This is a genomic window from Nostoc sp. (genome assembly GCF_036917575.1).
Classification (GTDB): domain Bacteria; phylum Cyanobacteriota; class Cyanobacteriia; order Cyanobacteriales; family Nostocaceae; genus Nostoc.
Genome location: NZ_JBALDC010000097.1, coordinates 1 through 106,047, shown reverse-complemented (window position 1 = coordinate 106,047; position 106,047 = coordinate 1). Strand labels below are relative to the sequence as shown.

The 106,047-nt window shown below is 40.6% G+C and carries 97 protein-coding genes and 1 pseudogene; 63 read left to right on the top strand and 35 right to left on the bottom strand.

Annotation, left to right across the window (positions count from 1 at the left end; all coding sequences use genetic code 11):
- Positions 1-136: 136 nt before the first annotated feature.
- The 5 genes from V7K79_RS27980 to V7K79_RS27960 all read right to left on the bottom strand — a co-directional run bounded on the left by V7K79_RS27980 (position 137) and on the right by V7K79_RS27960 (position 4,557).
- The gene (locus V7K79_RS27980; RefSeq protein ID WP_335052514.1) at positions 137-574 is read right to left on the bottom strand and encodes a bifunctional diaminohydroxyphosphoribosylaminopyrimidine deaminase/5-amino-6-(5-phosphoribosylamino)uracil reductase RibD; all 438 of its coding nucleotides are present in this window, start codon (positions 572-574) and stop codon (positions 137-139) included.
- Positions 575-586: 12 nt separating this feature from the next.
- Positions 587-754 (bottom strand): hypothetical protein, encoded by a 168-nt coding sequence (locus tag V7K79_RS27975; protein ID WP_335052512.1) that lies wholly within the window; start codon positions 752-754, stop codon positions 587-589.
- Positions 755-803: 49 nt separating this feature from the next.
- Complete coding sequence (locus V7K79_RS27970) at positions 804-1,502, bottom strand: HAD family hydrolase (RefSeq protein WP_335052510.1); 699 nt, start codon at positions 1,500-1,502, stop codon at positions 804-806.
- A gap of 68 nt (positions 1,503-1,570) precedes the next feature.
- A complete protein-coding gene (locus V7K79_RS27965; RefSeq protein ID WP_335052508.1) occupies positions 1,571-2,425 on the bottom strand; it encodes an HAD family hydrolase in 855 nt (284 codons plus the stop codon).
- Positions 2,426-3,315: 890 nt separating this feature from the next.
- Entirely contained in the window at positions 3,316-4,557 is a 1,242-nt protein-coding gene (locus V7K79_RS27960) for a peptidase (RefSeq protein WP_335052506.1), read from the bottom strand.
- A 535-nt stretch (positions 4,558-5,092) separates the two neighbouring features.
- Between V7K79_RS27960 and V7K79_RS27955 the strand changes: the two genes are divergently transcribed.
- From V7K79_RS27955 to V7K79_RS27940, 4 genes are all read left to right on the top strand, one after another.
- Positions 5,093-7,153, top strand: coding sequence for a serine/threonine-protein kinase (locus tag V7K79_RS27955; protein WP_335052504.1), 2,061 nt, complete (start codon positions 5,093-5,095; stop codon positions 7,151-7,153).
- A 251-nt stretch (positions 7,154-7,404) separates the two neighbouring features.
- A complete protein-coding gene (locus V7K79_RS27950; RefSeq protein ID WP_335052502.1) occupies positions 7,405-8,652 on the top strand; it encodes an O-antigen ligase family protein in 1,248 nt (415 codons plus the stop codon).
- Between the two features lie 15 nt (positions 8,653-8,667).
- Positions 8,668-9,813 (top strand): glycosyltransferase family 4 protein, encoded by a 1,146-nt coding sequence (locus tag V7K79_RS27945; protein ID WP_335052500.1) that lies wholly within the window; start codon positions 8,668-8,670, stop codon positions 9,811-9,813.
- Between the two features lie 27 nt (positions 9,814-9,840).
- Positions 9,841-10,032: a hypothetical protein gene (locus V7K79_RS27940; protein WP_335052498.1), complete on the top strand. Its 192-nt coding sequence runs from the start codon at positions 9,841-9,843 to the stop codon at positions 10,030-10,032.
- A gap of 502 nt (positions 10,033-10,534) precedes the next feature.
- On the opposite strand, the gene V7K79_RS27935 is transcribed toward V7K79_RS27940, so the two are convergent.
- Together V7K79_RS27935 and V7K79_RS27930 are read right to left on the bottom strand one after the other, a co-directional pair.
- Entirely contained in the window at positions 10,535-11,848 is a 1,314-nt protein-coding gene (locus V7K79_RS27935) for a TldD/PmbA family protein (RefSeq protein ID WP_335052496.1), read from the bottom strand.
- Positions 11,849-12,192: 344 nt separating this feature from the next.
- Positions 12,193-13,053 (bottom strand): Tab2/Atab2 family RNA-binding protein, encoded by an 861-nt coding sequence (locus V7K79_RS27930; protein ID WP_335052494.1) that lies wholly within the window; start codon positions 13,051-13,053, stop codon positions 12,193-12,195.
- A gap of 323 nt (positions 13,054-13,376) precedes the next feature.
- Here V7K79_RS27930 and V7K79_RS27925 point away from each other — a divergent pair, with 323 nt between their 5' ends.
- The 9 genes from V7K79_RS27925 (at position 13,377) to V7K79_RS27885 (ending at position 20,889) form a co-directional block, all read left to right on the top strand.
- Positions 13,377-14,444, top strand: a complete 1,068-nt coding sequence (locus V7K79_RS27925) for a sulfonate ABC transporter substrate-binding protein (protein WP_335052492.1) — start codon at positions 13,377-13,379, stop codon at positions 14,442-14,444.
- A 180-nt stretch (positions 14,445-14,624) separates the two neighbouring features.
- The gene (locus V7K79_RS27920) at positions 14,625-16,334 is read left to right on the top strand and encodes a fumarate reductase/succinate dehydrogenase flavoprotein subunit (RefSeq protein ID WP_335052490.1); all 1,710 of its coding nucleotides are present in this window, start codon (positions 14,625-14,627) and stop codon (positions 16,332-16,334) included.
- A gap of 13 nt (positions 16,335-16,347) precedes the next feature.
- Positions 16,348-17,067 (top strand): pyridoxine 5'-phosphate synthase, encoded by a 720-nt coding sequence (locus V7K79_RS27915; RefSeq protein ID WP_335052488.1) that lies wholly within the window; start codon positions 16,348-16,350, stop codon positions 17,065-17,067.
- Positions 17,068-17,097: 30 nt separating this feature from the next.
- Entirely contained in the window at positions 17,098-17,793 is a 696-nt protein-coding gene (locus V7K79_RS27910; protein ID WP_335052486.1) for an HAD family hydrolase, read from the top strand.
- Positions 17,794-17,868: 75 nt separating this feature from the next.
- Entirely contained in the window at positions 17,869-18,648 is a 780-nt protein-coding gene (locus tag V7K79_RS27905; protein ID WP_335052484.1) for a class I SAM-dependent methyltransferase, read from the top strand.
- 19 nt (positions 18,649-18,667) lie between these two features.
- The gene (locus tag V7K79_RS27900) at positions 18,668-19,129 is read left to right on the top strand and encodes a GNAT family N-acetyltransferase (RefSeq protein ID WP_335052483.1); all 462 of its coding nucleotides are present in this window, start codon (positions 18,668-18,670) and stop codon (positions 19,127-19,129) included.
- 9 nt (positions 19,130-19,138) lie between these two features.
- Positions 19,139-19,651 carry a GNAT family N-acetyltransferase gene (locus tag V7K79_RS27895; RefSeq protein ID WP_335052481.1) on the top strand — a complete coding sequence of 171 codons (513 nt, stop codon included), beginning with the start codon at positions 19,139-19,141 and terminating at the stop codon, positions 19,649-19,651.
- Positions 19,652-19,670: 19 nt separating this feature from the next.
- On the top strand, positions 19,671-19,898 hold the full coding sequence (locus tag V7K79_RS27890; RefSeq protein WP_012408944.1) for a 4Fe-4S dicluster domain-containing protein: 228 nt from the start codon (positions 19,671-19,673) through the stop codon (positions 19,896-19,898).
- Between the two features lie 25 nt (positions 19,899-19,923).
- Positions 19,924-20,889: a HEAT repeat domain-containing protein gene (locus V7K79_RS27885; protein WP_335052480.1), complete on the top strand. Its 966-nt coding sequence runs from the start codon at positions 19,924-19,926 to the stop codon at positions 20,887-20,889.
- Between the two features lie 173 nt (positions 20,890-21,062).
- Here the strand turns inward: V7K79_RS27885 and V7K79_RS27880 are convergent, their stop codons facing one another.
- Positions 21,063-21,575 carry a 2'-5' RNA ligase family protein gene (locus tag V7K79_RS27880; protein WP_335052478.1) on the bottom strand — a complete coding sequence of 171 codons (513 nt, stop codon included), beginning with the start codon at positions 21,573-21,575 and terminating at the stop codon, positions 21,063-21,065.
- Between the two features lie 191 nt (positions 21,576-21,766).
- Here V7K79_RS27880 and V7K79_RS27875 point away from each other — a divergent pair, with 191 nt between their 5' ends.
- The gene (locus V7K79_RS27875; RefSeq protein WP_335052476.1) at positions 21,767-22,774 is read left to right on the top strand and encodes an Mrp/NBP35 family ATP-binding protein; all 1,008 of its coding nucleotides are present in this window, start codon (positions 21,767-21,769) and stop codon (positions 22,772-22,774) included.
- A 265-nt stretch (positions 22,775-23,039) separates the two neighbouring features.
- Here the strand turns inward: V7K79_RS27875 and V7K79_RS27870 are convergent, their stop codons facing one another.
- Both V7K79_RS27870 and V7K79_RS27865 read right to left on the bottom strand, forming a co-directional pair.
- A complete protein-coding gene (locus tag V7K79_RS27870) occupies positions 23,040-23,684 on the bottom strand; it encodes an HAD-IA family hydrolase (RefSeq protein WP_335052475.1) in 645 nt (214 codons plus the stop codon).
- A gap of 144 nt (positions 23,685-23,828) precedes the next feature.
- The gene (locus V7K79_RS27865) at positions 23,829-25,022 is read right to left on the bottom strand and encodes an NAD(P)/FAD-dependent oxidoreductase (protein WP_335052473.1); all 1,194 of its coding nucleotides are present in this window, start codon (positions 25,020-25,022) and stop codon (positions 23,829-23,831) included.
- Between the two features lie 84 nt (positions 25,023-25,106).
- Here V7K79_RS27865 and V7K79_RS27860 point away from each other — a divergent pair, with 84 nt between their 5' ends.
- Entirely contained in the window at positions 25,107-25,268 is a 162-nt protein-coding gene (locus V7K79_RS27860) for a hypothetical protein (RefSeq protein WP_335052471.1), read from the top strand.
- Positions 25,269-25,319: 51 nt separating this feature from the next.
- Here the strand turns inward: V7K79_RS27860 and V7K79_RS27855 are convergent, their stop codons facing one another.
- On the bottom strand, positions 25,320-27,581 hold the full coding sequence (locus V7K79_RS27855) for a family 10 glycosylhydrolase (protein ID WP_335052469.1): 2,262 nt from the start codon (positions 27,579-27,581) through the stop codon (positions 25,320-25,322).
- Between the two features lie 206 nt (positions 27,582-27,787).
- Here V7K79_RS27855 and V7K79_RS27850 point away from each other — a divergent pair, with 206 nt between their 5' ends.
- Complete coding sequence (locus tag V7K79_RS27850) at positions 27,788-28,255, top strand: DUF3592 domain-containing protein (protein ID WP_335052467.1); 468 nt, start codon at positions 27,788-27,790, stop codon at positions 28,253-28,255.
- Positions 28,256-28,278: 23 nt separating this feature from the next.
- On the opposite strand, the gene V7K79_RS27845 is transcribed toward V7K79_RS27850, so the two are convergent.
- Positions 28,279-28,551, bottom strand: a complete 273-nt coding sequence (locus V7K79_RS27845) for a Precorrin-3B methylase (protein WP_335052465.1) — start codon at positions 28,549-28,551, stop codon at positions 28,279-28,281.
- A 391-nt stretch (positions 28,552-28,942) separates the two neighbouring features.
- Entirely contained in the window at positions 28,943-29,125 is a 183-nt protein-coding gene (locus V7K79_RS27840; protein ID WP_099101968.1) for a hypothetical protein, read from the bottom strand.
- A gap of 569 nt (positions 29,126-29,694) precedes the next feature.
- Between V7K79_RS27840 and V7K79_RS27835 the strand changes: the two genes are divergently transcribed.
- Positions 29,695-30,675, top strand: coding sequence for an aldo/keto reductase (locus V7K79_RS27835; RefSeq protein WP_335052463.1), 981 nt, complete (start codon positions 29,695-29,697; stop codon positions 30,673-30,675).
- 139 nt (positions 30,676-30,814) lie between these two features.
- Here V7K79_RS27835 and V7K79_RS27830 read toward each other — a convergent pair whose 3' ends face one another.
- The gene (locus V7K79_RS27830; protein ID WP_335052461.1) at positions 30,815-31,012 is read right to left on the bottom strand and encodes a hypothetical protein; all 198 of its coding nucleotides are present in this window, start codon (positions 31,010-31,012) and stop codon (positions 30,815-30,817) included.
- Between the two features lie 55 nt (positions 31,013-31,067).
- On the opposite strand from V7K79_RS27830, the gene V7K79_RS27825 reads away from it, so the two are divergent.
- From V7K79_RS27825 to V7K79_RS27790, 8 genes are all read left to right on the top strand, one after another.
- Complete coding sequence (locus tag V7K79_RS27825; protein WP_335052459.1) at positions 31,068-31,544, top strand: DUF4174 domain-containing protein; 477 nt, start codon at positions 31,068-31,070, stop codon at positions 31,542-31,544.
- Between the two features lie 1,503 nt (positions 31,545-33,047).
- Positions 33,048-33,833, top strand: coding sequence for a hypothetical protein (locus tag V7K79_RS27820; protein WP_335052457.1), 786 nt, complete (start codon positions 33,048-33,050; stop codon positions 33,831-33,833).
- Between the two features lie 170 nt (positions 33,834-34,003).
- Positions 34,004-35,347: a hypothetical protein gene (locus V7K79_RS27815; protein ID WP_335052456.1), complete on the top strand. Its 1,344-nt coding sequence runs from the start codon at positions 34,004-34,006 to the stop codon at positions 35,345-35,347.
- A 385-nt stretch (positions 35,348-35,732) separates the two neighbouring features.
- Positions 35,733-36,083: a hypothetical protein gene (locus V7K79_RS27810; RefSeq protein ID WP_335052454.1), complete on the top strand. Its 351-nt coding sequence runs from the start codon at positions 35,733-35,735 to the stop codon at positions 36,081-36,083.
- A gap of 68 nt (positions 36,084-36,151) precedes the next feature.
- Positions 36,152-37,681: an efflux RND transporter periplasmic adaptor subunit gene (locus V7K79_RS27805; protein ID WP_335052452.1), complete on the top strand. Its 1,530-nt coding sequence runs from the start codon at positions 36,152-36,154 to the stop codon at positions 37,679-37,681.
- Positions 37,671-37,949: a hypothetical protein gene (locus tag V7K79_RS27800; RefSeq protein ID WP_335052450.1), complete on the top strand. Its 279-nt coding sequence runs from the start codon at positions 37,671-37,673 to the stop codon at positions 37,947-37,949. The genes V7K79_RS27805 and V7K79_RS27800 overlap by 11 nt, the downstream gene beginning before the upstream one ends.
- A gap of 174 nt (positions 37,950-38,123) precedes the next feature.
- The gene (locus V7K79_RS27795; RefSeq protein WP_442938976.1) at positions 38,124-39,338 is read left to right on the top strand and encodes an ABC transporter permease; all 1,215 of its coding nucleotides are present in this window, start codon (positions 38,124-38,126) and stop codon (positions 39,336-39,338) included.
- 28 nt (positions 39,339-39,366) lie between these two features.
- Complete coding sequence (locus V7K79_RS27790; RefSeq protein WP_335052446.1) at positions 39,367-40,062, top strand: ABC transporter ATP-binding protein; 696 nt, start codon at positions 39,367-39,369, stop codon at positions 40,060-40,062.
- 30 nt (positions 40,063-40,092) lie between these two features.
- Here V7K79_RS27790 and V7K79_RS27785 read toward each other — a convergent pair whose 3' ends face one another.
- From V7K79_RS27785 to V7K79_RS27770, 4 genes are all read right to left on the bottom strand, one after another.
- Positions 40,093-40,647 carry a 3'-5' exonuclease gene (locus V7K79_RS27785; protein ID WP_335052444.1) on the bottom strand — a complete coding sequence of 185 codons (555 nt, stop codon included), beginning with the start codon at positions 40,645-40,647 and terminating at the stop codon, positions 40,093-40,095.
- A gap of 182 nt (positions 40,648-40,829) precedes the next feature.
- Complete coding sequence (locus V7K79_RS27780; protein WP_335052518.1) at positions 40,830-41,261, bottom strand: hypothetical protein; 432 nt, start codon at positions 41,259-41,261, stop codon at positions 40,830-40,832.
- Between the two features lie 125 nt (positions 41,262-41,386).
- Positions 41,387-42,649 carry a sensor histidine kinase gene (locus V7K79_RS27775; protein WP_335052442.1) on the bottom strand — a complete coding sequence of 421 codons (1,263 nt, stop codon included), beginning with the start codon at positions 42,647-42,649 and terminating at the stop codon, positions 41,387-41,389.
- A 21-nt stretch (positions 42,650-42,670) separates the two neighbouring features.
- The gene (locus V7K79_RS27770) at positions 42,671-44,569 is read right to left on the bottom strand and encodes an ATP-binding protein (protein WP_335052440.1); all 1,899 of its coding nucleotides are present in this window, start codon (positions 44,567-44,569) and stop codon (positions 42,671-42,673) included.
- A gap of 271 nt (positions 44,570-44,840) precedes the next feature.
- Here V7K79_RS27770 and petN point away from each other — a divergent pair, with 271 nt between their 5' ends.
- The 7 genes from petN (at position 44,841) to V7K79_RS27735 (ending at position 50,768) form a co-directional block, all read left to right on the top strand.
- The gene (gene petN, locus V7K79_RS27765; RefSeq protein WP_012408302.1) at positions 44,841-44,930 is read left to right on the top strand and encodes a cytochrome b6-f complex subunit PetN; all 90 of its coding nucleotides are present in this window, start codon (positions 44,841-44,843) and stop codon (positions 44,928-44,930) included.
- A 4-nt stretch (positions 44,931-44,934) separates the two neighbouring features.
- Complete coding sequence (locus V7K79_RS27760; protein ID WP_335052520.1) at positions 44,935-45,099, top strand: hypothetical protein; 165 nt, start codon at positions 44,935-44,937, stop codon at positions 45,097-45,099.
- Between the two features lie 154 nt (positions 45,100-45,253).
- Complete coding sequence (locus V7K79_RS27755) at positions 45,254-48,394, top strand: GAF domain-containing sensor histidine kinase (RefSeq protein WP_335052438.1); 3,141 nt, start codon at positions 45,254-45,256, stop codon at positions 48,392-48,394.
- A 341-nt stretch (positions 48,395-48,735) separates the two neighbouring features.
- Entirely contained in the window at positions 48,736-49,491 is a 756-nt protein-coding gene (locus tag V7K79_RS27750; protein WP_335052436.1) for a hypothetical protein, read from the top strand.
- 287 nt (positions 49,492-49,778) lie between these two features.
- Entirely contained in the window at positions 49,779-50,039 is a 261-nt protein-coding gene (locus V7K79_RS27745; RefSeq protein WP_335052434.1) for a hypothetical protein, read from the top strand.
- A 10-nt stretch (positions 50,040-50,049) separates the two neighbouring features.
- The gene (locus tag V7K79_RS27740; RefSeq protein ID WP_334918045.1) at positions 50,050-50,328 is read left to right on the top strand and encodes a hypothetical protein; all 279 of its coding nucleotides are present in this window, start codon (positions 50,050-50,052) and stop codon (positions 50,326-50,328) included.
- Entirely contained in the window at positions 50,325-50,768 is a 444-nt protein-coding gene (locus tag V7K79_RS27735) for a type II toxin-antitoxin system VapC family toxin (protein ID WP_335052431.1), read from the top strand. The genes V7K79_RS27740 and V7K79_RS27735 overlap by 4 nt, the downstream gene beginning before the upstream one ends.
- A gap of 99 nt (positions 50,769-50,867) precedes the next feature.
- Here V7K79_RS27735 and V7K79_RS27730 read toward each other — a convergent pair whose 3' ends face one another.
- The 4 genes from V7K79_RS27730 to V7K79_RS27715 form a co-directional block, all read right to left on the bottom strand.
- Positions 50,868-51,158: a hypothetical protein gene (locus V7K79_RS27730; protein WP_335052429.1), complete on the bottom strand. Its 291-nt coding sequence runs from the start codon at positions 51,156-51,158 to the stop codon at positions 50,868-50,870.
- Positions 51,159-51,412: 254 nt separating this feature from the next.
- Entirely contained in the window at positions 51,413-52,819 is a 1,407-nt protein-coding gene (locus V7K79_RS27725; protein ID WP_335052427.1) for an NAD(P)(+) transhydrogenase (Re/Si-specific) subunit beta, read from the bottom strand.
- Positions 52,816-53,109 (bottom strand): NAD(P) transhydrogenase subunit alpha, encoded by a 294-nt coding sequence (locus V7K79_RS27720; RefSeq protein WP_335052425.1) that lies wholly within the window; start codon positions 53,107-53,109, stop codon positions 52,816-52,818. The genes V7K79_RS27725 and V7K79_RS27720 overlap by 4 nt, the downstream gene beginning before the upstream one ends.
- A 150-nt stretch (positions 53,110-53,259) precedes the next feature.
- Positions 53,260-54,432, bottom strand: coding sequence for a Re/Si-specific NAD(P)(+) transhydrogenase subunit alpha (locus tag V7K79_RS27715; protein ID WP_335052423.1), 1,173 nt, complete (start codon positions 54,430-54,432; stop codon positions 53,260-53,262).
- 808 nt (positions 54,433-55,240) lie between these two features.
- Here V7K79_RS27715 and V7K79_RS27710 point away from each other — a divergent pair.
- The 10 genes from V7K79_RS27710 (at position 55,241) to V7K79_RS27665 (ending at position 63,685) form a co-directional block, all read left to right on the top strand.
- Positions 55,241-55,753, top strand: coding sequence for a DUF2808 domain-containing protein (locus tag V7K79_RS27710; RefSeq protein ID WP_289798079.1), 513 nt, complete (start codon positions 55,241-55,243; stop codon positions 55,751-55,753).
- Positions 55,754-55,904: 151 nt separating this feature from the next.
- A complete protein-coding gene (gene rpmH, locus V7K79_RS27705; RefSeq protein WP_099102484.1) occupies positions 55,905-56,039 on the top strand; it encodes a 50S ribosomal protein L34 in 135 nt (44 codons plus the stop codon).
- Between the two features lie 26 nt (positions 56,040-56,065).
- Positions 56,066-56,488, top strand: coding sequence for a ribonuclease P protein component (gene rnpA / locus V7K79_RS27700; RefSeq protein WP_335052421.1), 423 nt, complete (start codon positions 56,066-56,068; stop codon positions 56,486-56,488).
- Positions 56,475-56,867: a PH domain-containing protein gene (locus tag V7K79_RS27695; protein ID WP_322670947.1), complete on the top strand. Its 393-nt coding sequence runs from the start codon at positions 56,475-56,477 to the stop codon at positions 56,865-56,867. The genes rnpA and V7K79_RS27695 overlap by 14 nt, the downstream gene beginning before the upstream one ends.
- A 175-nt stretch (positions 56,868-57,042) precedes the next feature.
- Positions 57,043-58,194 (top strand): membrane protein insertase YidC, encoded by a 1,152-nt coding sequence (gene yidC, locus V7K79_RS27690; RefSeq protein ID WP_335052418.1) that lies wholly within the window; start codon positions 57,043-57,045, stop codon positions 58,192-58,194.
- A complete protein-coding gene (locus tag V7K79_RS27685) occupies positions 58,191-58,727 on the top strand; it encodes a Jag family protein (RefSeq protein ID WP_335052416.1) in 537 nt (178 codons plus the stop codon). The genes yidC and V7K79_RS27685 overlap by 4 nt, the downstream gene beginning before the upstream one ends.
- A 139-nt stretch (positions 58,728-58,866) precedes the next feature.
- Positions 58,867-59,385 (top strand): YceD family protein, encoded by a 519-nt coding sequence (locus V7K79_RS27680; protein WP_335052414.1) that lies wholly within the window; start codon positions 58,867-58,869, stop codon positions 59,383-59,385.
- A gap of 358 nt (positions 59,386-59,743) precedes the next feature.
- The gene (locus tag V7K79_RS27675; RefSeq protein WP_335052412.1) at positions 59,744-61,255 is read left to right on the top strand and encodes an AAA family ATPase; all 1,512 of its coding nucleotides are present in this window, start codon (positions 59,744-59,746) and stop codon (positions 61,253-61,255) included.
- A gap of 285 nt (positions 61,256-61,540) precedes the next feature.
- The gene (locus V7K79_RS27670; protein WP_335052410.1) at positions 61,541-62,050 is read left to right on the top strand and encodes an SH3 domain-containing protein; all 510 of its coding nucleotides are present in this window, start codon (positions 61,541-61,543) and stop codon (positions 62,048-62,050) included.
- A gap of 216 nt (positions 62,051-62,266) precedes the next feature.
- Positions 62,267-63,685 carry a peptidoglycan-binding protein gene (locus V7K79_RS27665; protein WP_335052408.1) on the top strand — a complete coding sequence of 473 codons (1,419 nt, stop codon included), beginning with the start codon at positions 62,267-62,269 and terminating at the stop codon, positions 63,683-63,685.
- On the opposite strand, the gene V7K79_RS27660 is transcribed toward V7K79_RS27665, so the two are convergent.
- A complete protein-coding gene (locus V7K79_RS27660) occupies positions 63,682-66,708 on the bottom strand; it encodes an SMC family ATPase (protein ID WP_335052406.1) in 3,027 nt (1,008 codons plus the stop codon). The two genes, V7K79_RS27665 and V7K79_RS27660, sit on opposite strands and share 4 nt — an antisense overlap.
- A gap of 1,051 nt (positions 66,709-67,759) precedes the next feature.
- Here V7K79_RS27660 and V7K79_RS27655 point away from each other — a divergent pair.
- The 3 genes and pseudogenes from V7K79_RS27655 to V7K79_RS27645 all read left to right on the top strand — a co-directional run bounded on the left by V7K79_RS27655 (position 67,760) and on the right by V7K79_RS27645 (position 72,386).
- On the top strand, positions 67,760-68,473 hold the full coding sequence (locus V7K79_RS27655) for a conjugal transfer protein TrbI (protein ID WP_335052404.1): 714 nt from the start codon (positions 67,760-67,762) through the stop codon (positions 68,471-68,473).
- A 1,634-nt stretch (positions 68,474-70,107) separates the two neighbouring features.
- Positions 70,108-70,749 (top strand): annotated as a pseudogene (locus V7K79_RS27650) (S-layer homology domain-containing protein); the annotation flags it as partial.
- 395 nt (positions 70,750-71,144) lie between these two features.
- Positions 71,145-72,386: an S-layer homology domain-containing protein gene (locus V7K79_RS27645; protein WP_335052402.1), complete on the top strand. Its 1,242-nt coding sequence runs from the start codon at positions 71,145-71,147 to the stop codon at positions 72,384-72,386.
- A 174-nt stretch (positions 72,387-72,560) separates the two neighbouring features.
- On the opposite strand, the gene V7K79_RS27640 is transcribed toward V7K79_RS27645, so the two are convergent.
- Positions 72,561-73,418 (bottom strand): AraC family transcriptional regulator, encoded by an 858-nt coding sequence (locus V7K79_RS27640; protein WP_335052400.1) that lies wholly within the window; start codon positions 73,416-73,418, stop codon positions 72,561-72,563.
- A gap of 364 nt (positions 73,419-73,782) precedes the next feature.
- Here V7K79_RS27640 and V7K79_RS27635 point away from each other — a divergent pair, with 364 nt between their 5' ends.
- The 3 genes from V7K79_RS27635 to V7K79_RS27625 all read left to right on the top strand — a co-directional run bounded on the left by V7K79_RS27635 (position 73,783) and on the right by V7K79_RS27625 (position 76,603).
- Entirely contained in the window at positions 73,783-74,748 is a 966-nt protein-coding gene (locus V7K79_RS27635) for a quinone oxidoreductase family protein (RefSeq protein WP_335052398.1), read from the top strand.
- Positions 74,749-74,838: 90 nt separating this feature from the next.
- A complete protein-coding gene (locus tag V7K79_RS27630; protein WP_335052396.1) occupies positions 74,839-75,594 on the top strand; it encodes an SDR family oxidoreductase in 756 nt (251 codons plus the stop codon).
- A gap of 121 nt (positions 75,595-75,715) precedes the next feature.
- Positions 75,716-76,603, top strand: coding sequence for an aldo/keto reductase family oxidoreductase (locus tag V7K79_RS27625; RefSeq protein WP_335052394.1), 888 nt, complete (start codon positions 75,716-75,718; stop codon positions 76,601-76,603).
- A gap of 168 nt (positions 76,604-76,771) precedes the next feature.
- Here the strand turns inward: V7K79_RS27625 and V7K79_RS27620 are convergent, their stop codons facing one another.
- Complete coding sequence (locus tag V7K79_RS27620) at positions 76,772-78,127, bottom strand: sensor histidine kinase (protein ID WP_335052392.1); 1,356 nt, start codon at positions 78,125-78,127, stop codon at positions 76,772-76,774.
- 287 nt (positions 78,128-78,414) lie between these two features.
- Between V7K79_RS27620 and V7K79_RS27615 the strand changes: the two genes are divergently transcribed.
- Positions 78,415-78,732 carry a DUF3155 domain-containing protein gene (locus tag V7K79_RS27615; RefSeq protein ID WP_041566316.1) on the top strand — a complete coding sequence of 106 codons (318 nt, stop codon included), beginning with the start codon at positions 78,415-78,417 and terminating at the stop codon, positions 78,730-78,732.
- Positions 78,733-79,182: 450 nt separating this feature from the next.
- Here the strand turns inward: V7K79_RS27615 and V7K79_RS27610 are convergent, their stop codons facing one another.
- Both V7K79_RS27610 and V7K79_RS27605 read right to left on the bottom strand, forming a co-directional pair.
- Positions 79,183-79,713: a cofactor assembly of complex C subunit B gene (locus V7K79_RS27610; RefSeq protein ID WP_335052390.1), complete on the bottom strand. Its 531-nt coding sequence runs from the start codon at positions 79,711-79,713 to the stop codon at positions 79,183-79,185.
- A 52-nt stretch (positions 79,714-79,765) separates the two neighbouring features.
- Positions 79,766-80,113 carry a PadR family transcriptional regulator gene (locus V7K79_RS27605; RefSeq protein ID WP_335052388.1) on the bottom strand — a complete coding sequence of 116 codons (348 nt, stop codon included), beginning with the start codon at positions 80,111-80,113 and terminating at the stop codon, positions 79,766-79,768.
- Positions 80,114-80,739: 626 nt separating this feature from the next.
- Between V7K79_RS27605 and V7K79_RS27600 the strand changes: the two genes are divergently transcribed.
- The 5 genes from V7K79_RS27600 (at position 80,740) to rpsN (ending at position 85,476) form a co-directional block, all read left to right on the top strand.
- Complete coding sequence (locus tag V7K79_RS27600; RefSeq protein WP_335052516.1) at positions 80,740-81,318, top strand: DUF3611 family protein; 579 nt, start codon at positions 80,740-80,742, stop codon at positions 81,316-81,318.
- 583 nt (positions 81,319-81,901) lie between these two features.
- Positions 81,902-83,182, top strand: coding sequence for a serine--tRNA ligase (gene serS, locus V7K79_RS27595; RefSeq protein ID WP_335052386.1), 1,281 nt, complete (start codon positions 81,902-81,904; stop codon positions 83,180-83,182).
- A gap of 149 nt (positions 83,183-83,331) precedes the next feature.
- Positions 83,332-84,432, top strand: a complete 1,101-nt coding sequence (rseP, locus tag V7K79_RS27590; RefSeq protein WP_335052385.1) for an RIP metalloprotease RseP — start codon at positions 83,332-83,334, stop codon at positions 84,430-84,432.
- Positions 84,408-85,097 carry an endonuclease III gene (nth, locus tag V7K79_RS27585; protein ID WP_335052383.1) on the top strand — a complete coding sequence of 230 codons (690 nt, stop codon included), beginning with the start codon at positions 84,408-84,410 and terminating at the stop codon, positions 85,095-85,097. The genes rseP and nth overlap by 25 nt, the downstream gene beginning before the upstream one ends.
- 76 nt (positions 85,098-85,173) lie before the next feature.
- Positions 85,174-85,476: a 30S ribosomal protein S14 gene (rpsN, locus tag V7K79_RS27580; protein WP_322727590.1), complete on the top strand. Its 303-nt coding sequence runs from the start codon at positions 85,174-85,176 to the stop codon at positions 85,474-85,476.
- Positions 85,477-85,532: 56 nt separating this feature from the next.
- On the opposite strand, the gene V7K79_RS27575 is transcribed toward rpsN, so the two are convergent.
- On the bottom strand, positions 85,533-85,862 hold the full coding sequence (locus V7K79_RS27575; RefSeq protein WP_012410384.1) for a hypothetical protein: 330 nt from the start codon (positions 85,860-85,862) through the stop codon (positions 85,533-85,535).
- Between the two features lie 107 nt (positions 85,863-85,969).
- On the opposite strand from V7K79_RS27575, the gene aat reads away from it, so the two are divergent.
- Positions 85,970-86,545 carry a leucyl/phenylalanyl-tRNA--protein transferase gene (gene aat, locus V7K79_RS27570; protein ID WP_335052380.1) on the top strand — a complete coding sequence of 192 codons (576 nt, stop codon included), beginning with the start codon at positions 85,970-85,972 and terminating at the stop codon, positions 86,543-86,545.
- 358 nt (positions 86,546-86,903) lie between these two features.
- Here aat and V7K79_RS27565 read toward each other — a convergent pair whose 3' ends face one another.
- Genes V7K79_RS27565 through V7K79_RS27555 form a run of 3 tightly spaced genes read right to left on the bottom strand, consistent with a single transcriptional unit; the run spans position 86,904 to position 91,917 of the window.
- The gene (locus V7K79_RS27565) at positions 86,904-88,271 is read right to left on the bottom strand and encodes a diguanylate cyclase domain-containing protein (protein ID WP_335052378.1); all 1,368 of its coding nucleotides are present in this window, start codon (positions 88,269-88,271) and stop codon (positions 86,904-86,906) included.
- Positions 88,261-90,927 carry a hybrid sensor histidine kinase/response regulator gene (locus tag V7K79_RS27560; protein WP_335052376.1) on the bottom strand — a complete coding sequence of 889 codons (2,667 nt, stop codon included), beginning with the start codon at positions 90,925-90,927 and terminating at the stop codon, positions 88,261-88,263. Before V7K79_RS27560 ends, V7K79_RS27565 begins: the two co-directional genes overlap by 11 nt.
- Before the next feature lie 9 nt (positions 90,928-90,936).
- Entirely contained in the window at positions 90,937-91,917 is a 981-nt protein-coding gene (locus tag V7K79_RS27555; RefSeq protein WP_335052374.1) for an ABC transporter substrate-binding protein, read from the bottom strand.
- A 675-nt stretch (positions 91,918-92,592) separates the two neighbouring features.
- Here V7K79_RS27555 and V7K79_RS27550 point away from each other — a divergent pair.
- The gene (locus tag V7K79_RS27550) at positions 92,593-93,015 is read left to right on the top strand and encodes a hypothetical protein (protein ID WP_335052372.1); all 423 of its coding nucleotides are present in this window, start codon (positions 92,593-92,595) and stop codon (positions 93,013-93,015) included.
- Between the two features lie 289 nt (positions 93,016-93,304).
- Here V7K79_RS27550 and V7K79_RS27545 read toward each other — a convergent pair whose 3' ends face one another.
- Positions 93,305-94,534 (bottom strand): TetR family transcriptional regulator, encoded by a 1,230-nt coding sequence (locus tag V7K79_RS27545; RefSeq protein ID WP_335052370.1) that lies wholly within the window; start codon positions 94,532-94,534, stop codon positions 93,305-93,307.
- A 279-nt stretch (positions 94,535-94,813) separates the two neighbouring features.
- Between V7K79_RS27545 and V7K79_RS27540 the strand changes: the two genes are divergently transcribed.
- Positions 94,814-95,671, top strand: coding sequence for an acyl-CoA desaturase (locus tag V7K79_RS27540; RefSeq protein ID WP_335052368.1), 858 nt, complete (start codon positions 94,814-94,816; stop codon positions 95,669-95,671).
- A 502-nt stretch (positions 95,672-96,173) separates the two neighbouring features.
- Positions 96,174-98,831, top strand: a complete 2,658-nt coding sequence (locus tag V7K79_RS27535; protein ID WP_335052366.1) for a TonB-dependent siderophore receptor — start codon at positions 96,174-96,176, stop codon at positions 98,829-98,831.
- On the opposite strand, the gene V7K79_RS27530 is transcribed toward V7K79_RS27535, so the two are convergent.
- The gene (locus V7K79_RS27530; protein WP_335052364.1) at positions 98,797-98,934 is read right to left on the bottom strand and encodes a hypothetical protein; all 138 of its coding nucleotides are present in this window, start codon (positions 98,932-98,934) and stop codon (positions 98,797-98,799) included. The genes V7K79_RS27535 and V7K79_RS27530 overlap by 35 nt on opposite strands.
- A gap of 14 nt (positions 98,935-98,948) precedes the next feature.
- Between V7K79_RS27530 and V7K79_RS27525 the strand changes: the two genes are divergently transcribed.
- The 5 genes from V7K79_RS27525 to dusB all read left to right on the top strand — a co-directional run bounded on the left by V7K79_RS27525 (position 98,949) and on the right by dusB (position 102,723).
- Positions 98,949-99,779, top strand: a complete 831-nt coding sequence (locus V7K79_RS27525; RefSeq protein ID WP_335052362.1) for a class I SAM-dependent methyltransferase — start codon at positions 98,949-98,951, stop codon at positions 99,777-99,779.
- A gap of 78 nt (positions 99,780-99,857) precedes the next feature.
- The gene (locus V7K79_RS27520; protein WP_335052360.1) at positions 99,858-99,998 is read left to right on the top strand and encodes a hypothetical protein; all 141 of its coding nucleotides are present in this window, start codon (positions 99,858-99,860) and stop codon (positions 99,996-99,998) included.
- 98 nt (positions 99,999-100,096) lie between these two features.
- On the top strand, positions 100,097-100,804 hold the full coding sequence (locus V7K79_RS27515) for an O-methyltransferase (protein ID WP_335052358.1): 708 nt from the start codon (positions 100,097-100,099) through the stop codon (positions 100,802-100,804).
- Positions 100,805-100,862: 58 nt separating this feature from the next.
- On the top strand, positions 100,863-101,354 hold the full coding sequence (locus tag V7K79_RS27510) for a PepSY domain-containing protein (protein ID WP_335052356.1): 492 nt from the start codon (positions 100,863-100,865) through the stop codon (positions 101,352-101,354).
- A 313-nt stretch (positions 101,355-101,667) separates the two neighbouring features.
- Positions 101,668-102,723, top strand: a complete 1,056-nt coding sequence (dusB, locus tag V7K79_RS27505) for a tRNA dihydrouridine synthase DusB (RefSeq protein ID WP_335052354.1) — start codon at positions 101,668-101,670, stop codon at positions 102,721-102,723.
- Positions 102,724-102,962: 239 nt separating this feature from the next.
- Here the strand turns inward: dusB and mtnA are convergent, their stop codons facing one another.
- Complete coding sequence (gene mtnA / locus V7K79_RS27500; protein WP_335052351.1) at positions 102,963-104,024, bottom strand: S-methyl-5-thioribose-1-phosphate isomerase; 1,062 nt, start codon at positions 104,022-104,024, stop codon at positions 102,963-102,965.
- Between the two features lie 421 nt (positions 104,025-104,445).
- The coding region (locus V7K79_RS27495) for a calcium-binding protein (RefSeq protein ID WP_335052349.1) at positions 104,446-106,047 on the bottom strand (1,602 nt) is incomplete at its 5' end.

The following is a 106,047-nucleotide window of genomic DNA, read 5'->3' as shown; positions in this document are numbered from 1 at the left end:
AAATGCCCGAATGTTCCCATGTTTATTGTCTAGTTGTTTGGCGCTCGGTACGGCGCAGCCGCACCGTCGCTTGTGACAGTTGCGTAAGTCCTGATTATTTAGGGCGATCGCACCCGGTACACCGGAGTTATCCAAATCATCTATCAGTTAAAGAAACGTATTGTTGAAGAAAAGCATTTACTTCATCGGCATATAACCCGACATGAACTGTTTTTCCTGCTTTTTTGAGAATATCTAATCCTTTACCGTTATTGCGAGGATCTGGATCAACTATCGAGACATATATTTGCTGAATACGTGGATCTTTAGCGATCGCCAAAGCACAAGAGGGTGTGCGTCCCTGAAAAGAACAAGGTTCAAGAGTAATGTACATTTGCAAACAGTGCAAATCTTGACCTTGAATGTGGGTTAGTGCATCAGCCTCAGCATGATGTTTTCCAGGGGAACGCGTATATCCTGCTGCTACTATCTTGCCAGAATGGACGATTACACAACCTACTGGTGGGTTAGGTAAGCATTCTGGTAAAGCTTTTCTGCTTTGAGCTAAAGCAGCTAGCATAAATTTATCGTCCATATTCTTGGATATTTAAACCTTATAAAAAGCTGGCGGATAAATAATTTTTCCTCGATATTTTACCTGATAACCTTGTAGTAGTTTAACCATAAACACATCTTCGGTAACTAAAAACAGATAAGATAGCTGCGCTCTTGATGTTTGTTGATTATTAAAGACACAAAAAATTGTACTAATCATAATTATCTTATTAATTTTGCACAATCTTCTTGCAATAAAATACTGTAGTTCAGTTCCTACCTGTAATATTTTCCTTAGCTAACGAGGGGAGATTAATGATATTTAATAGCATATCTACAACTTCACTAAAAGAAGCTACTCTATTGACATTTTCTGATTCTACATAACCGAATCCATAGGTAACGTGAATAAAATCAACTTCTGCTTTTATTGCTGCTAATCTATCACTTTCTGTATCTCCAATATATATTGCATTTTTCAAGCTATTGCGCTGACAGATTGCGATGATATTTTCAGCTTTAGGCTTTTGAGTTCTGCCAAAACATTCTGAGTCTATAAATATATCCCCAAAAGTCTTGCTTGTATTATTACTGTTTAAATGCATCGAAAGAAATGCCTGTAAGTACCAATACTCACAATTGCTAACTATAAACAAGGGAAACTGAGCAGATAAAGTATCTAAATATTCCGAAACTCCCTTATATAAAGTTCCACCTCTAGTTTTTATCTCTTGCTTTTCACAGTCTTCTATTAAAAGAGAAATTTTATAAATACTTTCCTCTGCTAATTCGGGAAAAATATTTTTTACACAGTCTATAAAAGGCAGACCACTTACCCTAGAAATATCATCCTCAGTAATAAGAGTTCTCTGAATATTAGCAATATTAATTGCTTGATTCCACGCAGATGCACATATACTTGATATATTCCAAAGAGTTCCATCGAGATCAAATATTATCCCAGTCATTTAATAACTCCCGAACGAAACCAAGCAATTTTAATTACTAGAGTGCTAGCAGATATTAAAATGCAACTTCAGAGCGCGTCTGTTTGACCAATCCAATCCTGATGAATGTATTTAACGACGCTATCTTCCGTGTTTGAGCCAATTACTAATGTTGCGTAACGCTTAAGTTCAGCATCTGCGTTAGCAACTGCAATGGCACGAGCGGCAATTTTGAACATTTTGATATCATTAATTTGATCTCCAAAGACCACAATCTCACTTTCCTCTAACCCATAATTTTCTACCAAAGTCCGAATAGCTTGGTCTTTCGTAGCTTTGTAGTCATGAATTGTTAACCAGTACCAACCTGGAGAGTATTGGTTCTCAATCAAGTGTGTCTCTACACTAGTTCCGTGTATTTCAATAATCGCACCTTGAAGTTCGAGCAGTTGCTGTGCGTGACCAATCACTGTTAGACAAACAACTCGATCGCCAAAAGAATGCGTCAAATCTTCAATTGCTCGCCATCTGCGGTCTTTGCTTGTTAGGCGATCGTTAAGATGCCAACGCATACCATCGTTGATTACATCCTTATAGTAAGCGCAATCTTCCATGCCATTAAAACTAGATACAAACGGAACACAGCCGAACTCCAGGATAAGTTTGTAGATACTTTCAACCACATCAGGACAAATAGAATTAATAATTTCGTGTTTGCCAGAATCTAAATCAGAAATAAAAGCACCATTAAATTCGATAACCGGGAGACGAAAATTCAAACCCTTCAGTATCACTTGCATAGAAACGACGCTGCGCGCACTGGCTACAGTAAACTGTAGTCCTTGATGCAAGAGTTTGTGAAGTACTTTCTTGCTGAATGAAGAAAGAATTGCATTATCTCCAAGCAATGTACCGTCTAAATCACAAATGTAGACAGTGTTCATAAATTAATCGGGGACACTGATTGAGAGAAGAATTATACCTTAATATACTGTAAATCGCTAGACTTGCTGTTATATACAAGAATAAGTTTTATTTTGATAACCTTGATGGGTGCAGCTTATAAATCCGCAGTTGATTTTGTCCAAAAAACCGTCAATTGACATTTACTCAAAAGATTTACCTGCACTACCTCCTGCCATTTTTTAGTTCTGTCAAACTCACGTTAAATAAGAAGGTAACAATCTCTCCACCAATTGGTGGTAGACGTTGGTGGCAGGTTTAAATCTCCCACTATACGTCTGATAACTGTTTACTGTTCACTAATTTAATAGACTAGAGGATTTTTACATAAGTACTTTATTGTAAAAGGTACAGAAAAGTATGATTTCTCGCCGTTATTTCTTACAATTTGCAGGTTCAACCAACAATGCTGTCAGGGAGTAGCAAAAGGAGTAGTAATTGCCGCAGCGCAACGCGATGAAGAAGCCGCAGAACTAAATAATCAAGGTGAACAACCATTACAACTAAATAGATCGCAGACAAAATCACCACTTGATTTTATCAGTGATTTCCTTGATGACGTGAGAAGCGATGGCTTTACCAACGCCAAGGGCGAACGCGGTGGTAGTACTCAAACAGCAGAAGTTTACACCACTGATGTTGCTACTTTGTCGATCTCCTTTGAGGTAGATGTTTAATTGCAAAATCTGGTGAGACTATTACAGTAATACCAATTCCAAATCCAAAATTCATACATTAAGAAAGCCAAGCAGAACAAAGGTATGTCCGTATGTATCTGTTGTATTCTTTTTTCAAATTGGTATAAGTAAAGAAAACATTCCAAGCTATGTCCACTTGTATAATAGTCTCGACACCAGAATCGGTAATTACTTCAGAAAATAGTCAATCTATATTTACCACGTTCCTGTGGATTTTTGGAAGTAACAACTATATAGTATGTATCATCTTCAGGCAACCTAGCTCGGTCGATTAAAGCACTGTAAACACCACTTTTATCTTTGTCTTTATCAATAGCGATCGTCTCTCCTTTAGAATTTAGCAAAGCTACGTAAGGAGAAAACTCTTCATCAACGCTATCTACACGAATACTTATAAGCTGATTTTTTTTACCTTGAAAATTAGAAACATTATAAGCGCCTCCATTTTGTTTCAGGGTTGAGCTTTTGGCAGTCAGTTGACCTGATTCATCTAAAGTATAGCTAGCTCTGTCATTTCTGAGAGCCAAGCTATAGCGACCTGTATCTGCAGGATCTTGACTAGTAACTGCAATCTTGTAAGTGCCATTCTTAGGTAGTCGCGCAAAAATGAATGCATCATCGCCACCACTGTTTTTATCTAAAGCGCCTTTTTTAACGATAATATTGTTATCAGGATCGTGCAGAAACAACAAGGGTTTTAAACTCAGGTTATTGGATCTGCGTGTATCATTACTACCAATCAGTCTAATTTGCACTAATTGATTTTCTCTACCCTGAAACTCATAGAAATGAAAATATCTACCTTCAGATTGAAAGTCATTCTTACTCAAAATACCTAATGCGACATCTACAAAGTTAATTTCTTTGTAAGTTGGTGTTGCAGACGAAGAAAGCGCTGAATTATCGAGAGTTTGGTTCCTAGTAGCGACATTAGAACTTGGCTTGCGAACTCTCCCTGAGCCACCATTAGAACGATTGGCATTTGAGTTAGCAATTCTAGCTCTAGACGACGATCTAGATGCAGAGCCACCGCCATTGGAACGATTAGAATTTGAGTTATAAGTCCTACTTCTAGATCGTCTAGACGTAGAGCTATCATCTGAAACGCTAGAAGTTCGTTGAGAATTTTCCCTGTGAGACGATACACGAGGAGTCTGCTGTATTGGTGACTCAATAGGCGTTTTCCGTCTTGGAGATATTGATGCCTCAGAAGCAGGAATTTGCTCAATTCCTTTTTTTACTGCTTCTGGTTGTCTCTCATCTGGTGATTTAGCAATTATAAATTCTTGAGAAATTTGAGATTTTACCAAAGCACTTATAGGCAGCACATTACTTGTAATTAACAAACTACTACTCACACAAAAAACTAGAAGATGGCTTAATTTGTAATGATAGTTTTTGTTTTCTAATAGCATAATCACGCTCCTAATTTTGTCTATTCCTGAAATACAAAATTAATACCAATTGCTGTTTTAACCGCAGCAGTCATTTAAACGGAAAGGGAAATTTGGCGTATATACCTTAGTGGCTCGCTAAAGGCATCGCCTGTAATCAGATGAATTTGTGTATACTACATATGCAAATGGTTACCACAATTAAATCAGAAAAATTATATTTTCAATTCAGACTAATAGAGGAAATCTCAATTTCGTAGGTATATACTGAGCTACAAACTTAAATTGCTGCTTTTCGGATATTTTGCCCACGTATTTTTGTAAACCTGACTAAATTGCTTACAATGATGTAATACACAAGCAGACCTGACGCCCATCAATTTGTCAAAAGGCATCGCTCAAACACAATTTTTTGCAAATTATCTAAATTATTCAATACCTGATAAGGTAAGGAAATTGGTGATTTATATAGTGTCTCAGTGATATTTACTAACAACAGAGATTATACTGTATGACTTAAGATGAATATATACCCCAATTGAAATGGATTCCCAGTATGCTCTGTTGTGTGAATCCCGATTGCCAAAAACCCTTAAATCCTGATAAAAACAACTATTGTCACAGTTGTAGAGCGGAATTGATACCCCTGCTAGGAGGTCGCTATCGTCCCACTCAGGTTTTATCAGACGAAGGTGGATTTGGTAGAACTTATCTGGCAAAAGATGTACACAAACTGAATGAATGCTGTGTTGTTAAGCAATTCGCGCCAAAACTTCAGGGAACTGGGCCACTAACAAAGGCCGTTGAATTATTTAAACAAGAAGCGAGCCGACTTCAAGAACTAGCAGAACATCCGCAAATTCCAACTTTATTAGCTTATTTTGAGCAAAATAGCTATCTCTTTTTGGTGCAGCAGTTTATCAATGGGCAAAACTTACTCAAAGAATCGGAAACGCGGGCAAACTATAACGAAACAGAAATTCGCCAACTTTTGTTAGATTTACTGCCGATACTGAAGTTTATCCATGTGCGGGGAGTAATTCATCGGGATATTAAGCCACAGAATATTATTCGCCGTCAAAGTGACGGACGATTAATCCTAATTGATTTTGGAGCTTCTAAGCTGTTGACAGCAGCAGTGCAGACTAGAATGGGCACTGTTATTGGCTCACACGGATATACTGCACTTGAACAGATGCAAGATGGAAAAGCTTACCCTGCCAGTGATTTATTCAGTTTGGGGGCTACTTGTTTTCATCTTCTGACTGGAGTTCGCCCATCTCAACTGTGGATATACCAGGGTTATGGTTGGGTTGCATCTTGGCGGCAACATTTAACCAGTCCAGCTAGGGAAGGGATTTCTATATCTATAGAGTTGGGTGAAGTTTTGGATAAGCTGTTGCAACTAGACATCCAAAAGCGTTATCAATCAGCTGATGAAGTCATCACTGACTTGACACCTCAACTACCACCATTGTCATCAGTGCCCCCAACTATACTTACACCAACATTTGCAGCTACCCCAGCAAACAAGGGGCCGGTTTCACCAAAATCAAATAACAATCTGAAAAGTCAACTGCTGTTAGGTTCTAGCATTTTGGTCTTGGGATTAGGGGGAGTTTGGTATTTTCAGTCTCGTCCCCATACAGTCAGCGAGCTTCCTGAACCTATTTCTCAGCCTATTCAGCCCCAAAAAAACGTCTCAGAAAATTCTTATCTACCCAAACCCTTCAAGGGACATTCTAGTGACGTGAATTCTGTAGCTTTCAGTCCTGATGGTAGAATCCTTGGCAGTGCCAGTGATGATAAGACAATCAAGCTATGGAATCTGACAGATGGACAAGAAATCCGCACTTTAGAAGGACATTCTAATTGGATTTGGACTATAGCTTTTAGTCCTGATAGCAAAATCCTCGCTAGTGGCAGTGCAGATAAGACAATCAAACTGTGGAATCTGGAGACAGGAAAGTTAATCCGCACCTTACAGGGAAATAGCGACGGAGTTACTTCCGTCGCTTTCAGTCCTGATGGCAAAACCCTTGCCAGTGGCAGTGCTAGTAAGGATATGAAAATCAAATTGTGGAATTGGGAGACAGGAAAGTTAACCCGCACCTTAGAGGGACATACTAATGGCGTTGCATCTGTCGTTTTTAGTCCTGATGGTAAAACCCTTGCCAGTGGTAGCTGGGATAAAACAATTAAATTGTGGAATCTGGGCACAGGAACGTTAATCCGCACCTTAAAGGGAAATGCAGAGTCGATTCTTTCAGTGGCTTTTGCTCCCGATGGCGTCATCCTTGCCAGTGGCAGTAAAGACAAGACAGTTAAATTGTGGAATCTAAAAACAGGAAAGTTAATCCACACTTTGAAAGGACATAATGATAAGGTTAATTCTGTTGCCTTTGTACCGAGCGTAAGTTCAAATGGTATTACCCTTGTAAGTGGCAGTAGTGACAAGACAATCAAACTTTGGAACCCAGTCACAGGAAAGGAAATCCGCACTTTGGAAACAGGTTCTGGATATATTTATGCTGTTGCCATTAGCCCAGATGGACAAACCATTGCTGGTGGTGGAAGTGGGGAGAACATTCTCAAAATTTGGCAGATGATTAATTAAAAATATCTGATAGTGTACATTCGTTGAGATAGATTGCAACTTTTTCGGGTTCTATCTCAGAATATTTAGCTGTGCAAAAATCTGAGATTAATCCTAGCTTCAAAAGATGATATTGGCGAAGACTGGATTATAATAATATTTTTTACGTGCTCAGGATTATAGCTTGAAAAAAATAAAAATCTATCTATAAACCTACTTTTGTAGGTTTATGCATTTTTCTCCTGTAAAAAAATATCTCTAAATAAAAGGTTATGATTAATAATATATTTTTCCTTCTTATCCTATTTTCTTCACTTCTAGGGCGAGTTAAATTTCCAGGAATAAATATTGGTATTCATTATTTATTACTTCCTGTATTTAGCTTGGGAATCATTAGTTTCTCTTTAAAAGACATACCAGAAGTTGTTAAAAAGCAGAAAATAATTTTGATATCTATAAGTCTAATGTATTTATGGATGTGGCTGTCCTCATTAATGAGCGGGTTTCAAAATATTGCTATTACTTATAGTCTCAAATACTCAACTTATTACATACTATTTTTTGCTTTTTTAATATTAACTTTTAAAAAGATAGGAACACCATCTTTAACATTTTATTATCGTTGCATATTGCACTTACTACAGATAATTGCAGGTTTTGGTTTTTTAGAGGTTTTCTTTCCCAATAACTGGATTTTTAAATTATTAAAGTTTCCTAGCTTTTATCCTGAGATTGGTTCAATTATGCAAAACCCTAATCAATTTGGGGTTATAGTCGCCATTGGATTATGTTTAAGTCTGATTTTAGAAAAACAGCATAAAATCTCTAAAATTGAATTAAATATAAGTGAATTAATTTTTATAATTTCCTTAGCTTTGTCTGCCAGCGGAAATGGTTGGGTCATTTTTATAATTGGTATGTTTCTTTTACTAAGATATAAAATTATTAGTTTTAAAAAAATGATTTATCTCATAAGCTTGTTGTTTGTATGCATTCTAACTGTACCAGTTTCTACATGGAGACTTGGTTTGGCAGATAGTAAAATATTCCCATTAATTAATATATTTTTAGAAAACTCAAATTCAGTAAATCCAAACGAAAAAAAGCCTCATACTCTTGTATTAACAGGTTTATCAAGGTTTCAAATCTGGCAGGCAGCTATTAATGAAACTATTAAAAAACCACTTACTGGTATAGGTATAGGGGTTTTTCCAGATCAGATAGGAGTGAAAGTTTGGGGGAAAAAAGGTTATCATGCACACAATATATTTTTAAATGTGTCAGCAGAACAAGGAATTCCTGGATTATTACTATTTACTAATTTTTTAAAAAAAATAGTATTTAAAGTTAAAAATGCTAATCCATTAATTACTGTTCCGATTATTCTGTTTTTATTGTCTCAACTTATAGATTTTTTTACTGAAGACTATACTTTTACAACTATTGAGTTTTATTTTATAGCAGCAGCTATCAATTATCAAAAAGATATTGTCGTGCAATTAAAACCTGAAGTTATTTAAAATGCCAAAAAACGTATGACTGCTAAACCTCATTTTTACTTAATCTTTCCGAATATATTCGATTTCAAAGGAGGTATTCAAGTTTACTCAACTTTTTTGCTAAAAGCTTTACAAGATATATATCCTGAAGCTGATTATGATGTATTTCTAAAATATGATAGGTATAGTTTAAACCAGCCAGAGAAATTGCAATTTTTAAGTTCAACAAGATTTCATTATTTTGGAGATTTACCAAAATTATTACAATCAATTTTTTTTATCACGAAAATAATTATTTTAGCTATTTTTCAAAATCCCATTATAATAATTTCCACTCATGTTAACTATGCAATTGTTTGTTATATTCTAAAATGTTTCACTGGAATTCCTTACTGGGTGGTTGCTCATGGTTTAGAAGTTTGGGAGATCGAAAAAAAGGCAACAAAATTCGCTTTAGAAAAAGCAGATAAAATTATTAGTGTTAGTAATTACACTCGTCAGCGCTTGCTTAAAGATATAAATATTGATTCCGATAAAATAGTTATTTTACCTAATACATTTGATGCTAGTAAGTTTAGAATAAGTTATAAACCTACCTACTTACTTAAGCGATATAATTTAACAGCTGAACAGCCTGTAATTTTAACAGTAACGCGGCTGGGAAGCATGGCAAAATACAAGGGTTATGACCAAATCCTGTATGCTTTAGTTAAAGTGCGATCGCATCTCTCTAATGTTCACTTCATTCTTGTGGGGAAAGGAGATGATATACCTCGAATTAAAGCTTTAATTACCAACTTAAATTTACAAGATTGTGTGACAATTACAGGATTTGTTCCAGATAAAGAATTGTGCGATCATTACAATCTCTGCGATGTTTTTGCTTTACCTAGTAAAAAAGAAGGATTTGGGATTGTTTTTCTAGAAGCTTTAGCTTGTGGAAAACCTATATTGGCGGGTAATCAAGATGGTTCTATAGATCCCTTGGCTGACGGTAAATTGGGATGTTTGGTCGATCCTGATAACATTGAAGAAATTGCCGATAATCTAGTTCAAATCCTGCAAGGCGATTGCTCTAATCGAGTAATTTACCAACCAAAATACTTACAACAAAAAACTATTGAAGCTTTTGATTTTAGCCAGTTTCGTGCAAGTTTAGCAAAGTTAGTTAGTGACAAGTAGTTACAATTTAAGAAAATTTGTTAAAAAATGGAAGATTCAATATTTGTTATATTTCTTGCTTTTGGGTTTCTTTGGGTTTTGATGGGAGTTGTAGGTTGGGTTGCGTTTCTAAAATCTGAAGGTGAGGAAATTAAGTTTGGTAAGTGGGGACTTTTGGTTGCTATTCCAATCTTAATACCAATAATTTTTACTCTGATTATTGGCGTATTTTATCATTAAAAAATCACTAAAATCTATGTTTTTTACTTTGGAATCGCACCTCTAACCAAAATCACTGTACTTTCTGCACCAGAGGCGATGTACTCTTGCGGATTTTTAACAAATCTGATTGCGTTACAATTCCCCTGGTGCTCCCGAATCAAATGCAATTAGTGTAAGGGATGATCTGGGCCGCAAAGGCGATCGCTAAACCTCTTATAGGCTGCCACCAGGTGCGAAAACGCTGATTTATACCAATTTTTGATTTTATATTTGGGATTTTTTATTACAAATCTTTACTAAAACCTGCTCAGTGGAATCTTTAGAAGATGTTTTAAAAGTCATTGGCAAAATACAGCAGAATTCAGAATGTGCTGCGCTAATAGAAGTAAAACAGGCTTTATATCTGGCTTTGAAACGAATATTTGTGTACTTCCCTTAAAATTTGCCGTATAATTAATTACCACACAATTTCTGTCTCCAACTACGAATTACGAATTACGAATTATGAATTACGAATTATTTAATTGCTTCTTCCCGTGGTAGATAGCCCTTCTACTATCAAAGACGGAGTATAACAAGAGCCATTCCAATCAACATCGTTGCCTAGTGTAACCAATTGCTTTAAGGCTGTGTAAACATTACCTGCAACCATCGTATCCTTAACACGCCCAATTACTTGACCATTTTGGACGCGGTAGCCTAAATCGACGTTAATTGAAAAATCACCAGTAATACTGCCTCCACCACCTAACATTTGATCCACAATCAAGCCATCATCTAGTTGTTTAATTAAATCTGGTAGCGATGCCGAACCTGGCTGGATGAGAAAATTAAATAAACCAGGGGTAGGATAGCTACCTAAACCAGGGCGAAAACCATTTCCAGTGGTGTCAGTACCCAGTTGGGAGCCGATAGTGCGATCGCTATAAAAATGCTGTAAAGTCCCGTTTTGGATAAATATTAGAGATTGAGTTGGAGTGCCTTCATCATCAAAAGGGCAACTGTAGGGGCCAGCTTCTGGATCTTGGTAAATGGTGAGACTGGGTGCAACTACTTCCTTACCCAAACGTTCTGCCCAAGGTGAAGCTGCTTCTAAAACTCGCTTGCCATTCAAAGCAGCTTGCACAGTACCCCAAAGCATATCAGCGGCTTTAGAAGTGAACAAAATCGGGACGCGACCAGTAGGAGGTGAGATATTTTCTCTGGCCCAAATTAACCGTTGTAAAATTTGATGAGCTAATCTCTGTGGGTCGAGTTCCCCCCGGTTGGTTTGACCATCAGCAACACTTAAAAAATCATCACCACGCACCCATTCTGCTGATACATAGCAGCTGAGGGTAGTATCAGTATAGTGACAATCTAAACCTTTGGTATTGACTAGTCTGGTGGTTTCAATATCACATTCCCAATCACCATTGCATACAACATCGGGATAGGCATCACGGATGAGTGCGATCGCTTCTTTGCCCCAGTCCACCAAAACCTCTATCGGTAAACTTTCTCCTAAATCAGGGTAGTCAGGCTGAAAGTTACAGCCTAATTCGACAGTTTCCGGTTGATTTAGTTGACTCAAAGCCAGAGCTTTTTCCACCATTACTTCGGCTAAGACAGAACCGTAAGCCACCGTCAGTCCCGGACACCCGTTTCGCCAAAGCCGTAGTGCCGTACCTTCAGATTGGTTAGTTTCCAGCTGTTTGAGCCGATTTGCCTCAAAAAACACGGGACGAGAAAGCGATCGCGACTGATACACTTCAGCAGCTTCTGCTCCAGATTTTATAGCTAGTTCCAGCAACTGTTCGGCTAGTGTATCTTGTGACAAATTTTCAGAACCCATGACCCTTAGTAAATTGTGGATTTTGAACCGTATATCAACGCTGTCTGTTGAAAGTGCGATGTTTACGACGGGCTACGCCTACGCACTTTCCAGTAATGAACGCAGATAACTATCCAAAAATCATCAGTGTTTCCTTACAGTTACGATTTGGAACCGCAGATCAACACTGATGGACGCAGTTAATTATCCCAAATCATTGTCATGTCTCAACGGATCTTGTCATTTGTCATTAGTCATTTGGCATGGTTATTCTCCTTATCTCCCCAATCTCCAATCTCCAATCTCCAATCCCCAGTCCCCAGTCCCCAGTCCCCAGTCCCCAGTCCCCAGTCCCTAGCCCATTTTCAAAGATTGACCTCTTGCAACAGCCAAAAACCAGCAAATGATTGTGCTTTGGGATCGGACTGTATGCCGATAAAATGTACTCCATTAGCTTTTTGCTTGGCTGCTTCAAAACCTTTAGCTTCTGTTAAAATTTGAGGTTTTTTGATATTTGCTACAATCCAGCTTTCAGTCACACCAGTTTCTAAAAGCAATCTCGCCTCTTCGCTGGCGTCAAATCTTAAGAAAGCCAACTCCAAACCAGACATCCAACCAGCCAAGGGCAACGCTCTTGATGAGAAAATCAAAATACCAGGAATACGGGTTTCGGGTGAAACTTTCGCCAACTCTAAAGGGAAAGCTTCACCAAAACCAATTTCCCACTCTGGCATATCAGCAAAATCCGCAGCATCTAAGGTAACAAATACCCACTGCTGTCCTTCTAAAGCATCTGGTAAGCGTTGCGGCAAAGGTTTCTCCAAGCGGACTGAAGGATTTGTTCCCCCTTGATACCCTACCTCTTGAGGATACACTTCTTGCATCCGCTGTTCTAACCATTGGTTGAGAACTAAAGTGCGGCGGCTAGGCAGGGCGGGAATGCCTATATCTTGGCAGGCTTTAGTAATCATATTGTTCATTTGGCGGCGGAAAAAGCGGATTTTAATTGGTGCTTTTCCAGCTTGGTTAATAGCTTCCTGCAATGCTGTCCGCAACCAGCCCGAATTTACCTGGGTACTGGGACAATATTGAGCAAAACGAAACAAAGAATCTGCTTTTGCGCCTATATCCAAGGGGCTTTCGCAGACTAAGACTTCCCAAACTTTTTTTTGATTAGCGTCCAAAATCGGACGAGAGTAAAAATCAATTTCCCAAATACTGCCCATGTTTTCCGGTAAAAATCTGGCTGTGATGTTTTGCTGATATCTCGATCATACGAGTGTTGGGGCAGCATGGGGAATAAGGAAGCTTTCAAGGGTCGGTAAGCGATCGTTGAGTATGATAGTAATAATTGGCATTTGTACAAGTTGCAATGATTCGGTTAATGCTGAGAAGACTCGCTTATTTTTGGGTCAGATTCAGTATTTTGTCCGTAGATATACTTATTTTAATCTTGCATTTATAGATTGTCTATGTGAATATTTTATAAATAAAGTACGGTAAATAGCTAAAATTAGCGTAGTATACAATTTAATTGTAGACTAAATGTATGTTGACTAAGTATTTACCGAATCGACTGATGAAGATTGCCAGCAGCTTTCTTCAAAATTATAAAATATCTAGAATTGGTATATTTACCTCATTCTTTGCCTGCGGGTTAAGTTTGACTCTTGTGATATCTGCGTGTTCCAACAACACAAGTAATTCTGCCCCAACGCAGACAGCAAATCAAAGTGCGACAAATCAAAATGTTGTGGTTCGGATTGGCTATCAAAAAGCAGCAACTATTCTCAACACCATGAGAGTGCAAAAAGATTTGGAGAAAGCTTTTACTGCTAGTGGCGCTTCGGTGACATGGGCTGAATTTCCTTCTGGGCCGCCAATGTTAGAAGCAATGAACGCAAGGAGTATTGATTTTGGCTACACTGGTGAATCTCCCCCAATCTTTGCCCAGGCTGCGGGTAATCCCTTGGTTTATGTTGCTTACGATCCTTGGGGTCCCAAAGCAGAAGCAATTCTTGTGCCGAAAAGTTCATCTATTCAAACTCTTGCAGACCTTAAGGGTAAACGAATTGGTGTTGCTAAAGGTTCAAATACTAACTACTTATTGGTAAAAGCCTTAGAAAAGGGAAAAGTAGATTATAAGGATATTAAACCTGCTTTTCTCCAGCCTCCTGATGCCCGTGCGGCTTTTGAGGGTAATAATGTTGATGCTTGGGCAATTTGGGACCCTTACTTATCGGCGGCGCAAGCTGCTACAGGCGCACGCACTCTAACTGATGCAACTGGGTTAGCACCCAATCGCGGTTACTATTTGGCTGCTAAATCTTTTGTTGATAAGTATCCTGATGCTTTGAAAACAGTGCTTGATGAAGTAAAAAAAAGAAACAACTGGGCAAAAAATAATCCCACAGAAGTTGCTAAATTTCTCTCACCACAATTGGGTATTGATGTTGGGGTGCTGGAAGTTGCCGAAAAACGACGAGACTATGGCGTACTACCGCTAACAGAGGAAGTGATTCGCAAACAGCAAGAGATTGCCGATACCTTTTACAAAATCAAGCTGATACCGAAATCTATCAATATTAGTGAAATCGTTTGGAAAGGCAATCAATAGAAGGTAGAAGAATATGAATGAAGATTTTGAAGAACATACCCTACGTTCTGGTCGAAAAATGCCATCTATTCGGATGAGAAAAAAATTGTAATTAGAGGATCTGAAAATTCAATTTGTAATTTACAAAGTTCTATCTTTCTCATCCTCCTTATCTTCTCTATTCCCTACTCCCAAAAGCTTATGAATATCAACACCCAATGGATGAAAACAGATGTGCTTGTGATTGGTGGCGGTACAGCCGGGACAATGGCTGGAATTAAAGCCAAACAAGCAAATCCTGATGCAGAGGTACTGATTTTAGAAAAGGCTAACATCCGACGGAGTGGTGCGATCGCAATGGGTATGGACGGAGTGAATACCGCAATCATTCCCGGTCATTCCACACCAGAACAATATGTACGCGAAGTCACCCTGGCTAACGATGGCATTCTCAACCAAAAAGCCGTTTATCAAACAGGTAAATTAGGTTACGAGGTTATCCAAGAATTAGAAAGCTGGGGTGTAAAATTTCAAAAAGATGCCCAAGGCAACTATGACTTAAAACAAGTGCATCGTGTAGGTAAATATGTTTTACCCATGCCAGAAGGCAAAGACCTGAAAACCATTCTCACCCGCCAAGTTAAACGCCACAAAGTCAAAGTTACAAATCGCGTCATGGCAACACGCGTATTAGTCAAAGAAGGACGTGCTATTGGTGCAGTGGGATTTGATGTGAGAAACGGCGATTATATAGTCATTCAAGCCAAAGCCGTCATCCTCTGTACAGGTGCTTGTGGCAGACTAGGATTACCAGCTTCTGGCTATCTCTACGGCACTTATGAAAATCCTACCAATGCCGGGGATGGCTATTCAATGGCTTATCATGCAGGTGCAGAACTTAGCAATATTGAATGCTTTCAAATTAATCCTTTAATCAAAGATTATAACGGCCCAGCTTGTGCTTATGTTGCTGGGCCTTTTGGCGCTCATACAGCTAACGCAGAAGGAAATCGCTTCATTAGTTGTGACTATTGGAGTGGTCAAATGATGTTGGAAATCTGGAAAGAATTAAATTCTGGTAAAGGGCCAGTCCAACTCAAAATGACTCACCTTGATGAAGATACAATTGCTGAAATTGAATCCATACTTTGGGCGAATGAACGACCAAGTAGAGAACGCTTTCATCAAGGCAGAAAAGAGGATTACCGCACTCACGGCGTAGAGATGCATATTTCCGAAATTGGCTTATGTAGCGGTCATAGTGCCTCTGGTGTATGGGTAAATGAAAATGCTCAAACAACAGTCTCCGGTTTGTATGCAGCCGGAGATATGGCCAGCGTTCCCCATAATTATATGATTGGAGCATTTGTTTTCGGTCGCATAGCTGGAACTCATGCCATTGAATATATTCAAGATTTGGATTTCCTAGAACCAGATACAGATTTTTTAGAAACTGAGAAAGCTAGAATTTATGCACCTTTAACTCGCCACAATGGTGTACCTCACACCCAGGTCGAATATAAATTAAGACGCTTAGTTAATGATTATTTGCAACCACCAAAATCAGGCAACAAGATAGAGATTGGTTTAAAACATTTTCTTCAATACCAACAAACATTAGATGTAATGGGTGCGCGTGACCCCCATGAATTAATGCGTTGCATAGAAGTACATTTTATTCGCGACTGTGCAGAAATGGCAGCCAGAGCCTCATTATATCGTCAAGAAACTCGTTGGGGACTTTATCATTACCGCTTAGATTATCCAGAAAAAAATGATGATGAATGGTTCTGTCATATCAACTTAAAGAAAGATGAATCAGGACAAATGATCTTGTTTAAGCGTCCTGTAGATCCTTATATTGTAGAAGTAGATACAGTTAAAGAGTTATACGATGTAACTGTGAGGTAATATATTCAATCTGATGACAAATCTCAGTGTTAATCTGAATAAAGTTGCTTTACTTAGAAATTCTCGCAGTTTTGGTATACCAAACGTCATCAAAGCAGCTTCTACTTGCATTCAAGCAGGCGCACATGGAATTACAGTTCACCCACGTCCAGATGAACGACATATTAAGCCTGAAGATATTTATGAATTGGCAAAAATGCTAACTTTTGAGTTCAATATAGAAGGTAATCCATCACTTCAATTTTTAGAGATCATCCGAGAAGTAAAGCCAACACAGTGTACTTTGGTTCCTGATGCACCTGAAGCTTTTACCTCAGACCACGGATGGGATTTAGCTACAAATGGCTTTTGGCTCAAACCAATTATCCAAGAGTTAAAAGAAATTGGAATCCGAGTCAGCCTATTTATTGATCCCGACTTAACTGAAATTGAACGTGCTAAAGAAATTGGCGCAGACCGCATTGAATTGTATACAGAACCTTACGCCACAGCTTTTCGTAACAATGATGTGGAGTTAGTTTTACACCAGTATAAACAAGCAGCAAAAAAGGCTCAGGAAATTGGTTTAGGAGTCAATGCAGGGCATGATTTAAATTTGCAAAATTTAGAAAAATTTTGTTCAATTCCTAACATAATAGAAGTTTCAATTGGTCATGCCTTAATATCAGATGCTTTAGAAATGGGAATGTTTAATGCGGTGAAAAAGTATTTAAGTATTCTTACTCATAATTAATTAGATGTATTACAATGTAGTAAAACAAAGATGTATTACGAAGCAATAATTTTTGATCTCGATAATACCCTATTGAATTTTGAACTATGTGAACGTCAAGCTATTTTAGGAACGTTAGAAACTTGTGCAATATCCTTAGATTTACATGGCATAACTGAAACTAATTTTCTGCAAGTATATGAAACTTATAGCTCCCAGTATTGGAGACAGAGAAATGTCTTTACTCCTAATGAGTTAATTAAGATGTCTTATGAAAGTACACTGGCTGAGTTAAATATAAAAACAGAGAAAATTAGCCACCTGGGGCAAATCTTTTGGCAGATTTTTAATCATTCAAGCTTCATGGAACCTAATGTATATGAAGTATTAACTGTTCTCGCGCGCAGTTATCGTTTAGCTGTGATTAGCAACGGTTTGGTATCAGCGCAGCTACCGAGAATGCAAGCTGCGGGAATCGATCATTTTTTTGAAGAAGTTGTAGTTTCTGAAGCAATTGGTTTTGCGAAACCATCTCCTGAAATATTTAATCATGCATTATCTAAATTAGATTTAACTCCAGCACAAGTCCTTTATGTAGGAGATTCTCTCAATCATGACTATGCAGGAGCAACACAAGTCAATATGGATTTTTGCTATTACAACAGAAAAAATCAAAATTTATCACAAGAAGTGCAGCCAAAATTTATTATAAATAAACTTTTAAAATTGCTAGAGTTGGTTAAATAATAAATTTTTTTTCTTCATTTAAAATTAAAGCTTAAATAGTTTATTTAAATTATTTTGAGGGATTATATAAGAAATATGTCTATTTACAATTCAATTGGTCAACAATATTCCGAAACTCGCATTCCTGATATACGCATCGTCAATCAATTAATTAATTTACTCAATTTACCAAAAGATAGTGTTATTGCTGATATTGGGGCTGGTACAGGTGGTTATAGTCTAGCCTTAGCTAACCAAGGATTTATTGTTAATGCTATTGAACCTTCTGTAGTGATGCAAAAACAAGCAGTATATTCACAAGTTAAGTGGTTTACTGGTCATGCAGAAAATTTACCTCTCACAGATAAGTCTGTTGATGGTGTTGTGAGTATCTTAACAATTCATCACTTTTCCAATCTCGAAAAAGCATTTCAAGAAATCCATCGAGTTATTAAAGATGGAACAATAGTTTTGCTAACTTTTGATATTAGATTAGCTCAGAAAATATGGCTTTATGATTATTTTCCATTTTTATGGGAGGATGCCTTACGATTATTACCACTTAACGAACTAACTAACTTGATGCACAGTAATACTAAAAGACGTGTTGAAGCTATACCTTTTTTGTTACCACATGACTTGTCTGATTTATTTGCAGCAGCAGCTTGGAGACGACCAGAGTTATATCTTCAACCAGAGGTACGTGCGAGTATATCGTCTTTTGCATTAGCAAATCAAGATTTGGTAGAGCAAGGATTACAGTTACTTGCAGCAGATTTAAGTAGTGGAGAATGGACGAAAAAATATGGTGATATTTACAATTTGACAGAGATTGATATAGGCTATCGTTTTATACGTGCGACGTTGGATAACTAAATAATTGTAATTTGAAATTATGACAAATCAAGTCGCTATTAGTGAGCAATTTAAAATTAAACAAGCTGAGATTAAAGATGTAGAGAGAATTACTAGTCTTTGTGAACAACTTGAATATTCTGTGACTAATCAACAAATCGAGCAGCGCTTTACTAAAATTAAAAATAACGATGCTCATATTGTGTATGTTGCCACTTTAGAAGATGAATATGTAATAGCTTGGGCGCACGCTCATATTTGTGACTCAATAGTTATTCCAACTCCAGCGATTATTTTGGGATTAGTTGTAGATAAAGATTATCGTCATAGTGGAATTGGACGTTGTTTGATGCAGCAAATTGAACAGTGGGCTTCTCTGGCTGGATGTGATAGTGTTCTGTTACGTTCTAATATTAAACGCAAAGAGGCACACTTATTTTATGAAAAAATTGGCTATACCAATATTAAACAGTCGTTGACTTTTTATAAGCAATTGATTTAGTAAAATAATATGCAGCTAATTGATATATTTACAACTCAGAGGATGTTCGCAGAATACCTGCAATCTAAACATTTAAATGAACTTTATCGGATGCATCAAAATAAACAAGTTATGGCAACTTTAGGTGGTGTTCGTTCTGATGAAGAAACACGACTTTTGATTTTAAATAACTTGAATCATTGGCAGCTTTACGGGTTTGGACTATGGGTATTTCGAGACAAAGTTAATAATCAGTTTGTGGGTCGTGCTGGACTTCGGAATACTCATGTAGAAGGTAAGGATGAGGTAGAATTAGCTTATGCTCTCATAGCTAAATTCTGGGGTAAAGGTTTAGCCACAGAAATGTGTGAAGAAATATTAAAAATTGGTTTTGAACTACTGAAGTTACCGGAGATAGTTTGCTTTACTCTAACGACTAACAAAGCGTCACAAAGAGTTATGGAAAAGTTGGGGTTTAAATACGAGCGTGACATTATCCATGCAAGTTTACCTCATTTCTTATACCGCTTAACAGTTGAATAAAAAATAATGGAGCAGTTTTATGGCTTTAATTAATCAAAGAATAGATGTTCCTGTGATTGTTGATGAATCGAAATGTTTAGAAAAATGCACAGCCTGTATTGAAGTTTGTCCCTTGGATGTGTTGGCAAAAAATCCAGAGACAGGCAAAGCCTACATGAAATATGATGAGTGTTGGTTTTGTCTACCTTGTGAAAAAGAATGTCCAACAAATGCTATTACCGTGCAAATTCCCTTTTTACTACGTTAAAGATTATCTTTCTGTGTTTTTAATAATGAATGAAAATAATAACATCCAGTATTGGCTAGAAATGTTGCGATCGCCTGACGTAAATGACCGCTTAGTAGCCGTCAAAACATTACAACATCTTGGCGAAGAAGAAACAGTAGACGCATTAATCATCGCTTTACAAGATGAATCTATTGCTGTTCAAAAAATAGCTATATCTGCCCTTTGGGAGATTGCTAATTCATCAGCTATTCCTACCTTAATTGAATGTCTCAGTTCCGTAGATGCAGATATTCGCACTGAAGCTGCATCAGCTTTAAACGAGTTAGTTACCCAGGACGATTTACTACTGTTACTAGATAAACTTCAGAGTGATAATGTAAATACACAACTAAATACTTTAATGCTGTTGCGAAAAATCCATGATATTCAATCTTTACCTTATATCTTACCATTTTTAAAATCAAGTAATCCTGAGTTAAGGGAAGCAGCAATTACTACGTTGCGATATATCAATCAAATAGAGAAATGTCCTCAAGCGTTGGATTTAATCTTTGATAAATCAGCAGTTGTGCGTCGTGCAGCTGCGTTAAGTCTAGGACATTTACAAGATGTAGAAGTAATTACTAAGCTTAATCAAGCACTCATAAATGATAGTGACTGGCAAGTGCGTCGTAATGCAGCCAAATCTCTAGCTACTCATGAAAATTCTCAAGCAATTTCAGCATTAGAAATAGCTTTAGATGATGAACATTGGCAAGTGCGGAAATCAGCAGCACAAGCTTTACAAAAAATCCCAGATATTCAAGTTATGCCGAGATTAATTCAAGCATTAACAGATGAATATCCAGATGTCCGCAAAGAAGCTGCGATCGCACTTGGTAACTTAGCTAATCCTGATGCTATTATTCCTCTACAACAAGCCTTAGATGACCCTGATAAAGAAGTATCTATCCAAGCACAACGGGCAATGCAAAAGATTCAACCAGATAAAATAGTTTTAAGGGAGTAGTAAATAATTAAGAAAAGCACAATGGTAAATCTATTTCCTAGAATAAATCTGCAAGTTTACAATTGTTTGATTGTCGCTAGCAAAGAAGCTTGGGTGAGAGGAATTTTGGAGAAAACTTAAATGAGAGCGATTGTTCTTGGTAACTTAGTAATTCCAACACGATTAAAGCATTGCTAATTTCGCAATGCAAATTCTTTACTCCAAATTATTGACCTCTGCTCATCATTAATATTTATCAGGTGGAGCTTATCTACAACACAATGATAATTTAAATCTAAATGCTGTGCTTCTTCTAACATTTGCAAAAATTTATCTGTATCTTTTGTAAATCCTCCTAGCGTTAAATGCGGAACAAATAGTAAATTATCTCTACAATGTTCAGCTAAGATCCCTGTATATAATTCATGATGTAATTTGATAATATCTAATTTTCCTTCTTCAACCATTAAAAAAAGATGATCATCCCATGATTTTTGCAATCCTTTGAGATGAATAAAAAATGTTTTCCGCTTACTCAATATTCTCTCAATATGAAGAATGAATTTTTTTTCACTGATAAATTCAATAATGGGAAATACAAATGTAATATGTGGTTCAATTAAATAAAATTGTGGGTCATATTTCTGCCTTATGTGATTGATATACTCTGTATTAATGTTGGGGTAATGTACAAGTGCGTAAGACATATTGATAAATTATTAAAGGTTACAGATACAGCATATTTAACTAAATTGAATTTTAGATTACAATCAAAATAAAATTACATATTGATAGTTATGATATACGCATCAGTCGAACACGCATTTTTATTTGACAGTAATATTTTTGTGGAGTTATCAATATCTAGGCATTATTCCCCTTTTAGCCTCCAGAAAATATGACTACAGCCTATCAGCAAGAAGTTATCCAACTGCTCAAACAAATTATCGAACCTACCTTAAAAAATGACATCGTTAGTTTGGGGATGGTGCGAAATCTACGTATAGTTGATGACTATGTTTACTTACGTTTATATATAGGTTTTCATCAGCAACACTTAAAGCCAGAAATTGAATCTAAATTATCATCTTTATCTTGGTGCAAAAAAGCTTATATTCAAATCTGCACAATTCCCGGTGTGAAAATAACTGTGGGTATTTCTAGCGGTAAAGGTGGTGTAGGTAAATCAACGACAGCCGTAAATATAGCCACAGCTTTAAGCTTACAAGGTGCAAAAGTGGGGCTATTAGATGCTGATATTTATGGCCCTAATTTGCCGCAAATGTTGGGTTTAGGACAAACTGATGTTGAAGTTATTCATACTCCTACAGGTGATAAGTTTTTACCTTTAGAAGTGCAAGGAATAAAATTAATGTCAGTGGGTTTACTTGCAGAAGCTAATCGTCCTCTAGCATGGCGGGGGCCTGTACTGCACAAAATTATTACCCAATTTCTGCAAGATGTAGAATGGGGCGAATTGGATTATTTATTAATAGATTTACCTCCTGGTACAGGTGATGCTCAAATAACAATTATCCAAGAAAGTCCAGTTTGTGGAGTTATTTTAGTAACTACTCCTCAGCAAGTTGCGATCGCCGATGTTCGTCGTAACATATATATGTTTCGCCAAGTCGGTGTTCCCGTTCTGGGTATCGTAGAAAATATGAGTTATTTAATCTGTAGTGATTGTGGTTCACGCACTTCAATTTTTGGCAGTGGTGGCGGCGAACAACTCGCAGCAGAATTACAAGCACCTCTATTGGGACAAATTCCTATTGATTCCCATATTTGTAGTGGCGGAGATACTGGAAATCCGATTGCAACCAGCGATCGCACTTCCTTAGCAAGTGAAGTTTTTGTAAAAATTGCCACTGCACTTCATGCAACTTTTACTAACGATGTGTAATTATTTCATCGAGTATATTATTATAGCCGTAGTTACACTCTTTAGGACATAAGGATGGGGTGAAAGAAGAGAGTTAGCAATAGTTTTACCTCCAGCAAGAACTGCCCTCTGCCTCCTGCCTCCTGCCTCCTGCTATATCTTGAGATGAGGAAAGAAAGTTAAAGAACGCAGGCGATCGCGTTGTGTCAGTTGCGTAAGTCCTGCTTCTGATTTATGTGGGCTGAAACCATGATTTTCCAAAGGTTTGTGAAAGTTTGTGAACTATTTACTGGCGATTAATCCAAACACCTCTGAGTCCAGCTGCTTTAGCTGCATGATAGTCTTCTACAATGCTATCGCCGATATGCCATGCCGCTTCTGGGGAACATTTATGTTTATCTAAGGCAATGGCAAAAATTTGCGGATCGGGTTTAGCTGCACGTACCTGGGTAGAAATGGTGACGGAGGTAAAAAACTCTCTCAATCCCAAGCTTTGCAATACTGAGTAAATCCGAGAATCAAAATTGGACAGCACTCCCAAAGTAACTCCCAACCGCCGCCAGTTGATTAAAGCTGGTAAGACATCGGGATAGACAAACCACGGTTCGCCAGTGCCAAAGTGGATGTAAAGTTCGCTAAAAAAAGCCGAAAAGTCAGAAAATTCCTTGAGAACACCTGCCTTTTCAAAAGTGTTCAGAGCAATTATCCGCCACCAATCAAACTCGCGCTGGGGAATATCTTGCAGTTCTGCATCTAGAAATATCGGCGGCGGCGCTGCTTTAAAACTTTGGATGAAGGCTGTATTTAATGTTTCGGCTGAAACTGTAACGCCAAATTCCTGGGCTATCTGACTATAAACTTCGCCCACACCACCTTTGACATCAAAGAGTGTACCCACAGCATCTAAAAAAATAACTTTCGGTTGTTCCATCAAAGTTTGATTGAATTGGGGATTGGAGACTGGGGAAGGTGGGGCCCCCTCTGGGGATAAGGGGTAATAGGGATTGGGGACTAGGAAGACAAGGAGAATAACCTGTCCAATGAAGGACAAATGACTAATGACCAACCTTGAAATTTATCGAGAAAGCGTTTCTATTATTGGACGGGCTAGCCAATTAAAACCAACTTTAAGCTGATGCTCTAAAGTTGGCAACCTATATAAATAAGCAGCACGACGGGCGACGTATGCCAAGGGGCCATCTAGTTTAATTCCCAAACCAGTGAGAGTAGCGTTGTCTACTCCTAGTGCCATCATTTCTCCTAACTGTTGGTAGTGGAAGGGAAGGAGGGGACGATTAGTCAGAGTTGCCCAGATATTCCAAGCAGTATAATCAGCTTGTTGAAAAGCTGCTTGTGCAGTAGCGGGGACTTGTTGTCCTTGGGCATCATGACAGTCTGCTAAATCTCCCAAGGCATAGATTTCTGGACGATCAAGGACTTGCAGATTGGATGTAGTGGTAATTTGACCACGCTGATTTTGCTTGAGAGGAAGAGATTTCACTACGGGTGCAACCCTAGTTCCTACAGTCCAAATTACCAATTCCACGGGAATTGTATCTAACTGGTTTTTGTACTCTAGGGAAATGCTATTTTGCTCTATTGATTCTACTTTGGTTTCTAAGTCAAGAAATACACCACGGGCTTCTAGAGCTTTCTTTGCTGCTTCCCGATTAAACTCTGGGGAAGTTCGCAAAATTTGGTCGGCAATTTCAACAATCCGAAAGCGTCCTCTTTCGCCTAGTCTGTCAGCTAATTTACAAGCTAACTCTACACCACTGTAGCCAGCCCCAACGATCGCTACCCGAATTTTATCAGCATCCGATTCTTCTAAAAATCGCAGGCGTTCTTCTAAACGATAGGCATCAGAGATTGTGCGGAATGTGTAGGCGTACTCTGTTGCACCAGGGACTAAATCTAGGGGTGTCTCACCTCCTAGCGCCAGCACTAATCGGTCGTAAGGAATTTCCGGGCCTTCTTGTATATTTACCCGTTGTTGGTCGATGTCAATTCCAGACACAACACCTTGATAAAAACGCACTCCTGTCCCTTGCAAAACTTCTTCAAAGGGTGGAGCAATTTCCCAGGTTTGCAATTCGCCAGTGAGTAATTCATAAAGTAAAGGAGAGAACAGGAAGCGATCGCTTTGATCTACCAGAACAATTTCCGGTTTTTGCGTAGATTCCCAAGGTAATTGGCTTAACCGCAGGGCTGTGTAGAGACCACCAAAGCCTCCGCCAAGGATACAAATTCTAGAAGTTTGTTCAGTCATCTATTCTATGCTATACAACAATCAATATTAATTAGGCAACTAACTTCAGGGTAACTGAAAGTTTCAAGATTAACTTTCTTAATCATGAAATTTGATGCTAATTTAGCCAGCTTTCTGTTGGCTTTTGTGTGTGCAATATCCGGCTGGATCGCATGGTGGCAGAACAAATTAAAGTTTGAAAAACAACAGGCTACTGAAATTGCAGTAGCTGCTGCTGAAAAAGCACTGGACGAGAAGCGTGATTAAAATCACCTTGTCATGTTTAACTGTCCACTGGACGCAAAATTTAATTTCTTCTCATCGCCGACTGCGAAAACCTTGTTTACCATTAACTTGGTCAAAGAGTACATCGTATTTATCAAACAAGGCGATGCCAGGATTTACAAATATAGGCAGTTCTGCTTGTGGCGAGATACTCAAATTCCAGCGATTAAATCCGTCACGAGTTCCTGGTGTCAAACTGTAATCAAAAATGCCATTAATTCCTACTTTTACAGCATTTGCTGACCCTAATACTCCTGGTTTGAGTTTACCTGCTGTAGAAGCTGACTTGAATTCAGTCAAACCATTAATAGTTCCAGTATCAGCGATCGCTCTACTATTACACGAATTTTTCGCAGAACTTCCAGCAAGAGTTAAACAAACTTTACTCAGTTGAGAGTCCCATCTTTTACCCGGTACACCATTAATTTCAGGTTGTTCACTCCAAGAAGCCATTTTGAAACCTGCTTGATTCTCAGCAGTTAAACCGAGAATTAGGCTGCCATTGTTACTACCACCATTACCAACGACGATAAATCCGTTACTCAGATTGCCTGATAATTTTCGCAACGGGTTATAGGGAAGTGATTTTTCAAAATAGTTAACACCGATAATTCCAGAAAATGGTATACCACTATTTGCCGAACATTTAGGTTTTTGGGGAGTACACTGGCGACTAGTAACAACTTGTACGGGAACAGGTTCGGCGGTGGGAATCAAACCAAAGCGGACATTAGTGTAAACTAATTCTCCTTCTAGGATAGTACCATCACTTAATACCTCCTTGATATTTTGACCTGTTCTTCGGATCGGAGAATTACCTAAAAACTCTTTGGGAACTCTTAGCCCTGCTGACCCTGTATCTAATAAAATACGTTTTGGTTGACCATTTGCGATCGCAACTTCCAAAAAATACCCACGAACACGTTGCCCAACGGAAGGTTTGGGATATAAAGGTAAAGATACGGTGTTAAAAGTTGGCTTGCGGGGTGTATTTTGCGAGATATCGCGCAACGCTGAATTTGGGAAAAGAGCCGCAAATGCCGACTGGCGTTGTGCTGCTGGTTCAGGGGCAATATCCCAAAGGCTTTCGTAGTAGAAAAAGCCGATACCTAAACCGCGTTGTTGGACTGCTTCTACCTGAGATTTGATTTGTGGGATGGCAACTGGGCGATTTCGTAACCCCGCCATAATACCGATACCAGTTGGGATGATTTGTTGGGTTTCTAAAATTTCTGGGCGGGTAATTTGAGCGATAAAACTTTCCACATCATTTCGGTACACCTGCATCACCAACTCATCGACAATACCTAACCGTACCCAGTTTAGCCAATCTTGCAGTTGCATTTTATAGGCGAAATTATAGTAATTAGGAGCAACTGAAAAAATAGCATTCGGTTTTCTAGCTTTCACAGTTTGGTAAAGGTCTACCATGAAGGCACTAATTTTATCTGCCCGCCATTTTATCCATGCTTGGGCTAGGGGATTCGGTGGAGGAGGATTGCCAGTTTCTTGAGTATATAGACTTATCGTGTACTTATCGTAACCAAATTCTACAGGTAAACTTGTATGGTCGTCAAATTGAATGCCATCAGCATCATATTGAGTCATAACTTCCATGACGAGTTCGCGGATAAAGTTTTGCACTTCCGGGTGAAAGGGATTTAACCACGCCACTTCACCCGCAGCACTAATTGAAGTTTGAGTGCCATCCCCTTTTTGGGTTAGCCAATCTGGATGCTGTGATGCGAGTTCCGAAGTTAGAGGAACCATAAAACCAAATTCAAACCAGGGTATTGCTAGTAACCCTTGTCTGCGAGCTTGAGTGATAATGTCTGCAATTACATCTTGTCCATCTATTCCTTTGAAGAAAAAGGGAATACCCATTTTCTGCATGATGGCGCTGGGATATTGTGTATAACCATCATTCCAGACTACGGGATAAACAGTATTAAAATTTAACTGCCGCAGTTGGCTCATGGCTGTTTGCACCTGTGAACGATTTCTAAAAACGCTAAAATCGTTACCACTTAGCCACACTCCCCGAATTTCCTGACGAGGTTGAGGAGGTAGTTGGGCAACGGCAGGGGCAAAGCTGTTGAGTAACAATACCAGAAAAAATGATATTAGACATAATAATGGCAACAGACGCTTTTTCAAAAGCCACGGCGATGTCTCTTGACTCGCTACGTGTAGCTTGCTTAAACCTAGTAGTACTTGTCTGTGTACAGGCTTAAATAGTAAGTTAGTTAGAGTTGCATTAATTTTTCTACTTTTTTCCCAAAATTGAACTGTCATTACTTCTGCTTACTAAATGAGGTTAATTGGTTATATTTAATACCATATAAACGTTAAATTGCTACACCAGGAAAACTGATGCAGTAATTTCGCTGCAAGATATTTGACGCAGTTATAAGGTTAGTAGTGCCAAATAAAAATGTTTCAAATGTAAGCTATAGTCGATATGCTGTGATGAAATTTATTGTTGTGCCATCGTCAAACCCATGAATTTCAAACCTCACCAAAACACTTTTGACGAGAAACTAAGCGCAAGTATAGGGCTAGTAATTGGATTACTATTCATTGGGGGCGGTTTTTGGGTACGTAACATTATCGCGCACGAAAGTGCAACGCTAAACGAAACACGCGGCACAGTGGTAGATAGCATCAGTCGTCGCGATCGCAGCAGTACAAACAATAATGATAATGAGCAAAAAGAAACCTATGCGCCAGTTATCGAGTTTCTAGCCAACGGTGAACGTACTCGTTTTACAGGCAGTTATGAGTCCTACCGCTCCAGCAACGGTGAGATGGTAGTGGTACGTTACAATCCTAAACAACCGATAAGCACTGCACGAGTGGTGAATCCGTTGGAAGGCTTAGTACCTTGGGGAATGTTTGGTATGGGTGGGTTAGCTGTGGTTTTTAGCGTGGGCGCACTTTTGCCTGTACGTTGGTCTTCAGGCGGGTAACTATATAATTGGTCAGTTAGAGATTAGATATATTTTGATTTTCGTGCTGACTTTGGCGGCGTTCGGTGTGCGCCAAAATATTTCTCACTGCGGTAACGCAACCACACCCGCAACACTTGCGGAATTTGGTCTTTTTCTTCCTTAGTCAGGGTATTGTAAAGGGATAAAGCGCGATCGCGTTCGCCCCGACAAGCAGCATTGTTGTGAGCATCCCAATAGCTGCGGGCTACTCTAATCCGCCGACAGACTTCTTTAATCAGTGCATCTCCCGTAAGTGGAATGTCTTGCTTGGTCATACTCAAATGCTATAAATTTCTAATGCCATCCTAGCGAGTCAGATTTATTTTGACATTGTAACAAATGACATAGGTTTCAATTCCCTTTACAGCGATAAAACAATCAAAAATTACTCAAATTTGATATATGTGCATCAAAATTAATGCACACATATCAAATTTTATTCTGACTCATAAAAAATAACAAGTTAAATAACTACAATATAAGACTCAATGAGTAATTAGGTAAGCAGTTAGAGAAAGAATCAGCCAATGATACATTTTAAGTAGAGTACCCTACCAAAAACGATGTAAGCCGAAACGAGGCTAATAGTCATCAACTAACTTGCAATTCATCTCATCACCTGCTTATCGGGTAGGCGATGAGATGAATTGCTCTATCAGCTAAGTTCTAAATAGATGAGTTTGAACGTTCTATTTGCTGACGAATGGTATCAATAGAAGCATTAATACCAGCTAATTTAGACTCTAAATCATCTCGCATCCAAATCAAGAATTTTAATTTCCGCTCTAAGCTAGCTTTGTGCGAAATGGGTTCGCTTCCATAACATGGATTACCCCAAAAAGGAAACATAGTTTACCTCTGTATTTAGCTTTTGTAAGAGTACAATAGATTGCACCACTATATTCTGACGAATAACAATCAGACTAGTGTATGTAATAACCGACTATTTTTGTGCGTGTTAACGAACTTTTGCTAAAAGTTTTCTCTTGAATTGGTGGAGGTATTTGACTAAACCGCAATCAGCTCTTTCCACTTTTCCTCTAAAAAAAAGTTAGCGGGTTCTGGCAATTTGGCATTACAACTCTGTATTTTGCAGTTTAAATAAGATATCAACAGAACAGAACAACCACAAATCGCCAGTTGTTGACCCAATGCTGTAAAAGAACTCAGCAACCAATTTACAGCGTTTGGTCATCGCCTCACTACAACTGGCTAGTAATTTACTAGAAAACCCATATTAAAAGTGCGTGAGCTAGAAAGCTGTCTTAAAACGATTGATAAAATGAATGTCAAGTATCCACAAATGAACTTACTTATATTAGTAAATACTTCTAATAATAGATGACTTAGTGGAAGGGAAAGGATAATCCTGAAAGAGGTAATATTCTAAGACCAATTACTGAGTAGTAAATTATCTTATGAGAACCAGAAAGCTAGGCAAACAAGGGTTAGAAGTTTCAACTATCGGACTTGGTTGCATGGGAATGTCTGAGTTCTATAGCGGTCGTGATGAAACTGAGGCGATCGCAACAATTCATCGGGCGTTAGAACTTGGAGTGAATTTTCTCGATACTGCTGATATGTATGGGCCGTTTACCAACGAGCAACTAGTAGGCAAAGCAATCAAAGATCGCCGAGATCGAGTAGTTTTAGCAACTAAATTTGGCAATGTCCGTACTGAAGATGGTGGTTTTAAAGGAGTTGATGGCAGACCAGAATATGTCCATCAAGCTTGCGATGCCTCGCTAAAACGTTTGGGAGTGGAAGTGATTGACCTTTATTATCAACATCGAGTAGATCCAACTGTCCCCATTGAAGATACTGTCGGGGCAATGGCAGAGTTAGTCAAGCTGGGAAAAGTGCGTTATTTGGGGCTTTCGGAAGCTGCTCCGGCGACGATTCGACGGGCTGTAGCAGTTCACCCGATTACTGCACTGCAAACAGAATACTCTCTTTGGAGTCGAGAGCCAGAGGATGAAATTTTACCTACCGTGCGGGAATTAGGAATCGGGTTTGTTCCTTATAGCCCATTAGGAAGAGGATTTTTATCAGGTGCGATCGCTAGCACTGACGATCTTGCACCTGATGACTATCGAAGAAATTCTCCTCGCTTTCAAGGTGAGAATTTTTCTAAAAACTTGCAATTAGTAGAGCAAGTCAAAGCGATCGCCAGCGAAAAAGGAGTAACTTCTAGTCAGCTTGCTTTAGCATGGCTATTTGCTCAAGGAGAAGATATTGTCCCAATACCTGGTACAAAACGCCGTACTTACTTGGAAGAGAATATCGCAGCTACCGAAATTACCCTGACTGAACAAGATTTGAATCGACTTGAAACAGTTGCACCAAAAAATGTGGCAGCTGGCGAACGCTATCCTGATATGAGTACTGTTAACCGTTGATCTATCAAGTGCTGGAGTATTTTTGAAAATTCCGCTTTCGATGCACAAGCAGACATTACCGCAGCTTAACAAAGTAATTCTGAGAGAAATGTCAAAAGTAGCGATCGCTATTTTATCGGCCACATATCTGGATACTCATTCAATCATCTGGAAACTGCCAGCACGAGATATGTTCAATATCTTTACTGCCGCATTTACAACAGACTGCATCAATCACAGAGTCCACCCATTCATACCTACAACTACGACAATGACAGAAAATGTTATTGCGGTTAGCCATTTCAATACCTTGATGCCACTGTTGTAGTTGAGAAGAGTCTGAAAAAGCTTCTGACATTCGATCAAACCTCGTTTGTGTCATAGTCTATATTATGAGCTTAACAATCACTAAAATGAATAAATCAGTATTAATCGCCCTGACTCTCACTACGTCTATAGCCTTATTGCCCGTCAGCATTGCTACTGTCCAAGGTTCAACCCATACTATCAAAATGTCTTCATTTAACCTCAGTTCCCAAAAATGGCAAAAGCGGGTGCTGCTAATCTTTGCACCGTCCGTTGAGAACCATAACTATCAGCAACAGATGCAGGTATTTAACCAGCACCAAAATGGTTTTAAAGACCGAGATTTAGTTCTTGTTCAAGTTTTGGCAACAGATAAAAGTTATGCCAACGGACAGTTAATAGATGAGTCTTCTGTTGCAAATTTGCAAAATCGTTTTGGGGTTGAGCGAGAAAATTTTCGTGTTATTTTGATCGGCAAAGATGGTGGTGTTAAGCGCCAAGAAACGACACCAGTACAAGCGACAGCAATTTTTAAGCAAATTGATGCTATGCCCATGCGTCAGCAAGAAATGCAAGAACGATAAATTGCTAAAGCAGTTAGTTTTATTGTTTAACATTAATGCAAGTACAGGTAATTGCCCTTTACTACAAATACTACGCTAATCCCTAAGCGGAAACCTTTTACAGCATTAGAGTTCTAGAAGTTGAGTAAACTTAAGTGCGAACCTACAAAAGTATCTGCTTTCAAACTTAAGCTTAATTCTTCAAGTAGATGAAAACACTCATCAAAAACGCATATACTGCTATTATCAAGCAATGAATTTATTAGCTCCTAGTTTTAGACTTACTAGGAGCTTTTTTTCTTATTTATGAATGTGTAAGTTCTGTTTATCAATAATTATTTACATAATTTGCTGTTTCCTATGCTGATAGCCTTAACATTATTCAAATTGATAATGTTGAGGCTATGATTTTATTTTGGATGCCCTATTTATCGCAAACATTTTTTAAATTGGTATTAGAGAAGTCGTAAATGTCTGCCTTACAGGCTTATAATGTTTGTGGCAACAACAGCGTGCTAAATCACAATTATACTTGTAATCTAACTTAACTTTGTTTGATGCATAGGTGTAGCCCATCATAGATATCGCCGTGTGCAACTTAATTTTGTTAAACCTTGATTCCATTGTAGGATAGGCATTTTGCCATACCAAAAAGGACGGACGAGATGTTCATCCCACAAGAATAAAAAAAGTCGCACATCGTGTAGGATAATTAAAAACTTGGGTTAGCGATCGCAATCTCTTATTTACAAGTGTTTTATTTCTATTAAAGTTAGATTTAAGACATAAATTATTAATTTATACACTACTCTTACTTAAGAACTTAATACTAGTAGTGTATAAATAGATTAAGCTTGCCTCTGAGCTATTTGCTATGAAATTTAATCAAGAGGTAGTCACGATTCCCAATGTACAACTTTGACAACTGTCCACAATAGTGTTGCACGTCTCAAGCTCATGGTAATATTATCTTACTGTCAGGGAGATATTATTTTATACATTAATTTTAACCATGCTGAAACAGCTAGTTGGGTGTGCTACCTCTAAAAAACAAAAAATTATTCAACCTACCCAGGAAATCACCAAAAGCCTTAATATACAAACCACAGAGCTTTTGAAACTCTGCTTATATAAGGTACTAAAGAGCTAACTAAGGCTCTTTTTTCGGAATCATCATAGCCAGCAAAAAAGGCATAAAACCCTCTTAGAATGGCAAAAAATTAGACAAGAGTAAATAGAAAAGTTTTGACACAATGTCAATAGTTTTTTGTATATGTAAAAATATCAAAAAGCCCAATTTGTATTGTCAATAATACATTAACATTGTGTGTTTTATTTAGATATTGATTCTCTTTGGGCTTAGTTACCTATATAAAAGTCCTATTTGATTAGTGAAAACTTAAGCTACGCTCGGTCAAATTAGGCAAACACTTAAATCTAATAAATAATTTAGGACTGCTAGATCAATCTCGATCTAGTAAAAATTCGATTATTCACAAAGTCAGTAAGAGTAACAGGAAAAACATGAATATTATAGTTCGTTTGTTTGGAGCGATCGTTCTCCAGGTATCTGCATTGGCTGCAATGTCTAGCATGGCAATGTCTGATGAGAAGCCTTTTCGGGTCGATACTCAGCAGACTCCTGCTGTTTATCCACAAAAAACAACACAAACGTCTGATGAGAAGCCTTTTTGGGTCGATACCCAGCAGACTCCTGCTGTTTATCCACAAAAAACAATACAAACGTCTGATGACAAGCCTTTTCGCGTCAATACCCAACAGACTCCTGCTGTTTATCCACAAAAAACAACACAGAGGATTTGCTCTTTAGATCCTATTGAAGATTTATTACCTCCACCACAAACTAAAGCAAGTAATTCTTTGCTTTCTTATCTTGCTGAACAGGGTTTTACACAAAATAAAGAGGGTTCCTGGGTCTGTTATGCCAACGATCCTAAAAAAGAGGGACGTTATTTTACTTTATTTAAAGTCAAACAACTTAATGGCAGGCTCATAGCAAGTTCTTTTCTAGATGAAGGCAGTCTGATTCAAGGGCAGGAAAATCGGAGCTTGGACTTCTTTATGATGCTAATTGAGCGTCATACGAATACTACTAAAGAGAACCGTCAAGGTATACGTAGATATCTACAAGCCTTCGTTTCCTTAGTCAAGGAAGGGAAGATCAAACCTACACGTCGTGGGTATCTTTTTGACCAACCAAACCGGGCGATAGTCTTATATCACACACTCTCATCAGGAAATCTTAAAGGTACAGGAATCACGATCAACATTTATTTAGCTAAGAGTTGAACTGGGGATTGGATATTGGGGATTGGGCATTAGGGATTAGGGACTGGGGACTGGGGACTGGGGAATAAGAAATAGGAAAGAAATATTTAGGAATACTTTCTCATTACCCAATACCCAATCCCCAATATCCAATCCCCAATTAAATTGCTGTCGTTTAGTGGAGGTGCATCTTGCCTAAATCAATTGTTCAAAAAATTTCGATACCGAAGGTAGTTCGCTTTGCAGCGATCGCATTTTCATCTGTTGCAGTAGTCCTCACTACGTGTCAGTCTGCTTTTGCACAGCTAAATATTGGACGCTATGGTATCCAACAAGGACTGGAGTCTGAGTATCTCCAGTACCAAATTAATAACCAAAGTTTGAGCCAGATGCGAGTCATTCCTGGATGTGATGTGGGATTTGGTCTGACTTGTAATAAAACTGGATCGGTAATCCAACAATTAGTGGAGTTAAACAATGGAACTAGTTATCAAAACCTTCTGATCCGAGCAGCCGGTGGAGAGAAAAACTTCCAGAATTTCGCTAGCTTCTACGGCAATAATCCCAATCTCTCTGCGGTGCCTTACGCCTCATTTTGGAGAAATGCATCTCCCGCAATCATGGATGGATCTCAATACGTTCTTGGACAACCTTTTGGTCGCAATCCAGTAGAAGGACTCGGACTTGTAACCAAGCAGTTCTACTGGGCACCATATTCAGGAGTCAATGACTCTGTTAGCCTCCGTAATGGATTACTAGACCTGAAATTGTCATACGGACGACTGCTGTTTGAAGAAGCCTCAAAAATTTCCAACATTCAAGAGCAGATTCAGTCTCTAGGTCTGTCGCCAGAGATGACAAATTTTTATTTAAATAAAATCTCTACAGGCTTGGATGCGTTGAGTTCTGGAAATCAAAACCAACTCCAACAAAAGATTTTTGAAGTACTATCTTTTCCATACTCCGAAGAAGGTGGAGAACTCGGACGGCCTAATAATGCGATTCCAGAGGAATTTAATCAGCTCTTAGGAGAAGATATCTCAGGAGATACTTTGCTGAGTGATAATCCACTAGCCTTGGATGGAGAAACACTAGCTTTTGATGCTTTCCCTAGCTCTGCGGGAGATGTTTTGGTACCAGAGAGTTCTGGTTCCTTTCCACTTTGGCCATTAATCGGCGTTGGGGGTCTTGGTTTAATTCTGCTTCTACTACTGGGTAGTGATAGTTCTTCAGCTCAACCACCTGTTTCCTCCGTTCAACCACCTGTTTCTTCATCTCCTCAACCACCTGCACCTGTTTCTCCAGGAAATGCACCTTTGTCTCTCAACAACAAAGGCGAATGCGATTTAACTCCCAGTGGTAATGGTTCCGATCACACACAGATTATTGAGGTTCCGTGTAATGTTACTCCTCAAACCCCCACGCAAGTGAAGAAGGTAATGGAGCCATCAACGATCAAAGCGCTTGTATTGCTAATTGTTGTACTATGGATAGTCCGTAATAAACACCGAACTTTAAAAATCTTTGGTTCGTAATAATGTTAAGTAGGTTGGCGTGAATATTTATCATTAAGACAAGGCAGGAGGCAGAAGGTAAGAGGGTTTTAGCCTATTTTTATTTAGATAGTTTGATTTTTTCATGTGGTTCTACTTATCATAAGGGGATTTAGCGAAAAGTTATAACGCTAATTTCCAGCAATGTCTATGACAGGCTACGTCTACGAATATCAGGCTTAGAAAAAATAATTAACCACTTAGGGTAGCACAGCTAGCTGTGCTACCCTACCCGTGTAATATCATTCAAATGAGAATCGCTATTATTACAATTTTGTAATTCAGACAAAGGGAAAGCTGTCATATTGGGCTGGTGTAATTAAAACTATCAACTGTTTCCAATCTCAGCAAAACAAGATTGATTGTTATGATTACTCGTCAATTTCTAGCTTTGGCAGCTATTTCCCTCACGCTTACAGCCTGTGGTCAAGCAGGCAGTAGCCCGAATCTGACCGCCCAAAACTCTCCTCAAGCGCGTGACCAACTACCGCAAGAAAGGCGATCGCACCGTCAGATAGATTTTACAGCTGCGGCTCAAAAACTTGGTGTTACCGAAGCCAACTTAAAAGAAGCTTTGGGAGTACCCACTAATCCAACCAATCCACCAGATGGAGAGCGTCGCCGTCCCGATTTGAAAGCAGCAGCTACAAAACTTGGTGTTACCGAAGAGAAATTGCGAGAAGCATTGGGAATTCCAGCACGTCCTCCGAGCAACTAATCAATTGCTTGCAGGAGGCGATCGCAACGACTCAATTGTTGTTTACAACCAAGGTGCATTTATAGCCTATGACACTTAATTCTTCCCAACAAATTACACTCAAACCCTTTAAAAAAGGCTTGATAAAAGACAAACTGACAAAATGGCTGATGGGGTTATTGATACTCAGTTCACTCACAGGCGGTGGATACCTCGTTTACCGTCAGACGGTGATTTCCTCAACTCAAGAAGCCAGAAGCAAAATGCAGACAATCCCGGTTGAGCGAGAAACCTTACCAATTACCATCTCAGCTAACGGTACTGTTGAAGCTAAACAATCGACTAACGTTAGTCCCAAAAGTTCTGGACAGCTAAAGAAATTGCTAGTAGATGAAGGTGACTCTGTAAAAGCGGGGCAAATCCTGGCATATATGGATGACTCAAATCTGCAAGGGCAACTAATTCAAGCACAGGGATCTCTGGCTTCTGCTCAAGCGAATTTGCAAAAGGCGATCGCTGGTAATCGTCCTCAAGATATTGCTGCTTCACAGGCGCAATTAAAACAAGCCCAAGCGACTTTAGAAAAAGCACAAGCAGGTAATCGCTCTCAAGATATTGCTCAGGCTGATGCACGTTTAAAAAGCGCTCAAGCAAGTTTAACAAAAGCCGAAGATGATTTGAGCCGAAATCAGCAACTATACAATGCTGGTGCTATTTCTCTTCAGACTTTAAACCAAAAACGTGCCGACAAGGATAGTGCTAAAGCTTCCGTAAATGAAACCCAGCAAGCGCTGGCATTGCAAAAAGCTGGGTCACGCAAAGAAGATATCGAGCAACTAAAGGCTGTGGTTGAGGAAAAACAGCAAGCTTTAGCACTACTAAAAGCAGGAAACCGCCAGGAAGATATTGATGCTGCACGCGCTCAAGTGCTTCAGGAACAGGGTAGCCTAAAAACGATTCAAACACAAATCCAAGACACAGAAATTCGTGCCCCATTTACTGGTATTGTGACTTCCAAGTATTCCGATCCAGGTGATTTCGTTACACCTACTACATCTGGGAGTTCGGTTTCGGGATCGACCTCTTCTTCGATTCTGTCGCTAGCATCAACTTATCAGGTTGTGGCAAATATTGCCGAAACCGATATTAGCAAAATAAAGGTAGGGCAGTCGGTAAGCATTACAGCCGATGCCTATCCTGACAAAACCTTTAAGGGAAAAGTTGCCCAGATTGCAGCTCAGGCAACTGTGGCAACCAATGTTACCAGCGTTAAAGTCAAAGTGGATTTCACTGACCCTGAAACTCTCTTGCTTCCAAGCATGAATGTTGATGCAAAATTCGATGCAGGCGAATTAAACAATGTGCTTGTTGTACCAACAGTAGCGATCGCTCGTCAGAGTAATGGCACTGGAGTACAGGTGCTTACGGAAAATGGCAGCACTCGATTTGTGCCAATTAAAACTGGAGCTACGGTAAATAACAAAACCGTTGTACAATCCGGTTTACAAGGCAATGAAAATATTTTGGTAAGTGCGCCATCGAGTTCTAACAAAAATAGTAATACTAACAGAGGTATTTCTCCTGGCGGTATGGGTGGCCCTCCTCCTGGTGGCCCTTAGTATAGTTTTGCCTAGTTTAATGCAAGCCGACGCATTAACAAAACAAGCCAACGAATTAACAATGCAAGCCGACGCATTAACAAAACAAGCCAACGCATTAACAATGCAAGCCGACGCATTAACAAAACAAGCCAACGCATTAACAATGCAAGCCGACGCATTAACAAAACAAGCCGACGCATTAACAATGCAAGCCGACGCATTAACAATGCAAGCCGACGCATTAACAATGCAAACCAACGCATTAACAATGCAAGCCGATAAATAGCATTGCAGAGTATGACCAAATTTAATTAGCTACGAATTAATAAAATGCTGTACTTAGATTTAGTGTCACAAGCAAAGTTTAGCAATGATCAAATCACGCAATCGCAAACCATTAATTAAACAGGCATCTACTTTAATCCGCAGTTCTTCTGTATCAGCCGTTGAAATTTTGACAATGGCGTTCGAGACATTGTGGAGTAATAAACTCCGCACTGCGCTAACAATGCTGGGTATTATCATTGGCATTATGGCAGTGATTGCTGTCACCGCCATTGGTCAAGGCACTCAAAAAGCAACTGAGCAACAACTACAATCACTTGGAACCGATATTTTGCAAGTGCAGGCGGGTGCATCTAGAAGTGGCGCGGTGCAACAGGGCGTTGGGAGTGCTACGACATTGACTTTAGAAGATGCTGAGGCGATCGCGCAACAGGTTTTAGGGGTTGAGCGGGTATCGGCTATTTTGCAACAGTCTGCCCAAGTCGTCTATGGCGAAAACAACGACTCAATGACGATTATTGGAACTGATGTCAATTATCCAGATGTACGCAACACCCATCCTCAAACAGGCAGGTTTTTTACTGAGGAAGAAGTCAAAGCCGCAAAACCTCTGGCGGTTTTAGGCCCCACCGCACGCGATGAACTACTGGGATCAGGAAGTATTGCAGAAGGCGCACAAATCCGCATCTCTGGACAAACCTATGATGTGATTGGCGTTATGGAGACGAAGGGAGCGCAAGGTCCACAAAACCCGGATGAACAAATTTATATCCCGCTTACCAATATGTCTGCTCGGCTAGTAGGAAATAATGCCGTTAAGGGAATTGCCATTCGAGGAATTTATATCAAAGTCAAAAGCCAGGAACAGCTAGACGCTGCTCAATATCAAACTACGAATCTCTTGCGGGTAAGACATGGTATTTATCCAGAGAAAGGAGATAAAGATGATTTTCGGACTGTAAATTCGGCTGATATCATTAACACGCTGACCAGTACATCTAAGCTTTTTACCGTAATGATAGTGGCGGTTGCGGTAATTTCTTTAATTGTTGGCGGTATTGGTATTGCCAATATAATGCTTGTGTCAGTGGTCGAACGAACGCGGGAAATCGGGATTCGCAAAGCGATTGGAGCGACTAGCACTGCGATTTTGAGCCAGTTTTTAGCCGAAGCAGTTGTAATTGCGGTAATTGGAGGGGTAGTTGGTATTGGACTGGGAATTGCGATCGCTTTTGCCGCCTCAAATTTGTTTAAATTTCCCTTGGTGATTTCGCTCTGGTCAATACTGTTCGGCTTTGGTTTAACGTTTGTAATTGGGTTATTGGCTGGCGTAATTCCGGCTCGCAATGCTGCCAGTCTTGACCCAATTACGGCGCTCAGAAGTGATTAAAACATTTTTGAAGTAGAGAATTACTAATATGGCAACGATGATTTGGATGGAAGAAATTCAGAAAACGTATCGTCTTGGAGAAGTCGAGGTTCCCATACTAAAGGGTATTGACTTGTCGATTGAGGAAGGCGAATACGTTTCAATCATGGGGATGTCTGGTTCGGGCAAGTCTACGCTGATGAACATCATTGGTTGCCTCGATCGCCCCACTTCTGGACATTATGTTTTAGAAGGTAGAAATTTGACGACGCTAACCGATGATGAATTGGCATATATCCGCAATCGCCGCATCGGTTTTGTATTTCAGCAGTTTAATTTGCTGGCTCGTTCTACGGCTTTAGAAAACGTGATGCTGCCAATGGTCTATGCAGGTGTTCCCAAATCGGAACGCAGAAAACGCGCACAGTCAGCTTTAACTCGTGTTGGCTTGGCAGAGCGAATGTTAAACCGTCCTAACCAGATGTCTGGTGGACAGCAACAGCGAGTAGCGATTGCCCGTGCCCTGGTTAATCGCCCTGCACTTGTTCTAGCAGACGAACCCACTGGAGCGTTAGACAGTGAAACCTCCCAGGAAGTAATGGATTTGTTGACTGAGTTAAACACTCAAGGCATCACGATTGTCATTGTTACCCATGAACCGGATGTAGCCGAGCAAACTAATCGGATCATTCATGTTAAAGATGGTTTAGCTGAAGGGGTAACAAAAAAGTTATTAACTAAGTAGGTCGGCAGAATAAAACCAAACTATTTTCGCTTAGTTTTTTTTCATCTGTCTGTAAATAGCTGCAATGTTGCGGGCATCATCAATGCCACGATGATGTGTACCTTTTAATTCTATCCCCAACTCATTGAGAGCCTGCGCCATTCCAAATCTTTTAGATACGCCAAGATATTCTGAAAATTTCTCTTTGATATTTATATGTTCTGAAGTAAAAGGATAAGGAAAATTATGAAACGCACAATCTTGAATAAATTGCTTTTTATCGTAACTACCCCAAGAACAAAAAATATAGTTGGGAAATAAATTAATCCATTCTTTAAAGCGAGAAATTGCTTCTAAAAAATTGGGTGCTTCGTCAACATCTAGCTGCCGAATACTAGTCAATTCGGTGCAAAAACCTGTCAGTTGCGGATGTCTCACTGGTTGGATGAATTGCTGAAACTCTGAATCAATTTCCCACGTTGTTCGATTGAGCATCACTGCACCGATTTCAATTATTTCCATTTCGTGACGGGGAATAGTTTTACTGTTACAGCACGTGGCTTCCAAATCGACTATCAGATAATAGTGGGAGCTTTTATTATTCATATTAGATTGATAATTAATACTAGTAATACTTTATACTTTACGTTGAAAATTATATTTTTTTGTAGTTAAACTGTATACATTGTACTACAAAAACTTCATGTTTACAGTAGCTTTGTTTTTTTCATTTATTTGAACCACAACCTTCTGTATAGGCTTACAGGTAGCTGTAAGACCACAGGAATTTAGATTGATGAAAAAGGTTTAACCAAACCCAATTGAATAGCGATATCAAGAGCGATCGCAGCCAGTGCAAACCATAACAAACTTTCTGCCGCCAACACCAAAAAAGGCCAAATTGTGCTGTGATTCCACCCAAATTCTATCTGAGTTAATCCGCGCACCAAGCCAAAGGCTAACACGCCACCAGCTTTGAGTTGGGGATTTTTATCGGAGCGGATGATATAGCGGTAGGTGACACCAAATAGGAAACCAATAAAAGTAGCAACTGCACCACTTACCCACAAGCGCCAGTTAAGATCGCTTTGCAGACATATAAGTGTCTGAAAATACGTTGCTAGTACTAGAGTATTTAACAGACTGGCGATCGCAAAAGCGAAACACACAGATAATCCCCCAATTATTCCAGCCTTCAGGGATTCTAGGCGTTCTGCCATTAATTGAGGATCTAAAGTTGGGTTCACTCTATATATAAATTCGGTATTGGGTATTGGAAAAACTTTTTCCTAGTCTCCAATATGATAAATGCTAGAGCAGTTTTGTAATCAATTAAATATTGTTTTTATGTGGGAATTTTGATGATAAACTCGGTTCCAATGCCAGGTTGAGAATTCACATCTAAAATGCCTTTGTGTTTCTCTACAACTATTTGATATGCAATCGACAAGCCAAGTCCAGTACCTTTATCAACGGTTTTTGTAGTAAACAACGGCTCAAACAAGCGTTTTTTAAGCCGTTCAGGAATACCAATTCCATTATCAGCAATCCGAATTATAATCAATTGTTCAGAATCTATTTCTGTGGTAATTTTAATCTGAGGACTTAGATTGTTGATTTTGCCTTGCATTATAGCTTCATCAAGGGCATCAACTGCATTTGCCAGAATGTTCATAAATACTTGATTCATTTCCCCTAGATAGCAGCGAACCAGTGGTAATTCTCCATAACTTTTAATAACTTCAATGCGAGAGCGATCGCCATTAGCATTGAGGCGGTGTTGCAAAATCATTAATGTGCTATCTAGTCCTTGATGTAAATCAGCAGATATTTTGGCATCCCTGTCTGAGCGACAGAAGTTGCGGAGTGAATTAGAAAGGTTTCTAATTCGTTCACTTCCTAGCTGGAGTGAATTTAAGATTTTTACTATATCTTCGAGAACAAAGTTCAGATCCAAGTCCTCAATGGCATTGGTAATTTTGGCTGTTGGGTTGGGATACTCTTGTTCATATAGTAGGAACAACTTGGTTACTCCTGCAATATGTTCTTGCAAGGGTGGAATATTGCTGGAAATAAAGTTGATCGGGTTATTAATTTCATGACCAATACCAGCGATTAGCTCTCCGAGTGTTGATAGTTTCTCTTGCTGCACTAGTTGGACTTGGGCTTTTTGCAAAGCCTTGGTGCGATCGCTAACTTGTTGTTCCAAAGATTCAGTCAATTGTTTGAGTTGTAAATGTACGCGCACTCTGGCAATAACTTCTTCTTGGGCAAACGGTTTAGGGATATAGTCTACTGCGCCAAGGGAAAATCCCTTCGTTTTGCTCTCTGTATCTGCTAAGGCTGTGGTGAAAATAATCGGAATATTTTGGGTAGCAGGATTAGCTTTGAGTCGGCGACAAGTTTCAAATCCGTCAATACCGGGCATTTGTACATCCAGTAAAATCAACTCTGGATGATTGCGTTCGATTTGAGCGATCGCACTTTCTCCATCGACTGCAACCCGGAAACGAAAACCCTCACTATTAAGTGCTTCACACACGACAGATAAATTTGTCGGATTATCATCCACAATCAAAATAAATCCGTCATTTTGAATTTTGTTCATGATGAATTAAAAATTAAAATTTTACTCCAATTGATCTATGTATTCTTGAATCAAACTTTCCAAGCGTTTGAGTTGGAAATTACTAGCAAGCTGGACGATTTGCTGGACAAAAATGCTTAACTGCCGATCGGATGTAGAAAGTTCCTCAGCCAGTTCCAATATTTTTTGAATATCGCCGTCTTCTGTCAGTTCGAGTAACTCTTGTAAAACCTCTTTAGCAGGATAAATCATCTCCTCATTTTGTCGATCAAAACTACCTGTAGAGGTTTTTTTGATTGCGTCTACCTTAACATCAAAAATCCATTCTAGATGCAAAAATTGTCGTAGCATTTCCAGCAGCGTCTCAGCTTCTACAGGCTTTGGTAGAAATGCATCTGCACCGACATCAATACTCTTGTGCTGGTCGATTGCAAACACGCTAGCTGAAGAAGCGATGATCGCAATTTCTTTAAATGGCCCAGGCTGACGCAAACGCTCGATCAACTCAAATCCAGTCAAAATAGGCATCACGAGGTCAGTGATAACCATATCTGGTTTGTGGGCTAGAGTCTGTTCCCATGCTTCCTGACCCTGGCTAGCTTCTACCACAGTAAATCCAACAGGCTCTAGTAAATTTACAATTACCGATCGATTTTCCCATTTGTCATCTGCAATCAAAATGGTGCGCCTTTGTCCTTGATAACCAATAATCGTTCCTTGCTCAACCACTCTAGAAACCTTTGCCCAGTCTTTAGATTCTGGTAATTCTGCCTCGAACCAGAAAGTACTTCCTTTGCTTAAAGTACTTTGCACCTGAATTTGACCACCCATTAATAAAACAATTTTTTGGCTGATTGCTAATCCCAAGCCTGTACCTTCAGATTGTCGTTTTTGATTTCCTACTTGCTCAAAGGGCTGGAAGATTTTATCGGCTTGTTCAGGGCTTATACCCGTGCCGGTATCTACCACCTCAAAGCGAATTTTGTAGTTAGTTTGTCCATTGGTATTTAATTGTTGAGCAACGACCTTAACTTTGAAGGTGACACTGCCTTGATGAGTGAATTTAATGGCATTACTAAGCAAGTTAATGAGTACTTGCCGCAAGCGTTTTTCATCAGCATGAATACCCGTTGGCAAATCAGGATCGAGTTCAATGTAAAATGCGATCACCTTTTGTTCTGCTCGGATGCGGCAAATTTCAGCTACGCTATCTATAAAGGCAGGCAAGTAGAAATCAACAGCATACAAATCTAGTTTTCGGGCTTCTATTTTGGAGAGATCCAGCACATCATTAATTAGGGTTAAAAGATGAGAACCACATTGATAAATGATGCTGACTCCTTTACGTCCTTTTTCACTCAGAGATTCTGTACGTTGGAGAATTTGTGTATAGCCCAAGATGCCGTTAAGAGGTGTACGTAGTTCATGACTCATATTGGCAAGAAATTCACTCTTGGCTTGGTTGGAGTTTTGAGCAGCTTCCTCTGCAAAACGTAGGTCTTTCTCGATACGCTTACGCTCGACAATTTCAGTTGAAAGAACGCGATTGATGGCTTCTAACTGGGCTGGGCTGGGTAGCGTTAGAGCTTGAGGCATGAGAAAAAATAACGCAAATGCCGTATATATCGAAATAATGGCAGTTAGAGCTTTTAAACCACCTGCAATCCAATAGTTTGGATGCCAAAGCGTCCAAATATCCATCAAGTGTCCAGTACCGCAGGCAATGATAAAAGCACCAAATAACAAAAAGACTCCATTGAAAGGAACGTCTTTACGCTTGGAAATAAAGTAAATCAGTAAAAAGGGAATAGAATAATAGGCAAGAGCGATCGTGGCATCAGAAATAATGTGGAGCGAAACTAATCCAGTTTGCCACAGATAACAATGTCCGTGGGGAACGAAACCGTTGGAGTGGAAAGGATAGTTGAAAAATGTCGGCATAATATTAGGGGTTGCTGGATTGCAACTATATACGCATAGCCCTAGTATTCCCAAAGTATTAAGTTAGAAAGCGCGATCGCTACTTTTTTATCATTGCTTAGACTACTAGCGGATCAAGAAAATTTGTTCGGTGTCTTTTTTGCGTCACCGTACAGCCCGTTGTAGACATCGCAGGCAAAACTTACAATGTCATGATAAAAAAATCTCAGCTTGCCCAATCCCTGTATGATAAATATTAGAAACCTTTTGTAATTATTTTAAAACTGGGACTATGGAGATTTTGACACTAGGTTGGGTATCGTTGTTAGTTGTGTTCACTTGGTCAATTGCAATGGTAGTGTGGGGACGTAACGGACTGTAGAGGCATGGTGGAAAGTCCATTCTTGAGTATTTTGGCTTTATTTGCTGTAGTGCTGCTCGTAGTAGTCACCGGTGGTATTGGTTATTTGACCCTGGCAGATTGGCGCGATCGCCGTCGCCGAGATGAAGACAAACGCACCACCCGCAGCGCCACTCCCAAGCGGCGATAATTTTATTTTGATTGAAAAATATTTTTGTAGGGACGCGATACTATCGTGTCCCTATACTATTTTGTATGACATTCCCAAGAAATAACTGTTACCTTTGCGATCGCAACGGGAATTATGAAATAGAAGACTTTCAATATTTAAAGTCCCACTGGGAATGGAAAACTCCTCTACTACTCAACCCATACAACCAAATTCCGAACGGCAAGAATCTTATTCAGACGTGACACTCTCTTTGCGTCAGAATGAACAACAAAAAGCCTTATCTGGAGTTATTGCCCGCATTCGGGAGTCTCTAGACATAGAAACTATCTTTAAAATTACAGTTACTGAAGTCCGCCAACTTCTGAAAACCGATCGGGTTAGCGTGTTTCGTTTTTATCCTGATTTGGCCTGGGAAGGAGAATTTATCTACGAAGATGTGGCAACAGAATGGGATTCAGCATTAACAGCTAAACTGCGCGACCACTGCTTTAGTGAAGAGTTCGCCCAATTGTATCAGCAAGGTCGGATTAGAGCAATAGCTGATATTTATCAAGTTAATGCTAGTGATTGCTACATCCAGATTCTAGAAAAATTCCAAGTACGTGCCAATATAACTGCCCCCTTGATCAAAGGTAAAGATTTATGGGGATTGTTGTGTATTCATCAGTGTGGTAATCCTCGACAATGGGAAGCATCAGAAATTGAGTTTGTGCAATTAATCGCCGAACATCTAGCAGTTGCTTTACAGCAATCAGATTTCCTTGAACAAGTCAAACTACAATCAGCAGAACTAGCACAAGCAAAAGCCAGAGAAAAAGCAGCCCTATGGCAGAAAACTGTAGCCATTACCATTGAGAAAATTCGTCAGTCCCTCGATTTGGAAAGCATTTTCCACACAACCACCGCAGAACTTAGGCAGCTGCTAAATGCCGATCGCGTAGCTATTTATCGCTTCAATCTTGATTGGAGTGGTGAATTTGTGTTTGAATCAGTGGCAGAGGGTTGGGTTTATCTCATAGAGAGACAGTCGCAACGGCCGGAATTGAAAGAGAACGTCAGCGAATGTAGCGCTAGAGATTTAGCTAAACCCCCAGTCGCTGATACCTATTTACAAGATACAGAAGGTGGTAACTTCAGTCAGAGTGAAGTGTACCGAATTTGTAATGATATTTACAATTCAGGTTTTAGTGACTGCTACATTAAAATTTTAGAGATATATCAAGCAAGAGCTTATGCGATCGTTGCCATTTACCACGGTCAGAAGCTCTGGGGCATGCTAGCAGCGTACCAAAATGCTGGATCTCGTGATTGGCAAAAAGATGAAGTTTACTTGCTTACTCAAGTGGGCACCCAACTAGGTGTGGCTTTGCAGCAAGCAGAATTTATCCAACAAATGCAAATCCAAGCAGCAGACATCAGTAAAGCTGCTGAAAGGCAAAGGGCGTTGGCGCACACCGTAGAAAAAATTCGTCACTCACTTGATATTGAAGCTATCTTTAAAACCACTACTCAAGAAGTTCGTCGGCTATTAGAAGTAGAACGAGTCGCAATTTATCGCTTCTATCCTGATTGGAGTGGGGAATTTGTGGCTGATTCCATCGTTGATGGCTGGACACCAATGATTAAGCCGCAGCCAGTGACAGAACGCGCTCTTGTGCAAGGGAAACAAGCAAGTAAGTATGCACGTAATGAAGTTTTTGTACCAATTTCTCAAGGCGAAAAACTCTGGGGATTGTTAGTAGCTTATCAAAACTCCCAGCCTCGTTATTGGCAAGATGAAGAAATCAACTTGCTAGCACAAGTTGGCGTTCAATTGGGAGTAGCATTACAGCAAGCTGAATCCTTGACACAGATGCAGGTGCAAGCTCAAAAACTGGCTCAAGCCGCCGAACGAGAACGGAAAGCAGCCGAAAGGGAGAAGGCCCTGGCTGCAACCGTAGAGAAAATCCGCCACTCTCTTGATATTGACACCATTTTTGCTACTAGTACAGAAGAAGTCCGACGGTTATTAGAAGTTGACCGAGTGACAATCTATCAATTCCGAGCTGATTGGAGTGGCGAATTTGTTGCTGAGTCTTTAGCTCAAGGTTGGAGACCAGTAAAGAAAATTGTATCTGCGATGTCTACGACAGGCGTAGCTGCCTCAGATGATTACTTGCAAAAAAACCAAGTAGGAGACTTTGCTAATGGTAAAACTCTGGTCATTAAGGATATTTACAGCACAGATGATTCTATTCCTTATGTTGCCTTAATTGAACGAATGGAGGCTAGGGCATATATGATTGTGCCGATTTTTCAGGGTGAGAAACTTTGGGGATTACTAGCAGCTTATCAAAATATTAAACCCCGTGATTGGCAAGAAGATGAGGTAGATTTGCTGATGCAAATCGGTACTCAGTTAGGGGTAGGACTTCAACAAGCGGAATTACTCGAACAAACTCAATGTCAAAAAGAAGAGTTGACCCAGACTCTTAAAGAATTACAGGATACTCAGAGCCAGTTAATTCAAAGTGAGAAAATGGCAGGACTAGGACAGTTAGTTGCTGGTGTAGCACATGAAATTAATAACCCGATTAGTTTCATTTATGGCAACATCACTTATGTTACTGAACATACCGAAAATTTATTTAAATTACTGCACCTTTATCAGAAACAGTATCCTGTAGTAACAGGAGAAATTCAAAAGCAAACAACAGCAGTGGATTTAGATTTTATTAGTGATGACTTGCCCAAAATTTTGACTTCAATGAAGATGGGGGCAGAGCGGATCTCTCAATTAGTCTTGTCGTTACGAAATTTTTCTCGACTTGACGAAACAGGAATGAAGCCCGTTGACCTTCATGAAGGTATTGATAGTACTTTGCTAATTTTACAACATCGACTGCAACCACAAACTAATTCTTTTGCTATTGAGGTAGTTAAGCAATATGGTGAATTGCCTCCAGTAGTCTGCTATGCAGCCCAGATGAATCAGGTTTTTATGAATATTCTCAACAATGCGATCGATGCATTGGAAAACTCAGTAACTAGTGGAAAAATAATTGAGAATCCTAAAATTTGCATACGTACAGAAATCATAGAAGAGAATACTGTTTTGATTTGGATTGCTGACAATGGTTGTGGGATTCTAGAGACTGTGCGATCGCGTATTTTTGAACCTTTCTTTACCACCAAACAACCTGGTCAAGGCACTGGTTTAGGTCTATCTATTAGTTATCAAATTATTGTAGAAAAACACGGCGGCCAACTCAAGTATGTTTCTGAATTTGGTAACGGCTCTGAGTTTTGTATCCAAATTCCGAGCAAACTATGAGTTAGCTAGAAAAATTCCAAGCCCAACACAGCACTATCAGACGACGATAATTTTTTTATATTTCGCTCAAAGGTAGAAATATTTATTAGCACTTTTACACCTATGCTACAATCAGCCCTTAGCTTCGAGAACAGTTACTCTGTTGGATAGCTTACAGAAAAAGTGAATACTACTTGTTGTTGGGCTTTCACTAAAAGGTCTGAAAAGTTTGATTTTTATTAATATATATAATTATAGATTTATATAGTCCGTAAGTCTTACCTAAGAATGAGGGCAATTCCGTAGAGTCTTTATAAAGTGATACCTGTACACTTATTTAGTTTTGTTACGGAAATTACACCATGAGTTCTCAACAAAAATCCAATAGTAAACAAGGGGAAACTTCTGCCAAGAAAGAAAGCACAGCAGCTAAAAAAGCTGATAAAGCTGATAACTTGGATTTAGATTCGCTTCTTTCTGCACTAGAAGGAGACTTGACTGCTCTTGATAGCGAAACTGCTACTGGCTTAATCGATGAGTGGTATACTTATTTACACAAAGTAAAAGAGCCAGAAATCAAAGAAATTGCCGATAACCTCAAGCAACTCAAGCAACTGGTCAAAAGTGGTAAGGCCACAGGTCATGAAATTGGTGAAGTGTTAACTGAAATTGGTGAGCAAACAGGCAATGTTGCTTCTGATACTGATAAGGAACTAAAAACTCCGTTACAGAAGTTGGGTAAGCAACTTCGCAATATAGGTGTTTCACTAGGTAAGGCAGAAGACCGCGAACAGATTGAAGACATAGAATCAGTAATAGAAACCCTTGAAGGAGACTTGACTAAAATTGAACCTGAGGCGGCGCAAGGTGCGATTGATACGTGGTACAGCTTATTGCATAAGTCTGAAAACGAGAATCTCCAAGAAGTTGCTAATGGACTTAAAGAACTTAAGCAACTCTTGAAGCGCAAAACCGCCAAAGGTGCTGACTTTGCCGAGGTGCTAACGAAACTGGGCGAACAAACTCAACAAGCTGCAACTGAAGCCCCAAGGGGATTTAAGGGGCCAATTCAAAGATTAGGTAAGCTTTTAAGTAAAGCTAGTAAGTCATTGGATTAATTTTCAAGTCTGCTTAATTACTAATAAAAAAAGCACCTTATTTTACTTTGGCTAAGGCTAATGTAGAGTGGGGTGTTTTGTATAACATCACTACGTTTTCGCGTCTTACAACTGGTTTATCTCAGTTACCATATTTATTAACGAAGTACAAACAGACTAAGACACAAAGGAAGAAGAGGCGATCACGTTTCAATAAAAAGCAAGCGATCGCACAATGGAGATTTTGCAGGCGATCGCTGATCATAATTTCACTACCATTAGTAATATAAGTTGCTCTATGAATTAATATGGTAACTAAAGAAATTCTCCAAGCACTCGCAAACCTGAGCATAAGCGATCGCCTAAAGATAGCTGAATCAGCCCTACAATTGGTTCTTAAAGAAAAACACTCACTTACCAAAGATGAGCAAAAATGCCAATTAACACTAGCCGCAATGACAGCTATTGCAGATTATGCATTTGGTAGTGAATTAAATATATTCTCAGACTTAGAGGGAGAAGACTTTTGCGATTATCCAGATGAAGACTTCTACAACTCAGGGAATTAGGAGACGACAAATGACCATACAGCTACAATTGAAACCAGAAATAGAGGCTCGTCTCATTGCTGAAGCTGCTGCACAAGGTTTATCGGTAGAAGCTTATCTTGCATCTCTGATTGAAAACAGTTTAACCAGCCATGAAGAAAGTTTTTTTTATCAAGTATCAACTCAAGAAGAATGGGAAGCTATATTAACAGATTTAATAAATAGTCCTGCTTTTTCTTTAGCACCAGCACTTTCAGATGAAGCAATTAGTCGAGAGAGTATTTACACCAGAGAAGATGAAATGTTATGAGCTATTTGGTGGATACTAATATTTTGCTGCGTTTGGTGCAGAAGAATAGCCCAATGCACTTTGATACTCAAAGAGCTATATTGATGCTCAAGAGACAAGGGGAATTATTATATATAATTCCACAGAATCTCATTGAGTTTTGGGCTGTTGCGACAAGACCAATTAATAGTAATGGTTTAGGTTTATCCACGGCTCAAGCAGTAGAAGAAACTGATAAACTCAAAAAAATATTTATACTACACCTTGATACACCTGCTATTTTTGGTGAGTGGGAATCTCTAATTGTTAAATACCAAGTCATGGGAAAACAGGTGCATGATGCACGTTTAGTTGCAGCGATGATAACACACCAGATTACACATCTACTTACATTTAATATTGATGACTTTAAACGTTTTTCTGCGATTGTAGTTGTTGATCCGCGCAGTGTTACACCGTAGTCTTAATTATATTGCAGAGCGATCGCACTGTAGAGATTTTTGAGGCGATCGCTCTTTTTAACGAACCGCAGAGGCGTAGAGAACACTGAGGAAGTAATATCAGCCGAAAGTGCTTTTGCCTGTAATAGCTTTTGCAGCTAAGTACGCACGATGTGTAGAAGAATTATCTTGCTGTAGTAAAATATCGTTTTGGTTTTGTCTTATTTTCTTTTCTTCTACTAAAAATTGACGCAACCATTTTTCTCTTTTACTTGCTTCCTCTTTAGTTATTTGTTCTGTCTCTTGCTTCAGTTGTTGTGATGAATTCATAGGGAGAGGGCCAAATAATGAACATGGTTCTTGATTGAGCTTTTCGCCAAAAAGGGAATGAGGAAGATGGTTGTAAGTCATGTAATCATCCTTATTTAATAAAGATACTTATTATATAATATAGAACTCCTATTTTATTTTTAAAAGCATACTTAGACGAAAATATTTGTTAAGTAAAGCTTTTATTTAAAAAACTTTTCATTAATCAAACCGAAGTCCTATGGAATATTCACTTAGATAATATTTTTATAATTAAAAAATTTGCCTTGGGAATATCACACCCCAAGGCAAGCTAACTCTCTAAATTCTTCCTTCGCGCCTCTCTCTGCGGTTCGTTAAAGTTGCTTCACTTCCGAAACCAACTTCGCCACCATATCTTTCGCACTACCGAAAAGCATCGTAGTTTTATCCTTGTAGAACAACTCATTATCTACACCGGCAAAACCCGTACTCATCCCGCGCTTAATTACAATTGTCTGCTTCGCCCGATCTACTTCCAAAATCGGCATACCATAAATTGGGCTATTTGTATCACTCCGCGCCGCCGGATTTACCACATCATTTGCCCCAATTACCAAAGCCACATCCGCTTGTTCAAACTGGGGATTAATATCATCCATGTCGTACAACTGGGTATAAGCCACATTTGCCTCTGCTAGCAACACATTCATGTGTCCCGGCATTCTCCCAGCAACAGGGTGAATGGCATACTTGACATCAACGCCCATTTTTTCTAACTGATCTGACAATTCCCGGACACTATGTTGCGCTTGGGCAACTGCCATACCATAACCAGGTACAATTACCACAGAACGGGCATAACCCAACATCATCGCCCCTTCTTCGGGATCGATACTGCGGACAGTTTGATCAGTTGCACCACCACCAGCAGCAGCACCACCAGAAGTAGATCCTGTACCAAAAGCACTGAACAACACACTGAAGAGAGAGCGGTTCATTGCCTTACACATAATTTCGGTGAGGATTAAGCCAGATGCTCCTACCAAAGCCCCAGCGATGATTAACATATTGTTCATCACCACGAAACCAGCAGCCGCCGCCGCCACACCTGACAACGAGTTCAACAGTGAAATTACCACCGGCATATCGCCGCCACCAATGGGGATGACGAACATCACACCCAGCACTAAGGAAACAGCTACCACTCCTAAGAATATAGGTAAGCTATCTGGTGTGATGATTAGATAGGCACTGCCTACCAAATAAGCACCCAGAAGCAACAGGTTAAATGGTTGCTGGAAAGGAAATGTAATCGGAGAACCGCTAATTAAACCTTGCAATTTAGCAAAGGCTAAAAAACTACCTGTGAAGGTAACGCCACCGATTAACACGTCCAATAGCATGGAAATGTTCACATCTAAGGGTACGGGTGCGCCAGAATCCAATAATCGCCAGAATTCGGCAACAGCGACTAATGCTGAAGCCGCACCACCTAAACCGTTGAGTAAGCCCACCATTTGGGGCATTTCCGTCATTTGGACTTTATAGGCAACGATCGCCCCAATTCCCGATCCAATCGCCAAGCCCAACAATATCATCTCGTAGTTCAACACGTGCCGATCTAGCATTGTCGCTACAATTGCCAGCAGCATTCCCACAGATGCAACCACATTACCGTTTCGCGCTGTAGCTGGTGAACCCAGCTTTTTCAAACCAAAAATGAATAAGGATGCAGCGACTAGATATGTCAGCTGAATGCCAGTTGGTAAAAAGTCGCTCACGCCTTAATCTCCTTTTTCTTGAACATTTGCAGCATTCTATCTGTGACTAGAAAGCCACCTACAACGTTGACTGTAGCTAGTATTACAGCAATTAAACCGAGAATCACTGACACACTTGTGTCTCTAGCACCTGAGGCCACTATTGCCCCAAGTACCGAAATGCCAGAAATTGCATTTGAGCCTGACATTAGGGGTGTGTGGAGAGTCGGTGGTATTTTGTTGATAACTTCAAAGCCAATAAAAGATGCCAAAACAAATACAAACAAAGCAGCAAGTAATGCCTCTGTCATGAAATCAAAACTCCTTTTAGGAATGGGTATTGGGTACTGGGGATTGGGTACTGGGGATTGGGTATTGGTGTATTGGGTACTGAGAAAGTATTGCTAAGTATCTATTTCTTAGTCCCTAGTCCCTAATCTTCAGTCCCTAATCTTCAGTCCCTAATTAACCGCCGGTTGTTGAGTATTCGATGCTTGTAGTGCATCCCGCACTCGTTGATTGCGAATTTCACCAGCGTGGGTAACGCAAGCTGCATCAACGATGTCGTCGCTAAAGTCTACCTGTAAAGCTTTGTCTTTAATTAGCAATTGCATCAACGATGTTACGTTCTTGGCATACAATTGGCTGGCGTGAATTGGCATCGATGAGGGGAGATTGATGGGGCCGATAATTGTTACACCATTCCACACAATATCTTTACCGGGTTCTGTGCAGGCGCAGTTACCACCCTGATCAGCAGCCAAATCCACAATCACTGAACCTGGTTTCATTTGTGCCACCATTTCTTCTGTAACCAGCCGTGGTGCTTGTCTCCCAGGAACTTGGGCGGTGGTAATTACCACATCAGAATTTTTGACGTGTTCGGCGACAACTTCTTGGGTACGTTGTTTGCTAGCCTCAGAAATTTCCTTGGCGTAACCGCCAGCAGCAACGGTTTCTTCGTCTAATTTGACTTCAACGAATTTTGCCCCTAAGCTTTGCACTTCTTCTTTGACGGCGGGACGAATATCAAAGGCTTCTACTACTGCTCCCAAACGTCTAGCGGTGGCGATCGCTTGCAATCCGGCGACACCAGCGCCCATAATAAATACTTTCGCTGGGGCGATCGTGCCTGCGGCTGTGGTTAACATCGGAAAGTATTTCGGTAACGCTGCGGCGGCAATTAATACTGCTTTGTAACCGGCTAATGAAGCTTGCGAAGACAAAGCATCCATACTTTGCGCCCTGGTGGTACGGGGGATCATCTCCATACTCAAAGCTGTGACTTTCCGATTTGCTAGTTGTTGCGCCACAACAGGATTTCCCAAGGGATTGAGGAAACTGACTAAAACAGCCCCTTCCTTTAACAAATCAATTTCTGAGCGTCCATCTTCTCGTTCTTGCGGTGGACTTACTTTCAGCAGAATATCTGTTTCACCCCATAATTTGGCAGTATCGCTGATGATTGTGGCTCCTGCGGCTTCATAGTCAGAATCGCCAAAAAATGATCGCTCTCCTGCACCCGCTTCTACCCACACTTCTAAACCTTGTTTTACCAATCGGGCAACGGTGTCAGGAATTAATGCCACACGACGTTCACAAACTTCAATTTCTTTAGCAACTGCTATTCTCATGAAATCTCCTGAAGATAAATACCTAATCTCTGCTACGTAAGCGATTGTCCAGACGAGGGGTGTTCCGCGCTCATAGTAATTAGGCAGGAACATCAGCCATGAATTTTACTTGTAGATTGAACCTTGAATCTTTCTTCTCCCACTCTTAGCTCTCCAGACAAAGCCTGATTTTTTTGTAAAGTTCTGAGCGGAGGGAACCTCCGATCGGACTTTCTGCTTTGCCGCTCGCAGATGTCATATTTTCAGATAGTTGCAAACAGGGTTACGTATTGCACATCCTAAATTGATTCCCAAATTTTGCATCTTTATCTTTAGCTTGTTTTCGGGATTGAGAAATATTGGTATTCCTTTCTTATAGAGTAATATTGACCGAATTTTTAAAGCTTTATAATTTCCCAATCAAATTTTAATAATTACGATTGCGATTCCAACTTATTTTAATCAATTTAGCCCATGTTAACTGGCGATCGCTGATGACATGGATCAAATTTTATAACAAAATTCTCAAATTTAGATACACTTATACATATTTAGAAACACAATCCAACCCCAACTGTGTTTATATTTAGTGTAAATTTGACCAACTTGGTAATCAAATCAGGGCTACATAAGGGTAATGAAGTCACTTAGATATATGTTTACTTTGTTACTAAGTGATTATGCTGTTGCCTAAACTTCAGGTAGGACGACACTTTTTTTGGAAATTAAACGTCCATTGTTAGGAAGCCAGTAGTAAAGTTTAGTAAAGAATACTAACACACAGTTATTTTAGATAACAGATTTATATTTTGGTAGAGGAAGCCTAATTATGCGACGTTTACTTTCTGCTTTAGCCGTGACTAGCTTTTTGGTTACTGGATTACCAGCCTTAACTTTGGCGCAAAGCTTACCTGGATTTACGCTCTTTAGCGGCGTCAAACAAGAAAATCAGCTACCCTTCCGGTTAGATTTTGGTGGACAAGCTAATGGTTGGGACCGATACATATTAAAGATTCCAGCCAAAAGAATGAAATTGGCAGTTGGTCAATTTGCCATTACCTACCCTGATTATTACAAAGGAACTTTTGACCAGAAAAAAATTGAAGTCCGAGTCAAAGGCAAAGCAGTTCCGCTTTCTGAGGTGAAGTGGGACAAAGAAGGTAAACTGATTAATATTTTTCCTCAAGAGCCAGTGCCAGCAGGTAGTGCAGTTGAAGTAGTGTTATCTAACGTGAAAAACCCATCGTTCGGCGGAGTTTACTATTTTAACTGCCAGGTGCTCTCCCCTGGGGATGTACCACTACTGCGTTACATGGGAACATGGATTTTGAGCATTAGTTAAGAGTGGGGATACGGGGACAAGGGGACAGGGGACAAAGAAAATAACCTTGCCCAATGCTCTGTTTGCCCAATTGCCAATTTGCAATTCCCTAATAAAGTGATACGATTAGAGATTGTGAGTTTTTATAAAAATCACCTAAGGGGAGAACAATATGAAAAGAACACTGGGCGGCACTAGTCGTAAGAGAAAAAGAACTTCTGGTTTTCGCGCTAGGATGCGGACACCAGACGGCAGAAACGTGATTAGCGCCAGAAGAAAAAAAGGACGTCACCGTCTGAGCGTTTAGAGCATATCAAGCGATAAAGAGCATCTGTGGCTTTGCCCAAAGCAAATCGGCTAAAATCCCGAAAGGATTTCCAGGCAGTTTTCCGAGAAGGAATTCGGCGTCATGGCTCTTATTTAACATTGAGAGCCTTAAAGCCGTTATGTTCAACAAAACTTCTTTTAAACACTGCCACCCAGACTACACAAGCAATTGACTCAGCACATCTTGCCAGCACGCGGATTGGCATTTCGATTAGCACAAAAGTCAGTAAAAGGGCAGTGGTTCGTAACCGAATCAAACGGCAAATTACTGCTGCTTTATACAATTTGCTGCCAAAATTATCACCAGGATGGCGGCTAGTATTTATTGTTAAACCCACAGCAGCAGAATCTAAGTGCGTAAGCCCACAATTTCTGCAAGAATTAGAGCAGTTGTTGGCACAAGCTGAGGTGTTCGATGGGAATTCGTGAAGATGTTTATTATGAAGGTGGCCCCCATGTTGGGGATTTAATTGTCAACCTGCTGATTGGGTTAACCATTGTCGGGCTACCATTAGCAGTCGGGGCAATTGTCAGGGCATTGTGGCTGCGTTTCCGCATCACCGATCGCCGAATTACTGTTACCGGAGGTTGGCAGGGGCGCGATCGCACTGACGTAATTTATTCCGAAATTGTCAAAATCGTCAAAGTTCCTCGTGGCATTGGCTTTTGGGGAGATATGGCCATTACTCTAAAAAACGGCAGTCGTCTCGAATTGCGCGCAATTCCCAAGTTTCGGGAAGTCTATGACTACATTAACGAAAGAATTGCTGCAAAAAATCCTGAATTTAGCGGCACTGCCAATAAGTGATGGAAGTAGGAGCAGAGGAAGCAGGGGAAGAAAAACTATTTATTGCCCAATGCCCTGTTTGGCCAATGCCCCATTTATAATGTGCGGCTATCCGTAGCGAGAGATAGTCGCCGACAGATCGTGATTTAGATAAACTTAGATTCAGTTTACAGTACCTCAGGTTGAATTCAGAATAATGGATTTTGGTATCGGCTTTCTCTCGAACAACGTGATGCTGCCAATCATAGATTTTTTCTATGGTATTGTGCCTAGCTACGGATTAGCGATCGTTGCTTTGACCTTGATAGTCCGCTTTGCGCTCTATCCCCTGAGTGCTGGCTCAATTCGCAACATGCGGAAAATGCGAATTGTACAACCTCTGATGCAAAAGCGGATGGCAGAAATTAAAGAGCGCTATAAGGATGAACCGCAAAAGCAGCAGGAGGAAATGGTTAATGTCCAGAAGGAATTTGGCAACCCTTTGGCAGGCTGTTTTCCATTACTAGTGCAAATGCCAGTTTTGTTAGCGCTGTTTGCCACTTTGCGGGGTTCGCCTTTTGCAAGTGCGAACTATAGCGTTAACCTGCAAATTCTTCCCGCAGAACAAATCGAACAAATTCAACCGCAAGCCTTTGCCACTGCTCCTCAAAATATTTACGTTGCAGATGGAGAACACGTTAAAGTAGCTGCGATTATTCCTAGCGGAAACAAACTGGCGGTAGGAGAACAAACCAAGATACAGTATCAGACTGTTGCAGGTAAACCATTTCAGGTGCTTTTAGCTGAACATCCAGAAAATAAGCTGATTCCTGATTGGAAAATTACTAAAGGTGAAGATAGGATAAAAATTGATCCCCAAGGCAATGTAGAAGCCTTGCAACCGGGAGATGTCACCATTCAAGGTACAATTCCTGGATTGGCAGCAGAAAAAGGCTTTTTATTCATTGATGCTTTGGGCAGGGTTGGCGCACAAGATGCAGATGGCACAATCCACTGGGATATTGTCGCCATGATCGTCTTCTTTGGAATCAGCCTTTATGTTAGCCAAATGCTTTCCGGGCAAAATTCCAGCGGCGGCAATCCACAGCAGGATACAGTTAACAAAATCACCCCCGTCATCTTTTCTGGGATGTTTTTGTTCTTCCCTTTACCTGCTGGGGTACTGATGTATATGGTGATTGGTAATATTTTCCAGACTGCACAAACTTATCTTCTCTCCCGCGAACCTCTACCGGAGGAACTGCAAAAAATTGTAGAAACCCAGGAGAAAGAAGCAGTAGTCACAGAACAAAAAGCATTACCGTTTGAACCAAAAAGTCCTAAGAAAAAGGCGACAGGGGGATCATGAGTGACATTCCGATGCAGCGAGGTCAGCAGTGGTTAAAAACTCTGCTGGAACTCACTGGAATACCTGCTGAGATTCAGGGTGATTTAAAAACTGCTCAATCTCAAGATGGTGATTCCCCAGAACCAGATAACTACTGGTTGACTATTGACCAAACCAATTTGACATCAGAACAAATCCAGCTATTAATTGGTGCTGATGGTTCTGTGTTAGATGCGATTCAGTATCTAGTAAATTCGGTTCTAAACCTTAGCCAATCCCCGGAAGAACAAGCCTCTTACACCACTGAGTTAAATGGCTACCGGGTCAAAAGAGAAGCCGAAATTCGCGCATTAGCAGAAGCAGCAGCCGATGAAGTGCGCTTTTCTGGTAGAGAAGTGGAAATCAAATCTCTTAGTTCTGCTGAACGGCGTCAAGTTCATACCTTCTTGAAGGAATTTGGAGATTTAGAAACCTTCAGTCGCGGTAAAGAGCCACATCGTCATCTGGTTGTCTGTCCAGCTTCGTTGGAAGGAGTTAGGAGTTTGGAGTTATGAGTTTAGAGTTAATTGAAAACTCATAACTATAATATAATTTCAAAACTTCTCTTGTTATTAAGAGATAAAATAAACATTCAATATCAGTGTAATTACTGGTAATTACGATAAATTTTAGTGAGGATGTCTCACAAATCCTATGGACGCAATTTATATTCCGCAGCTAACCAGAGCATCGGAGCGAACAGAGGAAGTTCAAGTTGAAGAATTTCTGCCTGGTCTAGAAACGTTAACACCAGTTCGCGGTCATGTGCGTGTGCAACATCATGGCAATTACCTGCAAGTGTCAGGTCAGGCAGAAACAATTATTACTTGTACCTGCAACCGTTGCTTGCAGCAATACAATCGCCGTTTAGGGGTTGATACAAAGGAAATCATCTGGTTAGACGAAACTGCAAATCAGCTAAATGACTTGCCTTTAGAAAGGGAAGTGGTTATGGAAGATTTGCTAGAAAGCTTACCGCCTGATGGTTATTTTCATCCCAGCGAATGGCTATATGAGCAAATGTGTTTGGCAATACCCCAGCGCCAATTATGCGATCGCAATTGTCCAGGTATTCCTGTAAGTAGTACAGTTGATAGTTCTGATATTCCTGAAACTCCAGTCGATCACCGTTGGGCTTCTCTGGAAGCACTGAAAAAACAACTTCCGGGATAGGTATTTCATGCGCCGTTTGCTGTATTACGGCGCAATTAATTATTGTAAAAAATATATCTCTAGAGTATTTAACGTCCCTAATGGCGTAGTAAAGCTAAAATGGTGTAAAAGAAAAATTAAATTATCTTTCAAAATTGAGATTTTCTCATAATTTTTAATACATCATGTAAAGCTAGACTATTGAGAAAAAACTAAGCTTGATTTACGCTATGAAGTCGCTGAACTTTAGTTTTTAGCAAGCGAGGGCGCTAAGTAAGATTTTGGCTAACTGAAGATTCTTTAGTGTTATTCGTTTTTAGTTGTTAGAGGTGATACAAACCTGAACAATGAGAGAAGAACAAATAACCACAGCTATATTATGAACTTCCGTGAAGAGTTTAAGCTGCTGCTACGCGCCCGCTACCCTTTGATTTATATTCCCACATACGAAGAGGAGCGGGTAGAAGCAGCTATCCGGGAAGAAGCAACCAAGCAGGGTAATCGCCCAGTATATACTTGGGATTTTGTCGATGGCTACCAAGGAAACCCCAATGATGTTGGCTTTGGGCGACGTAACCCGTTGCAAGCTTTAGAATTTATCGAAAAATTACCAGCTTCCGCACCTGCGGTATTGATTTTACGAGATTATCATCGCTTTTTGGATGATGTAGCGATCGCCCGTAAACTCCGCAACCTGTCCCGACTCCTCAAGTCGCAACCAAAAAATATTGTCCTACTGTCACCGCGCATCGCCATCCCTGACGACTTAACCGAAGTGTTGACAGTCGTCGAGTTTCCCTTACCCGCCGCCCCAGAAATTAAAACTGAGGTAGATCGCTTACTACAAAGTACTGCTAACTCCCTTTCTGGAAAAGTTTTAGATGATTTGGTGCGCTCTTGTCAAGGACTTTCGATGGAACGGATTCGCCGGGTTCTGGCAAAAGCGATCGCTACCCACGGAGAATTGCGACCAGAAGACGTGGATCTGGTTTTGGAAGAAAAGCGCCAAACTATCCGCCAAACCCAAATCTTGGACTTCTACCCTGCCACTGAGCAAATTTCTGATATTGGCGGACTAGATAACTTGAAAGACTGGCTGATTCGCCGGGGAGGTTCGTTTACTGATAGAGCGCGACAGTACGGATTACCACACCCTCGTGGTTTAATGTTGGTGGGTATTCAGGGGACTGGTAAATCATTAACGGCAAAAGCGATCGCTCACCACTGGCATTTACCTTTGCTACGTTTGGATGTCGGCAGGTTATTTGGTGGTTTGGTGGGTGAATCAGAATCTCGAACTCGTCAAATGATCCAAGTAGCTGAAGCCCTTGCTCCTTGTATTTTGTGGATTGATGAAATAGATAAAGCCTTTGCCGGACTTGGTAGCAAAGGTGATGCTGGAACAGCCAGCCGTGTATTTGGTACTTTTATTACCTGGCTAGCCGAAAAAAGCTCACCCGTGTTTGTCGTTGCCACCGCCAATGATATTCAAGCCTTACCGCCAGAAATGCTCCGTAAAGGGCGATTTGATGAAATTTTCTTCGTGGGTTTGCCTACCCAAGAAGAGAGAAAAGCAATTTATGATGTTCATTTATCCCGACTGCGCCCCCATAACTTGAAAAGTTATGACATCGAAAGGTTAGCTTATGAAACGCCCGATTTTTCTGGGGCCGAGATTGAACAAACTTTAATTGAAGCGATGCATATTGGATTTAGCCAAAACCGCGACTTTGCTACCGACGATATTCTAGAAGCAGCTAGTCAGATCATACCTTTAGCACGAACTGCCGTAGAGCAAATTCAGCAACTTCAAGAATGGGCTGCTGCTGGGAGAGCGCGTTTAGCATCCAAACACAGTCCTTTGAGCGAACGCCTCCGGCGCACTACGTGAATCCTGAAAAAATGTAGAGATGTAGTAGTGCTATGTCTCTACAAGGAATCTTGATAACGCATATTTAATTTCAGTAGATGTCTATTCAGCATAGGTACAATAATGAGTTAGTCAAAAGTCAATAGTTAATGATGAATTATTATGGACTATTGATTCTTATACTGATGGGTTACTTGCTTCTCTACTTGTAATCCGTTACAGCCAGTTCAACACCACTCTTTTCAATGGGAGGGGAAATACGCAGATGACTGGCTCACCTTCACTCTTGATAATCAGGTTTTAATTATGTTGTCTGGCTTAACAAAGTTTATACTGGGGTTTTTCTTAGCGATCGCTGTGTTAGTAGGTGGCGGTGCTGCACTTGCACTCTATTTTATGAATCGCACCGGCGTACCCCCCGCCAAACCAGTTTTTTCCAACGATAGTCCCTCGGTGAAAGCTCAAGCTCCAAAAGCAACTGAGCCTGGAAAAGGTAAATCTGCCCTTACACCTAAGACTCAGGCTCAATCATCTCCAAGCTCAACCTCTACTCCCACAGCATCACCAAAGGCGACACCATCACCAAAACCATTGCCAGCAGGAGCTTACCGAGGACGTGTTAGTTGGGCTGAAGGCTTGAGTTTGCGATCGCAACCAAATCAAGAATCTGAAAAGATTGGTGGAGTTGGTTTTAATCAAAAAATTATTATTTTGTCAGAAAGCGACGATAAAGCTTGGCAAAAGATCCGTTTGGAAGGTAGCGAACAAGAAGGTTGGGTGAAAGCAGGTAATACTGAAAAAGTTAATGAACAATAAGCATGGGGTATGGAGAAGAGACTTGGGGACAAGGAGAATTGGAGACAAGGGGAAGGGAAAGACTTGTAACAAGTATCTAACTTTTGTCACCTTGTCCCCCTTGTCCCCTTTTCCCACCTGCTCTCTGGATACTTACTTATAAAGCATCATACGAAAAGTAATTATTACACAGGTAAGTGGTATAATTTTTTCTAGCCATAAACTTGAAAAAAGCAAGTGAAAACAGGGGTAGCTAGCCATTTAATCAAGCTTGCCTCAGTCTACGAGGCATCCGAGAGCATCAAGGTTGTTCCTATCGTAGTTAATTTCAAATTTGTAAATTGGAAAAAGTTATCGACTGGTGCTGCAATACGTTTTTTGTCTGTGGCTCTGATTACGGGGCTTGTAAGTATTGCTGGGCAAGCTTTAGCACTTCAAAAACTAGGAAGTAATGGGTCTGAAGTTAGCAGTACCCAGAGATGTTTAAAAAAGTTAGGCTATTTTAACGGCCCGGTTACAGGTAAGTTTGCTGCCTTGACTAAAAATGCTACGATCAAGTTCCAGCAAGCCAATAGAATATCGGCTGATGGAGTTGTGGGTATTAGTACTCAACGAGCCTTGCAACAAGCCTGTCAAGGTAGCAGTTCCAATAGAAATATTAGTGGCGCATCACGCTCGGCAGTTGGTCAATATCCTACTCTTTCTCAAGGCAAAACTGGTGCAGCCGTCACAAGATTACAACAGCGTCTACGGCAGTTAGGCTACTTTAATGGTAAACCCACTGGGAATTTTGGACGAATTACTAAAGATGCAGTAATTGCATTTCAGCGAAATTATCGCATAACTGCTACCGGAATTGTGAATCAACAAACTTGGAACGCACTAATGGGTTCCTCTCCAACTTCAAGTAGATCGAGTCTTTCCACTCAACAAGTCAGAGAACTCCAAGTACGTTTGCGGCAGCTAGGTTATTTAAATACTGATGCCACTGGGAATGTTGGCTCAAAGACTAGAGAAGCTGTAATTGCATTCCAGCAAAATAATGGACTACCTGTTGATGGCATTGCTAATGCCCAAGTTTTGGACTCAGCGCGTAGAGTATCCACACGTGGTATTCAACAACCAGGTAGAAGTTATTTAACTGTAGGCGATCGCGGAGAAAATGTCAGATTAGTTCAAGAGCGCTTGGCGCAGTTGGGTTTCTCTAATACTAATCCTGATGGACTTTTCAACGATTACACTAGACAATCTGTGATTGCATTTCAGCAATCTTCTCGAATTAATTCCACTGGAAATGTAGATTGGCAAACTTGGGAAGCATTGGGGTTGAATGGTTCAACTGGGGGCAATTACACTCAAAATAATAATTATGTATTAGGCGACACTAATTCCTATGCATTACCTCCCGCCAATGATGTAGTACCTGTTACTAATGGCAATACATTAGTTGCTAATAATCCTTACAGAGTAATAATTCCCATTTCCAGTAATGATACTCTAAGTAAAGTACAACAATATATACCCAACGCTATCGCAGAGCAATCGAATTTAGGGGATTATGTGAATGCTGGAGCATTTAGCGATCGCGCCCAAGCAGAAACGCTGACGAAAAAGCTCCGCTCGTTAGGTCTTGATGCACGGGTAAAATACAATTAAATAGACAAGCTCAACTGCGAACCTTCTTGAGTTTTATTCACTTCAATCCTGGCTTGGAAAGCTTCTTTGAGGTGAGGCATGTGGGTAACAGTAAGAATACAGGCGAAATCAGAAGCGATCGCATTAATCGCGGCAATCAAGCGATCGCATCCTTCAGCATCCTGTGTACCAAAACCTTCATCTACAATCAACAATTGCAATGCCGCCCCCGCCCGTTGCGCTAAGAGTTTCGCCAAAGCTAAACGGATGGCAAAGTTAATTCTAAAAGCTTCACCACCTGAGTAAGTTTCATAAGCTCGTGTTCCTCTAGAATCAGCGATTAAAATATCTAAGGTGTCTATCAGCTTGGCGTTTTTCTTAGTTGATTTAGCACTACGCCCAGCTTTTTGAGTAATAAATTGTACATGAAACTGATTGCCACTCAACCGCGAAAGTAGTTGATTTGTTTCGGCTTCCAGTTGCGGCAACACATTCTCAATCATCAATGTTTGAATACCATTTTTACCAAAAGCTTGCGCTAATTCCTGATAAACACGATATTCATGCTTGCAAGATTGTAATTGCTGCTGCTGTTCTTCATACTGAATTTGCAGCGTTTCCAGTTGATGCGCCAGCTGTTCTAAACGCCCCAATCTGGCTATCTGCTCATCAAGTTGCCGTCTGCGGATTGCTAACTGCTGCTCTAAAGTTTGAATTTGGGCAGATGGGTTAGCTGTCGCTTGTAGTTGCTGAATAATACTTTCGATTTGGCTGCCGAGTTTTTGGCGCTCCGTTACTCTGGCGCTTCTAGACTCCTCTAACTCTTGCAATCTCGTCTGGAGTTGGGGATACTGTTGCTGGGCTGATAGCAGTTGTTGATAGCGCAAATGCCAAGATTGAGCTTTTTTTGCAGCCATGCGGAGATTGTTGTGCTGCTCAGAACTGTAGCCAATTTCGGCAATATGACGTTCAAGGGCCGCGATTTGTTTAGCACATTCAGAATCAATCTGCTCCTGCTGGATTTTGGCTTGTAATTGAGCAATTTGGGACTGGAGTTCTGGTTTTCGGGCTAATAATTGCGCTTGTCGCTTAGTCGCATCTTTAATTTGCCCTTGTTTAATTTCTGCCCATCGCCACCGTTCAACTTCACTCCGAGCGAGGGCGTGGTCTTGTTCATTATAATTAACTTGTTGCAGATATTGCTCTAGCTGTCGGAGTTCGGCTTGTTTATCAGCAGCGTAATCACCAGCTTGGAGCGATCGCTCTAAATGCTGCTTTTCAGCAGCAATTTGTTGTAACTGTTGTTGCACATCAGTTGTCGCTTCTAACTGTGCTGCTAACTGTCCCCGTTGTTCGCGTAAACCATCATAGCCCGCCAACTGTTGGGATATATCGCGATATTCCTGCCTGAGTGTCTGAATTTCTTTGTCAGACACAGCCAATTGTTCCCGCACTACCCAAAACTGCCCTTGAGTATCCTCTAATTCACTTTGGGTTTTTTCCACTACCCGACTCCAATGATGTTCGTCTAAAGGACGCTCACATAACGGACAAAGTGCTTCAGGATTTTGCAGCATTTGCAATTTTTGCTCTAATTCTCCCAGCAGTTTTTCATAGTCTCGTTGATGAGCTTGCAAACGTTCAATAAAGTGCCGCCTTTCTTGCCCTTTTTCTTGGACTCGTTGCAGATAAACTCGCTTTTTCTCCAGTTCCTCAATCTGAATTGCTACATCCATCACCGCTTGTTGCAGTTGTGGTTGGCGGCGGTGCTGGCGTTGCAATTGGTTCTCACTGCTTTGGAGTTGTTCGAGTCGCGCTACTAAACCAGCATGAGTGCGATCGAGTTGGCTTTGTAAAGTTGCTCGTTGTTGCAACAAGGGAGTTACTTGCATTTGCAATTCATCTAAGCGAGTAACATGGTGGCGGGCTGCGGCTAGTTGTGCCAAAGCGGCTTCGACTTCACCTGATTTAGTTAAAGTTTGTTGAATATCTCGCTCTTGTTGCTGCAAAGCTTCTAGCTGCGCTTGGGCTTGTTGCAGTTGTCGTTCGATTTCGTGAATTTGTTTAGTAAGCTGTTGTTGCTTTTGTTGGCGAGTCTGCCCAGCACGGGTATGTTCTTCAAATTTGACAGCAAAAGCTTCTTCTTGAGATTGTAGACTTTGATATTGGGCGTATCCAGTTTTAATTTCAGCTTCTTGGTATAATATTTTTTCTAAATCTGCTAGCTGAGAGCCAATTGCTGATTGTTCTTGTTGGAGGCGATCGCAATCTTGGGTAAGATTTTGGTATTGCTGCTTTATAAAATTGAGTTGTTGTTCCCAATTTTGGCGCTGGTGCTGGATAACTTGCAAATTTTGTAATTTAATATTATCAAAAGCTTGTACCTGTTGCAGTTGGTTGAGTTCGGCTTCTAATTCTACTCTTTGCGCTTGGGTGATCTGGCGTTGTTGCAGCTGAATTTTTATCGACTCCAAAGAACGCTCTAACTCTACTGCCTGGGCTTTGAACTGACGAGAAGATTCCTTTGCCCGTTCTTCCAAATCATCGTACTGATTGAGTTTCAATAACTCCGCTAAAATTTCTTTACGTTCCGTGGGGCGCTTGAGCATGAATTCATCTGCGCGACCCTGACGTAAGTAGGCAGAATTAATAAATGTATCATAATCAAGCTTGATGTGTTCTAAAATCAAATCCTGGGTTGCTCTTACCCCTTTGCAAGTGAGTGAGCGAAATCCAGATGGTATTTCTATTTGAAATTCCAGGACGCTAGTACCTCCCCGAATTCGGGTACGAATCACCCGATATTTTTGCTGGTTACTTTGGAAAGTAAAATCAACCCGAACTTCTTTTGCACCAGAATAGATGACATCATCTTCCACAGTGGCACGGCTTTCACCCCAAATCGCCCAAGTGATTGCTTCTAAAAGAGAAGATTTACCCGCACCATTGGAACCACAAATACAAGCCGTATGCAAACCGCCAAAATCTAAAGTTGCATCACGGTAACTAAGGAAATTTTTGATGATAAGTTGTACTGGGATCATTCAGGCTATAGCGCCACATCTACTTTTAATAAATAACAGTACAGATGCACTGTTTGTTAGTTTAGCTATCTAGATATCAGGTTTCTAGTCTTGAAGACATCAATTTTACAAAAATTTACAATTATCTGAGTGAATTTTTCTTGTTGCATGAAAAAGTTTTACTATCTTCAAAGAAAAATGAAACTCTTCTGGAGGCTTTTCGTTATTTTTTCTATTGACTGAGAAGAAAACATTCTTATTTGATTTGTGAGAATTGAAAGTTACAGATCCCTGACTTCGTAAAAGTTGTCAAGGATCTTGTCTCTTAAAAATTATTTTCGATTGTGATAGTCGCCAAGAGAGAATTTGTCATTGGCTAATTGCGTTGGCGTAGCCCGTCGTAGAGATCGCTTGACCTTGACCGAGGTATCAACAATCCAATGTATGTACCGACAGCAAATTTGGTTAAATCTAGAAATGGAGGGCGACTCTTTTCATCAATAACCGCAATAGTGAGAGAACCAATCACCCAGGGCTAACGCATCTTATTTACTAATAAAAACTAAAAAAGAAGCGATTGTTATGTCAGCTGTGAAGTGCGACAGCAAATAGAAGATACTTTGCTATTACCGATCGCAGAGATTAAACAGCGTTAGCAGCAATCTTAAATATACACATAGCAGATACTAAATAATTCGTTAAGAAAGCGAAAATATTTCTCCAGTTTTAGCAAATCAATCTAGAATAAAAGTAAGAGTTAGCAGTCAGCCTATTCGCCTCTATTCAATGGCTGAAGATATGTGGAGATAAATAATAAAACAGCATTCTGGAACAAAATAATACTCATTCTGCGTCTTAATGAGTGTCTCGCTTCTCATTTTAGTAACGCACATTAGCACGATACAAATTCTGAACAGCGATGTCTACGACGGTCTGCACCTAGGCGATCGCAAAAACTTCTCATCATAATAAGTACTTGTATACGCCTATAGACAGGTTTAAAAACAGTCAGAAACAAACTCAGTGAATGCTCGTCATTAAATACATCACATACACAAAGGATAACCCTCTTATGACTCGCCTACATCAATGGAAATCTGGAACTGCTGCACTTATGACAATAGCGGTTACTACAAGCGTCATTAGCCCCCTATTGAGCTTGGCTCCTGCTAATGCACAATATAGAATTAACCAAGACAGAAATGAACAATACGGAAACGCTACCATTCCTTCTGGAGTTGCTCTTCCTGTCACCTACGAAAAAGAGACAATTACTATTGCTCCTGGGGAAAGTAAATCTCTAACCTTGAGAATTGCCAATGACATTATCGATAGAAATAGAAATGTCTTAATTCCTGCTGGTACTAAAATAAATGGACGGTTAGAACCTGTTGACTTAAATGGTTATTCCAGAGATAGAAATGATAACCAAGGAAAAGGTGTAAGGTTTGTCGCTCAAGAATTAGAATTTTCTAATGGTCAGCGTCAGTCAATTAACGCAACTTCTCGGACATACACCACAACTCAAAGAGTTAAACAGGGGCCTAACACCAGTCAGGTTTTAACTGACGCAGCTATTGGTGGGGGTGCTGGGCTTTTAGGTTCACTAATTACTGGCAACAACAGAATTGACGATTTAAAACCTGTTCTCGGTGCGGCTGCGGGTGCAGGTGCGAGTGTGCTGTTGCGGAAAAAAGAAGGAAACGCCTTTGTCCTCAGACCTGAACAGGATTTAAGGCTCACACTGAATTCTAACTTGAATTTAGTACCACAATCCCGCTACTAGATTTAACTTCATTCAAGCTGTGAATTTAATCATCCCTGATATGCGATCGCCACTTTAACTAGAGTGTGCGATCGCCTTTATTTTTAACCCTAAAATTTTCTATTGAACAGCAACTATTCCACTTCTATATCGTCTTAATCAGTATCAATATTTATTAGAATACTTATTTAAAAGTTAGCTTTCTTGTATTCTGTATCTAAAAGAGTATTCAAAATTATAGAATATCCTGATACTTTTTTTAAGTAGTAGCGATCGAGGTGCCTATTCTTATGGTAATTCAAGGTTTCGGTTTAAGTACATATCTGGCAATTCCGGTAGTATTAAGTCTTTTGGTTCCGGGAGACAGTATAAAAGTATCTTTATTAGAAAACGTCCGTCACGTATCTACTAATAAGGAAGTGAGCCTATCCAACCAAGACAATTTAATCACCATCAATTCAACACCGAAAACATACTATGTTAGTGGTAGTGGAAACGACAAAAATAGCGGACTCTCTACTTCATCCGCCTTTAAGACAATTCAAAAGGCAGCAGACCTTACCAACCCTGGCGATACAGTATTGATAATGAACGGAGTATACACAAATACAGGCAAAGCTGGGAGTGTAGTAAATATTAAACGTTCTGGAACTGCAAATGCATGGATCAGGTATAAAGCATATCCTGGGCATTTCCCAAAAATTCAGCACAATACATGGAATGGGATCTCGATTTCAAATAAAGCTTCATATATCGAGATCAACGGGCTAGAGGTTGTAGGAAACAATGCCAATATAACCCTTGATTATGCAATGAGTCAGAAGACTAACAAACAAAACCCACTGACAAATGGAAACTGTATCAACGTTGATGGTAGAACGAATGGTCATGTTCATCACATCCGTATTTTGAATAACAAAGTGCATGACTGTGGAGGAGCAGGTATTTCAGCGATTCAAGCGGACTATGTGACAATAGATAATAATGTGGTATTTAATAATGCCTGGTATGGTGTTTTTGGTTCTAGTGGTATTTCAATGTTGAATAATTGGAATTCTGACAACAACCAGGGATACAAAATGTTTGTTACCAACAACAAGACTTACAACAATCGTATGTACATTCCTTGGATTGCAGTCGGAAGGATTACAGATGGTAATGGCATTATTATTGATAGTACAAGAAATCAAGATAACTCAAAGTTGGATGCATATAAAGGACGTACTTTAGTTCAAAACAATCTTACATTTAAGAATGGAGGATCGGGTATTCATGCATTTTTAAGCGAACATGTTGATATTGTAAATAACACAGCTGTTTTGAATAATCAGAGTCCAGAACTCAATGGTGGGCAAATATTTGCTTATGCATCATCTGATGTCAAAATTCTCAGGAACATTCTCTATGCTTTTCCTGAAAAGAATATTAATAATAACACTAAAAACAACAACGTTGTTTATGACTATAATATCTATCTCAATAGTTCTAAGATAAATGTAAAGGGATCTCACGATATTGTTGCAGACTCAGAGTTTTTAAGTAAGCATCCCACTATTGAAAAAATATCTGACGATTGGAAATCACAGCCAGAGAAACAAAATCCGCCAACGCGGACTGTTATACAGGCTAACTCAGCAGGTTTTGTTTGCGATCCGGTGAATTATCCTTTGCAAGACCAACTCATCAAAGTGGGATGCTCCCCGCTATCTTCAGCTCAAACTGCTTTTTCTGATGTTTCATCTAACTATTGGGCGGCACAATTTATTCAACAATTGTCTCAGCAAGGTGTAATTGCCGGATTTCCTGATGGTAGCTTCCGCCCAGAAGAACCGGTGACACGCGCCCAATTTGCCGCGATGATCGACAAAGCTTTCCCAAAAGCCCAGCAACGGCAGGCAATTAATTTTACTGATGTACCTAGCAACTATTGGGCATCCAGTGCGATTGGGCAAGCTTATACCATTGGTTTCTTATCTGGTTATCCTGGAAATCGCTTTGAGCCTAATCAGGCTATTCCCCGCGAACAGGTTTTGGTTGCCCTTGCTAACGGTCTGAAATATAGTCCCAGTGGCAATACTGAAAGCACTCTGCAATACTTCAACGATGCCTCTAACATCGCTAGCTATGCCCGTAGCCCAATCGCCGCCGCAACCCAAAAGCAAATTGTGGTGAACTATCCGAATGTGAAGTTACTGAATCCAACTGCAACTGCTACACGGGCACAAGTAGCAGCTTTTATCTACCAAGCATTGGTTAGTTCTAATCAAGCCTCAGCAATTAACTCACCCTATGTCGTGTTAAAACTTAGCAATTAACTCGCCATATACAATAATTGTCGAGTCTACTACTTCAACACCTGTATTAGTCACAATTAGAATCTGTTGACTTAGATAGTTATTTTATAGGCGATCGCTACTTTAAATAGAGTGTGCGATCGCCTTTACTTTTAACCATAAAACTTTTTCTTTAACAGCAACTATTTTATTTCTGTATCATCTTACTAAGTACTTGTATTTGGTAAAACTTGCTAAGAGTTAATACGGATGATTATATTAGCATGAATATTTTTAATTATGACTGTATGACTAAAGTAATGGTTTTGACAAAAACTATAAAAATTAGGAACCTTGTACTTTAGTAAATGTCTAACTAATTAACAGTAAAAAACTAATATAACTGGAGTAAAAAAATAATGTTTAACTTAAATCGTTGGCAATCTAAAACAGCTGCACTCATGGCTTTGAGCGTCACAGTTGGTACTATAGCGCCTTTCATTACAGCTTCACCATCTTTAGCTCAAACGACTTTTTCTGATGTTTCATCTAACTATTGGGCAGCACAATTTATTCAACAATTATCTCAGCGAGGTGTAATTGCCGGATTTCCTGATGGTAGTTTCCGCCCAGAAGAACCGGTGACACGCGCTCAATTTGCCGCAATGGTCAATAAAGCTTTCCAAAAAGCACAACAACGGCAGCCAATCAATTTTGCTGATGTGCCTAGCAACTATTGGGCATCCAGTGCAATTGGGCAAGCTTATACTATTGGTTTCTTATCTGGTTATCCCGGTAATCGCTTTGAACCTAACCAGGCTATTCCTCGCCAACAGGTTTTAGTTTCTCTCGCTAACGGTTTGGAATATAGTCCTAGTGGCAATACTGAAGGCACTCTGCAATACTTCAACGATGCCTCTAACATCGCTAGCTATGCCCGTAGCCCCATCGCCGCAGCAACCCAAAAGCAAATTGTGGTGAACTATCCGAATGTGAACTTCCTAAATCCAACTGCAACCGCCACTCGCGCCCAGGTAGCAGCTTTTATCTACCAAGCATTAGTTAGTTCTAATCAAGCCTCAGCAATTAACTCGCCTTATGTCGTGGCTGTCGGATCTACTACCCCAACACCTACATCCGTAACAATTGCTCAAGGGACTACTATTCCTGTGAAGTATGACAAGGCGGAAAAAATTCTAGTTACAAAGGATGAAACATCGCCCTTGACATTAACAGTATCCCAAAACGTGGTGACGCAAGACGGATCTGTAGTGATTCCTGCTGGTAGTCAAGTTGTTGGTCAACTAAAACCTGCTACAGGTGGTTCTCAATTCGTTGCCGAGAAACTAGTTTTGACCAGTGGTCAAGAGTATCAGCTGAATGCTACTTCTGATGTGATTACTAAAACTGAAACCGTCAAGAAGGGTACTAGTGTTGGTTCAATTATCAAAAATACTGTATTAGGCGCAGGTGCGGCAACTGCGGTATCTGCTGTCACTGGCGATCGCGCCATTGCCACAGAAGAAGTCTTGGGTGGTGCTGGTATCGGTGCGTTGGTTGGTCTGTTCTTTGGTAAGAAGAGTGTTGACTTAATTGCTATTGACCCAAATACCGATTTACAAATGACCATCAATCAGAACTTGTTGGTTTCATTAAGATAGTCATTAGTACATCTAAAGTCGAATTGTAAGAATAGCGTAAATGCTGTATTTCGTATATAGCATCTACGCTATTTTTCTCATCAAACTCAAAATTTTTAGAAAATTGCTTAAACTAAATTTAAGTTAAAGAAATTTTTTTGCCGTTTTTTATTCCATCCTTGAAAGAAGTCTAAGTCAAGCCGTTCGCAACCGTTCGATGTCTCGCATCGGTGGCGCACCGAACAGGCGTGAATATTCCCGGCTGAACTGTGAGGGACTTTCGTACCCAACTTGGTAGGCAGCAGAGTTTGCATCACAATCTTCCGTCAGCATCAGGCGACGGGCTTCTAACAGTCTTAACTGCTTTTGATATTGAAGTGGACTCATTGAGGTCACTTGCTTGAAGTGCTGATGAAACGACGAAGTAGACATTCTCACCTGCTTTGCTAAGTCCTCGACTCGCATCGGCTGAGTAAACTTAGACTTGATCCGTTTGATCGCTTCAGCAATTCGCTGCATACTGCTGCCAGAGGTAGCAATTTGGCGCACGGCTTCACTTTGTTCCCCTATCAGTAGACGGTAGTGGAGTTCCCGAACGATCATCGGTGCCAGCATGGGGATATCTTGGGGTGTATCTAAAAGCTTAATCAGGCGAAGGGCACAGTCCAGCAACGTGGGATCAGCGTTACTTACAAACAAGCCTCGGACAGAGTTATCTTTCTTCGCTGAACTGAAATTCATTTGAGCAACCATCTCACAGAGTTGCATTGGATCTAGGGTCAGCTTTAATCCTAAATACGGCTGATCGGTTGTCGCCTCAACAATACACCCACCGATGGGGAGATCAACTGAGACAACAAGACATTGCCCTGCCTCATATGGATACGTTTCCTCCCCCAACACTATGTCTTTCTTGCCTTGAACCAGAATAGCGAGACGCGGTTCATAATCCTGGTAGATGATGGCAGAGGACGCATCCGAGCGCGAAAAGCTTAAGGGTGCGATCGCAGTTGGATAAATCAGGTTGCGGCTAGATTCGGTATGCCGCGCCACTAATGCCGCCAACGCTTGGCACTGATCTGCAACGACATCAGAATTAAGGATTTCGACTGTCATGGTAAAACCTCAACTCATTCAACGCCCTACACGATTATAGAAGGTCTTTAAGTTATCCACGCTGGAGAATTAGGCAAAGATCAAAGAGCTTTAGGCATTGGAAACGCTGAATCGAATTCGTAGGATGAAAGCATCTCAAGCGAAACGTTAAAGAGTCCAGAGAACAATGCTGCATTGCTTTCCTTAAACGATTAAAAACTTTTTGAAGGAAATGGCAATTCATCCAAACAAACTTTGTCAGCAGTTTTACGCCTTTGAACTTCTTAATAACAACTCAAGCAATTAGCAGGAGAACCTATTTATGCAAAATACTCCCCAACAAATGAAAGCAATGGCTGTGGACGAGTTCGGTCATTCTGACAAGCTGACTTTGCACACCTTACCCGTGCCTATAGTAGATGCAGGCGAAGTTTTGATTAACATCGAGATCGCCGGAGTTGGCATCTGGGATGAGATGGAGCGTGAAGGTGAACTGGTGTATAACGAAGTCCACTTTCCGCGTGTGCTGGGCGGCGAATGTGCAGGTACGATTGTTGCCATTGGCGACGGCGTTGAGCGTTTTGCTGTTGGCGATCGCGTTTACGCCCAGAGCTTCATGAACGACAAGGGCGGTAGCTATGCCCAATACGTCGTCGTTTCTGAAAAGACAGTCGCGCCGATGCCCGACGGTTTGGATAGTTTGATGGTGGGCGGGTTGTGCATTGCTGGTGTAACGGCGTTAAGCAATTTGCAAGCGTCGGGGACAGGCAACGAAACCAAATTGATGCTGTGGGGTGCAAGTGGTGGCGTAGGTCACGTTGCGCTACAACTGGCTAAACGCATGGGCGCGAACGTTTTCGCGATCGCATCGGGTGCAGACGGCGTAGCGTTGGCCAAGCAATTGGGTGCTGATGAAGTGGTAGACGGACACAGCGACGACATTGCCCAACGTGCCCGCGCCTTTGCGCCCGATGGCTTCGATGTTGCGCTGGTGCTAGTGGGCGGCGACAAGGTTCAATCTACGCTGAGTTTGGTGCGTCAGGGCGGAATCATCTCCTATCCTAATGGCGTGATGCCCGAACCCAAAGCGCCCGACGGGGTGGAACTCAAGAAAGCAAATGGGTTCGCTAACCCAACGTTATTAGACGAACTTAACCGATTGATCGACATGGGTGAGTTTCAAGTTCACATCGCGCAGACGTTTGTACTGGAAGAGGCGGCACAAGCACAGGATGCGATGAAACAGCATTATCTAGGTAAAATCGTGTTGCGCGTGAGCGACGAATAAGCGCTGATTGAATTTCTAGCTTTTGCAATAACTTTACTCTCAATAAACCCTGACATTCTTCATTTCGACATCTTTACAGGAAAAATATTTATGAATCTCACGGACAACACCATCCTGATTACTGGAGGCACAAGCGGCATCGGTCGTGCGCTTGCCGAGGCGTTCTATCAACGCGGTAATCAAGTCATTATCGCAGGTCGCCGTCAACATCTCCTCGACGAAATCACTGCCGCTCACTCCGGTATGCACGGGATTCAACTTGACGTTCAAGACCCGGCGGACATCGAAGCCTTTGCGTCCCGCATTCGAGAACAGTTCCCTAAACTCAATGTTCTGATCAATAATGCCGGAATCGGTAAAACGGAAGACCTCACCTCGGATCCGATTGATTTCTCCGTGATGCAGTCTATGATTCAGATTAATATTGTCGGCGTACTTCACCTCACGGCGGCACTCCTCCCGACTCTCAAACAGCAACCGCATTCGACGATCGTCACCACCACCTCTGGCTTGGCTTTCGTTCCCATCAGTCCATATCCGACCTATTGTGCGACCAAGGCTTTTCTGCACTCCTGGTTGCAGTCGCTCCGCGTTCAGCTTCAAGAAACCTCTGTGGAGGTTCTTGAACTTGCTCCACCCTATGTACAGACGGAGCTTGGCGGGGCTAGTCAGGCGACCGATCCTGCCGCAATGCCACTCGCTGACTTTATTGCTGAAGTGATGCAGATTCTCAGCACTCCCAACCCACCCCACGGCGAAATCCTTGTTAATCGTGTCAAAGAACTACGATTTGCTGAGAGGAACGGTGACTATGAGCAAATATTCGCAAGCCGCAACGAAAAATGACAAGCGATAGGAATCTATCGGTAGAAGAGGGCTGCGATCGCACGCAGCGACATCAATGAGAAATGGACTCTCAAAATTGTTTTCGTTAAATCACTAAAAAATTCTTGGAGAAAGTAGCAATATGTCTGAGCAAACGAACCTTGGCGGCACTTTTACGCTGCCGAACACTTCAATCACAGTGAAGCGCACAGGCTATGGGGCCATGCAACTCGCGGGTCCGAATGTATGGGGTGCGCCGCGAGATGTGGATGCAGCCGTTGCCGTTTTGCGCGAAGCGATCGCACTTGGCATTAATCATATCGATACCAGCGACTTCTACGGACCTCACATCACGAATCAGATTATCCGACAAGCACTGCATCCCTACCCGGAAGATTTAGCGATCGTCACCAAGGTCGGGGCGCGTCGTCCTGAAGATGGATCGTGGGTTCCCGCAATGTCGCAGCAGGATCTGACCGAAGCGATTCACGACAACCTGCGTAATCTCGGACTTGATGCGATCAATATCGTTAATCTCCGCTTCATGGGTGACGGTCACGAACCATCGGAGGGTTCTCTTATAGAGCCGCTGACCACCCTAGTCGAACTCAAAAAACAGGGATTGATCCGTCACCTGGGTCTGAGCAACGTCACTCCTAAGCAATTGGCAAAAGCGCAAACTATCACAGAAATTGTCTGCGTCCAGAATCAGTACAACCTAGCGCACCGGGAAGATGACGCTTTCATTGACGACCTCGCGAAGCAGGGAATTGCTTATGTGCCGTTCTTCCCCCTGGGCGGGTTCAATCCGTTGCAATCGTCAGCGTTCGATGCTGTCGCAGCATCACTTGCAGCCACACCGATGCAGGTCGCCTTGGCATGGCTGCTTCAGAGATCGCCGAACATCCTGTTAATTCCCGGAACGTCATCCATTAGTCATCTGCACGAAAACATCAAAGCGGCAAATCTGCAACTTTCACCGCAAACGATCAAAGACCTCGACGCGATCGCTGCAACTGCGGTTCAGTGAAAACATTATTTTCCAAAACTAATTCACTTCAGCGAAGAACTAATGAAGTCAATTAAGTTGCGGCTTGACTTAGCAATTTTTACGTTGAAGCTTGAAAAAATCGAAGACTATATGATTTCGACCAGTGTTAAAGGTTAAAGGAAAACGAGATAATCCGTTCTCAATAGATTAATTCTCAACTTCCGGTAGCCAAATAATAAAAGTAGTTCCTGGTCTATTAGGTGAAGTTAGGTTAAAGTTGATTGCAGGGCTGAAAATCTCGATTTCGCCCTGCATTTGCTCTATTAATTGTTTAGCGATCGCTAACCCTAAACCTGTACCGGGGATTTCTGTTTGCGCTTGTACACCCCGGTAATGCCGTTCTCCAAGATGTTCTAAATCCTGCGGTGGAATGCCAGGCCCGTTATCACTAATGACTATTCCCTGAAAATGAGCTTTTTCTTGCCCCGCCTGAATCAAAATTTTGCCACCAGTGGGAGTATATTTCAAAGCATTATCAATAATGTTAGTTAACACCTCTCGTAATGCTTTGACATTGGCACGCACTAGAGATGAATTATCTTGAATTTCAGTTATTAGTTTTAGCTTTCGCTCTTGGGCGATCGCTTTGGCTGATATTAATAATGGTTCTAATATATCTGCTAACGAGCAGTCAACTGCTTTATCTCCCGTTCCCGGCAATAATAGCGGCGGTTTAGCGGATTTTTGGATAGTTGCTTCTACAAAAACTCCATCTTCCGGCAGATGTAGTGGTGCTAAATCTGCCTCTGTCAAATCAATTACTTGTTCAAATTGTTGCAGTAATTCTTTAAGGCGATCGCTTTCCCGGACAATACTATTTGCCACATCTCGGTTAACATCTGCTGGTCGTAGTCGCTTCAATAACAGTTTGCCAAAAGTCCGCAATGCTGTTAATGGGTTACGAAACTGATGCAACAGGTTATCTAGCAAATCCCGTTGTTTTTCTTGGAGAATTTGTTGTTCATGCAACTGTTGCTCAAACCATGCTCGGCGCTGATCTAAAATACAAGCGATCGCTAATGTTTGGGCTATCCGTTGAATCTGACTTTGCTCGTGTTCATTCCATACCCGGTCTTTCCTACCTGTCACTAGTAACCCCATCATCACCCCTTCATAAATTAGAGGTAAAACAATTTGGTTGCCATTAAGTAGATATTCCTCTTTAAGATCGGGTTGAGACGCATCTGGTATCTCAGACTCCCGTGACGAAGTTGGAGATTCTGAACCTGCTGTCAATAATCTTCCTTGATGATTGGGTAATATAAGCGCATTTCCAACTTGAAGTTGCTTGTATGCCGTCGCTTCAATAGTTACCTCACCTTGGGGTAATAATGCTGTTTCCGGGTAAATCACCACAGGAATCAGTTTGGCATCGCCAGAGGGAGTATCTACCAATTCTTGTGTTAGATACACAATACTTAAAGTTGCTCCTAGCCCTTGGGTTAGTAGCGCTATTTGCTCTCGACACAGAGCAAGAAAATCGGAACTGGCAGACATTAACATTTTTTAGCTTTTGCTCAAGATTATAGATTTTGAGGCATGATGTAAGAGAGGATACTTAATTTTTACCTCGCTCATTTCATAAAGCTTAACTAAAATCTTCTTAAAGATGGTTTGTACTAAGAGATTATATTCTTAGGTAATTTGCTTTTCTCTATGTTTCAAATATATTAACTTTCTTATATTAAAAGGTTAAAAACTATTGATATTCTGAACTAGAACTTATATAATGACGACGGATTTTGTAGCTATCACTACAATCGTATAGCTTGAAAGAGGAGGACAATAGATTGGCAAGGAGACGCAAAAGGAAGAGTCGTCGTCGTCAGGAAGGACGGCGTATTTTGGAACACGTGCCTCAATATAGTATCGAAAGTGGCGAAGAAAAACCTGTGACAGCAGCGAGAAGATTCATTCAAGCTGAAGGGATTTTGCCACCAGCGTTGCTACTTGTAAAGCGAAATGAACACACTACAGATCGTTATTTCTGGGCAGAAAAGGGACTGTTTGGTGCTCAATACGTAGAGGAAAACCATTTCTTGTTTCCTAGTTTGAGGGTGTTAGAACCTTCACCAGGTCAAGAACCTCTTGCTTTAGCTAGTCGGTGAACCATAGAAGGTCATCTTGGGCATTGAATGTGGCTCCTGACTACTATATAACTGGCAAAGTTGCTAGGTTTATGCAAAATTTAATTTTTTTTTAGTTTGTAGCTGATTTGCCAGTAAATCTAGTCCAGGTAGTTGGAAAGTGAATTTGTTTCAAACCACGCTAGATTGCATGGGTTGATACTACTTTAATCGTGCAGAAGGGAGTGGGTATGGAGCTAAGTATCTCTAAAACGAAGAGTGAAGTTGCGCTCTTTGCCGTAGATGGTTAAGTAAGCTCTGTCAATGAATTTAAGTTAATGAATTTAAATTTTTTCCCCACAACTTTGGTCGTGGGGAAAACTGACAAAGCAGAAATCTTGATTTTCTCCTTCCTACTTTCCATTGCCTAAAGAGTAGATCAGGTCAGAAGTCTGCATATCATAGTTAAAAGATGGTCGCAAAAATCAACAATTATTTCCCAGGCTTGAGCTGTAGAGTCCTCTGCAACTCGCTGAGTTCATCTCGATGGGCAACTATAGTTACCTTACTTGAGGAGGTTTGTTCGCTTTGAGTTGTTTCTACTTTGAGCGACACCTTCTCAAGTCTTCCAGATTTTTTCCAATAAAATAGACCACTTAAAGGCGACAGCAGTACCATCGCCAGAACAAGGGTACTGAGGTTAGGAAAAAGCAGGGATGCCACCAGAGATAGACAAACAATCCCAATAGCTGCCAGTAAAGTTAGAAATATAGCTAAGAACCAGCTAGGACGAACATTACCTTCAAAAGTTACCTGATTTTGTTCTCGGTCTACCCGTACCACTCGGTAAGACCGCGATCGAAGATACTCTTTTAATTGAGACATTAAAACAGCTTCGTCTTGCTCAGATACTAGTTGGGCCATTTCTGTACGGTCTTTAGTCGAGGCACGAATAAAGAAAAACAGCCCAACCGATAACAACAAGGTTAGCAGGAACGTAGATGGCAGAATAGCAGTATCCATAACTAATTGTTAGTGTTTGACTGGAGGAGACTTATTCATTATCAATTATTCGTTACTTTTTCCTTTCGTTTACGTAGTCTTGCCAAAGAAAAGCTAAATCTTGAGATTGAACTTGCCATTCGGGAGAAACTTGGTACATCCGCCTGGGGCGTCCCCGTCCTTCGAGTTTCTTCCAATATCCAGTGATTGCATTTTGGTCTTCCAGAAATTTGATTGCACTGTAAAGTACGGTATCTGAAAGCCGATAGACGGGACACTCAGTTTCTAATTGCTCGATCAACTCGGTTCCGTAGGATTCACCTTGTAATAAAACAGACAGTATGTAACAAACTGCTAGTTCCTGACAAAGGTAAGTTGGCGGAGGATTCTCAAAGAATTGATATATATCCTCAAGTTTCATGGTTAGTGAATGGCTAAAAAAATGCCTTAGTAAAGTCTACAATCCTTGTAGTCAGTATACAGTGCTACTACTACGTGAGTAATACATATAAAGCTACTTAGATTAGATTTATAAAGTGTAAACATGAAATAATTACCCACGCCTGTGAAGTTGTGGGGCGAGTTTGCGAGTTTTAGGAGTACAAAATAATGTACCCCACTCAAGCTCGATACGGTGGGGTGAGGAGCGAACAGACACTGAGCAAGTCACTATCTTGGTGTTAACTGATGCCAAGCTAGTTAGAACTGCTTAAGCAATAAAATGCCATCGAAGAAATTTTACAGGTAAAATGCTATTTTGTCTGTAAAACTTAATAAACACTTTGTTTTACAGTGATTCTCCCAATGCAAATTATAAAATTCTAAGTTAGAGGATATATCTGGGATCAAGCTCTACGTTGGTATACTCACTTAAGCAGTAACCAGTCCTGATTTCCTCGATCGCAGAATTTCTTGTCTTATTTGGCAAGTGTGATAGTAAATTTATCAAAGAAGGCGCTAAAAACCAGGGGAAAGAACTTTACTGTGTCCCCTTGTCCCCTCGTCCTCGCGTCCCTTAATCTAGCACCCAGCACATTGGCGATCGCTATGTCACAAACTCCCGATGCCCCATCATCTTCCTCAACTCTCAGGGCAATTGCCCAAACTTTTCGCCTTATCGGTTGGATTAGCTTCTGGATTCAGCTAGTACTAGGCGTTGTTTCTAGCATAATTGTGTTGCTGTTCGCCATCTTTAATCAAAGAACTGGCAGTTCTACTAATAATCCTGGGACTGGTTTTGGCGTATTTTTAGCAATTTGTGGACTAGTTATTTTGGGTGGGGGCATTTTTTTAGCTTACCGTTATACGAGGATTGGCAAGCAATTGGAATCCTCCAATCCCAGCAACCGCCCTCGGAAAAGCGAGACTGTACAAGTATTACGCTTAGGGGTCTGGGTGAATTTAGGAGGAACGCTGGTGACTCTTTTGGGGGCGCAGGCGATCGTTGGAACACTGGTAGCACGCTCCATATCTCCGCAAGCGATAACTACCCAATTTTTTGACCCGACGCGAATTATTAGCGGTCTAGATATGCTTGTGGTACAGGCAAACACCAACACTGTCTCAGCTCACTTTGCAGGGCTTGTAGCATCACTTTGGTTACTCAATCGCATTAACCGACCTTAGAAAGTGGAATCAAAGATAAGGTAATAGTCAAAAATCAGCAATTCTTTTGACTTCTTTTTTCCTCTTTTTTAGAGGTTATATAACAATAATTCAAATATGTTGATTTTACTTTTCCGAAATTATTAAATTACAGTGTGAAGATTAATACCAGTTATTTATATTAGCACCCATCTAAAGAGTGATATTAGAACCGTTATCAGGGTGAATTAATCTTTAATTAGAGGTCTCACACTATGAAAAAACTAGAAATATAGAAGTTTGGTATACAAGTAATTTTTAGCACATTGATGATTTTATTATGTAATTCCTTAATCTTTATGGAACCTGATAATAGTCAAAATCAAGCAGTGTATTGGAGTGGTTTATCAGGCGTACTTGTCTACTGGCTACCCTCACCTGCAAACACTCAGGAGTCCAAAAAATTGGCAGATTAATCTCAAATTCTAGATTTGAAATTTTTCTAGCCCTAGCTAGATTGGCAAGACAAAATTTTTATAATTGCTTTTCTGCTGACAGCAAGCCAAAATCAGTATATGCTGATGTGTTGGCAGGTAGATAATAGGCTAAAAACTGAGAAAAATCTGTGCTGGATATCAAGCAAATACGGGAAAATCCCCAATTAGTTCAAGAACGATTGAATAGTCGTAGTGGTAAATACGATATCGAACCGATATTACTGTTAGATCGGCAACAACGGGAACTTGAGGGAACACGTAGTCAACTCCAAGCTCGTAGCAACGAAATTGGTAAAACTGTTGGGCAGAAGATAAAATCTGGGATCAATCCTCAAGACCCAGAAATTCAAGCTTTACGGGATGAAGGTAACTCTGTTAAAGCTACGTTGAGTCAACTGGAACCCCAAGAAAAAGACCTGAAAGCTGAAATTGCTCAACTTGTGTTGGCACTTCCCAACTTGCCAAGCAACTCTACACCTCTTGGTAAGAATGAGGAAGATAACGTAGAAGTGCGGCGTTGGGGTGATGAGTACATTCCCCAAAATCCGCATATTCTCCCTCACTGGGAAATAGGCGAAAAGCTGGGTATTCTCAATGTTGAACGAGCTGTAAAAGTTGCTCAAAGTCGCTTTGTGACATTGATAGGTGCTGGCGCGGCATTGGAGAGGGCATTAATTCAATTTATGCTGACTTTCCATACTCAAGCTGGGTATGTGGAAATTAGTCCGCCACTGTTAGTAAATACCGAGTCTTTGACGGCGACCGGTCAGTTACCCAAGTTTGCAGAAGAAAGCTTTAAATGCGCTGATGATGACTTGTGGCTGATTCCGACGGCGGAAGTTCCAGTTACAAATCTCTACCGGGGTGAAATTCTCGCTGCTGAAGATTTGCCTATTTACCATTGTGCTTTTACTCCCTGTTTTCGCCGCGAAGCTGGTAGTTATGGGCGCGATATGCGGGGATTAATTCGCCTGCATCAATTTAACAAAGTGGAAATGGTAAAGTTTGTCGAACCCAGTACGTCTTTTGATGAATTGGAGAAATTGGTGGGGAATGCAGAAGCAATTTTACAGGCGTTGCAATTGCCTTACAGAGTTGTAAATTTAAGTACTGGAGATTTAGGTTTTGCCTCTACCAAAACTTATGATTTAGAAGTTTGGTTGCCCTCTTCTGGCAAATACCGTGAAATTTCTAGCTGTTCTAATACTATAGATTTCCAAGCACGACGGGCTGATATTCGTTTCAAAGAGGCGGGGAAAAAAGGTACTCAGTTCGTACACACTCTAAATGGTTCAGGTTTGGCGGTGGGAAGGACGATGGCAGCAATTTTGGAGAATTATCAACAATCTGATGGGACGGTGAAAATACCCGAAGTGTTGCAACCTTACTTCGGACGTGAAGTTTTGTAATTTGTCCTTAGTTTTTACCAATGCCCCATGACGCCAGTTGCTTCAAGTCGGGCATTGCCCGCCCAACGCACTGGCTCCCCAATGCCCAATACCCAATGCCCAATTAGAATGGAGATAACTATAGCTTAATATCTTCACTAATTTACTCTATGTCAGTTTTAGCAGCGATCGCAGTCTTGGCTGTTTTGATTTTGGTACACGAGTTGGGACATTTTGTTGCAGCACGTTCTCAAGGCATTCTCGTTAACCGTTTTTCTTTGGGTTTTGGCCCGGTTCTTTTGAAGTACCAAGGTTCACAAACCGAATATGCTGTCCGCGCCTTTCCTTTGGGCGGCTTTGTGGGCTTTCCTGATGATGACCCAGATAGCGATGTTCCACCCAATGACCCAAATCTGCTGCGTAACCGTCCAGTTTTAGACCGGGCGATTGTTATCAGTGCTGGAGTAATTGCTAATTTAATTTTTGCCTACTTAGTGTTGGCTCTGCAATTGGGTATTGTCGGCATTCCAGAGAGGATAAACTTTCAACCTGGTGTCATCGTCAAGCCGGTCAATGAACAATCTATTTCCTACCAAGCAGGTATTAGGGAAGGAGACATCATTCTGACTGTTAATGGTCAGGAACTCCCTGCTTCTGAAAAAGCAACAGCTTATCTCACAAAAGAAATTCAAACTCATGCCAATCAGCAAATCGAACTAAAAATTAAACATGAAAACCAACCAAAGTCTATAAAGTTAACTCCAAAGCTGGGAGATAAAGGTCAAGGTGTAATTGGCATTGAACTTGGCCCCAATGGTACAGCAGTTTATCGCCGTCCTAATAGTCCTTTTGAAATTTTCGGCATTGCTGCTAACAGGTTTCAACAATTATTTGTTGGCACACTCAGCGGTTTTGGGCAGTTAATTACCAATTTTCAACAAACTGCTGGACAAGTTTCTGGGCCAGTTAATATTGTCAAAATCGGTGCAAAATTAGCTGAAGACAATAGTGCAAATCTGTTGTCTTTTGCGGCAATTATCAGTATTAACTTGGCTATTATCAATATTTTGCCTTTACCAGCATTGGATGGTGGACAACTCGCTTTTCTGCTGATTGAAGGTTTACGCGGTAAGCCAGTACCCGCCCGGATTCAAGAAGGTGTAATGCAAACCGGTTTGGTGTTACTCTTAGGGTTAGGAATTTTTCTGATTGTCAAAGAAACTACCCAATTAACTAGCCAATTGGAATGGGTACAAAAATTGTTCCAGTAAGCATTACCCGCAAATCGTTATCTAAAAAGCAACGGGCGATAGAAATTTTAGCTCGGCTGAAGCGTCTTTATCCAGATGCTACTTGCTCTTTGAACTACTCAACGCCAGTACAACTGTTGGTGGCAACGATTCTCTCTGCTCAATGTACTGATGAACGGGTGAATAAAGTAACACCAGCTTTATTTGCTCGGTTTCCTGATGCAGAGAGTTTAGCGATCGCTGACTTGGTAGAATTAGAAAACTTGGTGCGTTCAACAGGGTTTTATCGCAATAAAGCCAAAAACATTCAAGCCGCTTGTCGGATGATTGTCACTGAGTTTAACTCTGTTGTCCCCAACCAAATGGAACAGTTGTTAAAACTTCCAGGTGTAGCGCGCAAGACTGCAAATGTAGTCTTGGGTCATGCTTATGGTATTAATGTTGGCGTGACAGTAGATACTCACGTCAGCCGTCTGTGCGAACGTTTGGGTTTAACTCAAGCAAAAGACCCCGTTCGGATTGAGCAAGATTTAATGGGTTTATTGCCTCAGCCTGATTGGGAAAATTGGTCAATTCGGCTGATTTATCATGGTCGTGCTATTTGTAAAGCCCGCTCTCCCCTCTGTGTTGCTTGTGAGCTTGCCGATTTATGTCCGGCTGCGAATCAGCCAGTGGTTGTAGGATAAGCGACACAAGTAACCCCAGAATTGATGGAGAGACTGTAGAATGGAAAACGGTGTCTTTAAATAAGTTAGAGAATATATGGCAAAAAAGAGCTTGATTGAGCGCGAGAAAAAGCGCACCAAGTTGATCGAAAAGTATGCTGACAAGCGGGAAACTCTTTTAGAAGAGTTCAGAAGTGCAGCATCTCCTTTGGACAAGTTAGAAATCCACCGGAAGATTCAACAGCTACCCCGCAATAGTGCGCCCACCCGCCACCGCAACCGTTGCTGGTTGACTGGTCGTTCTAGAGGTGTTTACCGCGATTTTGGGTTGTCTCGGAACGTACTGCGAGAATGGGCGCATGAAGGTCTTTTACCTGGAGTTGTTAAGTCTAGTTGGTAGTCAATGAGTCATTAGTCATTAGTTATTGGTAAAGAACAAAGGACTAATGACAAAAATTATTGACCACAACACTTATCAATTCCTAGACTTTCTAAGAGTAGATCGCTGACGGCGTTGGCGATCGCAAACTCTCCGTAGAAGCTATTGGAAAAATCATAAGACTGCATCTCTGTGACAATGGCAATTACCAGAGAACCAAGGTCATTTTCTCCTTCCATCCGTTGACGCACAAAAATCTGTGCGGCTCGTTGAGCAATATTTTGGTTGACTGCTTCGGGGATAAATTCTGTATCTAGCCACCGTTGTAAGCGTTCTCGTAACCATTCACCTTCGAGCAGAGGGTTTTCAGGCGGTGGTAGGGTGATGGGTGGAATTGGTTGAGTCATTTTTTTTATTTTAAACGCAGAGGGACGCGGAGGGAAACGCAGAGGAACGCGGAGGATGATTAGTAGCATCAAATTGCGTTTCTAAGAGTGTTTTTTTTTATTTATTTATGCAATATGATATCGCCGCTATTGTTGAGGGCTATGCACAAGGCTATTTTCTCATGGCTGATGAGCGCGATCGCCTGAGTTGGTACGGAAGTCGCGATCGGACTTTGATTCCTTTGGATGAGAGGTTTCGCTACCCCAAGTCTTTGCAGCGCGTTCTGAATCAAGAGCGGTTTACTGTGGCGATTAATCGAGACTTTCAGGCTGTGGTGGCTGGCTGTGCTGACAGAGAGACAACTTGGATTTCATCGGAATTGCAAAAGATTTACTGGCTGCTTTACCAGAACGGTTATGCTTATAGTTTTGAAACTTGGCGAGGTGACGAACTTGCTGGGGGAATTTTAGGGATTGTGATTGGTGGTGCTTTTATTGGCGAATCGATGTTTTACCGCATTCCCGAAGGTTCAAAGGTGGCGATGGTAAAGTTGGTAGAAAGATTGCGTCAGAGAAAATTTGTGTTTTTTGATGCCCAAATGATGAATCCCCATTTGGAAAGATTTGGTGCTTATCGGGTTGAGGATGAAGAATATCAATCTTTACTTCAGCAAGCGTTGCAACGTACTTATAACTTAATATAATTTTGCAAGAAAAGTCGGATGTAATTGTCACTAATGTAATAGTGCCGGGAATGAAGGTATTGCCTTGAAGAATTCAGGAGTCATAATTATAGCAAACGCCAAGGCAGTTAGGACATTGTTGATTGCTCAAAACCTTAAAACAACTGGATTTTTTTTCAGCACTCTGCACTTTGCTATAATTAGTGGGAGATTCAGACCGTTACTAATTGAAGACCACTAAATCTTCTCTTTCAGAGACGCTGCACTAACGATTTAGTGGGAATGCAAAAACGCCGCTTGTTCATTTACCAGTCGGACTCCAATTCAATTGGAGAATTCTGACTCCTGACTCCTGAATTCTTTCTTAATCAAAAATCTTTCAATAATTACAATAGCGATCGCGCCCATTTTGTTTGGCATGGTACAGTGCTTTATCTGCTGAGGCAATGAGTGTATCTGGGGTGATGTCCCAAGTGGGTATGCGACAGGTAACTCCTAAACTAACGGTAATGATATCCTTGACATCAGACTGTATATGGGGAATAGCCAGAGCATGAATTGCTTGCTGAATACTTTGCGCTACTTTGATCGCTCCCGCTAAGTCAGTATTGGGCAAAAGTACCAAAAATTCTTCTCCACCGTAACGCGCCACTAAATCAGCAGGACGATGAATTGTCTGTTGCACTGTTTGAGCTATCCTCATTAGACAATCATCGCCTGCAAGATGACCATAATAATCGTTGTAAAGTTTGAATTTATCAACGTCAAACATAATCAGTGACAGGAATTGTTGTTCTCGTGCAAGGCGTCTCCATTCTGCTTGCAGTCGTGTATCAAAGCAACGACGGTTAGCTACTTGAGTTAAGCTATCTAAATTTGCCAGTTGTTCTAGTTTCTGATTTGCATCTTGGAGAGCCAATTCAATTTGTTTACGTACAGTGATGTCGCGTATGGTAATAGCAAAACCATCATTTAGCTTGACTGCGACAAAGTGATACCAGCAAGAATTACCTAATGGATGGTAAAAATCCCGTTTTAAAGCCTCCCCCGTTTCGACAAGATTAACAAAGTGATTAAAAAGTTCTGGTTCTAGATGAGCTAAGAATTTTTTGAATACTAATTTGCCAATCATCTCTTCAGATTTGCATCCAAAGGCTCTAGCAATGACAGGATTGATAACTAAGCAACGGAAATCCTCAATGTCCCCAGTTGCAGAGTTACGGACAGCTTGCATAGCGGCTATACCATCTAGCGAACTATTCAAAATACTAGCTAGTATTGCCCTGGACTGATACAGTATCTCTTCTGTTTTCCTACACTTAATATTTTCTTGTTCTAGAAGGTGTTGCTGGCGTTGAATGGTTAATTGATTTTCTAGACGCGCTACAACTTCTTCAATCTGAAAGGGTTTGGTGATGTAGTCTATGCCTCCTGAATCAAAGGCTATCACTTTATCAAAAACATCATCTAAAGCACTAATAAAAATAACAGGAATAGTGCGTAGAACTTCATCTGCTTTTAAGGTTCTACAAACTTGATAGCCATCCATTTCTGACATTTTGATATCTAAAAGAATGATATCTGGTCGCTTCGCCTTTACTGTTTTTAGTGCCATCCGCCCACTTGTGACGCTGCGAACAGTATAGCCAAGTTTAACTAGAGAATCACTTAATAAATGTAAATTTTTGGGATTGTCGTCTACTAGGAGAATATTACCTTTATTTTCCTTATCAGAATCAAGATTCATTGTTGCTTATGAGGGGTTCAGCTAAATCAACCAATTCTTCAAATTCAAATTTATGAGCAAGTTTTGTTAAAGATTTAATTAAAAAGTTTTCTGTTTTGGGAATATCTCTAATTAATTCTATGACACAATTAGTATTTGCTTCTAAAGCAGCTTGATAAAATTGATTAATCCACTCTTGAGACATACAAATTAGATTATTAGATGTTAAAAAATGTTTTTCTATATATTCCAAATTTGAATAATTATTTTCAGCAAATATATATTTGACACCAAGATGTTTGGCTAGAGTATCAAAAATTGTATGTTCTGTAAAAGGTTTGCGAAGAAAGTCATCACACCCAGCTGAAAGAACGATCGCTTTTTCTTCTTCTAAAACACTTGCTGTCAGAGCAATTATAGCTGTAGCATTCCCCTTTGTAGTAGACTTTATATATTTTGTAGCTTCGTAACCATCCATAACAGGCATTCGCATATCCATCCAAATCAGCTGGGGTTCCCATTCATTCCAAATAGCGATCGCTTCTTTGCCGTTACTAGCTTCTTGCATTTCAAACCCTAACGGTTGTAAAAGTTTAATTAATAATTGGCGATTAATAGCTTTATCATCTACTATTAACAGTTTATATATAGGTTGTCCTGGTACAAGTTCTAATACTTTTGGATGTACTTCTAAAATATTGCTATTAGTTTCTTGACCTAATTTTGCTTGAATATAAAATTTAAAATTTGTCCCTACTCCTAATTTACTTTCAACAGAAATATCTCCTCCCATTAACTGAATAAACTTGCGACTGATTGTTAAACCTAAACCCGTTCCTTCTTGAGATTCTTTTCCAGCTTGTGCTTGAGAAAAAGCATTAAAGAGTTTGGGTAATTCTGAGGCTGCAATTCCCACTCCTGTATCACTGACTTTAAAATCAAGAGTTAAAATATCTGTGATTTCTTCAGTAGTATTATTTACTATTAAACTAATTGTTCCTTTTTGAGTAAACTTAATGGCATTGCTAATCAAATTAATTAATACTTGCCGGAGTTTTAACTCATCTGTGCAAATATAACATGGAACATTTTCACTACGTTGAAATATTAAATTTAAGCCTCGATTACTTGCGTGTAAATACAGCATATCTTCTAAATCATCCAACAAGCAATACAGGTCAAAGTCTTTGGGGTTAAGAGTAGTTTTACCCGCTTCTATTTTTGATAAATCAAGAATATTATTAATCAGCGTTAGTAAATAATCACCACTATGATAAATGATCCCGGCATTTTCATAATGATCGGCAGGCAAGTTTTTAGCACGTAACATTAATTGAGAAAAACCTAGAACAGCATTGAGGGGCGATCGCAATTCATGACTCATATTGGCAATAAACAAACTTTTAGCTTGATTTGCTACTTCGGCTTTTTCTTTAGCAATGGCTAACTCTGCTGTTCTCTCCTGTACCCGTTGTTCCAAAGTTTCCAAAGATGTTTGCAACTGAAGTGCCATGTTGTTAAAGGATTTTGCCAGTTGACCTATTTCATCTTTTGAGTTGTTTTTTGCACGGATATTTAAGTTACCTGCGGTAAACTGGAAAACTATATTGGTAAGGTAAATTATTGGCTTTGTTAACAGTTGCCCAATGGCAAAAGCGATAATTGTTACTACTCCTGCAATAAATACAAATAGAAAAATTGCATCACGAATTTGCTTTTTTACAGGTGCTAAGGCAATAGAAAGGGGTCGTGCAAATAATACAGACCAAGGTTGATATTGCAAACGAGCGATCGTAATCAGATTAACTTGATTACCTGTTGCTTTCAAAGATGCAATTAAATAGGATTGTTTATTATCCAATGCTTGTTTAATTTTTAACTCATTAGTTGCCAATCCTTTGACAGAAAAATTAAGTAAACGCCCTTCCCGTTGCAGTTGATTTACAATATCGTTAGGCAGAGGCACAATTGATTTAAAAAGTAGCTCTGGTGCAATACTATGTGCTAGATAAATATTATTTTCATCTAAAAGAATAGCAAAAGATTTTGCCCCAGCCCCTTTAGTTTGTGGAGTTACTAACTGCTGAACAACAGTAGCATTGTATGAAACACGCAATATACCCAATATATCTCCCTTGGCATTGCGAACTGGACTGCTAAAAAAGAGGGTAAGAAGGTCAGGAATTGTCGGCGACTGCTTTATGCTAGAAACAAAGGATAAACCAGTTTGTAGCGGTTTTTTAAAATAATCTTGAACTGATTCATCCTTGCCAATATTCAATGTACGTGTATCCAATACATTTTTACCGTTTAAGTCGAGCAAAGCATAAGAGAGAATATTGAGCATATCTTTGCGACTGAGACGGATTAATGTTTTTGTCGCCAATTGCATTTCGGGGCTGTCATCTCGCTGTTTTGGGTTTAAACGGAGATAGTGTGCTAAACCTGGTAAAATTGCCTCTACGCGTACAGCATTTAAATTTCCATCAATAAAAGCATCTATTCTGTTAGCAGTTTCGTTAGCCGCCGCAGATAGGGCTTGTCGGGCGTTGTCAGTTAGTGCTTTTTCGGTTGTCTGTTTGTTGACAAATGCCAATAACAGCAATGGAATCAAAGCGACAACGAGAAACGAAGCGATTAACTTTGTACGAATGCCACCCAAAAAGGAGTGCTGCATAGCTTAAAACTACGGTGGAGAGTTTATAAAGGAAGAATTAAACAAACTGTTTAACTTAGGAATGCGATTTATATTTCCAGAGCGAATAAAAAAGTTTGTATATATCTCGGCAGTTTTGTAAATGGAGTTAGGGTTACTAGATTGAAAATATTTTTGATTTTCACTTAAATCGGTTAGGTTTATTCCCTCTAGGGAAAGAGTATTAAGTGGAATTTTTAACGCTTTGCTGATAATAGCGTTTCCTTCCTTAACATTTGCTTTCCAATATGTTGAGGCTTGTAGCCATCCTCGCACAAATCCACGAATGTCTTCGGGGCGATCGCGAATTGTCTCACCCCTAAAGATAATCAAATCTAAAATCAAGCCAGGGGTTTGTTTACTAGTAAATAAGATATTTCCTCGTAATTTCATTGCTTCAGATAGATAGGGTTGCCAAGTCTGTCCGGCTTGAATTGTATTATTTTTCAGGCGTTGAGGAATTTCTGAAGCCTCTAATTGAACTAAGTTCACATCATCACTAGTTAAGTTAGCAGTTTTTAGCATTTCAGTCACGAAAACTTCGCTAAAACCGCCTAGATTTGTACCCAGCTTTTTGCCTTTCAAGTCAGCAACAGTTTTAATTTGTGATTGGGCGACTACCACATCTGCTCCTGTTGATTCGTCTATAACGATCGCGCTTTGTATATCTGGATTTGTGGCACTCAAGATTATAAAATTTCCCAAGGACGATGTAATACCGTCATACTTACCCGCATTAAAGTTTGCTTGTTCTATTTGGGTGTATCGTTTATGAATTAGTTCCACTTCTACCCCTTGGGCTTTGAAGAATCCTTTTTCTTGAGCAATGATGCCTGGAAGCTCTCCAACAAAAGATGCAAATGTGACTTTCAATCGAGGGCGTTTTACTTCAATTGGTACTGAAGTATTACAAGCAAGTAGTAAACAGGCAGTAATCAGGAAAATACTAATGTATCTGAGTAGTTTAAGCATAAAATATTTTATATTTTTTAATTATTGGTAATAAAAGATTCACTTAAATAAACTAATTATTTCAATTTAAATTGCCATGTAAATATTGTTTGAGATTGTATTAAAAAAGTTTTGGTTGTTGGAATTGCTTCAAGATTTAGAAATTCTGACCGTAAGAGCGGCTTGAGAATTTTATTTGCAGGTATTGTTTTGCAACTGCCCTAACAAGGAATTATGGTTCAAATCAATGAAAAAGGCTGTAATTGCAAACAGAGCATGATATTTTTCAGCGCGATCGCCTTCGCCGTAAGTTGGGTTGAGCTAAGGAAACCCATCATCTAATACTCCGACACGATGTTGAAGTACCTAAACACGATGTTGAAGTACCTAAACACGATGTTGAAGTACCTAAACACGATGTTGAAGTACCTAAACACGATGTTGAAGTACCTCAATACGATGTTGAAGTACCTAAACACGATGTTGAAGTACCTAAACACGATGTTGAAATATCTGTTGCTTATTTTATGTTACTTTTTTGACATATTTAATAAATACATCAGTACAATCCACTAAAAATAATTAGGTCTATCTTAATTTGCTTTAATTTTTCCGAATTATCTCTCAGAGAAGTTTATTGTTGCATTGGCTAGAGTACATGAAGTAATCCCATAACTTCTTTCAGGAGCGCATTTTATGGCACGATTAAAACGCAGTTCACCGACTCTAGAAAAGGCTCTTCGTCGAATTGCAGGAATGCGATCAATTAGTCCGACGCTAGAATTTGGCAACGGATTAAATTTGACAGACTACGACAGGCGCATCCAAAACTTGCAAACCCAGCTATCAACATACAACACTTTACTCTCTAGCATAGATGAAATGGCAGGTCGTCTCTCTCTAATTGAACAAGAATTGGGCGGCTACTCTGAAAAGATGTTAATGAGTGTGGCAACCCATTATGGCAAAAACAGTTTGCAATATATCCAGGCGGGAGGCAAACCACGCAAGAAATTATCACGCCGTTCAAGCAACACCCAATCCCCATCTGAGAGTATAGCTACAACCTTGAATAGTGCAAACAACAATGGTAAAGAAACCTCTGTTGTTTTACCTTAATTGTTTAACTGCATCATGCTGACGATCGCTCAAGAAACAAGGCAGGAGGCAGATCGCTTTTAGCGTCTCCCCTTCTCCCAAAGGGAGAGGCTAGCGCCAAGGGAGAAGGCAGGAGGCAGAAGGGAAGAGGGTTTAAGTCTATTTAATTTTTCTTAATATAGTTTGGTTTCTTCACATCGTTCTACTTAAATACGACTATTAGATTTCTTCTCCCTCTGCCTTCCCTGCTCTTCTTCCTCTCCAAAGCGATTGATTATTTTTATTTGAAAGTCTCTTATCTCCCCACCCCCTATCCTGGCTTATGATCCAAACGGGTGGCTTGCTCTAGGGCGGCTTTTTCTTTGGCTCGGCGGACATAAAGTTGTAATTGGGTGCGATCGCAAGCTGTGAAAATACTCAGGTTTTCTAAGGTAATCCCTCGCATTAACATTTCTACCCGCCAAGTTTGTTGTGCTTGGGCAATTGCTGGCGTTTGTCCTTGGGGAGTTAATAGTGCTTCACTCCATGCTTGCCAACGTACCTGAAGCTCTGATTCTGACATGGGTGTGTTTGTTTCATTCAGAAACATCGCTGTTTGAGCATCTTTACGACTTTTCAGCCATTTGATTAAGGGATTATTAGTAAAAGAGCCGTAGCGTTTGCCCAAAATCCACTGATTCACAGGGACTTGACGCACAAATCCGGGGATTGTAATTTGTAGGAAGTGCCCTTGACTATCGTAGATTTGGTGCGATCGCTGCAAGCTAGTGATTTCTGTAGCGGATAACCCAGCCCCAAATAATACGTAAGCCAAGGCATAATCTCGTACTCCAAATTTCCTGGCTTGTTGCAGAATTTCGTGAACTAAACTAGCTGGTAAATCAGTTATTTCTGTGGTGGTGAATCCTCCTTGTAAAGAATTAATTGCTGATTCTGCTGAAGGTGACATGGCTCCATGCAAAAACAACTCCACCAAATTTTCGAGAAAATCATTCCGATCCTCCCAAAGTTCGTGAAATTCGCTGGTGAACTCAATTACTGCATATCCCAAAATCATCCCATTCAGCAAACTTGCTAATTTTTCTGCGGGTAAATAGGTATTTAAGTGTCCTTGCTGGATTACAGTAGCTAAATACTGAGCTACATAACGGTTTGCCTCAGTTACTCCCCTGCCTAGTGCGCGGCGATTTTCTGCCGGGAATTGGTCGGCTTCACCTACCACAGATCGGACAAACTCTGGTACTCGTTCTAATGCATGTAAGCTATCACTTGCATAATCTTTAAGAGCTTGGTAAACATTGCCAGGAGGTGTTGCCCGCCGCACCAGCGATTCACCTAAATCTTTGAAGGCTGCGGACTCTTCCAGTACAGCTAAAAGTAATCCATGCTTATTGCCAAAATTCCGAAATAGAGTCACTTCGTTGACTTCGGCTTTTTCAGCAATTTGGCGGGTTGTGGTAGCGCTAACTCCCTGAGCAGAAAATAACTCAAGTGCAGCTTGAATCAGGCGTTGACGAGTGGAAATGAGTTGAGATGACATAGAAAAATGCAAGTGGCACTTGCAGGGGTATCAGAGTTCTGCTAGCATAACAAATGTAAGTGATACTTGCTTTACTCTACCTGATGAGTGACGCTCCTTTGGCGCTAACGCCAGTCACTAATGGAATAAACCCCCATTGGTCTTGGCGTCTCTTCTTCTCCCAAAAAAGAAGACCGCGCTGGTTTACTGTAACTAACTGGTGAGAGGGTGGATAAATCCTTAGTCGGATTATGCCCAATAAAAAGTCAATCACTTGATCATCCATCAACAGGAATTTTTATGACCGCAAATTTTGGGGCGATCGCCCCTGAGAGAGGCAACTCACCTCAACTCAGTTGGACAAATGTAGTATTTTTTGCTACATTTCATGCTTTAGCACTTCTGGCTCCTTGGTTTTTCTCCTGGCCAGCATTAGGTTTGCTAGTGTTTCTCCACTGGTTATTCGGGAGTATTGGTATTTGCTTGGGATATCACCGACTACTGAGCCATCGGAGTTTCCAGGTTCCTAAGTGGTTAGAGTATGCGATCGCCCTCATTGGAGCGCTGGCTTTGCAAGGGGGACCAATTTTTTGGGTAGGTGGACACCGCCAGCATCACGCCCACACAGAAGATATCAATTTAGACCCCTATTCTGCCCAAAGAGGATTTTGGTGGAGCCATATATTATGGATTTTCTACCCGCGCCCAGAATTTTTTGACTATGAAACCTATAAAAAATATGCCCCTGACTTAGCAAGACAACCCTTTTATTGTTGGTTGGATCGCTACTTCTTATTGTTGCAAATACCCTTCGGGCTACTGCTATATGCTTTAGGAGGATGGTCTTTTGTGATTTACGGAGTATTTCTCAGGTGTGTCTTGCTTTGGCACTCAACCTGGTTTGTGAACTCAGCATCACACCTATGGGGTTATCGCACCTTTGATGCCAATGATGGTGCTCGTAATCTTTGGTGGGTATCCCTCGTCACATACGGAGAAGGATGGCACAACAACCATCATACTTATCCACACATGGCGAAATCTGGGTTGTCTTGGTGGGAGATTGATATTACTTGGTGGAGTATCCTAGTTTTGCAGACTTTGGGTTTAGCCAAAAAAGTTGTCTCGCGTCCTCCTCAAAGTGCAACTCACAGCTAAATTGCAACTGAAACATTATGAATTTACCATGCCGACTGCTGATTTGCCGTCGGCTTACTAATTTTTATCAAAATTAGCTTTTATAGATTTAGTGAATTGAAAATAAATCTTATTAATAGTTTTACACTTTTAGGACTTACACAGAAATTGCCAAAAGCTTAATTTATCGAACCGTCTTCTGTGCGAAAGGCTCCGCCAACGCAAAGAATCGTAGAGTATGTGTCAGTCCTAACTTTTAAGATATATTTCAATTAACTTAAACAAAAAGGTAACTGAAATCACAGGCGTGAAAGTAAAATCCTGCTCTCTGTCATCTCTATTTGTAAATAAATTCTGACAATTGTTTGCAATTATTTAGTCATCTCCTGTAATGTTTATTCTAAGGTAGTTGACTAAGAATCTCAAGAAGCAAAAGCTATTTGTTGCTTTGTTGAGAGGAATAGCAAGTAGAAAGTAGGTGTAGGGGTGGCAAATGGTATTGAAGCAAATATTAAAGATTCTTTTGGTCACAAGCTCTATTTGGTTTTGCGTTGCCAGAAGTGCAACTGCTCAACAAGTATCTTCTCAACAGATACAAAATGAATCTGCGTTCGCGAAAGTACTACTCAATTCCAGGACGATTAGAGAAATTCCACGACTAGAGAAAGTAAAACTTCCGAACACCAGTGCTGAAGTGCTAGTGCAGTCGCCAACACCAAAAACAGCACCTTCCCAAAAACTAGTACAAGTGACAGGAGTCAAAGCAAATCCTACTTCTAAAGGTGTGGAAATTATTTTACAAACATCCAAGGGTCAACAATTGCAACTACTGAATCGCAGTGCTAACAATAGTTTTATTACTGACATTCCCAATGCTCAACTGCGCCTTTCATCAGGCGAAGCATTCACATTCCGTTCGGATAAGCCAATTACTGGTCTTAGTGAGATAACGGTAGTAAATCTGGATGCCAATACTATCCGGGTAACGGTAACGGGTGAGGCGGGTTTACCTACTGTTGAGTTGTTTGATAGTGATGAAGGTCTAATTTTCGGGTTGACAGCAGTTACATCTTCGGCACATACGCCACAGCAACCGCCAATACAACAACAGCCGAGAACTCAAACTAAGCCAGAGCAACCACCTAACTTACAAACTGATGAACCGATTGAATTGGTGGTGACGGGGGAGCAAGACGAGTATCGTGTACCAAATGCCTCCACTGCCACTGGAACTAATACCCCTATCCGGGATATTCCATTCTCAATTCAGGTAGTTCCTCAAGAGATAATTCGAGATCAGCAAGTCACACGCATAGAAGAAGCGCTCCGCAATGTCAGTGGTGTCACTTATCAAGGAAGTGCAAGCAACAGGGCAGGTGCGGATTTCAGCATTCGAGGATTTACTGATGCCCCGATTTTGCGCGATGGATTTAGACGGTATGGCGTTGTTCAAGCGCCTTTAGAAGTAGCGAATTTAGAGCGGATTGAAGTACTCAAGGGTCCGGCATCCATCTTGTATGGTGCGATTGAACCCGGAGGATTGATTAACGCGGTGTCCAAGCAGCCCTTGTCCCAGCCATTTTACGAAACAGAATTACAAGTGGGAAGCCGGGGTTTTGTCCGACCCCGCTTTGACTTTTCTGGTCCCTTAAGCACTGATGGTAAAGTACTCTACCGCCTGAATGGGTTGTACCAGAGATTGGACAGCTTTAGCAACTTTGACCAAGAAGACCGGCGAATCTTCATTGCGCCTACACTTACCTGGAAAATAGACGATCGCACCGATTTAGGAATTTCGCTGGAATATCTCGACAATAATCGTCCTGCTGATTTTGGTATCCCAGCTAGTGGCAACAGAATTGCTGATGTTCCACGCGATCGCATTGCTACCGAACCCAGTGACGCAGTGACAAATGAATATATAAATGTTGGCTATAACTTGGAACATCGCTTCAGTCAAAATTGGAAATTTCGCAATGCTTTTCGCTATTCCTCCTATGACTACAATTTCAATGTTGTTGCCCTTCCCCTTTCTTTTGACGAGGCAACAGATACGGTAAATCGCTTCTTGGCCTCCCAAGAAGGACAGGACGATAACTATACCCTGCAAGCTAACGTCGTGGGTGAGTTTGCTACGGGTTCTATCAATCACACTCTTTTATTTGGTGCAGACTACATTCATAGTGCTACAAACACTTTCACAGTACTTGATTTTACTCCCCAAGCATTGAATCTTTTTAATCCAGTTTACGGGGTGGCAAAACCCAGAGAGGATACATTACCACCCTTTGGCGGCACTGATACAACATCCAATCGCTGGGGATTCTATCTGCAAGATCAGATTTCGCTGTTCGAGAATTTAAAGTTGTTAGCAGGCATCCGCTATGACACCATAGAATCAAAAACAGTCAATCTGCCAGGGCAGGTGACACAACCGGGTGAGACGACTGAAAATGATCATGCTTTCACCCCGCGTGTGGGGATTCTTTACCAACCGAGTAAAGCTATATCCTTGTACGCTAGTTACTCAGAATCCTTCACTCCCAATACGACAAATACAGAAACGGGTCAACCTCTGGAACCAGAACGGGGTAAGGGGTATGAGTTTGGTGTTAAAACAGAGTTGCTAGACGATAAAGTGTTTGCCACGTTGGCATATTTTGACATTACCAAACAAAATGTGGCAGTTACCGACCCCAACTTCCCGCTTGCATCTATCGCATCTGGAGAACAGCGCAGTCGTGGGGTTGAATTCGATGTCGCCGGAGAAATATTGCCGGGATGGAAGATCATTGCTAACTACGCTTACATTGATGCTGAAGTCGCTACTGATACCAATCCCGAATTGGTTAGCAATAGGTTATATGGTGTTCCCGAACATAGTGCCAGTTTATGGACAACTTATGAAATTCGGCGCGGTAATTTGCAGGGTTTAGGGGTGGGAGTTGGATTTAATTATGTTGGTGAAAGACAGGGGGATTTAGCTAATAGCTATCAGGCAGATAGTTATTTCATTACCAATGCAGCAGTTTTTTATCGGCGTAATAATTGGCGATTTGGTCTCAACTTCAAAAATCTTACTGATGTCAATTACATCGAAAGTGTATCGAATCTGCGAAGCGGAGGCAATAATTTTGGCGAACCATTCACGGTGATTGGCTCGGTTTCGGTGCAGTTTTAATTTCACAGAACCCTTCGATGCCTTGGAGAGAAAAGCAGCCAGATTTCTTCCTACCAATCACATCGGGAGGATAGTTAGAAGAAGTTTCAACATCGTTCACCATTCGCTAAAACTGCTATGACTGAATTTTCGACAAAACTCACAGGTGTTCCGCGTACTATGCTGATGACTACCCGCGCGCGGGTGGATGAACATCAACGCGAGGTCGGTGCGTTGTTTCGCGATCCGAAAGTGTTTGAATGGTGGCAAGCGATCGCTTGGGACAGCGATCTCGATTGCTTTTATCAACCGCTTTCTCAACTCAGTTGGGTAGTACGGGCAAATGCGTTTGATCAAGTTGCTCGGCGACACATTGCCAGTTATGCTGATGCCGTTGTGGTCGAACTCGGTGCTGGATTATCCACTCGTTATTACCGAGTTGGGCGAGGTTGCAAATGTTGGATCGATCTAGATTTACCTGAAGTCACAAATCTGCGTCGTCAGTTCGATAGTGAAACACAACAGCATCGTTTCATCAGCCGTTCTGCCTTAAATTTTGGCTGGATGGATGAGTTACCAGATTGCCCATCCGAGCATCTATTAATTATTGCCGAAGGATTGCTCATGTACTTTAGCGTTGAGCAAGTGCAGCAATTAATTAATCAATTGCGTCAGAGGTTTCCCAATGCCACGTTCATGTTTGATGTCGTGGGAGGTGCGAGTAAAGGAAAAGCCGCTAAATGGTTAGAAAAACTAGGTGCGCCAATGCAATGGTTTGTCAAAAATGAAGGTGATATCGATGGAATGGGATTAGCGATCGCCCAGGTGGTTTCATTAGTGCAGGAAAATTATCGTTATCCCCATCGACTTAATGCCCTGCGATGGATTCCCTGGATTGCCAAACTGCCCTATTTTCGCAATGCCGGTTTGATTATTGAAACCAAAGTTTTACCCCTGTCATCAGGCTGATGTGTATGTAAATCCTTCACCATCATTGATGCTGCTCAAACATTCTATTAGTTATTAATCATTAACCAGATAATTACAATGAAACCATTTTTATTCAGTGCTTTGCTAATTACCAGTAGTGCGATCGCCGTTGCTTGTCAATCAATGATAGCGCAGAATGCAACTACTTTGGCAGGGCAACCACAACAATACAAGTTTGAGACGCTAGCGGTGATTTAATTGCGATCGTTGAGAACGTAGACAAGCTACAAACAGGCAAAGTATCCAAAGAGTACAGAATGTTTACTTTGAAATAATCTGAGAAATTATTGATAACCATGAGCAAGCTATCCAAACCAAGTGCACTCAACGACGAAAAAGTTAAAACTGTTTTAAATCGACTGCACGCAGAAGCTAATAAGCAATTTCCTAAATTAATTCTCCACTACTTGCCAAAGCTTCCAGGCTTATTTTTGGGTAAGGGCATTAAATGGGATCAGACAAAAACTGAATTTTACAAAGATAAATATATTCCCATTGAAGCAGACCAAGGAGAATTCTTATATTTAATAGCTCGTGCAATTAATGCCAAAACTATTGTTGAGTTTGGTACTTCATTTGGAATTTCCACCATATATCTAGCGACTGCCGTGAGGGATAATGGTGGCGGCATTGTTATTGGCACTGAAATTGTGCATGAGAAAGTTGTGCAAGCCAGAAAAAATATTGCCGAAGCCAGATTAGAAACCTATGTAGATATTCAAGAAGGTGATGCTTTAAAAACACTAAAAACCTTTAATCAAACAGTTGATTTGGTGTTGATTGATGGCTGGACTCATTTAGCCTTGGATGTGTTAAAAATTCTAGATCCGTTAATTCGACCTGGCGGGGTCGTTATTTCCGATAATGTTAATACCTTCAAGGAGTCGCTTAAAGATTATGTTGATTTTTTGCAAAACCCTGTTAATGGTTATCAGTCATCAACATTAAATTTGAAGGGAGGAACGGAATTTTCAGTTAAAGTCAGGAGGCATGATGAAAATTAAACAGTTTCTATCAAGATGGTCAAGAACAATTCATCGATGGGTTGGACTTTACTTTGCTATGGTTATTGCAATTTACCTAATTGAAATAATTGCCCTTCCATCTGTCTTTAGCTCTGGCTTACCGACAGTTGATGGAAAACCACCCACTCAAACTGTTGCAAAAAATACTAAGTCTTTACTTTCTCTAGAACAAGCTTCGCAAGCATTCATCTCTCTGCACCCAGAGGGAATTAATAGGCTAGAAGACATTGATGAAATTGCCTATCTACCAACTCTAGGCGTTTATCGATTTGAAAATCAAAAACGTTTGTTTGAGTGGTATATCGATGCTCATAACGGCAAATTAGTAAAGTATGGCTTTAACTCCACCGATTTTTTAGAGTATCGAGGATTGCTGGGATGGTTTGCTCCCTGGATTCACGATCTGATTGAAATGTCCTTTTTGTTTTTTATGTCAACATTAGCAGTCAGTGGTGTTTATCTGTTCATTTATCCGTTTCTAGGAAGGAAAAATTCAGAGATTAATTCAAGTTTAAAGGAAACCCTTTAAGTCGGGCAAATCTTAGTTTGATTAGATACTTGTCTGTGTAAGAGGATGTCTGAGAAGTTAAAAATGTCGTGCTAGGATCTATAACATGGGCTGCTTGTAGGTATTGAGTTGTCGTTGTGGAAGACAACAACTTTATCTTAATTATTGGTATTGGGTTTGACAGCCAAACAAATCTTACAGGCGTTGGATTTGGAAGTTGAACAGGCTCGATAAGCTGCAAAAATAGCCTCTAAGTCAAGATACATCAACGAAAATAAATAGTATCTCTAAATATCTTAGCTATCTTCGGTTCCCACAATTTTTAATTTTTTCTATGATTTCTCTGTCTCCCACTCTTCAAGCTAGGCTCTCCCAACCCTTAAAGATTGGCTCATTTGAGGTAAAAAGTCGGGTTCTCCAGTCGCCTCTATCTGGAGTCACAGATATGGTGTTTCGCCGTCTTGTACGTCGCTATGCCCCAGATTCAATGATGTATACCGAAATGGTGAATGCTACGGGGTTGCATTATGTCAAGCAGTTACCCAAAATCATGGAGGTAGATCCAAATGAACGCCCGATTAGCGTTCAACTATTTGATTGTCGTCCAGATTTTCTGGCAGAAGCAGCAATCAAGGCAGTTGCCGAAGGTGCTGATACTGTTGATATTAATATGGGTTGTCCGGTAAATAAAATCACTAAAAATGGTGGTGGTTCTTCCTTGTTGCGGCAACCAGAAGTAGCAGAAGCAATTGTGCGCGAAGTGGTAAAAGCTGTTGATGTCCCTGTGACAGTAAAAACCCGTATTGGCTGGAATGACAACGAAATTACTATTCTCGACTTTGCCAAGCGGATGGAAGATGCAGGGGCAAAAATGATCACAGTACATGGACGCACCCGCGCTCAAGGATACAATGGCAATGCCCGTTGGGAATGGATTACCCGTGTAAAAGAAGTGCTTTCTATCCCAGTGATTGGGAATGGAGATATTTTTTCTGTTGAAGCAGCAGTGAAATGTTTAGAGCAAACTGGCGCTGATGGTGTAATGTGTTCCCGTGGAACTTTGGGTTATCCGTTTTTAGTGGGAGAAATTGATCACTTTCTGAAAACTGGGGAGATATTACCGCCACCTACACCGATTGGGCGTTTGGAATGTGCAAGAGATCATTTACAAGCCTTATGGGAATATAAAGGCGATCGCGGTGTGCGTCAAGCCCGTAAGCACATGACTTGGTATGCTAAAGGTTTCGTTGGTGCTGCTGAACTCCGAGGACAGTTAAGTGTAGTTGAAAGGGTAGATCAAGGTTTGGCAATGATTGACCAAGCAATAGAAAAACTAGCTAATGGTTATGAATTAGAGGAAGAAGCACAAGGTAGTTTAGTAATGCAATGAAGAAGAGGGGGAAGGGGGAAGGGGGAAAGGGGAAAGGGGAAAAGGAACCCCATACTTCAAAGCAGGGGTTTCAAGTATGGACGCTGATTTTTATTGTACTGCGTGTCTCAAAAATCTTCTTTTTTGCTCTCCATCTTTAAAAAGAGGGGCTTTATACCCGTAGGGAAAAGTTTTTAATTCTTTCCCTTTACCCCTTACCCTTTCCCCTTTTCCCCTTAGCGGTAAAGTCCCTTAATGATTTACACTACTTGCTTTAGTTGTGATTTTACTAATTTATGAGGTGCGATCGCTCCATTCTCTGTAATGATGGCTGTAATCAACTCAGCCGGAGTCACATCAAAAGCTGGGTTGTAAAAATCTACACCCGCAGGTGTGAGAATGGTATCACCAACTTGATAAATTTCTGTTGATTCGCGTTTTTCAATGGGAATTTTGCTGCCGTCAGGTAATTCAAAATCAACGGTGGAAAGGGGTGCAGCCACAAAAAACGGGATATTATGTGCTTTAGCGGCGATCGCAACACTATATGTACCAATTTTATTGGCAGTATCACCATTAGCAGCAATGCGATCGGCACCCACAACTACAGCATGAATTAAACCCTGTTTCATACAATGGGCTGCCATATTATCAGTAATTAATGTCACTGGAATACCTTCTTGCACACATTCCCAAGCAGTGAGTTTTGCACCTTGTAAGCGAGGACGGGTTTCGTCAGCAAAAAGCCGTTCTAAACGTCCTTCTCTCCATGCAGAACGCACAACACCCAAGGCTGTACCATAACCAGCAGTAGCTAATGCCCCAGCGTTGCAGTGAGTAAGCAGCGTCAGCTTTTCTGGGGTAGACGGTAAAACTGCTAAACCATTGTCGCCGATTGCCTGACAAGTTTGTAAATCTTCAGCATTAATTGCTTGGGCTGTTTGCAAAAGGATTTGCTTGATGTCTTCTACCGTTCCCAGAGTTTCGTAGGCAGTTTTGATCATCCGGCTAATTGCCCAAAATAAATTTACTGCCGTTGGACGAGTAGAACGCAACAATTGGGCTACTTTCTCTAAGTGTTGCAAAAATTCGTGGCGATCGCTTGTTTCTATTTCCCTCGCACCAAGATACATTCCATAAGCCGCAGCCACACCAATTGCCGGCGCACCTCGGACAATCATGGTTTTAATCGCCCGCGCCATATCTTCACTGCGGTGAATTTCTACAAATGTATATTCGTTGGGTAAGCGCGTTTGGTCTATTAGTGACACTGCGTTGTTGTGCCAAATAACGGGATAAACTTGGTTTGCGGAGGGTGTCATAGAAAAAGGTAGTTAGTAGAGCAATATTTTTTACTTTAATGCACCCTGATGACTTCATTTAACAAAACCTAATGCTAAATTTGAAGTTGCGATCGCCCAAATACAATCTTTTTTTACTTAGTTAGTAAGCTGTTTTGCATTTAATTAGTATGATTGTGACTTTTCACCTCATCTATAAAAACCAACGTAAAACCTAACTCTTAGAGGATGTCTGAAAACTTTTTAGTGTTGTATTCGAGACTTGTAGATCCCCCTAAATCCCCCTTAAAAAGGGGGACTTTTAGAAGTTTTCCCCCCTTTTCAAAGGGGGCTAGGGGGGATCGGACGAAATATTTAATACTTCTCAGACATCCTCTTAGCCCCTTTCCGCTTTGGAGAGGGGTTGGGGGAAAGGTTATTCCAAGATTACTGAATTGGTGTTCTAAGCAATTAGACTGAAATTGCTACTATTAAGAGTTATACCAGAATTTCCTAAACGGGCAAACTCAAATACTGTTCCAGTGCCCAGAAGATTTCCATCCAGATTATAGAATAGGCTGCCACTACTTTGACTGAAGACAATATGTGCATTACTAGCATTGACAGATTGATTGTTAGTAACAACTGCAAAGTCAGTTAAAGTTTGTCCTACAGTATTAGTAACAGTATTGAAGGTGGTTTTACTCAGCACAATTTGGTCTTGTCCCGCTTCAAACTGAGTGATGTTATCAACACCTAAGCTTGTGCTAAAAACCGCGTTACTTTGGAACAGATATTTATCCTTCCCAGTTCCACCAGTGAGAATATCATTGCCCAGTCCTCCCAAGAGTTGATCATCACCATTTCCTCCCTGGAGAGTGTCATTTCCGTTACCGCCAATCAGAGTGTTATTCAGTGTATTACCAATGAGAAAGTCATTACCTGTGCCACCTGTTGCGTTTTCGATCACGTTATTGGCAGAGAGAATGAGTTTGAGATTGTTATTAACTGTTTGTGATGTGGTTACACCTAGATTTACGTTGACGGCAACTGTAGTACCGCTAAAGTTAAGAGTATCAGTACCACCTGCTGTGGTTTCTATAATTGTGTCGGTTCCTAAAGCTGTATTAGCTACAAAAGAATAGGTATCATTTCCTGCTAACCCTTGGAGTCGGTCATTTCCGTTACCGCCAATTAGAGTATTATTCAGTGTATTACCAATAAGGCTGTCGTTGCCTGTGCCACCCGTTGCATTTTCGATTACGTTGTTGGCAGAGAGAATAACTTTGAGATTGCTATTAATCGTTTGCGAGGTAGTTACACCTAGATTTACGTTGACGGCAACTGTAGTACCGCTAAAGTTAATAGTGTCAGTACCACCTGTTGTGGTTTCTATAATTGTGTCGGTTCCTAAAGCTGTATTAGCTACAAAAGAATAGGTATCATTCCCTGTACCACCGTACAAGGTATCATCACCCAAACCACCAGATAACTTGTCATCTCCCTGTTCACCAAATAAACGATCATTACCGCTATTACCTACCAGGCTATCGTTACCTAAACCACCAAACAAATCATCATTGTAAGCACTTCCGCTGATGGTGTCATTCACAACTGCACTGTTGAAAATGAAATCACTAGCTTGCAATTGACTTTTGCTAATGCCATCGATTTTGAGTCGATAATAATAATCGCCGTTATAGAGGCTATTGCGGGTGCTAATTATCGCATTAGTATCTACATCCTCACTTGTCAGAAGTGAGATAGTGTTGAAGTCACTAATACCAATAGTTCTAAGATCAATTTTGTCTGCTCCCTTCTGAAAATCTGTTACGATGTCTTGGTCTTTACTACCACCATAACCATCAAAGTTCTCTAAAACAAATTGATCGTTACCTGCACCGCCATACAAGCTATCACTTCCAGCACCACCTAATAACTTGTCATCTCCTTGTTCCCCAAACAAACGGTCATTACCGCTATTACCTACCAGGCTATCGTTACCTAAACCACCAAACAAATCATCATTGTAAGCACTTCCGCTGATGGTGTCATTCACAACTGC

Excerpts from the sequence above, each read along its gene's own strand:
- V7K79_RS27980 (WP_335052514.1), bottom strand. The coding sequence starts at position 574 with ATGGACGATAAATTTATGCTAGCTGCTTTAGCTCAAAGCAGAAAAGCT.
- V7K79_RS27975 (WP_335052512.1), bottom strand. The coding sequence starts at position 754 with ATGATTAGTACAATTTTTTGTGTCTTTAATAATCAACAAACATCAAGA.
- V7K79_RS27970 (WP_335052510.1), bottom strand. The coding sequence starts at position 1,502 with ATGACTGGGATAATATTTGATCTCGATGGAACTCTTTGGAATATATCA.
- V7K79_RS27965 (WP_335052508.1), bottom strand. The coding sequence starts at position 2,425 with ATGAACACTGTCTACATTTGTGATTTAGACGGTACATTGCTTGGAGAT.
- V7K79_RS27960 (WP_335052506.1), bottom strand. The coding sequence starts at position 4,557 with ATGCTATTAGAAAACAAAAACTATCATTACAAATTAAGCCATCTTCTA.
- V7K79_RS27955 (WP_335052504.1), top strand. The coding sequence starts at position 5,093 with ATGCTCTGTTGTGTGAATCCCGATTGCCAAAAACCCTTAAATCCTGAT.
- V7K79_RS27950 (WP_335052502.1), top strand. The coding sequence starts at position 7,405 with ATGATTAATAATATATTTTTCCTTCTTATCCTATTTTCTTCACTTCTA.
- V7K79_RS27945 (WP_335052500.1), top strand. The coding sequence starts at position 8,668 with ATGACTGCTAAACCTCATTTTTACTTAATCTTTCCGAATATATTCGAT.
- V7K79_RS27940 (WP_335052498.1), top strand. The coding sequence starts at position 9,841 with ATGGAAGATTCAATATTTGTTATATTTCTTGCTTTTGGGTTTCTTTGG.
- V7K79_RS27935 (WP_335052496.1), bottom strand. The coding sequence starts at position 11,848 with ATGGGTTCTGAAAATTTGTCACAAGATACACTAGCCGAACAGTTGCTG.
- V7K79_RS27930 (WP_335052494.1), bottom strand. The coding sequence starts at position 13,053 with ATGGGCAGTATTTGGGAAATTGATTTTTACTCTCGTCCGATTTTGGAC.
- V7K79_RS27925 (WP_335052492.1), top strand. The coding sequence starts at position 13,377 with ATGTTGACTAAGTATTTACCGAATCGACTGATGAAGATTGCCAGCAGC.
- V7K79_RS27920 (WP_335052490.1), top strand. The coding sequence starts at position 14,625 with ATGAATATCAACACCCAATGGATGAAAACAGATGTGCTTGTGATTGGT.
- V7K79_RS27915 (WP_335052488.1), top strand. The coding sequence starts at position 16,348 with ATGACAAATCTCAGTGTTAATCTGAATAAAGTTGCTTTACTTAGAAAT.
- V7K79_RS27910 (WP_335052486.1), top strand. The coding sequence starts at position 17,098 with ATGTATTACGAAGCAATAATTTTTGATCTCGATAATACCCTATTGAAT.
- V7K79_RS27905 (WP_335052484.1), top strand. The coding sequence starts at position 17,869 with ATGTCTATTTACAATTCAATTGGTCAACAATATTCCGAAACTCGCATT.
- V7K79_RS27900 (WP_335052483.1), top strand. The coding sequence starts at position 18,668 with ATGACAAATCAAGTCGCTATTAGTGAGCAATTTAAAATTAAACAAGCT.
- V7K79_RS27895 (WP_335052481.1), top strand. The coding sequence starts at position 19,139 with ATGCAGCTAATTGATATATTTACAACTCAGAGGATGTTCGCAGAATAC.
- V7K79_RS27890 (WP_012408944.1), top strand. The coding sequence starts at position 19,671 with ATGGCTTTAATTAATCAAAGAATAGATGTTCCTGTGATTGTTGATGAA.
- V7K79_RS27885 (WP_335052480.1), top strand. The coding sequence starts at position 19,924 with ATGAATGAAAATAATAACATCCAGTATTGGCTAGAAATGTTGCGATCG.
- V7K79_RS27880 (WP_335052478.1), bottom strand. The coding sequence starts at position 21,575 with ATGTCTTACGCACTTGTACATTACCCCAACATTAATACAGAGTATATC.
- V7K79_RS27875 (WP_335052476.1), top strand. The coding sequence starts at position 21,767 with ATGACTACAGCCTATCAGCAAGAAGTTATCCAACTGCTCAAACAAATT.
- V7K79_RS27870 (WP_335052475.1), bottom strand. The coding sequence starts at position 23,684 with ATGGAACAACCGAAAGTTATTTTTTTAGATGCTGTGGGTACACTCTTT.
- V7K79_RS27865 (WP_335052473.1), bottom strand. The coding sequence starts at position 25,022 with ATGACTGAACAAACTTCTAGAATTTGTATCCTTGGCGGAGGCTTTGGT.
- V7K79_RS27860 (WP_335052471.1), top strand. The coding sequence starts at position 25,107 with ATGAAATTTGATGCTAATTTAGCCAGCTTTCTGTTGGCTTTTGTGTGT.
- V7K79_RS27855 (WP_335052469.1), bottom strand. The coding sequence starts at position 27,581 with ATGACAGTTCAATTTTGGGAAAAAAGTAGAAAAATTAATGCAACTCTA.
- V7K79_RS27850 (WP_335052467.1), top strand. The coding sequence starts at position 27,788 with ATGAATTTCAAACCTCACCAAAACACTTTTGACGAGAAACTAAGCGCA.
- V7K79_RS27845 (WP_335052465.1), bottom strand. The coding sequence starts at position 28,551 with ATGACCAAGCAAGACATTCCACTTACGGGAGATGCACTGATTAAAGAA.
- V7K79_RS27840 (WP_099101968.1), bottom strand. The coding sequence starts at position 29,125 with ATGTTTCCTTTTTGGGGTAATCCATGTTATGGAAGCGAACCCATTTCG.
- V7K79_RS27835 (WP_335052463.1), top strand. The coding sequence starts at position 29,695 with ATGAGAACCAGAAAGCTAGGCAAACAAGGGTTAGAAGTTTCAACTATC.
- V7K79_RS27830 (WP_335052461.1), bottom strand. The coding sequence starts at position 31,012 with ATGTCAGAAGCTTTTTCAGACTCTTCTCAACTACAACAGTGGCATCAA.
- V7K79_RS27825 (WP_335052459.1), top strand. The coding sequence starts at position 31,068 with ATGAATAAATCAGTATTAATCGCCCTGACTCTCACTACGTCTATAGCC.
- V7K79_RS27820 (WP_335052457.1), top strand. The coding sequence starts at position 33,048 with ATGAATATTATAGTTCGTTTGTTTGGAGCGATCGTTCTCCAGGTATCT.
- V7K79_RS27810 (WP_335052454.1), top strand. The coding sequence starts at position 35,733 with ATGATTACTCGTCAATTTCTAGCTTTGGCAGCTATTTCCCTCACGCTT.
- V7K79_RS27805 (WP_335052452.1), top strand. The coding sequence starts at position 36,152 with ATGACACTTAATTCTTCCCAACAAATTACACTCAAACCCTTTAAAAAA.
- V7K79_RS27795 (WP_442938976.1), top strand. The coding sequence starts at position 38,124 with ATGGCGTTCGAGACATTGTGGAGTAATAAACTCCGCACTGCGCTAACA.
- V7K79_RS27790 (WP_335052446.1), top strand. The coding sequence starts at position 39,367 with ATGGCAACGATGATTTGGATGGAAGAAATTCAGAAAACGTATCGTCTT.
- V7K79_RS27785 (WP_335052444.1), bottom strand. The coding sequence starts at position 40,647 with ATGAATAATAAAAGCTCCCACTATTATCTGATAGTCGATTTGGAAGCC.
- V7K79_RS27780 (WP_335052518.1), bottom strand. The coding sequence starts at position 41,261 with ATGGCAGAACGCCTAGAATCCCTGAAGGCTGGAATAATTGGGGGATTA.
- V7K79_RS27775 (WP_335052442.1), bottom strand. The coding sequence starts at position 42,649 with ATGAACAAAATTCAAAATGACGGATTTATTTTGATTGTGGATGATAAT.
- V7K79_RS27770 (WP_335052440.1), bottom strand. The coding sequence starts at position 44,569 with ATGCCGACATTTTTCAACTATCCTTTCCACTCCAACGGTTTCGTTCCC.
- petN (WP_012408302.1), top strand. The coding sequence starts at position 44,841 with ATGGAGATTTTGACACTAGGTTGGGTATCGTTGTTAGTTGTGTTCACT.
- V7K79_RS27760 (WP_335052520.1), top strand. The coding sequence starts at position 44,935 with ATGGTGGAAAGTCCATTCTTGAGTATTTTGGCTTTATTTGCTGTAGTG.
- V7K79_RS27755 (WP_335052438.1), top strand. The coding sequence starts at position 45,254 with ATGGAAAACTCCTCTACTACTCAACCCATACAACCAAATTCCGAACGG.
- V7K79_RS27750 (WP_335052436.1), top strand. The coding sequence starts at position 48,736 with ATGAGTTCTCAACAAAAATCCAATAGTAAACAAGGGGAAACTTCTGCC.
- V7K79_RS27745 (WP_335052434.1), top strand. The coding sequence starts at position 49,779 with ATGGTAACTAAAGAAATTCTCCAAGCACTCGCAAACCTGAGCATAAGC.
- V7K79_RS27740 (WP_334918045.1), top strand. The coding sequence starts at position 50,050 with ATGACCATACAGCTACAATTGAAACCAGAAATAGAGGCTCGTCTCATT.
- V7K79_RS27735 (WP_335052431.1), top strand. The coding sequence starts at position 50,325 with ATGAGCTATTTGGTGGATACTAATATTTTGCTGCGTTTGGTGCAGAAG.
- V7K79_RS27730 (WP_335052429.1), bottom strand. The coding sequence starts at position 51,158 with ATGACTTACAACCATCTTCCTCATTCCCTTTTTGGCGAAAAGCTCAAT.
- V7K79_RS27720 (WP_335052425.1), bottom strand. The coding sequence starts at position 53,109 with ATGACAGAGGCATTACTTGCTGCTTTGTTTGTATTTGTTTTGGCATCT.
- V7K79_RS27715 (WP_335052423.1), bottom strand. The coding sequence starts at position 54,432 with ATGAGAATAGCAGTTGCTAAAGAAATTGAAGTTTGTGAACGTCGTGTG.
- V7K79_RS27710 (WP_289798079.1), top strand. The coding sequence starts at position 55,241 with ATGCGACGTTTACTTTCTGCTTTAGCCGTGACTAGCTTTTTGGTTACT.
- rpmH (WP_099102484.1), top strand. The coding sequence starts at position 55,905 with ATGAAAAGAACACTGGGCGGCACTAGTCGTAAGAGAAAAAGAACTTCT.
- V7K79_RS27695 (WP_322670947.1), top strand. The coding sequence starts at position 56,475 with ATGGGAATTCGTGAAGATGTTTATTATGAAGGTGGCCCCCATGTTGGG.
- yidC (WP_335052418.1), top strand. The coding sequence starts at position 57,043 with ATGGATTTTGGTATCGGCTTTCTCTCGAACAACGTGATGCTGCCAATC.
- V7K79_RS27685 (WP_335052416.1), top strand. The coding sequence starts at position 58,191 with ATGAGTGACATTCCGATGCAGCGAGGTCAGCAGTGGTTAAAAACTCTG.
- V7K79_RS27680 (WP_335052414.1), top strand. The coding sequence starts at position 58,867 with ATGGACGCAATTTATATTCCGCAGCTAACCAGAGCATCGGAGCGAACA.
- V7K79_RS27675 (WP_335052412.1), top strand. The coding sequence starts at position 59,744 with ATGAACTTCCGTGAAGAGTTTAAGCTGCTGCTACGCGCCCGCTACCCT.
- V7K79_RS27670 (WP_335052410.1), top strand. The coding sequence starts at position 61,541 with ATGTTGTCTGGCTTAACAAAGTTTATACTGGGGTTTTTCTTAGCGATC.
- V7K79_RS27660 (WP_335052406.1), bottom strand. The coding sequence starts at position 66,708 with ATGATCCCAGTACAACTTATCATCAAAAATTTCCTTAGTTACCGTGAT.
- V7K79_RS27655 (WP_335052404.1), top strand. The coding sequence starts at position 67,760 with ATGACTCGCCTACATCAATGGAAATCTGGAACTGCTGCACTTATGACA.
- V7K79_RS27645 (WP_335052402.1), top strand. The coding sequence starts at position 71,145 with ATGTTTAACTTAAATCGTTGGCAATCTAAAACAGCTGCACTCATGGCT.
- V7K79_RS27635 (WP_335052398.1), top strand. The coding sequence starts at position 73,783 with ATGCAAAATACTCCCCAACAAATGAAAGCAATGGCTGTGGACGAGTTC.
- V7K79_RS27630 (WP_335052396.1), top strand. The coding sequence starts at position 74,839 with ATGAATCTCACGGACAACACCATCCTGATTACTGGAGGCACAAGCGGC.
- V7K79_RS27625 (WP_335052394.1), top strand. The coding sequence starts at position 75,716 with ATGTCTGAGCAAACGAACCTTGGCGGCACTTTTACGCTGCCGAACACT.
- V7K79_RS27620 (WP_335052392.1), bottom strand. The coding sequence starts at position 78,127 with ATGTTAATGTCTGCCAGTTCCGATTTTCTTGCTCTGTGTCGAGAGCAA.
- V7K79_RS27610 (WP_335052390.1), bottom strand. The coding sequence starts at position 79,713 with ATGGATACTGCTATTCTGCCATCTACGTTCCTGCTAACCTTGTTGTTA.
- V7K79_RS27605 (WP_335052388.1), bottom strand. The coding sequence starts at position 80,113 with ATGAAACTTGAGGATATATATCAATTCTTTGAGAATCCTCCGCCAACT.
- V7K79_RS27600 (WP_335052516.1), top strand. The coding sequence starts at position 80,740 with ATGTCACAAACTCCCGATGCCCCATCATCTTCCTCAACTCTCAGGGCA.
- rseP (WP_335052385.1), top strand. The coding sequence starts at position 83,332 with ATGTCAGTTTTAGCAGCGATCGCAGTCTTGGCTGTTTTGATTTTGGTA.
- nth (WP_335052383.1), top strand. The coding sequence starts at position 84,408 with ATGGGTACAAAAATTGTTCCAGTAAGCATTACCCGCAAATCGTTATCT.
- rpsN (WP_322727590.1), top strand. The coding sequence starts at position 85,174 with ATGGCAAAAAAGAGCTTGATTGAGCGCGAGAAAAAGCGCACCAAGTTG.
- V7K79_RS27575 (WP_012410384.1), bottom strand. The coding sequence starts at position 85,862 with ATGACTCAACCAATTCCACCCATCACCCTACCACCGCCTGAAAACCCT.
- aat (WP_335052380.1), top strand. The coding sequence starts at position 85,970 with ATGCAATATGATATCGCCGCTATTGTTGAGGGCTATGCACAAGGCTAT.
- V7K79_RS27565 (WP_335052378.1), bottom strand. The coding sequence starts at position 88,271 with ATGAATCTTGATTCTGATAAGGAAAATAAAGGTAATATTCTCCTAGTA.
- V7K79_RS27560 (WP_335052376.1), bottom strand. The coding sequence starts at position 90,927 with ATGCAGCACTCCTTTTTGGGTGGCATTCGTACAAAGTTAATCGCTTCG.
- V7K79_RS27555 (WP_335052374.1), bottom strand. The coding sequence starts at position 91,917 with ATGCTTAAACTACTCAGATACATTAGTATTTTCCTGATTACTGCCTGT.
- V7K79_RS27550 (WP_335052372.1), top strand. The coding sequence starts at position 92,593 with ATGGCACGATTAAAACGCAGTTCACCGACTCTAGAAAAGGCTCTTCGT.
- V7K79_RS27545 (WP_335052370.1), bottom strand. The coding sequence starts at position 94,534 with ATGTCATCTCAACTCATTTCCACTCGTCAACGCCTGATTCAAGCTGCA.
- V7K79_RS27540 (WP_335052368.1), top strand. The coding sequence starts at position 94,814 with ATGACCGCAAATTTTGGGGCGATCGCCCCTGAGAGAGGCAACTCACCT.
- V7K79_RS27530 (WP_335052364.1), bottom strand. The coding sequence starts at position 98,934 with ATGGTGAACGATGTTGAAACTTCTTCTAACTATCCTCCCGATGTGATT.
- V7K79_RS27525 (WP_335052362.1), top strand. The coding sequence starts at position 98,949 with ATGACTGAATTTTCGACAAAACTCACAGGTGTTCCGCGTACTATGCTG.
- V7K79_RS27520 (WP_335052360.1), top strand. The coding sequence starts at position 99,858 with ATGAAACCATTTTTATTCAGTGCTTTGCTAATTACCAGTAGTGCGATC.
- V7K79_RS27515 (WP_335052358.1), top strand. The coding sequence starts at position 100,097 with ATGAGCAAGCTATCCAAACCAAGTGCACTCAACGACGAAAAAGTTAAA.
- V7K79_RS27510 (WP_335052356.1), top strand. The coding sequence starts at position 100,863 with ATGGTTATTGCAATTTACCTAATTGAAATAATTGCCCTTCCATCTGTC.
- dusB (WP_335052354.1), top strand. The coding sequence starts at position 101,668 with ATGATTTCTCTGTCTCCCACTCTTCAAGCTAGGCTCTCCCAACCCTTA.
- mtnA (WP_335052351.1), bottom strand. The coding sequence starts at position 104,024 with ATGACACCCTCCGCAAACCAAGTTTATCCCGTTATTTGGCACAACAAC.